This window comes from Limnohabitans lacus (genome assembly GCF_030053395.1).
GTDB lineage: Bacteria > Pseudomonadota > Gammaproteobacteria > Burkholderiales > Burkholderiaceae_C > Limnohabitans_A > Limnohabitans_A lacus.
Map to the genome: position 1 here is coordinate 1 of NZ_JASGBH010000008.1, position 111,550 is coordinate 111,550.

The 111,550-nt window shown below is 59.5% G+C and carries 114 protein-coding genes, 7 tRNA genes and 1 pseudogene (1 of these 122 cut by a window edge); 32 read left to right on the forward strand and 90 right to left on the reverse strand.

Annotated features, from left to right (window positions below; all coding sequences use genetic code 11):
* The 27 genes and pseudogenes from QLQ16_RS11050 to rpe all read right to left on the reverse strand — a co-directional run.
* Positions 1-679, reverse strand: a pseudogene (locus QLQ16_RS11050) (hypothetical protein); the annotation flags it as partial.
* Between the two features lie 112 nt (positions 680-791).
* Positions 792-867: transfer RNA gene (locus QLQ16_RS11055), tRNA-Phe, on the reverse strand.
* A gap of 60 nt (positions 868-927) precedes the next feature.
* Positions 928-1,581: a response regulator gene (locus QLQ16_RS11060; RefSeq protein ID WP_283224754.1), complete on the reverse strand. Its 654-nt coding sequence runs from the start codon at positions 1,579-1,581 to the stop codon at positions 928-930.
* Between the two features lie 20 nt (positions 1,582-1,601).
* Entirely contained in the window at positions 1,602-3,902 is a 2,301-nt protein-coding gene (locus QLQ16_RS11065; RefSeq protein ID WP_283224755.1) for a sensor histidine kinase, read from the reverse strand.
* A gap of 1 nt (position 3,903) precedes the next feature.
* On the reverse strand, positions 3,904-4,542 hold the full coding sequence (locus QLQ16_RS11070; protein ID WP_283224756.1) for a DUF4390 domain-containing protein: 639 nt from the start codon (positions 4,540-4,542) through the stop codon (positions 3,904-3,906).
* On the reverse strand, positions 4,499-5,851 hold the full coding sequence (rsmB, locus tag QLQ16_RS11075; protein ID WP_283224757.1) for a 16S rRNA (cytosine(967)-C(5))-methyltransferase RsmB: 1,353 nt from the start codon (positions 5,849-5,851) through the stop codon (positions 4,499-4,501). Before rsmB ends, QLQ16_RS11070 begins: the two co-directional genes overlap by 44 nt.
* Positions 5,852-5,858: 7 nt before the next feature.
* The gene (locus tag QLQ16_RS11080) at positions 5,859-6,401 is read right to left on the reverse strand and encodes a LemA family protein (protein ID WP_283224758.1); all 543 of its coding nucleotides are present in this window, start codon (positions 6,399-6,401) and stop codon (positions 5,859-5,861) included.
* A 97-nt stretch (positions 6,402-6,498) separates the two neighbouring features.
* Entirely contained in the window at positions 6,499-10,716 is a 4,218-nt protein-coding gene (rpoC, locus tag QLQ16_RS11085) for a DNA-directed RNA polymerase subunit beta' (RefSeq protein ID WP_283224759.1), read from the reverse strand.
* A gap of 23 nt (positions 10,717-10,739) precedes the next feature.
* Positions 10,740-14,864 (reverse strand): DNA-directed RNA polymerase subunit beta, encoded by a 4,125-nt coding sequence (gene rpoB / locus QLQ16_RS11090; protein ID WP_283224760.1) that lies wholly within the window; start codon positions 14,862-14,864, stop codon positions 10,740-10,742.
* 251 nt (positions 14,865-15,115) lie between these two features.
* Positions 15,116-15,493 (reverse strand): 50S ribosomal protein L7/L12, encoded by a 378-nt coding sequence (gene rplL / locus QLQ16_RS11095; protein ID WP_283224761.1) that lies wholly within the window; start codon positions 15,491-15,493, stop codon positions 15,116-15,118.
* Positions 15,494-15,533: 40 nt separating this feature from the next.
* Positions 15,534-16,040 carry a 50S ribosomal protein L10 gene (rplJ, locus tag QLQ16_RS11100; RefSeq protein WP_283224762.1) on the reverse strand — a complete coding sequence of 169 codons (507 nt, stop codon included), beginning with the start codon at positions 16,038-16,040 and terminating at the stop codon, positions 15,534-15,536.
* Between the two features lie 259 nt (positions 16,041-16,299).
* Positions 16,300-16,995, reverse strand: coding sequence for a 50S ribosomal protein L1 (rplA, locus tag QLQ16_RS11105; protein WP_283224763.1), 696 nt, complete (start codon positions 16,993-16,995; stop codon positions 16,300-16,302).
* Positions 16,996-17,427, reverse strand: a complete 432-nt coding sequence (gene rplK / locus QLQ16_RS11110) for a 50S ribosomal protein L11 (protein WP_062407242.1) — start codon at positions 17,425-17,427, stop codon at positions 16,996-16,998.
* A gap of 123 nt (positions 17,428-17,550) precedes the next feature.
* Positions 17,551-18,132, reverse strand: coding sequence for a transcription termination/antitermination protein NusG (nusG, locus tag QLQ16_RS11115; RefSeq protein WP_283224764.1), 582 nt, complete (start codon positions 18,130-18,132; stop codon positions 17,551-17,553).
* Complete coding sequence (secE, locus tag QLQ16_RS11120; RefSeq protein ID WP_283224765.1) at positions 18,132-18,515, reverse strand: preprotein translocase subunit SecE; 384 nt, start codon at positions 18,513-18,515, stop codon at positions 18,132-18,134. The genes nusG and secE overlap by 1 nt, the downstream gene beginning before the upstream one ends.
* 98 nt (positions 18,516-18,613) lie before the next feature.
* Positions 18,614-18,689, reverse strand: a tRNA-Trp gene (locus tag QLQ16_RS11125).
* Between the two features lie 11 nt (positions 18,690-18,700).
* The gene (gene tuf / locus QLQ16_RS11130) at positions 18,701-19,891 is read right to left on the reverse strand and encodes an elongation factor Tu (RefSeq protein WP_283224766.1); all 1,191 of its coding nucleotides are present in this window, start codon (positions 19,889-19,891) and stop codon (positions 18,701-18,703) included.
* 74 nt (positions 19,892-19,965) lie between these two features.
* Positions 19,966-20,040: transfer RNA gene (locus tag QLQ16_RS11135), tRNA-Thr, on the reverse strand.
* 29 nt (positions 20,041-20,069) lie between these two features.
* Positions 20,070-20,143, reverse strand: a tRNA-Gly gene (locus QLQ16_RS11140).
* 89 nt (positions 20,144-20,232) lie between these two features.
* Positions 20,233-20,318: transfer RNA gene (locus tag QLQ16_RS11145), tRNA-Tyr, on the reverse strand.
* 61 nt (positions 20,319-20,379) lie between these two features.
* Positions 20,380-21,105 carry a uracil-DNA glycosylase gene (locus QLQ16_RS11150; protein ID WP_431310412.1) on the reverse strand — a complete coding sequence of 242 codons (726 nt, stop codon included), beginning with the start codon at positions 21,103-21,105 and terminating at the stop codon, positions 20,380-20,382.
* A 23-nt stretch (positions 21,106-21,128) separates the two neighbouring features.
* A complete protein-coding gene (gene trpC, locus QLQ16_RS11155; protein ID WP_283224767.1) occupies positions 21,129-21,917 on the reverse strand; it encodes an indole-3-glycerol phosphate synthase TrpC in 789 nt (262 codons plus the stop codon).
* Positions 21,918-22,052: 135 nt separating this feature from the next.
* On the reverse strand, positions 22,053-23,081 hold the full coding sequence (gene trpD / locus QLQ16_RS11160) for an anthranilate phosphoribosyltransferase (protein WP_283224768.1): 1,029 nt from the start codon (positions 23,079-23,081) through the stop codon (positions 22,053-22,055).
* Positions 23,082-23,117: 36 nt separating this feature from the next.
* Entirely contained in the window at positions 23,118-23,699 is a 582-nt protein-coding gene (locus QLQ16_RS11165; RefSeq protein ID WP_283224769.1) for an anthranilate synthase component II, read from the reverse strand.
* Positions 23,700-23,704: 5 nt separating this feature from the next.
* On the reverse strand, positions 23,705-25,204 hold the full coding sequence (gene trpE / locus QLQ16_RS11170) for an anthranilate synthase component I (RefSeq protein WP_283224770.1): 1,500 nt from the start codon (positions 25,202-25,204) through the stop codon (positions 23,705-23,707).
* Positions 25,205-25,451: 247 nt separating this feature from the next.
* Complete coding sequence (gene gph / locus QLQ16_RS11175; protein WP_283224771.1) at positions 25,452-26,156, reverse strand: phosphoglycolate phosphatase; 705 nt, start codon at positions 26,154-26,156, stop codon at positions 25,452-25,454.
* Positions 26,156-26,836: a ribulose-phosphate 3-epimerase gene (rpe, locus tag QLQ16_RS11180; protein ID WP_283224772.1), complete on the reverse strand. Its 681-nt coding sequence runs from the start codon at positions 26,834-26,836 to the stop codon at positions 26,156-26,158. The genes gph and rpe overlap by 1 nt, the downstream gene beginning before the upstream one ends.
* 29 nt (positions 26,837-26,865) lie before the next feature.
* Between rpe and apaG the strand changes: the two genes are divergently transcribed.
* From apaG to QLQ16_RS11200, 4 genes are read left to right on the forward strand one after another with little or no spacing between them, the layout of a single operon-like run.
* The gene (gene apaG / locus QLQ16_RS11185) at positions 26,866-27,258 is read left to right on the forward strand and encodes a Co2+/Mg2+ efflux protein ApaG (protein WP_283224773.1); all 393 of its coding nucleotides are present in this window, start codon (positions 26,866-26,868) and stop codon (positions 27,256-27,258) included.
* Between the two features lie 41 nt (positions 27,259-27,299).
* Complete coding sequence (thiL, locus tag QLQ16_RS11190; protein ID WP_283224774.1) at positions 27,300-28,259, forward strand: thiamine-phosphate kinase; 960 nt, start codon at positions 27,300-27,302, stop codon at positions 28,257-28,259.
* A complete protein-coding gene (locus QLQ16_RS11195) occupies positions 28,256-28,768 on the forward strand; it encodes a phosphatidylglycerophosphatase A family protein (protein WP_283224775.1) in 513 nt (170 codons plus the stop codon). The genes thiL and QLQ16_RS11195 overlap by 4 nt, the downstream gene beginning before the upstream one ends.
* Positions 28,765-29,238, forward strand: coding sequence for a CinA family protein (locus QLQ16_RS11200; protein ID WP_431310410.1), 474 nt, complete (start codon positions 28,765-28,767; stop codon positions 29,236-29,238). Before QLQ16_RS11195 ends, QLQ16_RS11200 begins: the two co-directional genes overlap by 4 nt.
* A 64-nt stretch (positions 29,239-29,302) precedes the next feature.
* Here the strand turns inward: QLQ16_RS11200 and QLQ16_RS11205 are convergent.
* From QLQ16_RS11205 to QLQ16_RS11325, 25 genes are all read right to left on the reverse strand, one after another.
* Positions 29,303-29,379: transfer RNA gene (locus QLQ16_RS11205), tRNA-Met, on the reverse strand.
* A 19-nt stretch (positions 29,380-29,398) separates the two neighbouring features.
* A complete protein-coding gene (gene rplQ, locus QLQ16_RS11210) occupies positions 29,399-29,785 on the reverse strand; it encodes a 50S ribosomal protein L17 (RefSeq protein WP_283224776.1) in 387 nt (128 codons plus the stop codon).
* 82 nt (positions 29,786-29,867) lie between these two features.
* On the reverse strand, positions 29,868-30,860 hold the full coding sequence (locus QLQ16_RS11215; protein ID WP_283224777.1) for a DNA-directed RNA polymerase subunit alpha: 993 nt from the start codon (positions 30,858-30,860) through the stop codon (positions 29,868-29,870).
* A 100-nt stretch (positions 30,861-30,960) separates the two neighbouring features.
* Positions 30,961-31,584 (reverse strand): 30S ribosomal protein S4, encoded by a 624-nt coding sequence (gene rpsD / locus QLQ16_RS11220; protein ID WP_283224778.1) that lies wholly within the window; start codon positions 31,582-31,584, stop codon positions 30,961-30,963.
* Positions 31,585-31,670: 86 nt separating this feature from the next.
* Positions 31,671-32,075, reverse strand: coding sequence for a 30S ribosomal protein S11 (gene rpsK, locus QLQ16_RS11225; RefSeq protein ID WP_108324097.1), 405 nt, complete (start codon positions 32,073-32,075; stop codon positions 31,671-31,673).
* 19 nt (positions 32,076-32,094) lie between these two features.
* Positions 32,095-32,460 carry a 30S ribosomal protein S13 gene (gene rpsM, locus QLQ16_RS11230; RefSeq protein WP_108324096.1) on the reverse strand — a complete coding sequence of 122 codons (366 nt, stop codon included), beginning with the start codon at positions 32,458-32,460 and terminating at the stop codon, positions 32,095-32,097.
* Positions 32,461-32,484: 24 nt separating this feature from the next.
* Positions 32,485-32,598, reverse strand: a complete 114-nt coding sequence (gene rpmJ / locus QLQ16_RS11235) for a 50S ribosomal protein L36 (protein WP_011481465.1) — start codon at positions 32,596-32,598, stop codon at positions 32,485-32,487.
* Between the two features lie 93 nt (positions 32,599-32,691).
* Entirely contained in the window at positions 32,692-34,011 is a 1,320-nt protein-coding gene (gene secY / locus QLQ16_RS11240) for a preprotein translocase subunit SecY (RefSeq protein ID WP_283224779.1), read from the reverse strand.
* 22 nt (positions 34,012-34,033) lie between these two features.
* Positions 34,034-34,465, reverse strand: coding sequence for a 50S ribosomal protein L15 (gene rplO, locus QLQ16_RS11245; protein ID WP_283224780.1), 432 nt, complete (start codon positions 34,463-34,465; stop codon positions 34,034-34,036).
* A gap of 10 nt (positions 34,466-34,475) precedes the next feature.
* Entirely contained in the window at positions 34,476-34,658 is a 183-nt protein-coding gene (rpmD, locus tag QLQ16_RS11250) for a 50S ribosomal protein L30 (protein WP_283224781.1), read from the reverse strand.
* A 14-nt stretch (positions 34,659-34,672) separates the two neighbouring features.
* A complete protein-coding gene (gene rpsE / locus QLQ16_RS11255; protein WP_283224782.1) occupies positions 34,673-35,191 on the reverse strand; it encodes a 30S ribosomal protein S5 in 519 nt (172 codons plus the stop codon).
* A gap of 17 nt (positions 35,192-35,208) precedes the next feature.
* Positions 35,209-35,574 carry a 50S ribosomal protein L18 gene (rplR, locus tag QLQ16_RS11260; RefSeq protein ID WP_108324092.1) on the reverse strand — a complete coding sequence of 122 codons (366 nt, stop codon included), beginning with the start codon at positions 35,572-35,574 and terminating at the stop codon, positions 35,209-35,211.
* An 11-nt stretch (positions 35,575-35,585) separates the two neighbouring features.
* Positions 35,586-36,119 carry a 50S ribosomal protein L6 gene (gene rplF / locus QLQ16_RS11265; protein ID WP_283224783.1) on the reverse strand — a complete coding sequence of 178 codons (534 nt, stop codon included), beginning with the start codon at positions 36,117-36,119 and terminating at the stop codon, positions 35,586-35,588.
* Positions 36,120-36,135: 16 nt separating this feature from the next.
* Positions 36,136-36,531 carry a 30S ribosomal protein S8 gene (rpsH, locus tag QLQ16_RS11270; RefSeq protein ID WP_283224784.1) on the reverse strand — a complete coding sequence of 132 codons (396 nt, stop codon included), beginning with the start codon at positions 36,529-36,531 and terminating at the stop codon, positions 36,136-36,138.
* 19 nt (positions 36,532-36,550) lie between these two features.
* Positions 36,551-36,856, reverse strand: coding sequence for a 30S ribosomal protein S14 (rpsN, locus tag QLQ16_RS11275; RefSeq protein ID WP_108324089.1), 306 nt, complete (start codon positions 36,854-36,856; stop codon positions 36,551-36,553).
* An 8-nt stretch (positions 36,857-36,864) separates the two neighbouring features.
* A complete protein-coding gene (gene rplE, locus QLQ16_RS11280; RefSeq protein WP_100120212.1) occupies positions 36,865-37,404 on the reverse strand; it encodes a 50S ribosomal protein L5 in 540 nt (179 codons plus the stop codon).
* A 2-nt stretch (positions 37,405-37,406) separates the two neighbouring features.
* On the reverse strand, positions 37,407-37,727 hold the full coding sequence (rplX, locus tag QLQ16_RS11285) for a 50S ribosomal protein L24 (protein ID WP_283224785.1): 321 nt from the start codon (positions 37,725-37,727) through the stop codon (positions 37,407-37,409).
* Positions 37,728-37,736: 9 nt separating this feature from the next.
* Positions 37,737-38,105: a 50S ribosomal protein L14 gene (gene rplN, locus QLQ16_RS11290; RefSeq protein WP_053172537.1), complete on the reverse strand. Its 369-nt coding sequence runs from the start codon at positions 38,103-38,105 to the stop codon at positions 37,737-37,739.
* 379 nt (positions 38,106-38,484) lie between these two features.
* On the reverse strand, positions 38,485-40,053 hold the full coding sequence (locus tag QLQ16_RS11295; RefSeq protein ID WP_283224786.1) for a glycerol-3-phosphate dehydrogenase/oxidase: 1,569 nt from the start codon (positions 40,051-40,053) through the stop codon (positions 38,485-38,487).
* Between the two features lie 74 nt (positions 40,054-40,127).
* Positions 40,128-41,861, reverse strand: coding sequence for an ABC transporter substrate-binding protein (locus QLQ16_RS11300; RefSeq protein WP_283224787.1), 1,734 nt, complete (start codon positions 41,859-41,861; stop codon positions 40,128-40,130).
* Between the two features lie 93 nt (positions 41,862-41,954).
* On the reverse strand, positions 41,955-42,263 hold the full coding sequence (locus tag QLQ16_RS11305; RefSeq protein ID WP_053172542.1) for a DUF2160 domain-containing protein: 309 nt from the start codon (positions 42,261-42,263) through the stop codon (positions 41,955-41,957).
* Position 42,264: 1 nt separating this feature from the next.
* On the reverse strand, positions 42,265-43,077 hold the full coding sequence (locus tag QLQ16_RS11310; protein ID WP_090140298.1) for a carbohydrate ABC transporter permease: 813 nt from the start codon (positions 43,075-43,077) through the stop codon (positions 42,265-42,267).
* Entirely contained in the window at positions 43,070-43,963 is an 894-nt protein-coding gene (locus tag QLQ16_RS11315; protein WP_053172546.1) for a carbohydrate ABC transporter permease, read from the reverse strand. Before QLQ16_RS11315 ends, QLQ16_RS11310 begins: the two co-directional genes overlap by 8 nt.
* Positions 43,960-45,036, reverse strand: a complete 1,077-nt coding sequence (locus QLQ16_RS11320) for an ABC transporter ATP-binding protein (protein WP_283224788.1) — start codon at positions 45,034-45,036, stop codon at positions 43,960-43,962. The genes QLQ16_RS11315 and QLQ16_RS11320 overlap by 4 nt, the downstream gene beginning before the upstream one ends.
* Positions 45,036-46,112, reverse strand: a complete 1,077-nt coding sequence (locus QLQ16_RS11325; RefSeq protein WP_283224789.1) for an ABC transporter ATP-binding protein — start codon at positions 46,110-46,112, stop codon at positions 45,036-45,038. The genes QLQ16_RS11320 and QLQ16_RS11325 overlap by 1 nt, the downstream gene beginning before the upstream one ends.
* 163 nt (positions 46,113-46,275) lie before the next feature.
* Between QLQ16_RS11325 and QLQ16_RS11330 the strand changes: the two genes are divergently transcribed.
* From QLQ16_RS11330 to proC, 3 genes are all read left to right on the forward strand, one after another.
* Positions 46,276-47,046 carry a DeoR/GlpR family DNA-binding transcription regulator gene (locus QLQ16_RS11330; RefSeq protein ID WP_283224790.1) on the forward strand — a complete coding sequence of 257 codons (771 nt, stop codon included), beginning with the start codon at positions 46,276-46,278 and terminating at the stop codon, positions 47,044-47,046.
* Positions 47,047-47,063: 17 nt separating this feature from the next.
* Positions 47,064-48,557: a glycerol kinase GlpK gene (gene glpK / locus QLQ16_RS11335; protein WP_283224791.1), complete on the forward strand. Its 1,494-nt coding sequence runs from the start codon at positions 47,064-47,066 to the stop codon at positions 48,555-48,557.
* Positions 48,558-48,659: 102 nt separating this feature from the next.
* Positions 48,660-49,484 carry a pyrroline-5-carboxylate reductase gene (gene proC / locus QLQ16_RS11340; RefSeq protein WP_283224792.1) on the forward strand — a complete coding sequence of 275 codons (825 nt, stop codon included), beginning with the start codon at positions 48,660-48,662 and terminating at the stop codon, positions 49,482-49,484.
* Between the two features lie 11 nt (positions 49,485-49,495).
* Here the strand turns inward: proC and ubiA are convergent, their stop codons facing one another.
* From ubiA to QLQ16_RS11370, 6 genes are all read right to left on the reverse strand, one after another.
* Positions 49,496-50,347 (reverse strand): 4-hydroxybenzoate octaprenyltransferase, encoded by an 852-nt coding sequence (gene ubiA, locus QLQ16_RS11345; protein WP_283224793.1) that lies wholly within the window; start codon positions 50,345-50,347, stop codon positions 49,496-49,498.
* Positions 50,348-50,474: 127 nt separating this feature from the next.
* Entirely contained in the window at positions 50,475-51,440 is a 966-nt protein-coding gene (locus QLQ16_RS11350; protein ID WP_283224794.1) for a LysR substrate-binding domain-containing protein, read from the reverse strand.
* A gap of 15 nt (positions 51,441-51,455) precedes the next feature.
* The gene (gene recG / locus QLQ16_RS11355) at positions 51,456-53,525 is read right to left on the reverse strand and encodes an ATP-dependent DNA helicase RecG (RefSeq protein ID WP_283224795.1); all 2,070 of its coding nucleotides are present in this window, start codon (positions 53,523-53,525) and stop codon (positions 51,456-51,458) included.
* Between the two features lie 33 nt (positions 53,526-53,558).
* Positions 53,559-54,395, reverse strand: a complete 837-nt coding sequence (locus tag QLQ16_RS11360) for an ABC transporter permease (protein WP_283224911.1) — start codon at positions 54,393-54,395, stop codon at positions 53,559-53,561.
* A 12-nt stretch (positions 54,396-54,407) separates the two neighbouring features.
* Positions 54,408-55,223 (reverse strand): ABC transporter ATP-binding protein, encoded by an 816-nt coding sequence (locus QLQ16_RS11365; protein ID WP_283224796.1) that lies wholly within the window; start codon positions 55,221-55,223, stop codon positions 54,408-54,410.
* Position 55,224: 1 nt separating this feature from the next.
* Complete coding sequence (locus QLQ16_RS11370; RefSeq protein ID WP_431310413.1) at positions 55,225-56,220, reverse strand: ABC transporter substrate-binding protein; 996 nt, start codon at positions 56,218-56,220, stop codon at positions 55,225-55,227.
* 212 nt (positions 56,221-56,432) lie between these two features.
* On the opposite strand from QLQ16_RS11370, the gene queA reads away from it, so the two are divergent.
* Entirely contained in the window at positions 56,433-57,503 is a 1,071-nt protein-coding gene (gene queA / locus QLQ16_RS11375) for a tRNA preQ1(34) S-adenosylmethionine ribosyltransferase-isomerase QueA (protein WP_283224797.1), read from the forward strand.
* Between the two features lie 29 nt (positions 57,504-57,532).
* On the forward strand, positions 57,533-58,705 hold the full coding sequence (gene tgt, locus QLQ16_RS11380) for a tRNA guanosine(34) transglycosylase Tgt (protein ID WP_283224798.1): 1,173 nt from the start codon (positions 57,533-57,535) through the stop codon (positions 58,703-58,705).
* A 36-nt stretch (positions 58,706-58,741) separates the two neighbouring features.
* On the opposite strand, the gene QLQ16_RS11385 is transcribed toward tgt, so the two are convergent.
* From QLQ16_RS11385 to QLQ16_RS11435, 11 genes are all read right to left on the reverse strand, one after another.
* Positions 58,742-59,986, reverse strand: coding sequence for an FIST signal transduction protein (locus QLQ16_RS11385; protein WP_283224799.1), 1,245 nt, complete (start codon positions 59,984-59,986; stop codon positions 58,742-58,744).
* A complete protein-coding gene (locus QLQ16_RS11390) occupies positions 59,983-60,699 on the reverse strand; it encodes a PhaM family polyhydroxyalkanoate granule multifunctional regulatory protein (RefSeq protein WP_283224800.1) in 717 nt (238 codons plus the stop codon). Before QLQ16_RS11390 ends, QLQ16_RS11385 begins: the two co-directional genes overlap by 4 nt.
* A gap of 70 nt (positions 60,700-60,769) precedes the next feature.
* Positions 60,770-61,297 (reverse strand): thioredoxin domain-containing protein, encoded by a 528-nt coding sequence (locus QLQ16_RS11395; protein WP_283224801.1) that lies wholly within the window; start codon positions 61,295-61,297, stop codon positions 60,770-60,772.
* Positions 61,281-62,507 (reverse strand): hypothetical protein, encoded by a 1,227-nt coding sequence (locus tag QLQ16_RS11400; RefSeq protein WP_283224802.1) that lies wholly within the window; start codon positions 62,505-62,507, stop codon positions 61,281-61,283. The genes QLQ16_RS11395 and QLQ16_RS11400 overlap by 17 nt, the downstream gene beginning before the upstream one ends.
* 88 nt (positions 62,508-62,595) lie before the next feature.
* On the reverse strand, positions 62,596-64,788 hold the full coding sequence (locus QLQ16_RS11405) for a TonB-dependent receptor family protein (protein WP_283224803.1): 2,193 nt from the start codon (positions 64,786-64,788) through the stop codon (positions 62,596-62,598).
* Positions 64,789-64,885: 97 nt separating this feature from the next.
* Positions 64,886-65,248 carry a DUF2946 family protein gene (locus QLQ16_RS11410; protein WP_283224804.1) on the reverse strand — a complete coding sequence of 121 codons (363 nt, stop codon included), beginning with the start codon at positions 65,246-65,248 and terminating at the stop codon, positions 64,886-64,888.
* Positions 65,249-65,283: 35 nt separating this feature from the next.
* Positions 65,284-65,751, reverse strand: coding sequence for a copper chaperone PCu(A)C (locus tag QLQ16_RS11415; protein ID WP_283224805.1), 468 nt, complete (start codon positions 65,749-65,751; stop codon positions 65,284-65,286).
* Between the two features lie 119 nt (positions 65,752-65,870).
* On the reverse strand, positions 65,871-66,215 hold the full coding sequence (locus QLQ16_RS11420; protein ID WP_283224806.1) for a DUF2946 family protein: 345 nt from the start codon (positions 66,213-66,215) through the stop codon (positions 65,871-65,873).
* 64 nt (positions 66,216-66,279) lie between these two features.
* Positions 66,280-67,305 carry an XdhC family protein gene (locus QLQ16_RS11425; RefSeq protein WP_283224807.1) on the reverse strand — a complete coding sequence of 342 codons (1,026 nt, stop codon included), beginning with the start codon at positions 67,303-67,305 and terminating at the stop codon, positions 66,280-66,282.
* Between the two features lie 16 nt (positions 67,306-67,321).
* The gene (locus tag QLQ16_RS11430; protein WP_283224808.1) at positions 67,322-69,463 is read right to left on the reverse strand and encodes a xanthine dehydrogenase family protein molybdopterin-binding subunit; all 2,142 of its coding nucleotides are present in this window, start codon (positions 69,461-69,463) and stop codon (positions 67,322-67,324) included.
* A gap of 17 nt (positions 69,464-69,480) precedes the next feature.
* Complete coding sequence (locus QLQ16_RS11435; RefSeq protein ID WP_283224809.1) at positions 69,481-69,945, reverse strand: (2Fe-2S)-binding protein; 465 nt, start codon at positions 69,943-69,945, stop codon at positions 69,481-69,483.
* Positions 69,946-70,173: 228 nt separating this feature from the next.
* Here QLQ16_RS11435 and QLQ16_RS11440 point away from each other — a divergent pair, with 228 nt between their 5' ends.
* The 4 genes from QLQ16_RS11440 (at position 70,174) to QLQ16_RS11455 (ending at position 72,192) form a co-directional block, all read left to right on the forward strand.
* Positions 70,174-70,821, forward strand: a complete 648-nt coding sequence (locus QLQ16_RS11440) for a glutathione S-transferase (RefSeq protein WP_283224810.1) — start codon at positions 70,174-70,176, stop codon at positions 70,819-70,821.
* A 162-nt stretch (positions 70,822-70,983) separates the two neighbouring features.
* A complete protein-coding gene (locus QLQ16_RS11445; RefSeq protein WP_283224811.1) occupies positions 70,984-71,346 on the forward strand; it encodes a TraR/DksA family transcriptional regulator in 363 nt (120 codons plus the stop codon).
* A 16-nt stretch (positions 71,347-71,362) separates the two neighbouring features.
* Entirely contained in the window at positions 71,363-71,737 is a 375-nt protein-coding gene (locus QLQ16_RS11450) for a hypothetical protein (RefSeq protein ID WP_283224812.1), read from the forward strand.
* Between the two features lie 41 nt (positions 71,738-71,778).
* A complete protein-coding gene (locus QLQ16_RS11455; protein ID WP_283224913.1) occupies positions 71,779-72,192 on the forward strand; it encodes a VOC family protein in 414 nt (137 codons plus the stop codon).
* 15 nt (positions 72,193-72,207) lie between these two features.
* Here the strand turns inward: QLQ16_RS11455 and mrdA are convergent, their stop codons facing one another.
* The 4 genes from mrdA to QLQ16_RS11475 all read right to left on the reverse strand — a co-directional run bounded on the left by mrdA (position 72,208) and on the right by QLQ16_RS11475 (position 76,779).
* On the reverse strand, positions 72,208-74,172 hold the full coding sequence (gene mrdA, locus QLQ16_RS11460; protein ID WP_488801403.1) for a penicillin-binding protein 2: 1,965 nt from the start codon (positions 74,170-74,172) through the stop codon (positions 72,208-72,210).
* Between the two features lie 23 nt (positions 74,173-74,195).
* Positions 74,196-74,717 carry a rod shape-determining protein MreD gene (mreD, locus tag QLQ16_RS11465; RefSeq protein ID WP_283224814.1) on the reverse strand — a complete coding sequence of 174 codons (522 nt, stop codon included), beginning with the start codon at positions 74,715-74,717 and terminating at the stop codon, positions 74,196-74,198.
* Complete coding sequence (gene mreC, locus QLQ16_RS11470) at positions 74,714-75,664, reverse strand: rod shape-determining protein MreC (RefSeq protein ID WP_283224815.1); 951 nt, start codon at positions 75,662-75,664, stop codon at positions 74,714-74,716. The genes mreD and mreC overlap by 4 nt, the downstream gene beginning before the upstream one ends.
* Before the next feature lie 71 nt (positions 75,665-75,735).
* Positions 75,736-76,779 (reverse strand): rod shape-determining protein, encoded by a 1,044-nt coding sequence (locus QLQ16_RS11475; protein ID WP_283224816.1) that lies wholly within the window; start codon positions 76,777-76,779, stop codon positions 75,736-75,738.
* A gap of 213 nt (positions 76,780-76,992) precedes the next feature.
* Between QLQ16_RS11475 and gatC the strand changes: the two genes are divergently transcribed.
* From gatC to gatB, 3 genes are read left to right on the forward strand one after another with little or no spacing between them, the layout of a single operon-like run.
* Positions 76,993-77,292 carry an Asp-tRNA(Asn)/Glu-tRNA(Gln) amidotransferase subunit GatC gene (gene gatC, locus QLQ16_RS11480; protein WP_283224817.1) on the forward strand — a complete coding sequence of 100 codons (300 nt, stop codon included), beginning with the start codon at positions 76,993-76,995 and terminating at the stop codon, positions 77,290-77,292.
* A gap of 3 nt (positions 77,293-77,295) precedes the next feature.
* On the forward strand, positions 77,296-78,756 hold the full coding sequence (gene gatA, locus QLQ16_RS11485) for an Asp-tRNA(Asn)/Glu-tRNA(Gln) amidotransferase subunit GatA (protein WP_283224818.1): 1,461 nt from the start codon (positions 77,296-77,298) through the stop codon (positions 78,754-78,756).
* A 1-nt stretch (position 78,757) separates the two neighbouring features.
* Entirely contained in the window at positions 78,758-80,209 is a 1,452-nt protein-coding gene (gene gatB, locus QLQ16_RS11490) for an Asp-tRNA(Asn)/Glu-tRNA(Gln) amidotransferase subunit GatB (RefSeq protein WP_283224819.1), read from the forward strand.
* 56 nt (positions 80,210-80,265) lie between these two features.
* Here gatB and QLQ16_RS11495 read toward each other — a convergent pair whose 3' ends face one another.
* Entirely contained in the window at positions 80,266-81,285 is a 1,020-nt protein-coding gene (locus tag QLQ16_RS11495) for a fumarylacetoacetate hydrolase family protein (protein ID WP_283224820.1), read from the reverse strand.
* A gap of 102 nt (positions 81,286-81,387) precedes the next feature.
* Here QLQ16_RS11495 and QLQ16_RS11500 point away from each other — a divergent pair, with 102 nt between their 5' ends.
* From QLQ16_RS11500 to QLQ16_RS11510, 3 genes are all read left to right on the forward strand, one after another.
* A complete protein-coding gene (locus QLQ16_RS11500; protein WP_283224821.1) occupies positions 81,388-82,209 on the forward strand; it encodes an IclR family transcriptional regulator in 822 nt (273 codons plus the stop codon).
* A gap of 6 nt (positions 82,210-82,215) precedes the next feature.
* A complete protein-coding gene (locus QLQ16_RS11505) occupies positions 82,216-83,322 on the forward strand; it encodes a DUF3108 domain-containing protein (RefSeq protein WP_283224822.1) in 1,107 nt (368 codons plus the stop codon).
* Positions 83,323-83,394: 72 nt separating this feature from the next.
* Positions 83,395-83,676, forward strand: coding sequence for a BTH_I0359 family protein (locus QLQ16_RS11510; RefSeq protein WP_283224823.1), 282 nt, complete (start codon positions 83,395-83,397; stop codon positions 83,674-83,676).
* Positions 83,677-83,706: 30 nt separating this feature from the next.
* Here the strand turns inward: QLQ16_RS11510 and QLQ16_RS11515 are convergent, their stop codons facing one another.
* Together QLQ16_RS11515 and aptA are read right to left on the reverse strand one after the other, a co-directional pair.
* Positions 83,707-84,783, reverse strand: coding sequence for an AbrB family transcriptional regulator (locus QLQ16_RS11515; protein ID WP_283224824.1), 1,077 nt, complete (start codon positions 84,781-84,783; stop codon positions 83,707-83,709).
* Between the two features lie 135 nt (positions 84,784-84,918).
* Positions 84,919-86,253 carry an omega-aminotransferase AptA gene (aptA, locus tag QLQ16_RS11520; RefSeq protein WP_283224825.1) on the reverse strand — a complete coding sequence of 445 codons (1,335 nt, stop codon included), beginning with the start codon at positions 86,251-86,253 and terminating at the stop codon, positions 84,919-84,921.
* Positions 86,254-86,410: 157 nt separating this feature from the next.
* On the opposite strand from aptA, the gene purU reads away from it, so the two are divergent.
* The 7 genes from purU (at position 86,411) to QLQ16_RS11555 (ending at position 93,274) form a co-directional block, all read left to right on the forward strand.
* Entirely contained in the window at positions 86,411-87,259 is an 849-nt protein-coding gene (purU, locus tag QLQ16_RS11525) for a formyltetrahydrofolate deformylase (protein WP_283224826.1), read from the forward strand.
* A gap of 8 nt (positions 87,260-87,267) precedes the next feature.
* A complete protein-coding gene (locus QLQ16_RS11530; protein ID WP_283224827.1) occupies positions 87,268-88,143 on the forward strand; it encodes a LysR substrate-binding domain-containing protein in 876 nt (291 codons plus the stop codon).
* A gap of 86 nt (positions 88,144-88,229) precedes the next feature.
* A complete protein-coding gene (locus QLQ16_RS11535; protein ID WP_283224828.1) occupies positions 88,230-89,738 on the forward strand; it encodes an FAD-linked oxidase C-terminal domain-containing protein in 1,509 nt (502 codons plus the stop codon).
* A 72-nt stretch (positions 89,739-89,810) separates the two neighbouring features.
* Positions 89,811-90,293, forward strand: a complete 483-nt coding sequence (locus QLQ16_RS11540; protein WP_283224829.1) for a MarR family winged helix-turn-helix transcriptional regulator — start codon at positions 89,811-89,813, stop codon at positions 90,291-90,293.
* Between the two features lie 15 nt (positions 90,294-90,308).
* Positions 90,309-92,000: an FAD-dependent monooxygenase gene (locus QLQ16_RS11545; protein ID WP_283224830.1), complete on the forward strand. Its 1,692-nt coding sequence runs from the start codon at positions 90,309-90,311 to the stop codon at positions 91,998-92,000.
* Positions 92,001-92,009: 9 nt separating this feature from the next.
* Positions 92,010-92,198, forward strand: a complete 189-nt coding sequence (locus QLQ16_RS11550; protein WP_283224831.1) for a DUF2783 domain-containing protein — start codon at positions 92,010-92,012, stop codon at positions 92,196-92,198.
* A 104-nt stretch (positions 92,199-92,302) separates the two neighbouring features.
* A complete protein-coding gene (locus tag QLQ16_RS11555; RefSeq protein WP_283224832.1) occupies positions 92,303-93,274 on the forward strand; it encodes a Bug family tripartite tricarboxylate transporter substrate binding protein in 972 nt (323 codons plus the stop codon).
* Positions 93,275-93,423: 149 nt separating this feature from the next.
* Here QLQ16_RS11555 and QLQ16_RS11560 read toward each other — a convergent pair whose 3' ends face one another.
* A complete protein-coding gene (locus tag QLQ16_RS11560) occupies positions 93,424-95,226 on the reverse strand; it encodes a carboxyl transferase domain-containing protein (protein WP_283224914.1) in 1,803 nt (600 codons plus the stop codon).
* Positions 95,227-95,586: 360 nt separating this feature from the next.
* Here QLQ16_RS11560 and QLQ16_RS11565 point away from each other — a divergent pair, with 360 nt between their 5' ends.
* From QLQ16_RS11565 to QLQ16_RS11585, 5 genes are read left to right on the forward strand one after another with little or no spacing between them, the layout of a single operon-like run.
* Positions 95,587-96,873 carry a TolC family protein gene (locus QLQ16_RS11565; protein ID WP_283224833.1) on the forward strand — a complete coding sequence of 429 codons (1,287 nt, stop codon included), beginning with the start codon at positions 95,587-95,589 and terminating at the stop codon, positions 96,871-96,873.
* Between the two features lie 5 nt (positions 96,874-96,878).
* On the forward strand, positions 96,879-99,083 hold the full coding sequence (locus QLQ16_RS11570; protein ID WP_283224834.1) for a type I secretion system permease/ATPase: 2,205 nt from the start codon (positions 96,879-96,881) through the stop codon (positions 99,081-99,083).
* Positions 99,080-100,291 (forward strand): beta-barrel domain-containing protein, encoded by a 1,212-nt coding sequence (locus QLQ16_RS11575; protein ID WP_283224835.1) that lies wholly within the window; start codon positions 99,080-99,082, stop codon positions 100,289-100,291. Before QLQ16_RS11570 ends, QLQ16_RS11575 begins: the two co-directional genes overlap by 4 nt.
* Positions 100,292-100,320: 29 nt before the next feature.
* Positions 100,321-100,977, forward strand: coding sequence for a helix-turn-helix domain-containing protein (locus tag QLQ16_RS11580; protein WP_283224836.1), 657 nt, complete (start codon positions 100,321-100,323; stop codon positions 100,975-100,977).
* Positions 100,965-101,699 (forward strand): helix-turn-helix domain-containing protein, encoded by a 735-nt coding sequence (locus tag QLQ16_RS11585; RefSeq protein ID WP_283224837.1) that lies wholly within the window; start codon positions 100,965-100,967, stop codon positions 101,697-101,699. Before QLQ16_RS11580 ends, QLQ16_RS11585 begins: the two co-directional genes overlap by 13 nt.
* Positions 101,700-101,746: 47 nt before the next feature.
* Here QLQ16_RS11585 and QLQ16_RS11590 read toward each other — a convergent pair.
* Positions 101,747-101,822, reverse strand: a tRNA-Arg gene (locus tag QLQ16_RS11590).
* Between the two features lie 141 nt (positions 101,823-101,963).
* Here QLQ16_RS11590 and QLQ16_RS11595 point away from each other — a divergent pair.
* On the forward strand, positions 101,964-102,485 hold the full coding sequence (locus tag QLQ16_RS11595; protein WP_283224838.1) for a c-type cytochrome: 522 nt from the start codon (positions 101,964-101,966) through the stop codon (positions 102,483-102,485).
* A gap of 42 nt (positions 102,486-102,527) precedes the next feature.
* On the opposite strand, the gene QLQ16_RS11600 is transcribed toward QLQ16_RS11595, so the two are convergent.
* From QLQ16_RS11600 to QLQ16_RS11655, 12 genes are all read right to left on the reverse strand, one after another.
* Complete coding sequence (locus QLQ16_RS11600) at positions 102,528-103,070, reverse strand: DUF2946 family protein (protein ID WP_283224839.1); 543 nt, start codon at positions 103,068-103,070, stop codon at positions 102,528-102,530.
* On the reverse strand, positions 103,063-104,076 hold the full coding sequence (locus tag QLQ16_RS11605; protein WP_283224840.1) for a YheT family hydrolase: 1,014 nt from the start codon (positions 104,074-104,076) through the stop codon (positions 103,063-103,065). The genes QLQ16_RS11600 and QLQ16_RS11605 overlap by 8 nt, the downstream gene beginning before the upstream one ends.
* Positions 104,076-104,522: a YybH family protein gene (locus QLQ16_RS11610; RefSeq protein WP_283224841.1), complete on the reverse strand. Its 447-nt coding sequence runs from the start codon at positions 104,520-104,522 to the stop codon at positions 104,076-104,078. Before QLQ16_RS11610 ends, QLQ16_RS11605 begins: the two co-directional genes overlap by 1 nt.
* Positions 104,523-104,694: 172 nt before the next feature.
* On the reverse strand, positions 104,695-105,108 hold the full coding sequence (locus QLQ16_RS11615; RefSeq protein WP_283224842.1) for a F0F1 ATP synthase subunit epsilon: 414 nt from the start codon (positions 105,106-105,108) through the stop codon (positions 104,695-104,697).
* Between the two features lie 69 nt (positions 105,109-105,177).
* Positions 105,178-106,581 carry a F0F1 ATP synthase subunit beta gene (atpD, locus tag QLQ16_RS11620; protein ID WP_283224843.1) on the reverse strand — a complete coding sequence of 468 codons (1,404 nt, stop codon included), beginning with the start codon at positions 106,579-106,581 and terminating at the stop codon, positions 105,178-105,180.
* A gap of 38 nt (positions 106,582-106,619) precedes the next feature.
* On the reverse strand, positions 106,620-107,507 hold the full coding sequence (gene atpG, locus QLQ16_RS11625) for a F0F1 ATP synthase subunit gamma (RefSeq protein ID WP_283224844.1): 888 nt from the start codon (positions 107,505-107,507) through the stop codon (positions 106,620-106,622).
* Positions 107,508-107,534: 27 nt separating this feature from the next.
* Entirely contained in the window at positions 107,535-109,088 is a 1,554-nt protein-coding gene (gene atpA / locus QLQ16_RS11630) for a F0F1 ATP synthase subunit alpha (RefSeq protein WP_283224845.1), read from the reverse strand.
* Between the two features lie 44 nt (positions 109,089-109,132).
* On the reverse strand, positions 109,133-109,663 hold the full coding sequence (locus tag QLQ16_RS11635; protein ID WP_283224846.1) for a F0F1 ATP synthase subunit delta: 531 nt from the start codon (positions 109,661-109,663) through the stop codon (positions 109,133-109,135).
* A gap of 22 nt (positions 109,664-109,685) precedes the next feature.
* Positions 109,686-110,156 carry a F0F1 ATP synthase subunit B gene (locus tag QLQ16_RS11640; protein ID WP_283224847.1) on the reverse strand — a complete coding sequence of 157 codons (471 nt, stop codon included), beginning with the start codon at positions 110,154-110,156 and terminating at the stop codon, positions 109,686-109,688.
* Between the two features lie 37 nt (positions 110,157-110,193).
* On the reverse strand, positions 110,194-110,442 hold the full coding sequence (gene atpE, locus QLQ16_RS11645) for a F0F1 ATP synthase subunit C (RefSeq protein WP_019429175.1): 249 nt from the start codon (positions 110,440-110,442) through the stop codon (positions 110,194-110,196).
* A 57-nt stretch (positions 110,443-110,499) separates the two neighbouring features.
* Positions 110,500-111,378, reverse strand: coding sequence for a F0F1 ATP synthase subunit A (gene atpB, locus QLQ16_RS11650; RefSeq protein WP_283224848.1), 879 nt, complete (start codon positions 111,376-111,378; stop codon positions 110,500-110,502).
* 23 nt (positions 111,379-111,401) lie between these two features.
* Positions 111,402-111,550, reverse strand: partial view of an ATP synthase subunit I gene (locus QLQ16_RS11655; protein WP_431310411.1) — the end only. It continues 394 nt past the right edge of the window; only the last 149 of its 543 coding nucleotides appear in the window; its start codon lies off the right edge, out of view; the stop codon is at positions 111,402-111,404.

A 111,550-nucleotide genomic window follows, 5' to 3' on the forward strand; every position in this document is an offset into this window, starting at 1 on the left:
TTGGGAGACGAACTGGGCCGCCAAGCGCATCCACGGCACCGAGCGCCAACAGGTGCAGGCCATGTTCGAAGCCGAGCGCCCACACCTCAAACCCTTGCCCCTGCTGGGCATGCAGTACTTCACGGTCCACCGCCGTACCAATCACCCTGTTCCAAGCCGATGCAAAGTTGTTGAGTGTGCTGGTCTTGGGTGCCCGTGCCAATCGCCTGTCCCGCCACATCTCGAATTCACGAATGTCCGTGTAGCTCAGTTCCTCCAGCCGTCGCTCTCCAAAGTACGGGACGAAATACCGTTCGATGATGCTGGCGTAGTCATTGAGGCTCGACTTGGTCTTCTTCAGGTCTATCTGGTGCCTAAGCTCGTCCAAGCAAATGGCCGCAATCTGTGCAAACGAGTGTGCTTGGTGTGCAAGTCCTAACTTCTGACGGAATCTGGACTCGTCATACAGGTCGCACGCTGCCGCAATGGCGTGTTCGAGACTGGCTTTGCCTGTTGTCTGGCGGTGCCAAGTGCCATCCGCGAGTCGGTAGCGGCATTGGTACAGCAGGCTGCGGCTGCGCCTGTAGAGCACCAAATCACCGTCGCGTAAATAGACGGTTTGTGGTTGTGTGGTGGACAGGCTTGTGAGCAGCCCCACAAACCGTCTTTGGCCACTTGGCAGGGGTTTGGACTCATTCATATGAACAAGTCCCCCAGCGTGGCACCAAAGTGGCAGAAGCGTGGCTGTCGTGTAAAACGACGCTTCGGAAAGTGAAAAACCGTTGCCCCTTTCGGAGACAACGGTTTTTGTTTGGTGGCCTGGGACGGAATCGAACCATCGACACGCGGATTTTCAATCCGCTGCTCTACCAACTGAGCTACCGGGCCGGTAAGCGGAAATTATAGCAGAGGAAAAACGGCTTTTTGAGCCGTCAGGCCAGCAAGGCATCAACCGATGCGTTTGCTGCGGGACAAGTCCACGCCCAACTGCTTGAGCTTGCGGTACAGGTGGGTGCGCTCCAAGCCGGTTTTTTCAGCCACCTTGGTCATCGAGCCGCCTTCTTGGGACAGGTGGAATTCGAAGTAGGCTTTCTCAAAAGCATCGCGCGCTTCGCGCAGAGGACGGTCCAGGTCGAAGGTTTGCTCCACCACCGGGGCCTGCACTTCTTCGTGAACCATGGCGGGCATGGACAGCGCGGTTTGCGGCAAGCCCGCACTGGTTGCAGCAGCTTTGGAAGGTTCACGCGCCAAGCCTTGCTCCACTGCTTTGAGCAGCTTTTGCAAGGTGATGGGTTTTTCCAAAAAGGCTTGGGCACCGATCTTGACCGCGTCCACCGCGGTGTCGATGGTCGCGTGACCACTCATCATGATCACGGGCATGTTGAGCTGACCATTGGAGGCCCACTCCTTGAGCAAGCTCACGCCATCGGTATCGGGCATCCAGATGTCGAGCAAGACCAAGTCTGGGCGCATGTTTTGGCGCGCTGCGCGGGCCTGGGCGGCGTTTTCGGCAAGCTCCACCTGGTGCCCCTCATCAAAGAGGATTTCCGAGAGCAGGTCACGTATGCCCAGCTCGTCATCCACCACCAAAATATTTGCCATATTGCCTGTCTTGTCTCAGTTCATGCCGAGGGCAGATGGTGCCCTGCGGTTTTTGTGTCCAGTGCGAATGATAGCGAGACTTGAGCGCCTTGTTTTTCACCGTCATGCAAGACGTTGCTCAATTCGATTTTGGCTTTGTGTTCGTCCACGATTTTCTTGACCACCGCCAGCCCCAGGCCTGTGCCTTTGGACTTGGTGGTGACGTAGGGCTCGAAGGCGCGTTGCAAGATGTTGGGCTCAAAGCCGGGGCCGCTGTCGGTCACGGTCATGCGCACGCGTGAACGCGCAGCATTCCACTCTGTGCGCACACGCACACGGCCTTGACCTTGCGCAGCACTGGGCCGCGCTTCACACGCGTCCTGCGCGTTTTGCAGCAGGTTGTGAATCACTTGGCGAAGTTGCTGCTCATCACCGGCAATGGGTGGGCAAGTCGGATCGAGCTCGGCAACCACTTGCGCGCGATGCACCTGATCGCTCGCGTCATGCGTGTACAGCACCATCATGTCGGTGATCAACGTGTTCAATTGCACCGGCTTCAAGTCGGCACTGGGCAGTCGGGCGTAATCGCGAAACTCGTTGACCAAGCGTTTCATCGCATCGACCTGGTCGACGATGGTTTTGACCGACTTGATCAGCAAGGCATCGTCTTGGGCATCGAGCTTGCCCATGAGTTTGCGCTCCAGCCGCTCGGCCGACAACTGGATCGGCGTCAAGGGGTTCTTGATCTCGTGGGCCAGTCTGCGGGCCACCTCGCCCCAGGCCTGCGCACGCTCGGCCGAGACGATTTCCGAGATGTCGTCAAACACCAGCAAGCGCATACCGTCGGGCAAGACCGCCCCGCGTGCCAGCAAAGTCACAGCGGTTTCACTCAAGCCCTGGCCGGTGGCATGGATCTCGAAGGATTTTTGCCAATGGTCCAGTTCGTGGGTGTCTTTGTCGGAACGCAGCAAGGCGAACTGCTCGGCCACACCTTGTGCGAATTTTTGCAAAGTGGGCAAAGACAACAACGGCAAACCTTCATGGGCAGCCACCGGCACACGCAAAATGCGCGTGGCCCCAGGGTTGGCGGAGAAGATCACGCCTTGCGCATCGAGGACCATCACGCCTGCGGTCAGGTTGTCCAAAATAGTTTGCAAATTACCGCGCGCGGCATCAAGCTGGCGCAAGCTGCGCTCGACCGCCGTGCGTGCATCGGACAGTTGTTGCGTCATGTCTGCAAAGGACCTGGTGAGCCCCCCGAGTTCGTCTTTGCCCTGAAGAGCCAGCTTGGGCGTCAGGTCACCAGCGGCCACCTGCTGCATGCCTCGCGCCAGCAGCAGCAAAGGCCTGGCCAGTTGGTTGCCCAAAAAGAAGGCCAGCAAGATCGCCCCCAGCACGGCCATGAACAGGCTCAAGGTCAAGGTACCGATGTACATGCGGCGCAGACCTTCTCGCGCCAGCGCACGTTCTTGGTATTCGCGGTTGGCGGCCTGAACTTCCAAGGCGTTGTTGACGAGGGTCGGCGGCAGGTCCAAGGTCATCTGCAACAAGCGCTGCTCTTCGTCAAAGGCCGTGCCCGAAGCGGGGACCATGACCAAGACCTTGATGCGGCCTTTGTCGCCCCCGGGGATGGACTCATCGAGGCCCTCCACCCATTCGGTGCTGCCCTTTTGCCGCGCTTCCTTGAACTGCAAGGGCGCCGGACGCTCGGGTCGGATTTGAAAGCGCGATTGCCCTGCACTGGCCAGCATCCGGCCACTGGTGCTCCAGAGCACGGCATCGCTCGCGCCGAGCTGCTCGCGGATCTTGTCAAGGGCGAGGCCCGCACTGACATCGCTGACCTCTGACAGCTGCGATGCGGCCGAGCGCGTTTGCTTGAGCATCTCTTCGCCGAGCGTATCCAGGGTGGCGCGTCCCAAATTCAGACCGGCCATGAGCGCGGCTTCAACCTTGACGTCAAACCAGCTTTCGATGGAACGCGACACGAACTGGTAAGACACGACGTAAATCAACAAGCCAGGCACCACGCCCACCAAGCCAAAAATGGCGGCCAGCTTGAGCAGCAAGCGCGAGCCAAATTGGCCCCGGCGCAAACGCATGACCAAACGCACCGCGCCCCACAAGATGGTGATCAGCAGGCCACTCGCCACAATCCCATTGACCAGCACAAGCCATTCGTAATTTTCGTTGTAGCGCTCACGGTTGCCTGTGGCCTGGGTCAACAAGACCAGCAAGCCCAAGCCTATGACGGCCATGCTCAAGGCGCCAAGCCCCCAAAGCCAGCGGCTGGTGCGCGAGTCCAGCAGTGAAGATTTGAGACTTTGCGCCGTCAAGGGGAGCATGTCAGCGCACCATGTCGGCGGTCAATCGCAGGCTGCGTGCAATGTCCAGCCGCCAATCGACCTGGTTGCCCGCAGCGATCTGGAAGGGCCGGGGCAGCTGCGACACATCCAGCCTGAATCGGTAAGCCACGTATTGGCGGGCATCGGCATCCACATCGGCCATGTCGGCCACCTTCCAGCCGGTTTGGCGTCGCACCACGTTCAGGGCATCTTGCAGGGTGTCAAAACTTTGCGACAAACTGCTGGTGGCGCCGGAATGCGCGATGGGCTCGCTGGCGACGTTCAGACGCCAGCGGCGCGTCAAAGGCTGAAAGGCCAAGCGGTAATACCTTGAGGCGGCGCCCAGCTTCTTGTCGTACCAGTACCAGCGGTCACGCATGACCTCGGCTTCGGCCACAAAGTGAACCGCCAAGCCCTTTACCAAGGCATCTTCCACTGCAGGGCCCAGCTCGAGCTTGAACTGGGCATTGAGCAGCAAGCTGCCGTCTTGGCGTTCGACTTTGAATTCGGTCAGCTCAGCCGACGTCGATTGCGCCCAAACCGGGGCGCACACCAGCAGCCAGGCGCCGAGAAGCCAGCAACCTGCGCGCCACAGGTCAAACCCGGCGCTTTTCCAACAGTGCGTAATAAAACCCGTCATGTTCACCCAGTGCATTGTCCTCGACAGGAAGGCCTTTGGGTGTTTGACCGGGGATCAAATGCCCCGGAGAGGGGTGTAATTCAGCATCAGTGTTGCGCTTTAGAAACGCCTGCACGGTTTCGTCGCCCTCGGCCTTGAACACCGAGCAGGTGCAGTACAAGAGTTTGCCGCCTGGGGCCAACAGGGGCCAGAGCGTTTTGAGCAGCTGCGCCTGGGTCTTGGCCAGCTGCGCGCTGTCGGTGAGTCGGCGCAACCAACGCACATCGGGGTGCCTGCGCACAATGCCCGAGGCGGTGCACGGGGCATCGAGCAAGATGGCGTCAAAGGCTTGACCATCCCACCAGGCTTCTGGTTGGCCAGCATCGGCGGCTTTGACCTCGGCTTGGAGGCCCAGGCGGCTCAGGTTCTGGTGGATGCGTTCGCAGCGCTGGGCATCCACATCCAGCGCCAGCACATGGGCATGGGGGCACAACTCGAGCAAATGACCGGTTTTGCCACCGGGTGCGGCGCAGGCGTCCAGGATGCGCCATGGCCTTTGCGCATCCATGCCATGCATGAGCAAACGTGCCGAAACCTGGGCTGCTGCGTCTTGCACCGAGACATGGCCTTGCGCAAAGCCAGGCAAGCGCTGCACAGGCACGGCCTGCACCAACTGCAAGCCGTCTTGCCCCACCGGTTTGGCCATCAGGCCCACGGCCTCCAACTGCGCTTGGTAGGCGGCCACGGTGTGGTGCTGGCGGTTCACTCGCAAGGTCATGGGCGCGGCTTGTTGCGCCTGTCCCAGCAAGTCTTGCCAATGTTCGGGGTGATCGGCTTTCAAGCGATCGATCCACCACTGCGGGTGGTTCCATTGCGCGACCGGGTTGGCATCGGTTTGGGCCACCAGCACTGCACGCTCACGCATGAAACGTCGCAAGCAGGCATTGATGAAGCCGCTTTGGGCTTTGGTCTGGTGTTGTTGGCGGGCCGCTTCAACGGCTTGGTTGACCAGGGTGTGCACCGGATAAGGCGCACCGACTTCATCCCAGCACAGGGCCAAAGCCGTACACAAGAGGGCATCAGCGGCGGGCGGCGGGGCCTTGGCGGCCAGCAGTTCGCGCAAGGCCGTGGCCCGCCCCAATTGGCGCAAGACCTGAAAGCTCAGGGCCTGCACGCCGGGGCGCAGTTCATGGGGCACGCGCTCCAATTGAGCGGTCAAGGATTGACCTTGGCGTGTGGCCTGCACCGCGCTGGCGGTCGCTTGCATCAAACGCCACAAGGGCGCAGAGGCCCCCTGCGTCGCCGCCGAAGAGTTGTGGGTGGAATTCATCAAAAGGTCAGTTGGAGGCCACGCTCAAATCCATGCGCAAGGCGGGCTTGAATTTCAGGCGACGCGCCAGCCAGGCGGCCGGGCGCATCTCCAGAGCCTCGTTGTAGGCGGCGACCGCCACGTGGTAAGGGATCACAGCCGCGGGCAGGGTCTGGCGCATGCGGCTCAAGGCGATGTCCAAATCGGGTTTGACCGCCTCGGAGACGATCAACAAAACGCGGCGTACTTCGGCCACCAGGAGTTGGTGCTGTTGCACGACCAGCTTTTGAGTTTCCCCCTCCAGGGGCTGCAAACGCACTTGGGTCAGGGCATCTAGCAGATCGTCGCAGACGGTTTGCAGCCCTTGCAGCGATGGGAGGTCTTCTTCGGTGGCCAAGGATTGACGGGCCGCGATGCCGCCTTGCAAACGCACCAGCAAACGCAGCCAGACGGCGTCCACGCTGCTCCATTGGCGAATGACTTCGCTGCGCAAACGCACCAAACGGTTGTGCGCGCCCACGACCCAAAACAGGACCAGCGCCACCAGCAAGCCAAAGATCAAAGCCACCATGGGTTCACCTTTTGGGGATGTCTTGAACAAAACAGCCCCTGACCGCAAGCGGTACAGGGGCTGGTCGGGATCACCGTCGATGCGGTGACCTCACGCTTTAGGCGGCTTCGCCAGCGTCTGCAGGAGCGTCTTCGACAGACTCACCGGCCAGATCAGCGGCTTCAGCATCGGCAATGGCGCGGCGCTCGGCGTCGTCCATCGCATCTTTCACCTTGCGGGCCTGGTGGTAAGCCAAACCGGTACCGGCAGGAATCAAGCGACCCACGATCACGTTTTCCTTCAGGCCACGCAGCTCGTCGCGCTTGCCCATGATGGCCGCCTCGGTCAACACGCGGGTGGTTTCCTGGAAGGAAGCAGCCGAGATGAAGGAGTCGGTCGACAAGGAAGCCTTGGTGATACCCAGCAACAAGTTGCTGTAGGTCGCAGGGATCTTGCCATCGCGTTGCAAGGCGTCGTTGGTGTTGAGCATTTCGGAGCGCTCCACCTGTTCGCCAGCGATGTAGTTGGAGTCACCCGAGTTCTCGACCACGACACGGCGCAGCATCTGACGAACAATCACTTCGATGTGCTTGTCGTTGATCTTCACGCCTTGCAAGCGGTAAACGTCTTGCACTTCGTCGACGATGTAGCGGGCCAGCTCTTCGATGCCCAAGAGGCGCAAGATGTCTTGTGGGTCGGCTGGGCCGTCCACAATGCTTTCGCCCTTGTTGACCACTTGGCCTTCGTGCACCAGGATGTTCTTCTCTTTGGGGATCAGTTCATCCCAGACCTTGCCTTCAGGGTCGGTGATCTGCAAGCGAACCTTGCCTTTGGTCTCTTTACCGAAGGACACGGTACCGGTGATCTCGGCCAGCATGCCCTTGTCTTTGGGCGAGCGGGCTTCGAACAGTTCGGCCACACGTGGCAAACCGCCGGTGATGTCTCGGGTCTTCTGACCTTCGACAGGGATACGGGCCAGCACTTCGCCTGGGCCCACGTCCATGCCGTCGCGCACTTGGATCAGCGCGCCGATCTGGAAGCCGATCGTCACCGAGTGATCGGTGCCGGGGATCTTGACTTCTTTGCCCTGGGCGTCGATCAGTTTGACCTGAGGACGGACCACTTTGGCGGCTCCGCGACGCTTGGGATCGATCACCACCAGAGTGGACAGACCGGTCACTTCGTCGACCTGCTTGGCCACGGTCAGACCTTCTTCGACGTTCTCGAATTTCACCTGACCGGCGAATTCGGTGATGATCGGGCGGGTCAATGGGTCCCAGTTGGCCAAAATAGTGCCGGCCTTGATGGTCTGATCGGCCTTGATCGACAGGATCGCGCCATAAGGCACTTTGTGACGCTCACGCTCACGGCCGTGTTCGTCGTGGATGATGATTTCGCCGGAACGGGCAATCACCACCAACTCGCCTTTGCTGTTGGTCACATAACGCATCGTGGCATTGAAGCCGATGATGCCGTTGGACTTGGCTTCCACACTGGAGGCCACAGCCGCACGCGAAGCCGCACCACCGATGTGGAAGGTACGCATGGTCAGCTGGGTGCCTGGTTCACCGATGGACTGGGCAGCGATCACACCGACGGCTTCGCCGTTGTTGACCAAACCACCACGGCCCAGATCGCGGCCATAACACTTGGCGCACAGGCCAAAGCGTGTGGCGCAAGTCAGTGCGGTGCGGACCTTGACTTCATCAACGCCAGCGGCTTCAAGTTCGTCGATCAGGTCTTCGTCCAGCATGGTGCCGGCAGCGGCCAAGACCGAGCGGTTTTCGGGGTGCAGCACGTCGTCGGCGGCGGTACGACCCAAGATGCGGTCGCGCAACGATTCGATCACTTCACCGCCTTCAACGATGGCGCGCATCAGCGAACCGTCGGAAGTGCCGCAATCGAGTTCTGTCACCACCAAGTCTTGCGTCACGTCCACCAGACGGCGGGTCAAGTAACCCGAGTTGGCGGTCTTCAAAGCCGTGTCGGCCAGGCCTTTACGTGCACCGTGTGTCGAGATGAAGTACTGCAACACGTTCAGACCTTCACGGAAGTTCGCCGTGATGGGGGTCTCAATGATCGAGCCGTCAGGCTTGGCCATCAGGCCACGCATACCGGCCAGCTGGCGAATCTGCGCTGCAGAACCGCGGGCACCGGAGTCGGCCATCATGTAGATCGAGTTGAAGGACTCCTGCTCGACTTCCTTGCCGTGGCGGTCGATGGTCTTTTCCTTGCGCAACTGGTCCATCATCACCTTGGACACGGCGTCTCCAGCCTTGCCCCAGATGTCCACCACCTTGTTGTAGCGCTCGCCAGCGGTCACCAGACCCGAGACATATTGCTGCTCGATGTCTTTGACTTCTTTCTCAGCGGCTTCAATGATGCCGGGCTTTTCAGGCGGCACCAGCATGTCGTCGATGCCGATCGAGATGCCCGCACGTGTGGCCAGACGGAAGCCGTTTTGCAACAGCTTGTCGGCGAACACCACGGTCTCTTTCAAACCGCACTTGCGGAAAGAAGTGTTGATCAGCTTGGAGATCTCTTTCTTCTTCAGCGCCTTGTTCAGGTTGCTGAAGGGCAAGCCCTTGGGCAAGATCTCGGACAGCAAGGCACGGCCCACGGTGGTGTCCACCATCGACACCGAAGACTCGAACTCGCCAGTGGCTTTGTTCTTGGTCCACTCGGTCATGCGCACGGTGACCTTGGCGGTCAGGTCCACAGCACCGGCGTCCAAAGCGCGCTGCACTTCGCCGATGTCGGCAAAGATCAGGCCTTCGCCCTTGGCATTGATGCGGTCGCGGGTCGTGTAATACAGACCCAGCACCACGTCTTGCGAAGGCACGATGGAAGGTTCGCCAGACGCAGGGAACAAGATGTTGTTCGAAGCCAGCATCAATGTGCGAGCTTCCATCTGCGCTTCCACCGACAGCGGAACGTGAACGGCCATTTGGTCACCGTCGAAGTCGGCGTTGAAAGCCGCGCAAACGAGGGGGTGCAACTGGATGGCTTTGCCTTCGATGAGCAGGGGCTCAAAGGCCTGGATGCCCAAACGGTGCAGCGTTGGCGCACGGTTGAGCATGACGGGGTGCTCTTTGATGACCTCTTCCAAGATGTCCCAAACCACCGGTGTACCGGCTTCGACTTCTTTCTTCGCGGCCTTGATGGTGGTCGCGATGCCCATGGCTTCGAGACGCGCAAAGATGAAGGGCTTGAACAACTCGATGGCCATCAACTTGGGCAAGCCGCACTGGTGCAGCTTCAGGGTTGGGCCCACGGTAATCACTGAACGACCGGAGTAGTCGACGCGCTTACCCAGCAAGTTCTGACGGAAACGTCCGCTCTTGCCTTTGATCATGTCGGCCAAAGACTTCAAGGCACGCTTGTTGGCGCCGGTCATGGCCTTGCCGCGACGGCCGTTGTCCAGCAAGCTGTCCACGGCTTCTTGCAACATGCGCTTTTCGTTGCGGGCAATGATTTCGGGCGCTTTCAATTCCAGCAAACGGCGCAGACGGCTGTTGCGGTTGATCACGCGGCGGTACAGGTCGTTCAGGTCGGAGGTCGCGAAGCGGCCACCGTCCAGTGGCACCAAAGGACGCAGGTCCGGTGGCAACACGGGCAGCACTTCCAGCACCATCCACTCGGGCTTGATGCCGGACTTCTTGAACGCTTCCAGCACTTTCAGGCGCTTCGCGTTTTTCTTGACCTTGAGCTCGGAGCCCGTCAGGTCGCCGCGCAGACGTTCGATCTCGCTTTCGATGTCGATGCCTTGCAACAATTCCTTGATGCCTTCGGCGCCCATCTTGGCTTGGAATTCGTCGCCGTATTCCTTGACTTTGGCGTCGTAGTCGTCCTCAGACATGATGCTGAATTTCTTCAGCGGGGTCATGCCTGGATCGGTGACCACATAGGCTTCAAAGTACAACACGCGCTCGATGTCGCGCAGCGTCATGTCGAGCACCAGGCCCAAACGCGATGGCAGCGACTTCAAGAACCAGATGTGGGCGCAAGGCGCGGCCAGGTCGATGTGACCCATGCGTTCGCGACGCACTTTGGTTTGCGTGACTTCAACGCCGCACTTCTCGCAGATCACGCCGCGGTGCTTGAGGCGCTTGTACTTGCCGCACAAGCATTCGTAGTCTTTGATGGGGCCAAAAATCTTGGCGCAAAACAGACCATCGCGCTCGGGCTTGAAGGTGCGGTAGTTGATGGTTTCAGGCTTTTTCACTTCGCCGAAAGACCAAGAACGGATCTTCTCGGGCGAGGCCAGACCGATGCGGATGGCATCGAAATGCTCATCGGGCGTGAACTGCTTGAACAGGTCGAGTAGTGATTTCATGGTTTGAATCCTTTGCCTGTGAATTAAGAACGCTCGAGCTCAATGTCAAGACCCAGCGAACGGATTTCCTTGACCAGCACGTTGAACGATTCGGGCATGCCCGCCTCGATGGAGTGTTCACCTTTGACGATGTTTTCGTAGACCTTGGTACGGCCTTGCACGTCGTCGGACTTGACGGTGAGCATCTCTTGCAGGACGTAGGAGGCGCCATACGCTTCCAGCGCCCACACTTCCATCTCACCGAAACGCTGACCACCGAACTGCGCTTTACCACCCAGCGGCTGCTGTGTGACCAAGCTGTAAGGACCGGTCGAACGGGCGTGCATCTTGTCGTCCACCAAGTGGTGCAGCTTCAAGTAGTGCATGTAGCCGATGGTGGTTGGACGGTCAAAGGCGTCGCCTGTGCGGCCGTCAAACAAGTTGGCTTGTGTGCGTGTGGCGGTCAGACCCTTGGCCTTGGCCAAGTCTTCTGGGTAAGCCAGTTGCAGCATCGCGCGGATTTCTTCTTCGGCAGCACCGTCGAAGACGGGCGAAGCGAAGGGGAAACCTTCTTTGAGGTTCTCGGCCATGGCCAAGACTTCGTCGTCGGTCAGTTGCGACAGGTCTTCCTTGCGGCCCAGACTGTTGTACAGCTGATCGAACAGCTTGCGCAGCTCAGCGATCTTTTCCAGACGCTGGGTTTCGGCCTGCAGCATGTTGCCGATGCGGTGACCGATGCCTTTGCCGGCCCAGCCCAAGTGAACTTCAAGCACCTGACCCACGTTCATGCGCGATGGCACGCCCAGGGGGTTCAACACGATGTCCGCGGGGGTACCGTCGGCCATGTAAGGCATGTCTTCGACGGGGACGATCTTGGAGACCACACCCTTGTTGCCGTGACGACCGGCCATCTTGTCACCGGGCTGCAAGCGGCGCTTGACGGCCAGGTAGACCTTGACCATCTTGAGCACGCCCGCTGGCAATTCGTCGCCTTGGGTGAGTTTCTTGCGCTTTTCTTCAAAGGACAGGTCGAAGCTGTGACGTGTTTGCTCCAACGAGTTCTTGATGGACTCGAGCTGACCGGCCACTTCGTCTTCGGCGGGGCGGATGTCGAACCAGTGGAACTTGTCCACGGACTCGAGGTAGGCCTTGTCGATCTTGGTCCCTTTGGCCAGTTTCTGAGGACCGCCATTGGCCACGCGACCAATCAGCAGTTTTTCGATACGGTCAAACGCGTCGGCTTCCACAATGCGCAGCTGGTCGTTCAGGTCCAGACGGAAGCGCTTGAGCTCGTCGTCAATGATCTGTTGGGCACGCTTGTCGCGCACGATGCCTTCACGGGTGAAGACCTGCACGTCGATCACAGTGCCTTGCGAGCCTTGGTCCACGCGCAGCGAGGTGTCTTTCACGTCCGAAGCCTTCTCGCCGAAGATGGCGCGCAGCAGCTTCTCTTCGGGTGTGAGCGTGGTCTCGCCTTTGGGGGTGACCTTGCCGACCAGCACGTCGCCGGGTTGCACTTCGGCACCCACGTAGATGATGCCGGAGTCGTCCAGTCGACCGAGTTGTTGCTCGGACAGGTTGGGGATATCGCGCGAAATTTCTTCGGCGCCCAACTTGGTGTCACGGGCCATGACCACGAGTTCTTCGATGTGGATCGAGGTGTAGCGGTCTTCGGCCACCACGCGCTCAGAGATCAAGATCGAATCTTCGAAGTTGTAGCCGTTCCAGGGCATGAAGGCGATCAGCATGTTCTGACCGATGGCGATTTCGCCCAGGTCGGTCGAGGCGCCGTCGGCGATCACATCACCCTTGGCCAGCTTGTCGCCACGCTTGACGATGGGGCGCTGGTGGATGTTGGTGTTTTGGTTGGAACGTTGGTATTTGATCAGGTTGTAGATGTCCACACCGACTTCACCGGCCACGGCTTCCGCGTCGTTCACGCGGATGACGATGCGGGTGGCGTCCACATAGTCCACCACACCACCACGGGTGGCGGTGACCACGGTGCCGGAGTCGACCGCGGCGACGCGCTCGATGCCAGTACCGACCATGGGCTTTTCTGGGCGCAACACGGGCACCGCTTGACGCGACATGTTCGCACCCATCAAGGCGCGGTTCGCATCGTCGTGCTCGAGGAAAGGCACCAAAGAGGCCGCGACCGACACGATCTGTGCAGGTGACACGTCCATGTATTGGATGCGCTCGGCGCCGCACAGGATGGATTCGCCTTTTTCACGCGCGGAGACCAGGTCACCGGTCAGCTTGCCTTCTTTGTCCAAAGCAGCGTTGGCCTGAGCGATGACGTATTTGCCTTCTTCGATGGCCGACAGGTAGTCGATGTCCATCGTGACTTTGCCATCGATCACACGGCGGTACGGGGTTTCGATGAAACCGTACTCGTTGAGGCGGGCGTACAAAGCCAAAGAGTTGATCAGACCAATGTTCGGGCCTTCAGGCGTTTCGATGGGGCAGACGCGACCGTAGTGGGTCACGTGCACGTCACGCACTTCAAAGCCGGCACGCTCGCGGGTCAAACCACCTGGGCCAAGAGCCGACACGCGGCGCTTGTGGGTGATCTCGGCCAGAGGGTTGGTCTGGTCCATGAACTGCGACAACTGCGAAGCACCAAAGAACTCTTTCAACGCCGCCGAGATCGGCTTGGAGTTGATCAGGTCGTGCGGCATCAAAGGCTCTTGCTCGGCTTGGCCCAGACGCTCTTTCACAGCTTTTTCGATACGTGCCAGACCGGTACGGTACTGGTTTTCGGCCAATTCGCCCACGCAACGCACGCGGCGGTTGCCCAAGTGGTCGATGTCGTCGACTTCGCCATTGCCGTTGCGCAGATCCACCAAGATCTTGACCACGGCCAAGATGTCTTCGTTGGTCAACACCATGGGGCCTGTGGACTCGCCACAGCCCACACGGGCGTTGAACTTCATACGGCCCACGCGCGACAGGTCGTAAGTGTCGGGGTTGTAGAACAGGCGCTGGAACAAAGCCTGCACAGCGTCTTCTGTCGGTGGCTCGCCAGGGCGCATCATGCGGTAGATGGCCACGCGTGCAGCGAACTCATCCACGGTTTCATCGATGCGCAGGGTTTGCGAGATGTACGCGCCTTGGTCCAGTTCGTTGGTGTAGATGCACTGAACGTCTTGGATGCCCGATGTGCGCAGCTTTTTCAGGAGGGCTTCGGTGACTTCTTCGTTGGCCTTGGCGATGATTTCACCCGTGTCGCCATCAACGATGGCTTTGGCGATCACGCGACCGATGAGGAAGTCTTCAGGGACGCTGATGTGCGTGGTGCCCGATTGCTCGAGCTCACGCGTGTGGCGCACGGTGATGCGCTTGTCTTTGGCCACCACCACTTTGCCGGACTTGTCGGTGATGTCAAAACGGGCGACTTCACCACGCAGACGCTCGGCCACAAATTCCATTTGCGCGCCGCTGTCCATCAGGCGGAAGTTGTCGTTGACGAAGAAGTTCGCCAGGATCGATTCTGGGTTCAGGCCAATGGCCTTGAGCAGGATCGAAACAGGCATCTTGCGACGGCGGTCAACGCGGAAATACAAGATGTCTTTCGGGTCGAATTCAAAGTCGAGCCAAGAGCCGCGGTAAGGGATGATGCGGGCCGAGAACAGCAATTTGCCCGAGCTGTGGGTCTTGCCCTTGTCGTGTTCGAAGAACACGCCAGGCGAACGGTGCAACTGAGACACGATCACGCGCTCGGTACCGTTGATGATGAAGGAGCCTTTGTCGGTCATCAAAGGCACTTCGCCCATGTAGACCTCTTGCTCTTTGACTTCCTTGACCACTTTGGACTGCGAGGTCGAAGACTCGCGGTCGTAAATAATGAGTTGAACGCGGGCACGCACTGCGGACGAGAACGTCAGACCACGGGTCTGGCATTCGCGCACGTCAAAGGCAGGCTTGGCCAGGTTGTACTCAACAAACTTCATCTCCACAAAGCCGTTGTGCGAGACGATGGGGAATGCAGACTCAAACGCGGCTTGCAAACCCTCGTGTGTGCGTTTGGATGAGACAACACCCGCTTGCAGGAAAGACGTGTAAGCGTCTTTTTGCATTTGCAGCAGGTAAGGAACTTCGAGCACGCTCTCGCGGCTGCCGAAACTTTTGCGAATTCGCTTGCGTTCGGTATAGGAATAGGACATGAGATCTCCGGGCTTGATCTTTCAGGACTGGGTGCCAAGAGTGCTTTTGGCACTCTCAACGGGCTTGGCGGCTGGCCTCTACCAGCGTTGGCGGACGATTGCGCATTGCACGCAACCCGAACCAAGGGTCTTCTGCAGTCGGGTCAGAAGACACTGAAAAACAGCCCCAAACAAGCTGCTTTTCGGTGCGCTCTTCAAGCACCAAAGGCTGGAGGCCCTTGCGGACACTCCAGCCTTGGAACGAGACCGAATTACTTGAGTTCGGCCTTGGCGCCAGCTTCTTCCAGCTTTTTCTTAGCGGCTTCAGCGTCAGCTTTTGGCAGGCCTTCTTTGACGGCCTTAGGAGCGCCGTCCACCAGGTCTTTGGCTTCTTTCAAGCCCAGACCGGTGATTTCGCGCACAGCTTTAATCACGGACACTTTGTTGGCGCCAGCTTCGACCAGAACGACGTTGAAGTCGGTCTTCTCTTCAGCAGCAGCACCACCAGCAGCAGCGCCGCCAGCAGCAGGAGCGGCCATAGCAGCAGCGCTCACACCAAATTTCTCTTCGATGGCTTTCACCAGGTCGTTGAGTTCCATGACCGTCATGCTGTCCAGCGCGGTCAAAAATGCGTCTTTATCGAATGCCATTTTTATTTCCTAACAATTGGTTAAAACACGAACGCTGGCCTTAAGCGGCAACAGCTTCGCCTTCGCCTTTTTTGGCCGCCAAAGCGCCCAACACCACTGCGGTGCGAGACATCGGCGACATCAACAAGCCACACAACTGAGCCAACAACACTTCTTTCGAAGGGATGCTTGCCAATTGCTTAACGCCGTTCACGTCCAAAGCTTTGCCTGCAAATGCGCCTGCACGAATGACCAACTTGTCGTTGGTTTTCGCGAAGTCAGCCACCACTTTCGCGGCGGCAACTGCATCTTCAGAGAAGCCGTAGATCAGCGGACCGGTCATCTGGTCGGCGACAACTTCAAACTGGCTTCCAGCCACAGCACGGCGAGCCAAGGTGTTTTTCAACACGCTCAGCGAAACGCCTTGGCTGCGGGCTTTGACGCGCAGGTTGGTCATGTCAGCGACCGTGATACCACGGTATTCCGCAATCACCAGCGTTTGAGCTTTAGCGGCGAGGTCGGTCACTTCGGTGATGACCGCTTCTTTCTCACTGCGATTCAGACTCAAGGTCTACTCCTTTATATGTGTCTTCGGGTTGCCCCTTGTACACGCCTATTTGCAGCGACCAACTGTTTTGGATTGATATCCATCTGCAGCGGGATCGCCATCTGCGTTGGCCCAAACCTTCAGCGCGGGCTGTCGGTTTGTTGATTAAGCACAGCGGTGTGTGCACCAACGGTCTTGGATGGCCTGCTGACCCTTTGCAAGATCAGCAGCCCACCACATTGAGCAGGCCTTTCGGACCGCTCAAATTTTTTTACCGCAATCAAGCTGCGATGGATTGTGTGTCGACGCGAACGCCCACACCCATGGTCGAGGACACAGCGACTTTGCGCAGGTAAACACCCTTGCTGGTGGCCGGCTTGGCTTTCACCAAAGCTTCGATCAATGCAGCCAAGTTGCCTTGCAACTTGTCAGAGTCGAACGAACGACGACCGATGGTGCCGTGCACGATACCGGCTTTGTCCACGCGGAACTGCACTTGACCAGCTTTCGCGTTCTTCACAGCGGTGGCCACATCAGGCGTCACGGTACCGACTTTGGGGTTAGGCATCAGGCCACGTGGGCCCAAGATCTGACCCAAAGTACCCACAACGCGCATGGCGTCAGGGGCAGCGATCACCACGTCGAAAGGCATGTCACCGGCCTTGACCATCGCGGCCAGGTCGTCCATACCCACCACGTCAGCACCAGCGGCTTTGGCTTCTTCAGCCTTGGCGCCTTGTGCGAAAACGGCCACGCGAGCGGTTTTGCCAGTGCCGTTTGGCAAGACAACAGCACCACGAACCACTTGGTCAGATTTCTTGGCATCGATACCGAGTTGCACAGCCACGTCGATGGACTCATCGAACTTGGCGGTGGCAGCTTCTTTGACGATGACCAAAGCGTCAGCCAGGGCGTACAGCTTGTTGCTGTCGACTTTGCCGGCCAGGGCTTTTTGTTTTTTGGTGAGCTTGGACATTTACACGCCCTCCACATTCACGCCCATGGAACGGGCAGTACCAGCGATGGTGCGAACAGCTGCGTCCAAATCGGCCGCTGTCAGATCTTTCATCTTGGTCTTGGCGATTTCTTCCAGCTGAGCGCGGGTGATCTTGCCGACCTTTTCCAGACCTGGCTTGGTCGAAGCCTTGTCGATCTTGATGGACTTCTTGATCAAGGTCGCAGCAGGTGGCGTCTTGATGATGAAGGTGAAGGACTTGTCTGCAAAAGCAGTGATGACCACTGGCAATGGCAGACCGGGCTCAACGCCTTGGGTCTGGGCGTTGAACGCCTTGCAGAATTCCATGATGTTCAAACCACGTTGACCCAATGCTGGGCCAATAGGTGGCGATGGATTGGCTTTACCAGCTGGAACTTGCAGCTTGATGAAGCCGACGATTTTCTTCGCCATGCTTTTCTCCTTGCGGGTGATAACGCCCTGTCCTTTCGGACCTCGAGCTTCCCGGGGTTAACGACTCACTTGCAATGTCTGGCGCCGAGTCGGGAAGCGCCAAACAGAAAATTTGAAGACCGATCAGGTCTTTTCGACTTGGCTGAACTCCAACTCGACGGGTGTTGCGCGACCGAAAATGGTCACCGACACGCGCATCTTGTTGCGCTCGTAGTTGACTTCTTCAACGGTGCCATTGAAGTCGGTGAATGGACCTTCCTTGACGCGGATGTATTCACCCACCTCAAACTCGACCTTGTGACGCGGCTTGTCTGTGCCCTCTTGCATCTGACTCACGATTTTCGCGACGTCAGACTCAGAAATAGGTGCAGGACGGTTTTTGGCGCCACCCACAAAGCCTGTGACTTTGTTGGTGTGCTTGACCAGGTGCCAAGTTTCGTCATCCATCACCATTTCCACCAGCACATAGCCAGGGAAGAACTTGCGTTCTGTGGTGCGCTTTTGACCATTCTTGACTTCCACCACTTCTTCGGTGGGCACCAAGATGCGGCCAAATTTGGACTCCATTCCCGAGCGCGCGATGCGCTCGATGATGTTGCGCTCGACAGCCTTCTCCATGCCGGAGTAGGCATGAACCACATACCACTTCAGGTCAGGATTGGTGGACGAACCCGCCATGGGCGCGTTGACTACAGCATCGTTCATTATTTTTTCCACCCAAGAATCAGATCGTAAAAAACCCATTCCAGAGTTTTGTCGGTGAGCCATAAGAACACGGCCATCACCACCACAAAGCCAAACACATAAGCAGTGATTTGCATCGCTTCTTTGCGCTCAGGCCAAACCACCTTCTTGACTTCACGAACCGCATCGCGGCCAAAAGCCAGGAGCTGACGCCCCGTCTCGGAAGTGAAAAACACTGCCACAGCAGCCGCCAAGCCCACCAGCAGGCCAGCCCACTGAACCAGACTGCCTTGCGCGCTCAGCATGGAAAAAGCCACCAACGCAGCAATCACCAATGCACCCGCCACAGCCAAGCGCATTTTGTCGCCAGAGGCGCTCACAGTTTGTACTTCAGACGTTGCCATACGGCTTGGAAACCTTTTTTGCACCTCGAAAATCAAGGCGCTTATCAGACAAGGAAGCCCGCTAGAGTCTAGCGGGCTTGAAAATCCACCTTTTCAGGTGGCAGGGGCAGTAGGAATCGAACCTACAACCTTCGGTTTTGGAGACCGACGCTCTGCCAATTGAGCTATACCCCTACGAAAACCTCTTAAGCGATGATCTTGGCAACCACGCCAGCGCCGACGGTACGGCCGCCTTCGCGGATAGCGAAACGCAGACCTTCTTCCATGGCGATGGGGTTGATCAACTTCACAGTGATCGACACGTTGTCGCCAGGCATCACCATCTCTTTGCCTTCTGGCAATTCGATCGCGCCGGTCACGTCAGTCGTACGGAAGTAGAACTGAGGGCGGTAGTTGTTGAAGAAAGGCGTGTGACGGCCACCTTCGTCTTTGGACAAGACATAGATCTCGCCCGTGAAGTGGGTGTGGGGCTTGATCGAGCCGGGCTTGCACAGCACTTGGCCGCGCTCGACGTCTTCGCGCTTGGTGCCGCGCAACAAGATACCGACGTTGTCGCCAGCTTGACCTTGGTCCAGCAGCTTGCGGAACATCTCAACGCCTGTGCAAGTGGTCTTGACGGTGTCTTTGATACCCACGATTTCGATTTCTTCGCCGACTTTGACGATACCGCGCTCGATACGGCCAGTCACCACAGTGCCGCGACCAGAGATCGAGAACACGTCTTCCACGGGCATCAAGAATGCGCCGTCCACTGCGCGGTCAGGCGTAGGGATGTATGTGTCCAAAGCTTCGGCCAACTTGAAGATGGCTTGCTCGCCCAGAGGACCTTTGTCGCCTTCCAGAGCCAGCTTGGCGGAACCTTGCACGATGGGGGTGTCGTCGCCTGGGAAGTCGTACTTGGACAACAACTCGCGAACTTCCATCTCGACCAGTTCCAACAACTCAGCGTCGTCAACCATGTCGCACTTGTTCAGGAACACGATGATGTAAGGCACGCCCACTTGACGGGCCAACAAGATGTGCTCGCGGGTCTGAGGCATAGGGCCGTCAGCAGCGGAGCAAACCAAAATAGCGCCATCCATCTGAGCAGCGCCAGTGATCATGTTCTTCACATAGTCAGCGTGGCCAGGGCAGTCCACGTGAGCGTAGTGACGGTTTTCTGTTTCGTACTCAACGTGAGCGGTGTTGATCGTGATACCACGAGCTTTTTCTTCGGGCGCTGCGTCGATCTGGTCGTACGCTTTGGCAGCACCGCCGAACTTGGCAGCCAACACGGTGGTGATGGCAGCAGTCAGTGTGGTCTTGCCGTGGTCAACGTGACCGATGGTGCCAACGTTGACGTGCGGTTTGGTCCGCTCAAATTTCTCTTTTGCCATTTTTTCAACTCCGAAAAGTAATGATCAACAACCAAGACAGAGGGGCGCACAACTTGCGTTGAACGCCCCATAACTGGTGCCCTTGGCGGGAATCGGACCCGCGACCTCTCCCTTACCAAGGGAGTGCTCTACCACTGAGCCACAAGGGCGAAAATCTTGACCAACCCTGCCGAATGACTGGAGCGGGAAACGGGAATCGAACCCGTGTCATTAGCTTGGAAGGCTAAGGTTCTACCATTGAACTACTCCCGCACTGATTGCGTCGCATGAGTGGCTGCAACGCCAATGCTTGGAAACCATTTCCAAATGCTCTACTTGTCAACCGACATAAGCCAGTTTGCTGGTGGAGGAGACTGGATTCGAACCAGTGTAGGCGTAAGCCAACAGATTTACAGTCTGCCCCCTTTAGCCACTCGGGCACCCCTCCAGAAGCGAGTCTTAGATTATGCCATCATTTCTTTGACTCCCGCAAGATCGCTGAAAAGTTTTTACCACGCGATCGTTTTTCTGGCGTGACGTCGCAAAAAATCATTGGCCTCCGCGAAATGACCACACCCCAAAAAAGGTGCGGGGGGGCGCATCGCCGACAAAGGCGAGGGGTGATTGGCCTCCAGGACCAAATGCCGGTCTGAGCCGGCCGAAGCCTGAATCAAACCCTTTTTGGCTTGTGCATGCGCACCCCAGAGCATGAAAACCACCGGTTGCTGGCCTTGCGCCACTGCGGCGACCAAAGCATCGGTCAAGCCCTCCCAGCCCCAACGGGCATGGCTGGCGGGCTGCCCTTGCTCGACCGTCAAACAGGTATTGAGGAGCAAAACACCCTGCTTGGCCCACGAATGCAATGAGCCATGATTGGACGGTGGTCGCCCCAAGCTGGCTTGCAATTCTTTGAAGATGTTGCGCAGGCTGGGGGGGATGCGCACCCCCTCAGGCACCGAAAAGGACAGGCCTTCGGCTTGACCAGGCCCGTGGTACGGGTCTTGCCCCAAGATCACCACCCGGACATCGTGCAGGGGCGTCAAAGCCAAGGCGCGAAAAGGATCAGGCGGATAAACCACCGCATCGGCTTGTATCGCTTGAGCCAACCGAGTGCTCAAAGCCTGCCCCTGCTCGCTGGACAAAAAGGTTTGAACCAAGTCCCGCCACCCAGGGTCCAAACGCGACAAGTTTGGCGGCCAAACGGTCAAACGCCCAGTGGCCCCATCGTCAAACAGCCCGCCTTGCTGCGCCACGAGACTCAGGCAAACAATTGCGCCAAGGCTTCGCCGGGCTCGGCGGCGCGCATGAAGGCTTCACCGACCAAGAAGGCGTGGACGTTGGCATCACGCATGCGCTTGACGTCTTCGGCCTTCAAGATGCCACTTTCGGTCACCAGCAGGCGATCGGAAGGCACATCGGGCAACATGTCCAAAGTGGTTTGCAAAGTGACCTCGAAGGTGCGCAAATTGCGGTTATTGATGCCGACCAAGCGGGTTTTCAGCTTCAAGGCCCGCGTCAACTCTTCGCGGTCATGCACCTCGACCAGGACGGCCATGTCCAAGCTGCGGGCAATGGCTTCTAAATCGGCCATTTGCGCATCGTCCAGGCAGGCAGCGATCAACAAGATCGCATCCGCGCCCATGGCCCGGGCTTCATAGACCTGGTAGGCGTCCACCATGAAGTCTTTGCGCAGAACCGGCAGATCACAACTGGCTCGGGCTTGTTTGAGGTAATCCACGCTGCCCTGAAAAAACTGTTTGTCGGTCAACACCGACAGGCAAGCGGCGCCATGCTCGGCATAGCTTTGCGCGATGTCGGCCGGTATGAAGTCGGCGCGCAAAACGCCTTTGGAGGGGCTGGCTTTTTTGACCTCAGCGATCACCGCCGCTTGGCCGGCCACGATTTTGGCGCGCATGGCCGCTTCAAAGTCCCGGGTCAGCACGCGGCTTTCGGCATCGGCGCGCATGGCGGCCAAGGGCTTCTTGGCCAAAGCGGCGGCGACCTCTTCGCGTTTGACTGCGACGATTTTGTTGAGGATGTCACTCATGATGCTTTTCCCGATCGGGCGCTTGGGCGCCAGTTTTCAAAATTCGAACAAAGACGTAGTGCATGACCACGCCTGCGATGACAAACATAGACGACACACCCAAGGCGATCCAGGCGCCCGCGTCGTGCCACATCCTCAGGCCGCAGTCTGGCTGAAGGCCACAAACTGCGCCAGCTTGGCCTTGGCGGCACCGGACTCGATGGCCGCACGGGCGCGCTCAATGCCCTCGGCAATGCTGCCGGCCACATTGGCCGCGTACAGGGCGGCGCCGGCATTGAGCATCACGATGTCACGGGCAGCGCCAGGTTGGTTGTCGAGCACACCACGCAACACGGCCAAAGATTGCTCAGGCGTGTCCACACGCAGTGCGCGATTGCTGGCCATGGGCAAGCCAAAGTCTTCCGGGTGGATTTCGTATTCTCTGATTTGACCGTTCTTGAGCTCACCGACCACCGTCGATGCCCCCAGACTGATCTCGTCCATGCCATCGCGGCCGTAAACCACCACCGCATGTTCAGCACCCAAGCGTTGCAAAGCCCGCACCTGAATGCCCACCAAATCGGAGTGGAACACGCCCATCAAGATGTTGGGCGCCCCAGCCGGATTCGTCAGCGGCCCGAGGATGTTGAAGATGGTACGGATGCCCAACTCTTTGCGCACTGGCGCCACATTCTTCATGGCAGGGTGGTGGTTGGGGGCGAACATGAAACCGATGCCCACCTCTTCAATGGATCGGGCGATCTGCTCGGGTGTGAGGTTCAGATTGGCGCCCAGCGTCTCGACCACATCGGCGCTGCCGGATTTGCTGCTGACGCTGCGACCGCCGTGCTTGGCCGTTTTGGCACCCGCTGCCGCGGCCACAAACATGGCACAGGTCGAGATGTTGAAGGTGTGCGCACCGTCACCGCCCGTGCCCACAATGTCCACCAAATTCGAGGGATTGGCCACCTTCACCTTGGTGGAAAACTCGCGCATCACCTGAGCGGCCGCCGTGATTTCACCGATGGTTTCTTTCTTCACACGCAAGCCGGTGATCAGGGCCGCCGTCATGACCGGTGACAACTCGCCATTCATGATCATGCGCATGATCTTGAGCATTTCGTCGTGGAAAATTTCACGGTGCTCGATGGTGCGTTGCAGCGCTTCTTGAGGAGTGATGGGCATGGGGGTTTCCTTGCAAAATGGCGATGGCCGCGCGAATCAAGGCCGCACGAGAAAGTTCTTCAACATGGCATGGCCATGCTCGGTGAGGATCGACTCAGGGTGAAACTGAACCCCCTCGATGTCCAGCTCGGTGTGCCGCACGCCCATGATCTCGCCGTCATCGGTCCAGGCTGTGACTTTGAGGCAAGCCGGGCACGAGGCCCGCTCGATCGCCAGCGAGTGGTAGCGATTCACGGTGAATTGTTCAGGCAAACCCGCAAACACCCCCTCTTGCGTGGTGGTGATCACACTGGTCTTGCCGTGCATCAACGCTTGGGCCCGCACAATCTGGCCGCCGAAAGCCGCACCAATGCTTTGATGACCCAGGCACACGCCCAGAATAGGCAATTGGCCCGCGAAATGCTGGATGGCCGCGACCGAAACACCCGCCTCGGCCGGTGAGCACGGTCCCGGCGAGATCACCAGACGGTCGGGTTTTCGCGCCGCGATGCCTTCCAGGGTGATTTCGTCATTGCGAAAGACTTCGACGTCTGCACCGAGTTCGCCGAAATACTGAACGATGTTGAAGGTGAACGAATCGTAGTTGTCCACCATGAGCAATTTGATTTTCTGTGTCATGGCGTTCACTCCAAACCTTCTTCCACCAACTCGCTGGCGCGCAGCAAGGCACGCGCCTTGTGCTCGGTTTCGCGCCACTCCATCTCGGGCACCGAGTCGGCCACCACACCGGCAGCCGCCTGCACATAAAGCGTTTGGTCTTTGATGACGGCCGTGCGGATCGCGATGGCCACGTCCATGTCCCCAGCAAAGCTGATGTAGCCGCATGCACCGCCATAAAGGCCGCGCTTAACGGGCTCGAGTTGGTCAATCAGCTCCATCGCGTGCACCTTGGGGGCGCCGGTCAAGGTGCCCGCGGGGAAGGTCGCCTTGAGCACGTCCATATTGGTCATGCCCTCGTTGAGCAAGCCTTCAACGTTGCTCACGATGTGCATCACATGGCTGTAACGCTCGACCACAAAGGCCTCGGTGACCTTGACGGAACCGATCTTGGCGATGCGCCCGATGTCGTTGCGTGCCAAATCGATCAGCATCACGTGCTCGGCACGCTCTTTCGGATCGTTGATCAATTCCTGTTCGGCCGCTTTGTCCTTTTCGGGCGTCGCGCCGCGTGGGCGGGTCCCCGCCAGGGGGCGGATGATGACTTTCTCACCCGCTTCGGTGTGTTCTTGGCGCACCAAGATTTCTGGGCTTGCGCCCACCACATGGAAGTCGCCCAGGTTGTAGAAATACATGTACGGGCTGGGGTTGAGCGAGCGCAGCGCACGGTAGAGCGACAAAGGGCTCTCGGTGTAACGCTTCTTGATGCGTTGCCCCACCTGCACCTGCATGAAGTCACCCGCAGCGATCAACTCCTTGGCTTTTTCGACGGCGGCGATGTAATCGGCCTTGGCAAAGTCGCGCTCGGCGGGATAGGACTCGCTGGGCTTGACCACTGGCGCACTGACCGAGTATTTGAGTTGCTCTTTCAAATCGCGCAGACGCTTCTTGGCACCCGCATAGGCTTCCGGCTGCGCAGGGTCTGCATAGACGATCAGGTAGAGCTTGCCCGACAGGTTGTCGATCACCGCCAGCTCTTCGCATTGAAGCAGCATGATGTCGGGCGTGCCGAGGGTGTCGGGTGGGCAGGATTTTTCGAGCTTCTTCTCGATGTAGCGCACCGCGTCGTAACCAAAGTAGCCAGCCAAGCCGCCGCAAAATCGTGGCAAACCTGGGCGCAAGGCCACTTTGAAACGCTTTTGGTATTGCTCGATGAAGTCCAGAGGGTTGCCCGAGGCGGTCTCGACCACCACGCCATCACGCACAACCTCGGTCTTGGCCTGGTCGCCAAAACCACTGGCGCGGATGTAGCTGCGGGCGGGCAAGCCGATGAAGCTGTAGCGTCCAAAACGCTCACCGCCCACCACCGATTCGAGCAAAAAGCTGAATTTGCCGTTGTCTTTGGTGTGGGCCAGCTTCAGGTAAAGCGACAAAGGTGTTTCCAGGTCCGCAAAGGCCTCGAGCATGAGGGGGATGCGGTTGTAGCCTTGACTGGCCAGGCTTTTGAATTCAAGTTCGGTGATCACGGGCAAGAGCCTCCAAGAGCTCAGCAACCTTTGCAAAGGTGCGTTTCATTCATCCAAATGCCCAGCCAGTGCTGGGCGCGGGTGGCGGCTTGTGCCGCCCGGTTCAGGCGAGGTCAGGCTGGCTGACGCCAGGGCCAGGCTCCCCGGCCTTCCACAGGGGAATGGCTCGGCAGGCAGGCTGCGCAGGGGTGGCAAGGGATGATGAACATGGTGTGCTTAGTGTAGCAAAGGCTATTGGCGAGGACGCTCAGGTGTTTTTCGCCTGCAGCCACGCAGGCAACAGGGCCAGAGAATCCAGCCATGCGGCAGCCGGGGTTTCCTGAACGGGGCGGCCATGGTTGTAGCCATAGGTCACCAACACCACCGGGCATCCCGCCGCGTGGGCGGCTTGGGCATCGTTGCTCGAATCCCCCACCATCAAGGTCTGGGCCAATGCGGTGCCCAATGCCTCGCAGGTCTTGAGGATGGGCAGAGGGTCGGGCTTTTTGCGCTCGAAGCTGTCACCGCCAAACACCTGCGTGAAATAGCCGTCAATCCCTTTGGCCGCCAGCAGCGGCTTGGCAAAAGACAACGGTTTGTTGGTCAGGCAAGCCAGCGGGATACCGGCCTCGCTCAGTGCCTTCAAAGCGTCTTGGACACCGGGGTAAAGCGCCGAATGCTGGCCATTGCAGCGCAGGTAGTGGTGCTGGTAGCGCTGCCAAGCGGGCTCGTACAGGGCGTCGACGGTCACACAGGCGCTCACGCCTGCCTCGGGCAGGGCCAATTGATGGGCCAGCACGGAACGGATCAGGTGCTCGGAACCTTTGCCCACCGTGCGCTCCACCAAAGACCGGGTCACGGGTGGCAGGTCCAGGTCGGCCAAAGTACGGTTGAGGGCGACTTCAAAATCACCCAGTGTGTCCACCATCGTGCCATCCAGATCGATGATGGCCGCTTGGATCGTCGGCCGCATCAGCCCAGCGCCAGGCGCATTTGATCGATCACGCCTTTGTAATCAGGCTTGCCAAAAATCGCGCTGCCCGCCACAAAGGTGTCGGCACCGGCGTCGGCCACGCGGCGGATGTTGTCGACTTTGATGCCGCCATCGACTTCGAGGCGAATGTCTTTGCCGCTGGCCTCGATCAGTTTGCGGGCTTGTTCAATTTTGCGCAAAGCCGAATCGATGAAGCTTTGGCCGCCGAACCCGGGGTTGACGCTCATGATCAAAATCAGGTCGATCTCATCGATCGTCCACTCCAGCACATCCAAAGGCTCGGCCGGGTTGAACACCAGACCAGCCTTCACGCCCTTGCTCTTGATGGCCTGAATGCTGCGGTGCACGTGCGCGCTGGCATCGGGATGAAAACTGATCAGGTCAGCCCCGGCTTCTGCGAAGGATGCGGCCAAGGCATCGACAGGCGAAATCATCAAATGCACATCGATCGGCACGGCCACGCCTGCGGTCGTTTTGGCGTGTGGCTTCAGGGCCTGGCAGATCATGGGGCCGAAGGTCAGGTTGGGCACGTAATGGTTGTCCATCACATCAAAGTGGATCCAGTCGGCACCGGCATCGATGACGCTTTTGACTTCCTCGCCCAAGCGGGCGAAATCAGCCGAGAGGATGGAAGGGGCAATGCGGAATGTGGTCGTCATGCCTGAATTGTCGCAGTTAACATTGGGCTATGTCTGCCTACGCCATCCAAATTGATACCCAGCCCCAATACGTGGGCGAACAAAGTGATCCTCTGCGCGGTGTGTTTTCTTTTGCGTACACGATCACCGTGACCAACACGGGCACGGTCCCCGCGCAATTGATCGCCCGTCACTGGATCATTCAAAACGATGAAGGCCAGATGGAAGAGGTCAAAGGCTTGGGTGTGGTGGGCCAGCAGCCCTTGCTCGCACCCGGCGAGTCTTTTCAGTACAGCAGCGGTTGCCGTTTGCGCACCGCCAGCGGCACCATGCATGGCAGCTTCTTTTTTGTGGCCGCCGATGGTCACCGTTTTGATGCGCCCATCGAGGCCTTTGTCTTGGATGCCTCTGGCACCGGAACCACGGGTCGCACATTGCATTGATACACAGACAGCCTTGAGTGGCTTGCGGTTAAGCTTGCACCATGGGTGAATTTGATCTGATTGACCGCTATTTCAAGCGTCCTGCACGCCAAGCCGATGTGGGCATTGGCGATGATTGCGCCATCTGGACCCCTCGCGCCAGCCACCAACTGGCCATCTCCACCGACATGCTGGTTGAAGGACGACATTTCTTGTCGACCGTGGACCCGGCACGTTTGGGCCACAAAGCACTGGCCGTCAACCTCAGCGACTTGGCCGCCTGCGGCGCAACACCTCAGGTTTTTTTCTTGTCATTGGCATTGCCTCGGCTAGAGGAATCTTGGTTGGATGGTTTTTCACACGGTCTTTTTGCGCTGGCCGATGCGCATGGCATCGAACTGATCGGTGGTGACACCACGCAAGGACCCTTGAACATTTCCATCACCGTGATGGGTGATGTCCCCACGGGTCAAGCCATCCTGCGCTCTGGCGCGCAAGCTGGCGATGACCTGTATGTCAGCGGCCATGTGGGCGATGCACGTCTGGCCTTGGAGGCCTTTCGGGGCCTTGTTGGTTTGCCACAGGCGATTTTCGAGTCAGCACGCTTGCGCATGGAAACCCCCTTGCCCCGTGTGGCCCTGGGCCAGTCCCTGCGGGGCATGGCCACCGCCATGGCAGACATCAGCGATGGGCTTTTGGGCGATCTGGGTCACATCCTTCGTGCCAGCCACGTGGGGGCGGTCATTGACTGGCCAGCCTGTCAGCCATTGCTTGCCGCATCACAGACCTGGCCTTGTCCAGAGGCCTTGGCATTGACCTGTGTATTGTCAGGCGGTGATGACTATGAATTGGTTTTCACAGCGCCAGCCTCAGCACGTCAGGCTGTGCTCGATGCTTCAAACCGATCGGCGACACCGGTCACCCGCATCGGACACATCACCTCGGACACTCAGTTGCGTGTGCTTGACAGCCAAGGTCAAGCCATCGACCACGGACTCCGTTCATTTGACCATTTCGCATGACTGAAAACGCACCACGCATTGTGGACTTCCGATTCATGATGTCTCACCCTGCGCATTGTATTGCGCTGGGTTTTGGGTCCGGCCTGGCCCCCAAAGCACCAGGCACCGTAGGCACGCTTTGGGCGTGGGCCATCTGGTTGGTGATTCAGAACTTTTTGTCTCCTGCTGCCCAAGGTCTGTTGATCGCCTTGAGCCTGCCTTTGGGCTGGTGGGCTTGTACTTTGACCGCGCGCCACATGCACATTGCGGACCCGGGTGCCATCGTTTGGGACGAATTCATCGCCATGTGGCTGATCCTGTGGCTCATCTTGCCTACGGGCTTTTGGGGCCAGCTCATCGCCTTTGCGCTGTTTCGTTTTTTTGATGCCGTTAAGCCTGGCCCCGTGGCCTGGGCTGATCAGCTGTTCAAAGGATTCGGTTGGCGCGGTGGTTGGGGCATTCTGTTAGACGACCTGGTGGCGGCTTTTTGCACCCTGCTGGTCTTGGCCTTTTGGAGGTGGGTGTGGTGAAACTTCACATTCCAGCACTTTCATCTCGCCTTCAGAGCTTGCAGTGGATGATGGCCACGGCTGAAAGCTGCACTGGCGGCATGATCGCTGCCCATTGCACAGATTTGCCTGGTTCCAGCTCTTGGTTTGAGCGTGGGTTCGTCACCTATTCCAACGAGGCGAAATCTGAATTGCTGGGTGTGCCGGCTGCGATCATTGATCAGCACGGTGCTGTGAGCGAGCCTGTGGCCCTCGCCATGGCTCTGGGTGCGTGCTATCGCTCTCACGCGCAGGTCAGTGTTGCAGTCACTGGCATCGCCGGGCCCACCGGCGGCTCGGCGGATAAACCTGTTGGTACTGTTTGGCTGGCTTGGTGCATCCAAGGCATTGCGCACGCCGAAAGGCATCTGTTCACCGGTGATCGCGGCCAGATCAGACAAGCCACAACACAGGTGGCTTTGCGAGGCCTACTGCAACGCTTGCCAAGATAAGCCAGGCAGAAACAAAAAAGCCCTCCGAAGAGGGCATTTTTTGAAAATCAGCTTGCGCCAAATTTGGTTGCGGGGGCCGGATTTGAACCAACGACCTTTGGGTTATGAGCCCAACGAGCTACCAGACTGCTCCACCCCGCGGTAAGAGATTAATTATACCTTATTCTGCGGCCTGTTCGGCAGATGAATCAGCGCGATCGACCAATTCGACCAATGCCATCGGTGCGTTGTCCCCCACACGGAATCCCATTTTCAGGATACGTGTGTAACCACCAGGACGCGAGGCCGAACGTGGGCCCAGCACATTGAACAATTTGGTGACGCTGTCGCGGTCACGCAAACGGTTGAACGCCAAGCGACGGTTCGACAAGTTGTCCACTTTGGCCAAAGTGATCATGGGCTCGATCACGCGGCGCAATTCTTTGGCCTTTGGTACTGTGGTTTTGATGACTTCATGCTCGATGAGCGAGTTCATCATGTTCTGCAGCATCGCAAGGCGGTGCGAGCTGGTGCGATTGAGTTTACGAAGGCCGTGTCCGTGACGCATGGTGCTTTCCTTTCTTTATTAAACAGACAGCCGTATCAGGTACTGCCCGTGCACACCCCGGATCATTTCCGGGAAATTGAGATTATCGCTTTTCCAAACCAGCAGGTGGCCAAGCTTCGAGCTTCATGCCCAAAGTCAGACCGCGGGAAGCCAAAACTTCCTTGATTTCGTTAAGTGACTTGCGACCCAGGTTAGGGGTCTTGAGCAATTCATTCTCGGTCCGCTGGATCAGGTCGCCGATGTAGTAAATGTTTTCTGCTTTGAGGCAGTTGGCCGAACGAACGGTGAGTTCGAGTTCGTCCACTGGGCGCAGCAAGATGGAGTCGAAACTGCCAGCACCACCGCGAGCGGCAGGCGCATCGAAAGCAGACAATTCGCTGCCTTCCAGCTGTGCGAACACCGCCAGCTGTTCCACCAAAATCTTGGCCGATGCGCGCACGGCATCTTCGGCCGTGATGGCACCGTTGGTCTCGATCTCGATGACCAACTTGTCCAGATCGGTACGCTGCTCAACGCGGGCGCTTTCGACGGTGTAGCTCACGCGCTTGACAGGCGAGAACGAAGCGTCCAGCACAATGCGGCCCAAAGCCTTGGTAGGCTCGTCGGCATAACGGCGCATGGAACCGGGCACGTAGCCACGGCCCTTTTCAACCTTGATCTGCATGTCCAGCTTGCCGCCTTGCGACAGGTTGGCAATGACGTGCTCGGGGTTGATGATCTCGACATCGTGAGGTGTCTGGATATCAGCAGCGGTGACAGCGCCTTCGCCGTCTTTGCGCAGGCTCAAAGTCACTTCATCGCGGTTATGCAATTTGAAGACCACGCCTTTGAGGTTCAACAAGATGTTGACCACATCTTCTTGGACGCCATCGATGGACGAGTATTCATGAACCACGCCAGCAATGGTCACTTCGGTGGCCGAGTAGCCGACCATAGAGGACAGCAAAACGCGGCGCAGCGCGTTGCCCAGCGTGTGACCGTAGCCACGCTCGAAAGGCTCCAGCGTGACTTTGGCACGGTTGGCCGCCAGTTGCTCGACTTGGATGGCTTTGGGTTTCAACAGATTGGTTTGCATTCAGACTTCCTCTCAATACCCCCGGTCCGTTACACCGGTAAGGCTGATGAAGCACCCGGCCCACAATGCCTTGTGCGCCGGGAACGATTGAAACGACGTATTAACGAGAATACAGTTCGACGATCAACGATTCGTTGATGTCAGCGCCAAATTCGTCGCGGTCAGGAACCTTCTTGAAGGTGCCTTCGGCTTTGTCAGCGTTAACTTCGACCCAAGCTGGCATACCAACTTGCTGAGCCAATTGCAAAGCTTCCACCACGCGGTTTTGCTTTTTAGACTTTTCACGAACAGCGATCACGTCACCGGCTTTGACCAGGTACGAAGGGATGTTCACGGATTGACCATTGACGCTGATGGCTTTGTGAGAAACCATCTGACGTGCTTCAGCGCGTGTGGAGCCGAAGCCCATACGGTACACCACGTTGTCCAGACGGCACTCGAGCAAAGCCAACAGGTTAGAACCCGTATTGCCTTTGCGACGATCGGCTTCAGCGAAGTAACGACGGAATTGCTTTTCCAGCACGCCGTACATGCGCTTGACTTTTTGCTTTTCACGCAGTTGCAGACCGTAGTCAGAAGTGCGCTGACCCGAAGTGCGACCGTGTTGGCCTGGCTTGGTGTCGAATTTAGACTTGTCAGCGATCGAGCGACGTGCGCTCTTCAAGAACAAGTCTGTGCCTTCACGGCGGGAAAGTTTGGCCTTGGGGCCGAGGTAGCGTGCCACTTGATTTTCCTTTTATGCAACTACCGCATCAGAAATGCGGGAGCCAGGCGATGCAAGCAAGGCCTGGCGGTGGGCTTGGTTTGAAATTAGATACGACGGCGCTTTTGTGGGCGGCAGCCGTTGTGCGGGACAGGCGTCACATCCGAGATGGAAGTGATGCGGATGCCCAATGCACCCAAGGCACGAACGGAAGACTCGCGACCAGGGCCTGGACCCTTGATTTCGACGTCGAGGTTTTTGATGCCTTGTTCTTGCGCTGCGCGACCAGCCACTTCGGAGGCAACTTGAGCTGCGAAAGGTGTCGATTTGCGCGAACCCTTGAAGCCTTGGCCACCCGAAGAAGCCCAAGACAAAGCATTGCCTTGGCGATCGGTGATGGTGATGATGGTGTTGTTGAACGAAGCGTGAACGTGTGCAATGCCGTCAGCAATGTTCTTGCGGACTTTTTTACGCACGCGTTGTGCTGCGCTGTTCGATTGTGCTTTAGCCATAGTGGTCTCTCAATCCTGCTTATTTCTTCAGGGCCGCTGCGCCTTTGCGCGGACCCTTGCGAGTGCGTGCATTGGTACGTGTACGCTGGCCGCGCATGGGCAAACCGCGACGGTGGCGGAAACCACGGTAGCAACCGATGTCCATCAAACGCTTGATGTTCATGGTGGTCTCACGACGCAGGTCACCTTCGATGGTGAACGCAGCGATGTGATCGCGAATTTTTTCCAAGTCGCCGTCCGTCAGATCTTTGATCTTTTTGGAGTAAGCGATGCCACAGGCTTCGCAAATTTGTCGTGCGCGGGTGCGACCAATACCGAAGATGGCGGTCAAGCCAATCTCAGCATGTTTGTGCGGCGGAATGTTGATGCCAGCGATACGTGCCATTTTCGTCCTCTAAAACTAGTTCAATCAGCCTTGACGCTGCTTGTGACGTGGATCTGTGCAGATCACACGAACAACGCCTTTACGGCGAATGATCTTGCAGTTGCGGCAAATTTTTTTCACCGAAGCAGAAACTCTCATGGTTCTCTCCTAAAACTCTTCGTTCAACCTGGCTCTTCAGCCAGGCTCAAATGGTGGTCCCGCATACGCAGCAGGAATTCATACGCAAGTCGGTCAGGACTTGAAACTCGCTTTCTTCAAAAGCGATTCGTACTGTTGTGACATCAAATAATTTTGTACCTGGGCCATGAAATCCATCGTGACCACCACAATGATCAGCAACGAGGTGCCGCCAAAGTAAAACGGAACATTGTATTTCAGAATCAGGAACTCGGGCAGCAGACACACGAATGTGATGTAAGCCGCACCTGCCAAAGTCAAACGCAACAGGATCTTGTCGATGTAGCGAGCGGTCTGATCACCTGGGCGAATGCCTGGAATGAAAGCGCCACTTTTCTTCAAGTTGTCTGCTGTTTCACGGCTGTTGAAAACCAAAGCGGTGTAGAAAAAGCAGAAGAAGATGATGGCTGCTGCGTACAACATCACATAGATCGGCTGACCAGGGGTCAAAGTGCTGGCCACGTCTTTGAAAAAACGCACCACGGCACTGTCGGTCTCACCCGAGCTGAACCAGTTGATCACAGTTGCAGGCAACAAAATGATCGAAGAGGCAAAGATCGGAGGAATCACACCGGCCATGTTCAACTTGAGCGGCAAGTGTGACGATTGACCGCCATACACTTTATTGCCCACTTGACGACGAGCGTAGTTCACCAAAATCTTGCGCTGACCGCGTTCCACGAACACCACGAAGTAGGTCACCAGAACCACCACCGCAATGATCAGCAAGGACACGAGTGGGTTCATTGCACCAGTACGAACCAGTTCAAACAAACCACCCATGGCACTGGGCAAACCCGCTGCGATGCCTGCAAAGATCAAGATCGAGATGCCATTGCCCAAGCCGCGCTCAGTGATCTGCTCACCCAACCACATCAGGAACATGGTGCCAGCAGTCAAGCTGACCACGGCTGTCATGCGAAAACCAATGCCAGGGCTGATCACCAAGCCAGCAGACGCTTCCAAGGCCACGGCAATGCCCAAGGACTGGAAAATCGCCAAGCCCAATGCACCGAAGCGTGTGTACTGCGTGATCTTGCGACGACCTGCCTCGCCCTCTTTCTTCAACTGCTCGAAAGCGGGAAGAACGTAGGTCAACAACTGCATCACGATGGATGCCGAGATGTAAGGCATGATGCCCAAGGCAAAAACGGTGAACCGCGACAAAGCGCCACCCGAGAACATGTTGAACAAGCTCAGGATGCCGCCTTGCTGACCGTTGAACAACTGTTTGAGTTGCTCAGGATCGATGCCAGGAACTGGGATGTGGGCGCCAGCACGGTAAACGACCAACGCGAGCAGCAAGAAGACCAGTCGGCGACGCAGGTCCCCGAACTTGCCTGACTTGGCGATCTGATTAGCGTTGGTTGCCACGATGCGTCTCGTCCATCAACATTCAGGCCAGGGAGCCACCAGCAGCTTCAATGGCTGCTTTGGCACCTGCTGTCGCACCGATACCCGTCAATTTGACGGCCGTGGTGAGTTCGCCGGATTTGATCACTTTGACCACTTTGGCCAGCTCAGGCACGAGGCCCGCTTGCTTCAAGGTCAACAGGTCCACTTCGGCCAAACCGAGCTTGCTCAGTGTGGTCAAGGTGATTTCTGCGTTGAATTTCAACAAGTGCGATTTGAAACCGCGCTTAGGCAGACGGCGTTGCAAAGGCATTTGACCGCCTTCGAAACCCACTTTGTGGTAGCCGCCCGAACGGGACTTTTGACCTTTGTGACCACGACCGGCGGTTTTACCCAGACCCGAACCGATACCACGGCCAACGCGACGAGCAGCGTGTTTAGCGCCGTCTGCGGGTTTGATGCTGTTGAGTTCCATCAGATATCTCTCAGAGAACTTTGACCAGATAGCTGATCTTGTTGATCATGCCGCGCACTGCAGGGGTGTCCTGCAATTCGCTGACGCTGTTGAGTTTGCGCAGACCCAGGCCACGAACGGTGTCGCGGTGGGATTGCTTGGTACCAATGGGGCTACGCACCAATTGGACTTTCACGGTAGCTTGGTTAGACATGTTCGATCTCCAGTTCAGGCGAACAGCTCTTCAACTGACTTGCCACGCTTGGCAGCCACGTTCGAGGCTGTTGTGCAGTTGGCCAAGGCGTCCAGAGTGGCGCGAACCATGTTGTAGGGGTTCGAAGAACCATGGCTCTTGGCCACGATGTCGGTGATACCCACCACTTCGAACACAGCGCGCATAGGACCACCAGCGATGATGCCGGTACCTTTGGGGGCTGGGGCCATCATGACGCGGGCTGCGCCGTGGTGACCTGTCACTGCGTGATGAATGGTGCCGTTTTTCAACGCCACTTTGTTCAGGTTGCGACGGGCCTCTTCCATTGCCTTTTGCACAGCCACTGGCACTTCTTTCGACTTGCCTTTGCCCATGCCGACTTTGCCGTCGCCATCACCCACGACTGTCAACGCTGCGAAACCCAGGATACGGCCACCCTTGACCACCTTGGTCACGCGGTTGACCGCGATCATCTTCTCGCGCAGACCGTCTTCTGGACCGTCAGCTTGCGGTTTTGCTGTAAATTTAGCCATTTGTAATTCCGATCCGTTTAGAACTGCAGACCTGCTTCACGGGCAGCTTCGGCCAAAGCCTTGACACGACCGTGGTAAGCAAAACCTGCGCGGTCGAAGGCGACCTTCTCAACGCCAGCAGCTTTCGCTTTTTCAGCAATGCGCTTGCCAATGACGGCGGCTGCGGCGGCATTGCCACCTTTGCCTGCTGCACCCAGCGCCGTACGCACTTCGGCTTCGGCGGTGGAGGCACTGGCCAACACTTTGGTACCGCAACCAGAGATCACACTGGCGTAGATATGCAGGTTGGTGCGGTTCACGGTCAAACGGGCCACGCCTTGCTGTGCAATGCGGATGCGTGTTTGACGTGCACGACGGAGACGCTGCTCTTTCTTGGTCATCATGATGCAGCTCCTTATTTCTTCTTGGTCTCTTTGATCGTGATCTTCTCATCCGAATAACGGATGCCCTTGCCTTTGTAAGGCTCAGGAGGACGAACAGCACGGATCTCAGCAGCAATTTGGCCAACACGTTGACGGTCAGCACCTTTGATCACGATTTCAGTCGCGGTCGGTGTGGCCACCGTGATGCCAGCAGGCATGTCGATGTTGACGGGGTGCGAATAACCAACGGCCAGATTCAGCTTGGCACCAGTGGCTTGGGCTTTGTAACCCACGCCAATCAGGTTCAGCTTCTTCTCGAAACCCTTGGTCACGCCAGTCACCATGTTGTTCACCAGCTGACGCAAGGTGCCGCTCATGGCGTTGGCTTCACGCGAATCGTTGGCAGGCACAAAGCTCAGCTTGCCGCCTTCGTTGTTGACCTGGACCAAACGGTTGGCAGCGATGGCCAATTGACCACCTGTGCCTTTAACGCTGATCTGGTCTTCCTTGATGGACACATCCACGCCAGCGGGGATGGTCACAGGCATTTTTCCTACTCGGGACATTCAGTCTCTCCTGCCTTTAAGCGACGTAGCACAGCACTTCGCCGCCGACACCGGCTGCGCGCGCTTTGCGGTCGGTCATCACACCCTTGGGTGTGGTGACGATGGCGACGCCCAGGCCGTTTTGGACCTGAGGAATTGCATCGCTGCCTTTGTAAACGCGCAGGCCAGGACGGCTCACACGTTCAATACTCTCGATCACAGGGCGACCGGCGTAGTACTTCAGGGCGATTTCGAGGGTGGCTTTGCCGCCTTCGGTCTTGATTTGGAAGCCATCAATGTAGCCTTCATCTTTCAACACTTGGGCGATGGCCACCTTCACTTTGGAAGATGGAACCAACACCATGGCTTTGGAAACCATTTGTGCGTTGCGGATGCGGGTCAACAGATCGGCAATAGGATCACTCATGCTCATGTTGTATCTCTCCTGCCGATTACCAGCTGGCCTTGGTCACGCCCGGAATGTTGCCTTGGAAGGCAAGTTCACGGATCTTGGCGCGGCCCAGACCAAATTGACGGAATGTGCCACGTGGACGACCGGTGATTTCGCAGCGGTTGCGTTGGCGGGTGGGGTTGGCGTTGCGTGGGAGCTTTTGCAGACCCAGACGGGCAACTGCACGCTCTTCATCGCTGCGCTTGGCATCATTGGCGATGGCTTTCAGTTCCGCGTATTTTTTCGCGTACTTGGCCGCCAGTTTTTCACGCTTGAGCTCGCGCTCGATCAAAGCTACTTTAGCCACGTGACACCTCAGTTCTTGAAGGGGAAGCGGAAAGCCGTCAAGAGCGCTTTGCACTCTTCGTCGGACTTGGCCGTTGTGGTGATGCTGATGTTGAGACCGCGCAAGGCATCGACCTTGTCGTACTCAATCTCAGGGAAAATGATCTGTTCTTTGACGCCGATGTTGTAGTTACCGCGGCCATCAAATGCGCGACCAGAAATACCACGGAAGTCACGAACGCGAGGCAAAGCCACGGTCACGAAACGGTCGAGGAATTCGTACATCTGAACGCCACGCAAAGTCACCATGCAGCCAATAGGCTGTTGCTCACGGATCTTGAAGCCGGCGATCGCTTTCTTGGCCTTGGTCACCACAGGCTTTTGGCCTGCGATTTTGGTCAAGTCGCTCACAGCGTGGTCCATGACTTTTTTGTCGGCCACAGCTTCAGACACACCCATGTTCAAGGTGATCTTGGTGATGCGAGGAACCTGCATGGGCGACGTGTAGCCAAACTTGGCCGTCAGTTCAGCAGCGATTTTCTCGCGGAAGAGTTGTTGCAAACGTGCCATGCTCATGCCACCTTGATTTCTTCGCCGCTGGACTTGTAAACGCGAACGCGTTTGCCGTCAGCTTGCAGCTTGATACCCACGCGATCAGCCTTCCCAGTAGCGGCGTTGAAAATCGCCACATTGGATTGGTGAATAGGCATGGCCTTTTCGATGATGCCGCCAGTGGTGCCCTTCATAGGGTTTGGCTTGGCGTGCTTTTTGACGATGTTCACACCTTCGATCACCAGGTGCGAATCGCTGGCGCGCGATGACACGGTGCCACGCTTGCCTTTGTCACGACCTGTGATGACGATGATTTCGTCGCCTTTGCGAATCTTGTTCATGGCGCGTCCTTACAGTACTTCAGGAGCCAAGGACACGATCTTCATGAACTTCTCGGTACGCAGTTCACGCGTCACGGGGCCGAAGATGCGGGTGCCGATAGGCTCCAACTTTGCGTTCAGCAACACTGCAGCGTTGCCATCAAACTTAACGAGCGAGCCATCGCCGCGGCGGATGCCCTTGGCTGTACGAACGACCACTGCACTGTAAACCTCGCCTTTTTTGACGCGGCCACGTGGAGCGGCTTCTTTGATGCTCACCTTGATGATGTCGCCAACACTTGCATAGCGACGCTTGGACCCGCCGAGCACCTTGATGCACAGCACGGACTTGGCGCCGGTGTTGTCGGCCACATCCAACCGAGTTTCTGTCTGGATCATTTCTTTATTCCCAACTTGTATTTCTTGCCAGCCAGCCTTACAGCCAACCAACAGAAATCAGTCTTGGACCCGTCATTCACACCGCGAACCACTCGCAGCGCTTCTGTTTGGGCAGATACTTACGCTTTTTGCAAAGCGAAGCCCTCGATTATGTCTGAAAAATACCGATGAGGCAACACTTTATTGAAGTATTTCTGCAAATATTCGATCTTGTAGGGTTTCAAATGGCCGTACGGGCTGTGCGTCGGGGGTCGGGGGTCGGGGGTCGTCAGGCTTTTATTTGACCGACTTACACCCGTAACAGGCACCCTGGGTGGGCATCCGGTCACGCCAGGGTTTGCCGCCAGCACGGGTTGACGTTTTTCGGTTATTGGGGTCTTCAGTGGTATTTCTGAGACAAGGCCATGAAATCGGTCAAATGAGCGCCTTGTCCGGTTTCTTCAGTCAATATGCGCGCCACCTCTGGCGCCATGGCCATAGCCTGACGCGCATCCAGAAACAAGGCCCGCCAGCGCCGCGCCAACACATCCTCGACGGTCCAGGCGTATTCATGCCGCGCCGCATAACGGACCATGGCCTCCGTCAGGCCCAGACCCAGTTCGTGCTCAGCGCCCGGACAGGCACGCACCTCAGCTTCTTGACTACCGTACAAATGCCAGCCCGGCGGATCACACACCGCCAAGCCATTGCGGTTTGCCAAAGCTCCGAACAAGACATGGCTATGACTGGACTGGCCCTCTTGCCGGGGCAAAACCCCTGCCTCAAAACACGCCTGCATGACGTCTTCGGCCATGGAGCGGTAGGTGGTCCATTTGCCACCGGTGACCGTGATCAAGCCATTGTCATCGGTCACGATGGTGTGCTCACGCGACAAACTCTTGGTGCCAGCTTTGGCCTGATTCGATCCCACCAAGGGCCGCAAACCCACCCACATGCTTTGCACATCACTGCGCGTGACCGGGCGACTCAGCACCTTGCTCGCCTCACTCAAAATGAATTCCAACTCAGCCTCAAAGGCCTGGGGCTCTCGCGGCAAATCCTGCCTGGGGGTGTCGGTGGTCCCCAGGATCAATGCACCCATCCAGGGCACGGCAAACAAGACCCGGCCGTCCTGGGTTTTGGGCACCAGCAAGGCATGCCGCCCTGGCATGAAATCACGGCTGACCACCAGATGCACGCCTTGGCTTGCACTCACTATCCGCTCGGGCATGGCCTGCCCGGAATCGAGCAGGGATTGTTGGCGCACAGCGTCCACCCATACCCCCGCCGCATTGACCACAGAGCGGGCAAACACACGGTAAGCACCTGCTTGCCGCTGATCTGTCAAAGACAGCTCAAAGCGCGCACCATCTGCCAGCACCGCAGGCAAGCCGTGCACACGCGCCACATTCATGTAATTGAGCAACTGCCCACCCGCACGTTCAATCGTGCGCGCCAAGGCCAGCGCCAGCCGGGCATCGTCAAACTGGCCATCCCAGTACTTGACGCCGCCCTTCAAACCTCGAGATTGAAGACCTGGCAATGCCGCCAGGGTTTCCTGAGCACTGAGCCACTCGGTCTGACCCAGGCCTGCTTTACCCGCCAATACATCGTAAAGTTTCAACCCCAAGCCATAAAACGGCGTCTGCCACCACTTATAAGAAGGCATCACAAAGGGCAATGGCTGGGCCAGGTGGGGCGCCAGTTTCAAGACGGCGGCACGCTCGGCCAGCGCTTCACGTACCAAAGCAATATTGCCCTGCGCCAGGTAGCGCACCCCGCCATGCAGCAATTTGGTGGACCGCGACGATGTGCCCCCGGCAAAGTCATGCGACTCCAGCAACAGCACCGAGAAACCGCGCAAAACTGCATCCAGAGCCACCCCCAGACCTGTCGCCCCGCCACCGACGACCACCAGGTCATAGGTCGGGTGCGTGCCCAGAGTGCTCAGCAGTTCAGCGCGTTTCATAGTCAAGACATTCAAGGCCCTGTGGTCGGGTGACCACAGGGCAGTTGGGGAACAACTCTCAGGCCCGAAGGCGATCAGCGAGCGCGGCCACTCTTCCAGGCGCTCAGCAACTGGTCATAGGCAATGGTTTGGCCCTTGGGCTTCTCATTGGCCAACTTCTTCCAGGGGGCCTGCTTGTCGCTGAGCCACTTGGCGGGGTCTTCCTTCTTGTTGAGCTTGGGCGCGCAACGCTCCATACCCGCACGTTCCAGACGGCCCATGACCTGGTCCATTTGCTCAGCCAGGTTGTCCATGGCCTGCTGGGGGGTCTTTTCAGCCGTCACAGCCTGCGCCACGTTTTGCCACCACAGCTGGGCCAGCTTGGGGTAATCGGGCACGTTGGTGCCTGTAGGTGACCAGGCCACACGGGCCGGGCTGCGGTAGAACTCGACCAGACCCCCGAGCTTGGGCGCCATGTCAGTCATGGCCTTGCTCTGGATGTCGGATTCACGGATCGGTGTCAAGCCCACCAGAGTCTTCTTCAGGCTGGCTGTTTTGGCCGTCACGAACTGGGCGTACAGCCAGGCTGCAGCCGTGCGGTTGGCATCATGGTTTTTGAAGAAGGTCCAGCTGCCCACATCTTGGTAGCCGTTTTGCATGCCTTGCTTCCAGTAAGGGCCGTTGGGGCCGGGGGCCATGCGCCACTTGGGTGTGCCGTCAGCGTTCACCACGGGCAGACCTGGCTTGGTCATGTCGGCCGTGAAGGCGGTGTACCAGAAGATCTGCTGCGCAATCTGACCTTGTGCTGGCACAGGACCGGCCTCACCGAAGGTCATGCCCGAGGCCTCCTTGGGCGCGTATTTCTTCATCCAGTCCACGTACTTGGTCAGCGCATAGACCGCTGCAGGCGAGTTGGTGGCACCGCCGCGAGACACCGATGCGCCCACCGGCGTGCACTTGTCGTCGGCCACGCGAATGCCCCACTCGTCAATCGGCAAGCCGTTGGGCGCGCCAATGTCGGCGGTACCCGCCATGGACAACCAGGCATCGGTGAAGCGCCAGCCCAAAGAGGGATCTTTCTTGCCGTAGTCCATGTGGCCATAAATCGCCTTGCCGTCGATGTTTTTCACGTCATTGGTGAAAAACTCGGCAATGTCTTCATAAGCGCTCCAGTTCAAGGGCACGCCCAGGTCGTAGCCATATTTGGCCTTGAACTTGTCTTTCAAATCCTTGCGGTCAAACAAGTCGGCGCGGAACCAGTACAGGTTGGCAAACTGCTGGTCGGGCAACTGATACAGCTTGCCATCGGGGCCAGTGGTGAACTTGGTACCGATGAAATCCTTCAGGTCCAGGCCGGGGTTGGTCCACTCTTTGCCCGCACCGGTCATGTAATCCGTCAGGTTGAGGATCTTGCCGTAGCGGTAATGGGTACCGATCAGGTCAGAGTCAGAGATCCAGCCGTCATAAATCGACTTGCCGGACTGCATGGATGTTTGCAGCTTTTCAACCACGTCACCCTCTTGAATCAGGTCATGCTTGACCTTGATGCCCGTGATTTCGCTGAAGGCCTTGGCCAGTGTTTTGGACTCGTATTCGTGGGTGGTGATGGTCTCTGACACCACCGAGATTTCCTTCACGCCCTTGGCCTGAAGTTTCTTGGCCGCGTCGATGAACCACTTCATCTCCGCCAACTGCTGGTCTTTGTTCAAAGTGGACGGCTGGAACTCAGAATCGACCCAACGCTTGGCTGCCGCCTCGTCAGACCAGGCCACATTCGAGCCCAGAGCCAGGGCCGCCGAAACGGCCAAAATGGAATAGCGCAATTTCATGATGTCTCCTCAAAGGTGTGAGTTCCCCGGCTACAAACACAAAGTAGTGCGGCCCCCGGGGAAACTCCGGGCCACAATTTCGGAAAAAACGAATCAGCCCTTGCGCATGACGCCCAGCAACCAGACGATGGACAGCCCCAGGCTGATCCACACGCTGGGCTCACTGTCCAGCGACATCAGCTCGGTCAGCCAACCGGCCACGCCCACAAACGCCAGGTTGATGTAGGCCGCCCCCAGCAAACCGATGAACAAGCGGTCACCGCGGGTGGTGGCCATGGGCAAAAAGCCCTTGCGCATCACGGTGGGGGACTTGATTTCCCACACCGTCATGCCCACCAGCATCAGCCCGATGCACGAGAAGAAAACGGCCACAGGCGTGGTCCAGACCATCCAGTCAAACATGTCAAACCCTTCCCATGGCAAAGCCTTTGGCGATGTAATGCCGGACAAACCAGATCACGATGGCCCCCGGAACGATGGTCAGCACACCAGCTGCCGCCAACGTGGCCCAGTCCATGCCCGAGGCACTCACGGTGCGCGTCATGGTGGCCACAATCGGTTTGGCATTCACGCTGGTCAGGGTGCGTGCCAAAAGCAACTCCACCCACGAGAACATGAAGCAAAAGAAAGCGGCCACGCCCACCCCGGCCTTGATGAGCGGCAAGAAAATCATCACGAAAAAGCGCGGAAAACTGTAGCCGTCGATGTAGGCCGTTTCGTCAATTTCGCGCGGAATGCCGCTCATGAAGCCTTCCAGAATCCACACTGCCAGGGGCACGTTGAACAACAAATGCGCCATGGCCACGGCAATGTGCGTGTCCATCAGGCCCAGCGTGGTGTAGAGCTGAAAAAACGGCAGCAAAAACACGGCAGGCGGCGTCATGCGGTTGGTCAACAGCCAAAAGAAGATGTGCTTGTCGCCCAAAAAGCGGTAGCGTGAAAACGCATAAGCCGCAGGCAAGGCCACCGACACCGAAATTACCGTGTTGATGGCCACATAAATCAGGCTGTTGATGTAGCCCGAGTACCAGGACGGATCGGTGAAGATCGTCAGGTAGTTGCCCCAGGTGAAATGTTGTGGCCACAAGGAAAAACTCGACAGGATTTCCTCATTGGTCTTGAAGCTCATGTTGACCATCCAGTAGATGGGCAGCAAGGCAAAGACGATGTAGGCGGCCAGAAAAATCGACCGCTTGTGAAAACGCTGTTCATGCATGTGCGTGCTCCTTGTGGGCTGCGCCCAGGCTTTGCATCCAGTTGTAGAGGACAAAGCACAGCAGCAAGATGATGAGGAAATAGATCAGCGAAAACGCCGCCGCTGGCCCTAGGTCAAACTGCCCCACAGCCTTTTGCGTCAGGTACTGCGACAAGAAGGTGGTCGCAGTGCCGGGGCCGCCACCGGTCAGCACGAAAGGCTCGGTGTAAATCATGAAACTGTCCATGAAGCGCAGCAACACCGCAATCATCAGCACCTCGCGCATCTTGGGCAGCTGGATGTAACGGAACACCGCAAACTTGCTGGCGCCATCGATGCGGGCAGCCTGGTAATAGGCATCGGGAATGCTGCGCAAACCCGCAAAAGCCAGCAAAGCCACCAGCGGTGTCCAGTGCCACACATCCATGATCAACACCGTCAACCAGGCGTGAACCGGATCACCCGTGTAGCTGTAGTCAAACCCCAAAGCCTGCAAGGTGTGGCCCATCAAACCGATGTCGGCGCGGCCATAAATTTGCCAGATGGTGCCCACCACGTTCCACGGTATCAGCAGCGACAAGGCCACCAGCACCAGCACGGCCGAAGACTTCCAGCCCTGTGCGGGCATGGACAGCGCCAGTGCAATGCCCAGCGGAATTTCCACCGCCAGCACGGCCAGCGAGAACTTCAGCTGCCGCCACAGGGCGCCGTGCAACTCTTCGTCGCGCATCACGGCGGCAAACCACTCGGTGCCCACAAACACCCGGCGTTCGGGCGAAATAATGTCTTGCACCGAGTAGTTGACCACCGTCATCAGGGGCAGGATGGCTGAAAACGCCACACACACCAAGACAGGCAACACCAGCCACCAGGCTTTTTGATTGACGGGTTTTTCAGTCGCGTTCATGCCACCAGCTCCTCATTTTTGTAAAAGCAGGTGTGCGGCCCCAACACACGCAAAAACACCTGAGCCCCCACCTGCGGCGCCTGCGTTTGTGGTGCCAAGCGCACTTTCAGCATGACGCCCGCCACATCGCAAGTGACCATTTGGTAAGTGCCGATGTCTTGCACCTGGCGCACCGAGGCGGCCAAAGTGCCCGCCTCGGCCACCGCGGATACAGCCAGGTATTCCGGCCGAATGCCCAGCTTGAGGTCGCCTTCGGGCACCGCCAAGCCTTGCGGCACCTGCACCGCTTGGCCTTGCACGCTCAAATCGCCCCCAAACGCTTGCGCTGGTAAAAAATTCATGCCGGGCGAACCGATGAAATGCCCCACAAAGGTGTGCGCCGGACGCTCGAACAAGGCCTCTGCCGAGCCGACCTGCACCGCCTTGCCGCGCGTCATGACCACCACCTCTTCGGCAAAAGTCAGCGCCTCAACCTGGTCGTGCGTGACATAGATCAGCGTGAGCTTGAGTTCATGGTGAATCTGCTTGAGCTTGCGCCGCAGCTGCCATTTCAGGTGCGGGTCGATCACCGTCAGCGGCTCATCAAACAGCACGGCCGACACGTCCGAGCGCACCAGCCCTCGACCCAGTGATATTTTTTGCTTCTGGTCGGCCGACAAACCCGCTGCGCGCATGTCCAGTTGGTGGCTCATGTCCAGCATTTCGGCAATTTGGCCCACGCGCTGGCGGATTTGATCGGCGGGCACCTGGCGATTTTTGAGCGGAAACGCCAGGTTTTGCGCCACCGTCATGGTGTCGTAGATCACCGGAAACTGGAACACCTGCGCAATGTTGCGCGCTTGCGGGCTGCTGCGCGTGACATCGACCCCGTCAAACTTCACCGTGCCTTGCGAGGGCACCACCAGCCCCGACATGATGTTGAGCATGGTGGTTTTGCCGCAACCCGAAGGCCCCAGCAAGGCATAGGCCCCGCCATCACGGAACGTCATCTTCAGGGGCAGCAAGGCGTAATCCGTCTCCACCTGTGGATTCGGTTTGTAGGCATGTGCCAAGTCCAATTCAATTTGAGCCATCAGATCGCCCTCCCCTTGCGCACAGGCGCCATCACCAAGGGGCCTGCAGCATCAAACACATACACCTGCGAAGGCTGCAAAAACAAATGGATGTGTGCCCCCAGTTTGAAGTCGTGCACACCCGTGAGTTGCGCCACCAGATTGCCCACCGGGGTCTTGGCATGCACAAAGGTGTCCGAGCCGGAAATCTCTGCCAGCTCGACCACGCCCGGCAATTGCAGATCACCCGGCTCCCCCTGCACACGCAAGGCGCTGGCGCGTGCGCCCAAAACCACGTCTTTCGGTGCCGAAGCTGGCAAGGCCAAGGGCAGCTCAAAACCACCCGGCAAGACCACCCCCGTGGCGCTGGTCTGCGCAGGCAACAGGTTCATGGGCGGGTCACTGAATGCGCTGGCCACCTGGATGGAGGCCGGCTGATGAAACACCTCGGCAGTCGGGCCGTATTGCAACAAGTGTCCTTGGTGCAAGACAGCGGTGTAGCCCCCCAACAGCAAGGCCTCGGCCGGTTCGGTGGTGGCATAGACCACCGTCGAATCGCCTGTGGCAAACAACTGCGTCAACTCTTCGCGCAACTCCTCGCGCAGCTTGTAGTCCAGATTCACCAGCGGCTCGTCCAGCAGCATCAGCGGCGCATTTTTGGCTAAGGCCCGCGCCAAAGCCACCCGCTGCTGCTGCCCGCCCGACAACTCTGCGGGCAGGCGCTGCAAAAACATCTCGATGTGCAGCTTGGCCGCCAGCTCATGCACCCGTTGGGCCACATCTTTTTGCCCACGCAATTTCAGGGGTGAAGCAATGTTGTCAAACACCGTCATCGACGGGTAATTGATGAACTGCTGGTACACCATGGCCACATCGCGGCGGCGCACCGGCACGCCCGTCACATCTTGCCCATCCACCCGCACGCGGCCATGCGTGGGCGTGTCCAGCCCGGCCATGATGCGCATCAAACTGGTCTTGCCCGCCTGCGTTGCACCCAGCAAGACCGTGACCTGCCCTGGATGCAGCGCCAGGTTTTGCGGATACAGATGAACATGGCCCGAGACGGACTTACCCACCCCTTCCAGGCTCAGTTGCATGGCGCATCTCCGTGTTGAGAATTCAGGATCATTTGAGTTCCATTTTTTTTCGCTTCACGGATTTTATTGTTCGCTTGAGTTTTTTTATAGCCCGTATTTACCCTGTATACCCCTTTATATATGTTCGTTTATGTTCGAATACGCCCTATTGACTGAAAACACCATGGATTTGAACCCCCGACAATCAACCCTGATCGATGCCGTTCGATCACAAGGCCCCGTGACCATCGAAGCCCTGGCCGAACGTTTTGGGGTGACCTTGCAAACCGTGCGCCGCGATGTGCAGCGCTTGGCCGAAGCCGGTTTGCTCACCCGCTTTCATGGCGGCGTACGCCTGCCCGGCTCCACCACCGAAAACATTGCTTACCGCCAACGCCAGGCCATGCAATCGGCAGGCAAGCTGCGCATCGCCAAAGCCATGGCCCAGCGCATACCCAACGGCTGTTCGCTGATCATGAACATCGGCACCACCATCGAAGCCGTAGCCCATGAACTGCACAACCACAGGGGCTTGCGCATCATCACCAACAACTTGCACATCGCCGCGCTGATGAGCACACACCGCGACTGCGAAGTCATCGTGGCCGGGGGGCTCGTGCGCGGCAGCGACCAAGGCATCGTGGGCGAAGCCACGGTGGACTTCATTCGCCAGTTCAAGGTCGACATTGGCCTGATTGGCATCAGCGGCATCGAAGCCGACGGCACCCTGCGCGACTACGACTACCGCGAAGTCAAGGTGGCCCGCACCATCATTGAACATGCCCGCGAAGTCTGGCTGGCCGCAGACCACAGCAAATTCAACCGCCCGGCCATGGTCGAGCTGGGCCACTTGCGCGACATTGACGTGCTATTCACCGACGAAGCCCCCCCCGCCAGTTTTACCGACCTCATGACACAAGCCCATGTGGAATGCGTCACGGCCGCCCTCCAATGACCCTCTGAGGATTTTTCATGCGCTACCTCCTCGCCCTGGACCAGGGCACCTCCAGCTCACGCAGCATCGTGTTTGACCAGGACGGCCAAGTGGTGGCCATGGCCCAGCGCGAGTTCCGGCAGATTTACCCCCAACCCGGCTGGGTCGAGCACGACCCGCAGGAAATCTGGTCCTCGCAGCTGGCCACCGTGCATGAAGTGCTGGCCAAAGCCGAGCTCAAGGCCAGCGACATGGCGGCCATCGGCATCACCAACCAGCGCGAGACCACCGTGGTGTGGAACCGCCGCACGGGAGAGCCGATTTACAACGCCATCGTCTGGCAAGACCGCCGCGCCGAACCCACCTGCGCCGCCTTGCGCGTACAAGGCCACGAAGACACGGTGCTGAGCAAAACCGGGCTGCGCATCGACGCCTATTTTTCTGGCACCAAACTGCAATGGATCCTGGACCAAGTACCAGGCGCCAGAGCCCTGGCCGAACAAGGCGAGCTGGCCTTTGGCACAGTCGACAGCTGGCTGATCTGGAAGCTCACCGATGGCCGCTCGCATGTCACCGATGTGAGCAACGCCGCCCGCACAATGCTGCTGAACATCCACACCAACACCTGGGACAGCGAGTTGCTCAATTTGCTGAACATCCCTGACGCGCTCATGCCTCGGGTCTTGCCCTCCAGTGCCCACTTTGGCGACACCACAGCCGCGCTGCTGGGCGCCAGCTTGCCCATTGGCGGTGTGGCCGGTGACCAGCAAAGCGCCTTGTTCGGCCAGGCCTGCTTCACCCCCGGCATGGCCAAAAACACTTATGGCACCGGCTGCTTCATGCTCATGCACACCGGCAACACCTTTCAGCGCAGCCAAAACGGCCTGATCACCACCTCGGCCGCTCAGGCCTCCAGCACCCCGCAATACGCACTCGAAGGCAGCGTCTTCATTGGTGGCGCCGTGGTGCAGTGGCTGCGCGACGGCCTGCGGGCCATCTCCAGCAGCGGCGAGGTCGAAGGTCTGGCCCACAGCGTGCCCGACGCCGGGGGCGTCATGTTCGTGCCCGCCTTCACCGGCCTAGGCGCGCCTTATTGGGACGCCGAAGCCCGCGGCGCCATTGTCGGGCTCACGCGAGGCTCCACCGTGGCCCACATTGCACGCGCCGCACTCGAAAGCATCGCCTTCCAAAGCGCTGCCCTGCTGCACAGCATGAACCGCGACGCCGTGGCCGGTGGCGGCGTGGCCGTGACCGAATTGCGCGTGGACGGCGGCGCTTGCGTCAACGACCTCTTGATGCAAATCCAGGCCGACTTGCTGGGCATTCCGGTGGTGCGCCCTGCCGTGACCGAAACCACCGCCCTGGGCGCCGCCTATCTGGCTGGTCTGCACGCTGGCGTGTACAACAGCTTGGAGGAATTGAGCCAGCAGTGGCGCGCCGACCGCACCTTCTACCCCACCTTGCCCAGAGAACAGGCCCAAGAGCGCATGGACCGCTGGGAGCGGGCTGTACGTCAGGCCACTGCCCGGTGACCCCCTCGTTCAGCACCCCTGCATAAGCAGCGACAATTCCGAGTCCCCTCGCCGGGTGCCAAGCGCCTAGCCCGTCCCACAAAGCACACGACTGAACATCCCATGTCTCACTCCTCACAACACATCGCCTTCATCGGCGGCGGCAACATGGCCAGCGCCATCATCGGCGGCCTGATCCGCCAAGGCATGAAACCCACACAGATCACCGTGGTCGAGCCCTTTGCTGACACGGCCGCCAAGCTGCTCAAGGACTTTGGCATCACGGCACTGCCCTCGGCAGGCCCGGCGCTGGCACGGGCAGACCTTGTGGTCTGGGCGGTCAAACCCCAAATCTTCAGCGAAGCGGCCGCCCCCGTCATGGCGCACACCAGCAAGGCGCTGCACCTGTCGGTGGCCGCAGGCATCCGCACCGACAGCATCTGCCGCTGGGTGGGCACCGATCGGGTGGTGCGCTGCATGCCCAACACACCCGCACTGGTGGGCCAAGGCATGACCGCGCTGTTTCCTTGCGCCAGCGTCACGGCGGCCGACCAACAGCTGGTGGAGCAAGTCATCGGCACCACGGGGCAATACCTGTGGGTTGCAGAAGAATCCCAACTGGACGCGGTGACCGCCTTGTCGGGCTCAGGTCCGGCCTATGTGTTTTATTTCCTCGAGGCCATGACCGAAGCCGGTGTGGGCATGGGCTTGAGCGCGGCACAAGCCTACCAACTCGCGGTGGCCACATTTTCGGGTGCATCGTCTTTGGCGGCAGCATCGACCGAATCCCCCGAAGTGCTGCGCCAGCGGGTCACTTCCAAGGGTGGCACCACCTACGCAGCACTCACCGCCATGGAGGCTGCAGGCATCAAACCCGCCTTCATCAAAGCCATGCAAGCCGCTCAGGTGCGGGCTGGCGAGTTGGGTGACGAGTTCGGCAAAGCCTGAGCGAATAGGGCTCAGGTCAAGGACAACACCACGCCCACAAAAACGCTGAAGCCCAGCCAGTGGTTCAGTCGAAAGGCTTTGAAGCAGCCCTCGCGGCTGCGCTGGCGGATCAAGCTGTGGTGCCAGACCACTTGGCCTGCCGAGACCGCCAAGGCCAGCCAGAACCCCAGCCCTTGCTCAGGCGCGTTCAAAAGCCACGCCCAGATGGCCAGGTACGCGCCATAAAAACTCATGATGGCGGGCACATCGTGCTCGCCCAAGGTGATGGCCGAGGTCTTCATGCCGATCTTCAAGTCATCGTCGCGGTCCACCATGGCGTATTCGGTGTCGTAAGCCAAGACCCAAAACAGATTGCCCACCAGCAGTGCCCAAGCCAATGCAGGCACCTGCCCCTGCACAGCAGCAAACGCCATCGGGATGCCGAAACTGAAGGCCACGCCCAGCACCGCTTGCGGCATGGAGACATAACGCTTGGCATACGGGTACGCCAAGGTCACGGCCAAGGCCGCGAAAGACCAAGCGATGGTGACGCTGTTGGTCGTCAGCACCAAACCAAACGCGCACAGCGCCAGCACCGCCCCCACAGCCAAAGCTTCTTGGGTGCCGATGCGGCCACTGGTGACGGGGCGGTTGGCCGTGCGCTTGACGTGCTTGTCAAAGTCACGGTCGGCCACATCGTTGATGCAACAGCCCGCGCTGCGCATGAGGATGGTGCCCAAGGTAAACACCGCGATCAAATGCCAGCCCGGAAAGCCGCCTGCCGCCACCCACAAAGCCGCCAGCGAAGGCCAGAGCAACAACAACCAGCCCGCAGGCCGGTTCCAGCGGATCAAATCCAGGTACAGCTTGATTTTCTCGGTCATGGCGCAATTATCCGCGTCCCAATGCAGCGGCCGTACAGCGAGCCTTGTAGGTCGGCGCTTCAGCCTCGACAAAGACCCGTGCGGCTCACTCACCTTTCGGGGCTGAAGCCGCCGACCTGCGGGGAAGTCACGACAGGCGCGTCACGCCGGGCAAGGCGCAGGCATACACCGCATTGCGCAAAGCAGCGATCGCCTCATAGCGGGTGAAGCTGCGCCGCCAGGCCAACACCACACGGCGCGTGGGCGGCAGGCCGCCATGCGGATCGACGATGGGCAGATAGCGCACATGGGCATCGCCATTGACCGACTTCTTATCGGGCTGGGCCCAAGCCTCTTCGGGCACCGACAAACGCGGCACCAAGGTCACGCCCATGCCGGCGGCCACCATGTGCTTGATGGTCTCCAGCGACGAGCCTTCAAAGCTTTTTCGGATGCCCTCGGTGCGGCTGGAAAACCGCGCGAACTCCGGACACACCTCGAGCACATGGTCGCGAAAGCAATGCCCATTGCCCAAGAGCAGCATGGTTTCGTCCTTGAGCTGGTCGGTGGTCAGCGAAGCCTCTCCCGCCAAAGGGTGCGCGCGCGGCAAGGCCGCCACAAAGGGCTCGTCGTACAGCGGCGCTTGGGCCAGTCCCGTGTCCGGAAAAGGCTCGGCCAAGATCGCGCAATCGATCTCGCCGGTGCGCAGCATCTCCAGCAAACGCACTGTGAAGTTCTCTTGCAGCATGAGCGGCATCTGCGGTGTGCGTGTGATCACCTGGCGCACGAGATCAGGCAACAAATAAGGGCCGATGGTGTAGATCACGCCCAGCCGCAAAGGGCCAGACAGCGGGTCTTTGCCACGCTTGGCGATTTCTTTGATCTCGGCGGCCTGCTCCAGCACGCTTTGCGCTTGGCGCACCACCTCGTCACCCAGTGCCGTGACCGACACTTCGCTTGCGCTGCGCTCGAAGATCTTCATGTCCAGCTCTTCTTCGAGCTTCTTGATCGCCAGCGACAGGGTGGGCTGCGACACGTGACAGGCCTCAGCGGCCTTGCCAAAGTGTTTTTCGCGGGCCACGGCCACGATGTATTTGAGTTCGGTCAGGGTCATGGCCGTATTGGAACATCAAGCTTTGAGGTACTCGGATTTCCCGCCCAACCAGCGGCCTATGTGGCGCTCGGCCAAGTGCGGGTGCTGGTCCAGCATCTGCGGCGCCAAGGCGCGGGCCCACTCCAGCAAGGGCGTGTCCGTCTCCAAATCGGCAAAGCGCAGCAAGGGCGCACCCGACTGGCGTGCCCCCAAAAACTCGCCGGGCCCCCGGATCTCTAGATCGCGCCGGGCGATCTCGAAACCGTCGTTGGTCTCGACCATGGCGCGCAAGCGCTCACGCGCAGTCTCGCTCAAGCGCCCGCCTTCGGGCGTGCCGTACAGCAGCACACAGGCCGACGCCGCCGCACCGCGCCCCACCCGGCCGCGCAACTGGTGCAACTGGGAGAGGCCAAAGCGCTCGGCATGCTCGATCACCATCAGCGAGGCATTGGGCACATCCACCCCCACCTCGATCACCGTGGTGCTGACCAGCACACCCATGACACCTGCGGTGAACAGGTCCATCACCGCCTTTTTTTCGGCCACGGGCATGCGCGAGTGCAGCAGGCCCACCATCACGCCCGGCAGCGCCTCGCTCAGGTCGGCATGGGTTTGCGTCGCGTTGGTCAGGTCCAGCGCTTCGCTTTCTTCGATCAGCGGGCAGACCCAATACACCTGCCGGCCTTGCTGCAGCTGCGCCCCGATGCGCTCGACCACCTCGTGGCGGCGGTGGTCCGACACCACCCGCGTGACGATGGGCGTGCGCCCGGGCGGCAGCTCGTCAATCACCGACACATCCAAGTCGGCGTAATAGCTCATGGCCAGGGTGCGCGGAATGGGCGTGGCCGTCATCATCAGCATGTGCGGCTCCATGCCGCCTTCTTGCATCTTGCCGCGCAGCGCCAGGCGCTGCGCCACACCAAAGCGGTGCTGCTCGTCGATCACGGCCAGCGCCAAATTTTTGAACTTGACGTGCTCCTGAATCACCGCGTGGGTGCCCACCACCAGCGCGGCTTCGCCCGACTCGATCATCGCCAACATGGCCGCGCGTTCTTTCTTCTTCTGGCTGCCAATCAGCCAAGCGACCTTGACGCCCAAAGGCTCCAGCCAGCCCACCAGCTTGGCAAAGTGCTGGGTGGCCAAAATTTCAGTGGGGGCCATCAGGGCGCATTGCCAACCGGCATCGACCGCCACCATGGCCGCAAGCGCCGCGACCACCGTTTTGCCCGCACCCACATCGCCTTGCAGCAAGCGGTGCATGGGCACCTGGCGGGCCAGGTCTTGAGCGATCTCACGGCCCACGCGCTGCTGGGCATTCGTGAGGCCAAAAGGCAATGCCTTGAGCAGCTGGCCATACAAACCCTGGGCTTGGTGCTTCAGGGCGGGGGCGCGCAACAAATCGCGCTCGCGCTTGGCCGTCAGCTGCGACAACTGCTGGGCCAGCAACTCCTCGCATTTGAGGCGAATCCAAGCCGGATGGCTGCGGTCCTCGAGGGCGGCGAGCGACACATCGGGCGTGGGGTGGTGCAAGAACTGCAAGGCCTCGCGCAGCGACAAGGCGCCACGGCGGTCCGGCCAAGCGATGCCGGGGGGCAAGGTCTCGCTCAGGTCCGCATGGTTCAGACCATTGATCACGGCGCGACGCAAATACGGTTGCGCCAGTCCGGCCACTGTGGAGTACACCGGCGTCAGGGCCTCGGCCAAAGTGCCGCCTGCCGCCTTGAAGCTGGGGTGCATCATGGTCAGGCCCATGAATCCGCCACGCACCTCGCCACGCGCCCGGATGCGGTTGCCCACCGCCAGCGCCTTTTGCTGCGAGGGGTAGAAACTGAAAAACCGCATCACACAGGTGTCTGAGCCGTCGTCCACCGTCACCAGCAGCTGGCGGCGCGGCCGCATGGAGATCTCGCAAGCCGTGACGGTGGCCTCGATCTGCGCGGTATCGCCCTCGCGCACATCGCGCAGCTTGACGATGCGGGTCTCGTCCTCGTAACGCAAAGGCAGGTGCAAAGCCAGATCGATGTCACGCACCAAGCCCAGCTTGATCAGCGCTTTTTGAGGCGCAGACAGCGTTTTGGCGGGGGTGGCAGCAGGCTTGGCGGGCATGGGGTGATTGTGCCGCGAAGCCAGGCCCACCGTTCACAGCTTTTCGGTCTCGCCCACCTTGGGCTGCCACTTCATCAAACGCTTTTCGATGAGGCCCACCAAAGCGTCGATGGCCAGGGCAAAGACCGTCAGCACCAGGATGCCGGCCATGACGGTGTTGATGTCGAAACTGCCTTCGGCTTGCAGGATCAAGTAGCCCACGCCTTGGCTGGAGCCCAGGTACTCGCCCACCACGGCGCCCACAAAGGCCAGGCCCACCGAGGTGTGCAGCGAGCTGAACACCCAACTGGTGGCGCTGGGCAGGTACACGTGGCGCAGCAACTGGCGCTGGCTGGCGCCCAACATGCGGGCATTGGCCAGCACCACGGGGCTGACTTCCTTGACGCCTTGGTACACATTGAAGAACACGATGAAAAACACCAGCGTCACGCCCAGCGCCACTTTGGAGCCGATGCCCAAACCAAACCACACCGAAAAAATCGGCGCCAAGATGATGCGGGGCATGGCGTTGAGCGCCTTGATGTAGGGCTCCAAAATGGCCGAGGCCATGGGCGAGAGCGCCAGCCACAAGCCGCCCAAGAGCCCCGTGCTCGCGCCAATGGCAAACGCCAGCAGGGTCTCGATGAGCGTGATGCCCAGGTGCTGGTAGATGTTGGCATCGCCCACAAACCAAGTCCAGATGCGTTCAAATATCTGCACCGGCTCGCCAAAGAAAAACGCCGCTTGCCGGTCGTTGTCGAACATGAAGGGCGGGATCAGCCCCGGCTGCGTCAGCACATGCCAGACCACAAACAAGAGCACCAGCAAGCCCAACTGCCACAGGCGCAATGTGGCTTTGCGGGGTTTGATCAGGTTCCAAACAGTGGACATCATGGGGGACACTCAGTTCGCTTTTTGCAGTTGTTGTTGGTAGCCCTTGAGCACTTCTTCGCGCAGCACCGCCCAGATGGCCTGGTGCAGTTCCATGAAGCGGGGTGTCATTTTGATTTCAGCCACATCGCGCGGGCGCGGCAAATCGATGGTGAATTCGCCAATCGGGTGCGACGCGGGCCCCGCACTCAAGATCACCACACGGTCGCTCATGGCAATGGCTTCGTCCAGGTCGTGCGTGATGAACAGCACCGACTTCTTTTTGGACTGCCAAAGCGCCAGCAACTCGTTTTCCATCAGCTGACGGGTTTGGATGTCGAGCGCAGAAAAGGGCTCGTCCATCAAGATGATGTCCGGGTCCATCACCAGGGTCTGCGCCAGGCTGGCACGCTTGCGCATGCCGCCGCTCATTTGGTGCGGATAACGGTCGCCAAAGCCGCCCAGGCCCACACGGCGCAGCCAATCTTCGGACTGCGCTTGTGCGGTGCTTTTGTCCACACCGCGAAAGGTCAGCCCCGCCATCACGTTTTGCAAAGCGGTGCGCCAAGGCATCAGGCTTTCGGCTTGGAACATGTAGCCCGCGCGGGCATTCACCCCCGTCAAGGGTTCGCCATAAATGTGGACCGAGCCTTGGCTTGGCTGCAACAAACCGGCCGCCATGTTGAGCAAGGTGCTCTTGCCGCAACCGGTGGGGCCCACCACGCTGACGAACTCGCCATCGGCCACCGTGAGCGACACGTTTTCCACAGCGGTGTAGCGCTGCCCCGGCGCATCGGGGCTGACAAAGGTGCAGGCCACACCCTGCAGCGCGATCGATGGCAGGTTCACATCAGCCCTTGGGGTATTTGGCGTTGGCTTTTTTCACGAAGTCGTTGGTGTAGACCGCGTTCAGGTTCAACTTGGCGGCAGCCAGTTTGTCGTCCACACTGGCCAGCGCCCTGAAGGCGGTCTCTGCGCCCTTGGCCGGGAAGCTGCCGTCCACCGACATGGCTTGCTTGGCAGCCAAAAAACCTTCGATGTAAACCGCCCGGTCGCCCAGCAAATAGCTCTCGGGCACGGCCTTGATGATGTCTCCGCCCCCGGCTTGCTGAATCCATTTGTTGGCTCGAACCATGGCATTGGCCAGCGCTTGCGCGGTGTGGGGGTGTTTGTCCAGGAAAGGCTGGGGCGCATACAGGCACCCGGCTGGCATGGGCCCGCCAAACACCTTTTCGGCCTCGGCCATGTTGCGCGTGTCGGTCACGATTTTCATGTCGCCCGAACGGGTCAAGAGGGTGATGACCGGGTCCAGATTGCTCATGGCATCGATCTGCCCGGCGCGCATAGCGGCCACGGCGCCGCTGCCTGCCCCCACGCCCACAAAGCTCACATCGCTGGGCTTGAGACCCGCTTTGGCCAACACGAAGTTGGCCAGCACATTGGTGGAGCTGCCTGGCGCTGTGACGCCGATTTTTTTGCCCTTCAAGTCCGCCACCGTTTTGAAGTTGGGCAGGGTCTTGGGATTCACACCCAGCACGATCTGGGGCGCCGCGCCCTGCAACACGAAGGCCCGCATGGGCTGGCCCTTGAACTGCATGTTGATGGTGTGCTCAAACGCGCCCGAGACCACGTCGGCACTGCCGCCCACCACCGCCTGCAAGGCACGCGAGCCGCCCGCAAAGTCCACGATGGTCACGTCCAGGCCTTCGGCCTTGAAGTAGCCCAGCTGCTCGGCAATGGTCAGGGGCAGGTAATAAAACAGGTTCTTGCCGCCCACGGCGATGGTGAGCTTGGGCTTTTCAAGCGCTTGCGCTTGGGCCAGTTGGGGCAAAGCGGTGGCGGCCATGCTGCCGACCATGAAGTCACGGCGGGTGAAGGGCATTTTCTTGTCTCCGAATGAGGCCCAGCCAAGGCACTGGATGGTTGCGCATGCAGTCTAATCCAAGTGCCCGTGCATTCCCTCGTCCATTGACGCACTTGAACGGACCAACCCCCCATTTGAACGTGAGAAAATCACGTCCTTCTTCAACTTCGAACGGGCCTGTCCGGCCCTGAAGCATGACTGCCTCAGTTTCCTCCCCCCGCGAATTCACCCTCAGTGACTTCGACTTCGAACTCCCCACCGAACTGATTGCTCAGCACCCTGCCGCAGAGCGCAGCGGCTCTCGCTTGCTCGACGGCTCATCGCCTGCGCTTGTCGACCGCATCTTCAAGGCGCTACCAGGCCTTTTGAACCCCGGCGACTTGCTGGTCTTCAACGACACCAAGGTGGTCAAGGCACGCATCTTTGGCGAGAAATCCACGGGCGGCAAACTCGAATTGCTGATCGAGCGCGTGCTGCCCGGCCACCAGGTGGTAGCGCACATGAAGGTCAGCAAAAAGCCCCTGGTCGGCGGCAAGATGTTCATGATGGGCGGCGCGCACAACGGCGGTTTTGACGCCACTCTGTTGGGCCGTTGGCCCGATGAAAACGGTCAGTTGTTTCACTTGCAACTGAGCGACGAGCCGCATGCACTGATGGAAAAGCACGGCCATGTGCCCTTGCCGCCCTACATCGAACACACCGACACCGCAGAAGACGCACAGCGCTACCAGACCGTGTTCGCGCGAGCACCAGGCGCGGTGGCAGCGCCCACCGCCGCGCTGCACTTTGACGAGGCCTTGCTGGCCGCGCTGGAAGCACGTGGCGTGAAGCGCGCCAGCGTGACGCTGCATGTGGGTGCGGGCACCTTCCAGCCCGTCAAGACCGAGAACATCGCCGAGCACACCATGCACAGCGAGTGGTACGAGGTGCCCGAAGCCACACAAAAGGCCATTGCCGACTGCAAAGCACGTGGCGGCCAAGTGGTGGCGGTGGGCACAACCACCGTGCGCACGCTGGAGTCGTGGGCCAAGTTCGGCCAAGCCAGCGGTGACACACAGATCTTCATCACACCAGGGTTTGAATTCAAAGTGGTGGACCGACTGATTACCAACTTTCACCTGCCCAAAAGCACGCTGATGATGCTGGTGAGCGCCTTTGCGGGGTATGAGCACATCATGGGGCTGTATCGGCATGCGATTGCCAAGCAATACCGCTTCTTCAGCTATGGGGATGCGATGCTGCTGACACGCACACCGCAGCTCTGAAGCCCCAACCGATCCCTACAATCCTTGCCATGCTCCAATTCGACCTGCTCAAAACCGACCCCTCCAGCCACGCCCGCCGCGGCACGCTGACCCTGAACCATGGCGTGGTGCAAACGCCGATCTTCATGCCGGTCGGGACGTACGGCACCGTCAAAGGCGTGATGCCGCGCAGCCTGCACGAGATGGGCGCGCAGATCATTTTGGGCAACACCTTCCATTTGTGGATGCGCCCGGGTCTGGACATCATGAAAGGCTTTGGCGGCCTGCACCAGTTTGAAAAGTGGGACAAACCCATCCTGACCGACTCGGGCGGGTTTCAAGTCTGGTCGCTGGGCGAGATGCGCAAGATCACCGAAGAAGGCGTGACCTTTGCCAGCCCCGTGAACGGCGACAAGCTCTTCATGTCGCCCGAAGTGAGCATGCAGATCCAGACGATCTTGAACTCGGACATCGTGATGCAGCTCGACGAGTGCACGCCTTACGAGACCAAGGGACACCTGACGACCGAAGCCGAAGCCCGCAAGTCGATGGAAATGAGCCGCCGCTGGGCCGTGCGTTCCAAAGACGAATTTGCACGCTTGGAAAACCCCAACGCGCTGTTTGGCATTGTGCAAGGCGGCATGTTTGAAAACCTGCGCCAGGAATCGCTCGATGCTTTGGTGGAAATGGACTTTCCGGGTTACGCGATCGGCGGCGTGAGCGTGGGCGAGCCCAAGGACCTGATGCTGCAGATCATGGCGCACACGCCCCACCGCCTGCCTGCGAACAAACCGCGCTACCTGATGGGCGTGGGCACGCCCGAAGACCTGGTGCAAGGCGTGGCCGATGGCGTGGACATGTTCGACTGCGTGATGCCCACCCGCAACGCCCGCAACGGCACGGTCTTCACCCGCTATGGCGACCTGAAGCTGCGCAACGCCCGCCACAAAACCGACCCACAACCATTGGACAGCACTTGCACCTGCCATGCCTGCGCAGGTGCATCCGGCGTGTCTTGGGACCAAGGCGGACGTGATGGTTTCAGCCGCGCTTACTTGCACCACCTGGACCGCTGCGGCGAAATGCTCGGCCCCATGCTGACCACCATCCACAACCTGCACTACTACCTGAACCTGATGCGCGAAGTGCGCGAGTCGCTGGACGCGGGCCAGTTCTCGCAATTCCGGGCACAGTTCAAGAGCGACCGCGCACGCGGCGTCTGACCACGCAGGTCGGACATTCAGGTCCGACTACCCCATTCAATCGGTGGTGAACACCGTGAGCACACCGGTGTAGCCATACAGGTGGTGCCGCGCGATCTCGCCAGCGGCAAAAAAGCCCACCAGGGGCACGTCACCCAGGGCGTGGCGGATGATTTGCAGCTCGGCACTCGGCCCGCCAAAGTGGGGGCCGCCCCGGCCAGTACAGCTGACATAGACCGCGCCTGCGATGCGCTTGCCTGCTTGTGGCAGGGTGGGCACGGGGTCGTCGCTGAAGGCGTTGATGGCTTCGATCGACAGCATCTCGGGTTCGAGCTCTTCGCGAATTTCGGCGCACACCCGCACCAGATCGGCACGGGCAGCGTGCACATTGCGCTGGCAAAACGTCAGCCGCATGCCGGGCGCCAGGTGTTCGGCCACGGCCACGCCTTGGCGCATCGGGTCCAGGCCCACGATGTGGCGAACCAACACATCATTGCCTAAATTGCCTGCGCGGCCCACGCCAGACTGCCCGGCAGGACTCAAGCCCACCAAGGTTGAGCGCACCACAGGGATGGCTTTTTGCGGCTCGCTCAGGCTGATCTTCAACGCGTCCAGCATCACATCGAGTGCGGGCTGGCCATCGAGCTTGAGCACCACATGGCGGTCGGCCTCGGTGACTTCGTGCTCGGCTGCAATGGGCTGGCAGCCTTGCGTGACGCGCGACAGCAAACCCACCCGCGAAGAAAAGGCCACGCCACTCAAACCGCCTTCAAACACGCCCCCGGCTGCCAGCGTTTGCGGCTGGTCAGCGCTGATGGCGAACTGCACACTGCGGGTGCGGCTGGAGGTCAAGCCGCCAAACACATAGCCCTGCTGGGTGCGCCCAGCCATCTCGGTGATCAGCTCGGCCAGATCGGGCGTGGCAGGATCGGCATGCACCAGCGCGGCATCGGCCCAATCGGCCGGCAAGGGCGAGACGCCCGAAAACACGCGGTAGTGCGCGGGTGCCACATTGCACAGCATCACGGCCAGCGCTGGCTCGTCAAAGTATTCGGCGTTGTTGACCGCGATGCCCACGCCCACCGTGCCGGCCCAGTCGGTGACTTCGGGCAGCGCCTGGCGCAAATGGTCGAGCACGGCTTGCGCATCTTGGGCGTAATGGTCGGTGATGTAGACCAGCGCCAGCCGAGGCTCAGGGGCGTAGTCGGGCAAGGTCATTTGCGCCCGCAGCTGGGCCAACACCAAGCCTGCGGCCATGCGCCACTGCGGGTGGGTGGCGTGGCCGTAGGGGAACAGCTTCATGGGGTCTTGCGCTTGGGGGCGGCTTGGCGAGACGCCGCTTTGGCCGCGGGCTTCTTGGCGCTGGTGGCTTTTTGGGCAGGCGCTTTTTTGGCCGCTGGCGCCTTCTTCGCTGGGGCGGTTTTGCTGCCTGATTTGTTGGCCGATTTGGCCGTCATGCCAGCCTTCATGGCTTCTGCGGCCACGTCTTTCACGGCGGCAGCGGCAATGTCTTGGAACTGCTGGGTCAAAGCACCCCACCACTGCATCGGGTCCACCGCAGGCTTGGCCGCGGGTTTTTCGGTTGCGGATTCTTGTGGCGCCTCTTCGGGTTCGGGTTCTGGCTCGGGTGCAGCTTGTGGTGCAGCTTGAGGCGCTGGTGCAGGCTCTGCCGCAGGCTGAGCGGGCGGCTTGGCCGTGAAGGCCTTGGCCAAATCGGCCATGCTCACGTTCATGCTTTGCAAGGTGGACAGCGTCATTTTCTGCACCTCCATCGCCTGGATGGTCGCCTTGAGCGCCGTGGTGTTTTGCTCCAGCCAGAACAGCACCGACTTGAGTTCTTGGATGCGCTTGTCGATCTCTTCGACGCTGAGCGTGGGCGCGACCCAGCTGGCCATGCCGGGCACGGCGCCCGTGCCCGCTGCAGGGGCCGCTTGCGCGGCGGTCTTGGACAGGTTTTGCAAGAAGTCAAAACCTGGCACAAATTTGCCAAAGCCGAAGGCGGATGCGTCGCTCATGGGGGTCTCCTCGAAGGGGTGTTGAGCGAAGCTTAAACGATGAAGCTTTCAGATGGCGCGCTGGCCCAGCTTACCGAGAGGCCAGCCATCGCTGGAGCATTGCTGGCGGCGGCGGGCCGATCACCCTTTGGGTCTGGCCTTTGGCGTCCACCAGCACCACATAGGGCGTGACGTTGGGCCAGGCCGGATCCACCGCCTGACGGATGGCAGGCTCAAAGCCGTCAAACGCATACATCTTCGTCATGCCCTTGAAGTGCGTGGCGTGGCGCAGTGCCTGCGGGCCTGCCACGTCCATCATGACGGCATTCAGTTCGGGTTTGTCTTTGCGCTGTTGCACCGCCTTGTGCAGCACCGCAAACGCGGCCGGGCACGTGCTGCAATACGAGGTGGTGAACAAATAAGCCGCAGGGCGTGGGCCGTGTTGCAAGGCATGCGCCCAGGTGGTCTCATCGAAAGGCAGCACCGTGCGCTGCGCAGCGGTGGTGGGATGTCCTAGCGCGTGCGCGTGCTGGTGTGCTTGCGCCAAAACCGCCGAGGAACTCAGGCCAAGCGCAGAGGCGCAGAGGGCCAGCACCGTGGATTTAAAAACGGAGGTCATGGACTTGCGTCTCCTGTGTGTTGCGCCACACCACCACCATGCGTGCGCCGCTTTGGGCCAAGCGGGGGTGGTCGTTGTAGCCCGTGGCTTGACCCAGGGTTTTGAGGGTGAAGTTCTGCCCGCCATCGGTGGACAGCCAGGCTTTGAGAGAGGTCACAGCGCCTTCGCTGCTGCGCCAGACCACGGCCACGTTTTGGCCATCGGCCAGCACATCGGCGTGCTCAGCCCGGGCGTCAGGCAAGACCCGCACCGTGTCGGGCAAGGGCTCACCTTGCGGGTTCAAGCGGGCATAGCGCACAGCGGCTTGGTCTTGACCGTTCACTTTGCGGATACCAAACCAAACGGTGTGGTAACCCGCTTGCGCCCCCCCCACATTGGCCGCCAAGCCGGGGCCGTGGTGCGGGCAAGCGTTGATCTGCCAGTCGTCGTGCGTGCTGCGGGTGATGCGGTTGGCGGGCGCCCCTACGCTGGCAAAAGCATGGTCACGCGTGCTGCTGTCGAACACATGGCGCCATGTGGCTTGCAACTGGCCTTGCGGGTTGCGGGCCAAGCCAATGCGGCAGCACTCGCAAGAGTGGTCGGCCACTTTGGTATCTGGGCCAAAGGTCTGACCACCGTCTTGGGACTCGTTGCGGTAAATCGCAGCGCCTGCATATTTTTGGGCCGAGCCTTTGGGCGGCTGGTCGCGCTTGTCCACCCACAGTGTGTGCAAGACGCCTTGCGCGTCAAAGGCCACCGACTCAAAACGGTGGGTAATCTCCTGCCGGTCCTGGTGCACCGTGAAGGGCGCACTGAAGGTTTGCCCACCATCGCTGCTGCGCAGCATGCGGATGAAGCCTGTGTAGGGCTTGGCCAGCGGCATGGTGTAGCTGATCACGGCCCAGCCCTTCGGGCCAAATTCAATCTTGGGGCGGCTTTCGCCATCGGCGGCAATCGCGTCAGAGCCGGTGTTCAAGATGCGTGCTTCGCTCCACTGCAATGTGCCACCCAAGGGCGTGCTTTGCACAAAGAGTTGCGCCTGCGCATTCAAGCCCACCACCCACAAGCGGCCATCGGGCGCAATCGCTGCGCCCGTGGCCAGTTGCGGGCGTTGGTGGCGGGCGTGCTGTGCGGGTTTGCTGGCGGTGTCTTGCGCCACAGCTTGCGGCCATGTGCACAGTCCTGTCATCGCAATGCCCAACACTGCGCAGCAACGGTTCAAGAAGTTCATGGTTGGATTGACCCAGAAGTTTGGATGAAAAAAAAGCTTGCGATGTCGTCGTCATGATGCCGCCAATCATCGCAAGCCTTGGCGTGGATCAGCGTTGACCCAAGTGTTTGGTCACGCCCAGCATCACACTGCGCGGCGCACCTGCGGCGTAGGTGTTTTGCGTGTTGGGTGTGTAAGCGCCGCTTTTGTAGCTGCTGGACGCGTTGTCCGAGTACAGCTTGTCCGTCAAGTTACGCACCTGGCCCCAGACTTCCCAGCCATCAGACAGCTTGTGGCTGGCCGTCAGGTTGAGCAGGGTGTGGCCCGCATAACGCACGGTGTTGGCGTTGTTCATCCAGTAGCTGCCTTGCTTGACCAAGCCCAGCGCCACGCGCGAAGCGGGTGTGAACTTCCAGCCGACTTGGGCGGTGATGGTGTGGTTGGGCGCCTGCGGCATGTCTTTGCCCGAATAGTCTTCGATGGCACCCACTTTGTCGCTCACGCGGTAAGACACAAAAGTGTGCTCGGCCCAGGTCGCGCCCACACGCCAATCCCATGCGCGCAACTCTTGATTCAAGCTCAGCTCCAAGCCTCGGCTGCGGGTGTTGCCCGCGTTCTTGTTGTAACTGTCCCCAATTGCAGAGGTGTAAGACACGATGGTGTCTTTGCCACTGAGCTGGTAGAGCGCCGAATCGAGGCGAATGCCCGAAGGCAGCAAGGCACGCCAGCCCACTTCGACGTTGTCGTACGTGGCTGAATTCAACTCAGGGATGGCGGTCTTGCCGTACAGCTGGCTGACCTCAGGCGGTGTGAAGCCCATGCTCAGGTTGCTGTACAGGCTGCTGGTGGGGCTGAGGGCATAAGTCGCACCCAGCTTGGGGCTGAACTTGGCAAAGCCGCGCACCTCGTTGGCGGCACCGTAGTTGGCCCCGGGTGTCAGGTTGTTTTTGAAGTCGTAGCGGATGCTGTCATAACGGCCACCGGCCACCAAACGCAAGCGCTCACTGGGACTGAATTCGAGCTGTGCAAACGCGGCATCGTTGGCAATGCCCGCGCCGTAGTTGCGCACACCGCTGGGGTTGGCCACGCTGTTCAAGGTGTAGCTGACATAACGACCTGTGGGCACATCGCGCACCACGGCCAAGTTGTCCGACACATAGTCATTTTGGCTGCGGTCGATGTAGACGCCTGTGACCAAGCGGGCACGCAGCCAGTCGAGCTTTTGTTCGTGCTTCACGTCCACGCCCAGCGACTCCACGTGGTTGTTGTTGATCGTTCCAGCAACGAACCCATTCGGCAAATAAGTAGCCGGTTGTGCGGATGATGCCGCGCAACGCTTACTGGGGTCGGTTGGTGCACCACAATTTTTAATCGTGTAGTTGGGCAATTGGCCGTGGTCGTTGTTACGGGCAAACAGCGTCACCGTGGTCAAGCCGCCTTGGGTGGTTTCGCCTTCCCAGGCCAAGTTGGCACGGGTGGTTTTGTCTTTGCGCCAGGTGAAGGTGTTGATGCTTTTGCCGGGGTTGCTGCGGAAGTCGTTTTCAAACAAGCTGCCGGGTGTGTCCGAGTCCAGATGGGTGTGCACCAGCGAGGCACGCAACCAGGACTTGTCGCCCAAGTTGTAGTCGCCACGCAGGGTGAAAGAGTCTTTTTTGCCGCCGCTGTACTGCTGCCAGTTGTTGGCGTCGCGTTGTGAGCTGTAGTGCGAAAACCGCAGACCCAAATCGCCCCAGGTGCTGCTTGCGCCCGAGTCCACACGCGTGAAGCCATCGGTGTTGTCGTGGCGAATGCCCACATAGCCGGTGGGCGTGCGGGAAGGTTTTTGCGTCAAAAAGTTGACCGCGCCACCCACCGCGTTGCTGCCGTACAGCGACGAGGCCGCACCTTTGACCACCTCCACACCGCCCGAGCCGTTCATGTTGTTTTCGTTCAGGGCGTTGTGGTTGAACACGCCCAAGGGACGGATCGGGATGCCGTCTTCCAGGTACTGGTACACCGCGTTGGTGCTGATGGGCTGGCGAATGGCCATGCTGTGCTGCTCATTGCCCAAATCGTTCCAGTGCACGCCTGGAATGCGGTTGATGATCTCGCCCACCGACTTGGGCTTATCGGCATCCCACTGGGCACGGCTCACGGCCCCAATGGACACGGGGGTTTCGGACAATTTGGTTTCAGAGCGTGAGCCCGACACCACGATGGTGTCCAGCGCAGGCGCGGTTTGGGCCACCGCAGCGGCGCTGATGCTGGCGAACAGGCCGAACACGGCCAATGACAAAGGAGAAAGAGAGAGGGAATTTTTCATGACAAGTTTTCAATCGATCGGTCGCCATCGGCCGCGCAGGCCAGTGGCATCAACATGGGCCCAGCACCCGAGGGTGCGAAGCGCATGGCTGCTTGGATCAATAGAAAACAGGCGGCCCGCGAGAGGGCAATGGCGGCGCAGTGCGGGCCAACAGCAAGGCCTCGGGCAAGGCCTGGACGATATGTGCACGAGCATCCGGCACATGGGCCAAAGCGGCCACCGTGGGCGGCGGCAGTGCGGGTGTGGCGTGGGCGCACAGCGGGCAGTCCATGCTGCTGCTCAAGGGGGCGGCGTCACCCTCGCCTTGCACCACCACCTTCATGATGCCCATGGTGGAGCACACCACCTCCATGGCTTTGGGCTGCAGCGTGGCAGCCAAAACCGAAACGCCGACGAACAGTACGTACCAAGCCAGCACCCAGCGGGCGCACAGGCGACGTGTTGATGCCAGCTTGAACATGGCCGCTGTTGCGTTCTAGTCGTGGAGCAAGCGTTTCAATGCTTGTGCATGTGGCCTTCGCCATGCTTCATCGCTGGTGCCGCCGCCATGCGGGCAGGGGCTTTGACTTCGATGGTTTGGCGCTTGCCGTCCTTGCCTTCGACCACCAGGGTCACGGGCACGGTGTCACCGTCTTTGACCTGGCCTTTCAGGTCCATCAGCATGACGTGGTAGCCGCCGGGCTTGAGGTCCACCGCTTTGCCAGCGGGCAAGGCCAGGCTGGGCACCGCACGCATTTTCATGACGCCGCCGTCCATGGCCATCTCGTGCACCTCGACCACACCGGCCACAGGCGACTGGGCCGAGATCAACTTGGCGTCTTGCGCCGACTGCAGCTGCATGAAAGCACCGGTGGCTTTTTGTTGGGTCACGGTGGCACGCACCCAGGCGTCTTTGACGGTGACTTGCGCTTGGACAGCGAGGGCCGACATCAGGACGGCAAAAGAGACAGCAAGGCGTTTCATGGCGAACTCCAGTCTTAAATTACAAAGGGAAAAAGCACTGACGGTGCGCTGCACAAGCGCCACCGGCACATCAGCCTTGGGCAAGCCATGCTGCGGCTGACCCTCAAGCTGAAAATGGTTCAGGCGAAAGCGGGGGGGGCTCGGGCCTGCCAAGGCTGCCCGATGAGCGCGGCCAGACGGGCTTGCGGGATGGCTTGGAGCGCATGCGACAAGCCTGCAGGGGCTTGGGCTTGTGGCGCGACACCCGAAGGTGCCCCCAAAGGCATGCACAAAGGGCAGTCCATGCTGCTGCCGGGCGGGGTCTGGTCGCCAGCGCCATCGACCATTTTCATGCCCATGACCGAGCAAACCATTTGGGTCTCGACGGGCTTGACCAGCGGCGACGCCACCGAAGCCCCGATGAACAACGCGAACCACACCAGCACGAGGCGGGTGAGCAGTTGGGCGTTGCGCAGGGTTTGCATGGCGGCGATTATCGCATTGCCGATTCAGTCAGGGCCAAGACCACCGAAGGTGTGTGGCCAGCGCTCAAGCGACGGCGCAGGCGGTGATGCGCGAATCCCCAATGTCCAAGCTGCTCAAGGCTAAGGCTTCGCCATGGCTTTGGGTCACGTTGTTTTTGACCTGGACAATCTCGGCCACGATGGACACCGCGATCTCGGAGGGTGTCTTGGCCCCCACTTGCAAACCCACCGGGCCATGCAAGCGGGCCAAGGCGGTTTCGGTCAAATCAAAGTGCTCTGCCAAGCGCGCCTTGCGGGTGGCCTGGTTGCGACGGGAACCCAGTGCGCCGATGTAGAAGGCGTCTGAGTTCAAGGCCTCCATCAAGGCCATGTCATCCAGTTTGGGGTCATGGGTCAAGGCGATGATGGCGGTGTGCGCATCGGGCACGATGGCCTGCACCACATCGTCGGGCATGCCCATCACGCGGGTCACGCCGTGCATCTGCAAGGTGGCGGCGTACTCTTCACGCGGGTCACACACCAACACTTCAAAGTCCAGCATCCCGGCCATCTGTGCCACGGCCTGGCTGAGCTGGCCTGCGCCGATCAACAGCAAGCGCCAGCGGGGGCCAAACAAGGTGGTGAGGGTGATGCCGTCAAATTCCAGCTTCTCGCCTCGTTGGGCATCGCGCAAAGTCACTTGGCCGTCTTTGAGGCTGAGCGTTCTGGCGACCAATTGGTGGGTGCGGGTGCGCTGCAGAACCTGCTCGATCCAGGCGGTGCCCAGCACCGGCTCCTGCACCAAACGCAAAGTGCCACCACAGGGCAAGCCGAAACGGGCCGCTTCTTCTTTGGTGGCACCGTAGGCCACCATCGAGGGGTAGGCCAGGTGTTCGTATTCGCCAGCTTTGATGCGGGCAATCAAATCGTCTTCAACACAACCGCCCGAGACAGAGCCGCTGACCAGCCCATCGTCTCTGACAGCCAATAAAGCACCGGGTGGCCTGGGGGCGCTGCCCCAGGTTTCCACCACGGTGACCAAGGTCACGCTGTGGCCCGACTGTTTCCAGGCCAGCACATCGGCCAGCACTCTCAGATCCAGACTTTCCACAGCGGCCTCCGGACGATCAAGCCTGACGGATCGCGTCGGCGGTCAATGGCAGGCGGCGCACGCGCTTGCCTGTCAAAGCGGCCACGGCGTTGGCAATGGCCGGAGCTGCCACAGCGGTACCGGGCTCACCAATGCCGCCTGGCTTTTCGGTGCTCTTGACCAACACGATGTCGATCTGTGGCGTTTCGTACATGCGCACAGGTTCGTAGGCGGCAAAGTTGGTTTCTTTGACGCGGCCGTTGGCCATGGTGATCTGGTGCTTGAGCACCGCGCCCATGCCGAAGATGATGCTGGACTGCAACTGGGCTTCCACCGTGTCGGGGTTGACCATGTGGCCCACGTCAGCCGCCACCGTGATCTTGTGAACTTTGACGCTGCCGTCCTTGTTCAAGCTCACCTCGGCCACTTGCGCCATGTAGCTGTCGTAGCCTTCCATCAAGGCGATGCCACGGGCACGGCCTGCGGCCACGGGCTTGCCCCAGCCGGCTTTTTCGGCGGCCAGTTTGAGCACGTTGGCATAGCGTGGCTTGCCTTCGAGCATCTTCATGCGGTAGGCGTAAGGGTCTTGACCTGCGGCCTTGGCCATTTCGTCCACAAAGCTTTCGTTGGCGAAAGCGTTCATGCTGTGGCTGACAGCGCGCCAGTAACCGACACGGAAGCCGGTGTCGTGGATCACCAGGTCGTGTTGGGTGTTGGGCACGTTGTAGCCAGTCACGGCGGCTTCGGCCATGAAGGGGTCCAAGGTCTCTTTGGGCAAGCCAAAGGCACGTTGCGTGATCGACTGCGACGTGACCTTGAAGTGCAGACCCACGGGCATGCCCGAAGCGTCCAGACCGGCCTTGACGTTGTTCACGCCCATCGGACGGTAGTAATCATGGGTCATGTCTTCTTCGCGTGTCCACACCAGCTTGACGGGCTTGCCCACAGCTTTGGAGATTTCAGCGGCTTGCACGATGAAGTCCAGCTCCAGACGGCGACCGAAACCGCCCCCCAGGTAAGTGGTCTTCAAAGTGATGTCTTCGGGCTTGAGGCCCAAAGCACCGGCCACTGCGCCTTGGGCGCCTTGCTGGAACTGGGTGGGGCCAATCAACAAGGCTTTGTTGCCTTGCACGTGGGCCGTGAAGTTCATGGGCTCCAGTGGCGAGTGCGATTGCATCGGGGTGATGTATTCGGCTTCCAGCACCTTGGCGGCGCCTTGGAAGGCTTTGGCCACATCGCCTTTGGACGCGATGATCGGGATCACCTTGCCAGACTTGGCGGCCGCGCGGTTGCCTTCCAGCATGGAGGCATCGCTGATCGAGGCCACTGCGCCTTCGTCCCACTGGATGCTGAGTTTTTCAGCGGCCTTTTTGGCACGCCACCAGGAGTCGGCCACCACGGCCACGCCGTCGCTGACCTGCACCACGGCTTGCACGCCGGGCATGGACTTCGCTTGTGCGCCATCAAAGCTCTTGACCTTGCCGCCGATGACGGGGCACTGCACGATGGTGGCGTACACCATGCCGGGCAGCTTCACGTCGATACCGAACTCGGCCGTGCCGTTGGTTTTGGCCGGTGTGTCCACGCGCTTGGTGCGCTTGCCCACGAGGCGGAAATCCTTGGGGTCCTTGAGCGGTGGCTTTTCAGGAATGCTCAGGCGAGAAGCGGATTCAGCAAAGTAGCCATAAGTGGCTTTCTTGCCGTTGGGGCCCAACAACATGCCCTTGTCGGCCTTGACCTGGTCACGGTCCACACCCCAATGGGCAGCGGCTGCGGTGATCAGCATCTCACGCACTTGGGCGCCGGCAACGCGCAGCTTTTCCCAGCTGCCGCGCACCGAGGTGGAGCCACCGGTGATCTGAGCGCCCAACAAGGCGTTGACATAAGCGGCACCAGGAGGCGCATCGACCACCTTGATCTGGCTCAGGTCCACATTGAGTTCTTCGGCCACTAGCATGGGCATGGAGGTGTGAACGCCTTGGCCCATTTCGGAGTGAGCGCTCAAGATGGTGATGGTGTTGTTGTCAGCGATGTGCACCCAAGCATTGGGTGTGCTGACGGTGCCAGCAGCCATGGCTTGGCCCAGCGTGCCAGGCAGGTTGACGGCCATCAGCAGGCCACCGGTGGCGGCTGCGCTGGTTTTGAGGAACGAACGGCGAGAAGTTTGGAAATCGGTCATGTGTGTTCTCCAGCGGATCAGGCTTTGCGCATCGTGGCGGCGGCATCTTTGATGGCGGCGCGGATACGGGGGTAAGTGCCGCAACGGCAGATGTTGCCGCTCATCGCGTTGTCGATGTCCGCATCGCTGGGGTTGTTGTTCTTGGCCAACAAAGCGGCAGCGCTCATGAGCTGACCCGATTGGCAATAGCCGCACTGGGGCACATCGTGCTTGATCCAGGCCACTTGCAGAGGGTGGTTGTTCTTGGCGGACAGGCCTTCCACCGTGGCCACCTTTTTGCCAGCAACGGCACTCACGGGCGTCGAGCATGAGCGAACGGCTTCACCGTTCACATGAACTGTGCAAGCACCACACAAAGCAGCGCCGCAACCGAACTTGGTCCCGGTCATGCCCAGTTCGTCACGCAAAACCCACAACAGGGGGGTATCGGTTTCGGCGTTCGCCTTGGCAGGCTTGCCGTTGACTTGGAAATTCACGCTCATCAAAGTCTCCTCGTTTTAAGATGAATCAGGCTACCCTGTTTTGCAAGATCTTTTCACAGCAAGAACCCTTGAGTCTGTCCTGCCAGAGACATTCCCAAGACCTGCTTCACTGGCTTGAGTTTTTCTTACAAAAACCTTTGCACAAACCTCGCTCGTCATATATGCGACGCATCAAACGCCACTCGGGGTTTAAGCTTGCTTTCCAAGCACATTCACCGGAGACTTCGCATGCTCACACTCTGCGGCTTTGCGGCCAGCAACTACTACAACAAAGTCAAATTCGCCCTGCTCGAAAAAGGCGTGCCTTTCGAAGAAGAGCTGGCCTGGGTGGGCAAGACCGACCCCGCCGCCAGCCCCATTGGCAAAGTGCCTTACATCCGCACACCCCAAGGCCCGGTCTGCGAGTCGGCGGTGATCATGGAGTACATCGAGCAGCAGTACCCGCAAAACCCCTTGATGCCCGCCGACGCCTTTGCCGCCGCCAAGGTGCGCGAGTTGGTGACCTTCCTGGAACTGCACCTGGAACTGGTGGCTCGCAACCTGTACCCCGAAGCTTTCTTTGGCGGCAAGATCAGCGACAGCACCAAGGAAAAGACCGGCGCGCAACTCGAAAAGAACATCGCCGCCTTTGCCGGTCTGGCGAAGTTCTCGCCTTATGTGGCTGGCGACACACTGACACTGGCCGACTGCGCTGCGGTGGTGCATTTGCCTTTGGTCTCCGGGGCCACCAAGCTGATTTATGGCCGTGACTTTCTGGCCGACTTGCCGGTACGTGACTACCTGAAGCGCATGGGCGAGCGCGCCACCTTGCAGCAGGTCAACGCCGACCGGAAAGCCAATATGGAGCTGATGCTCTCGCGCATGAAGGCCAAGTAAAACCGTCCTTTCTCTTGCCAAGGGCTGCTCAATGAGCAGCCCTTTTTCATGGCGGCTACCGGTTTGGTGTTACCGGTTTACCGTGTCCCCGGACACGGCCGCTTGTCACGGGCCATTGATGCACATCAACCCGCTGTTGGTGACCCTGCCTAGGATGAAGCCATGAACTCATCCAACCCCCTTCACAAAGAGCGGCTGCTGCGCGAACGCACGCAACTGCTGGCGCGCATCGCCCAAGAACGCGGAGGCTTGGTCTCTCGCGTGGACATGGCCGCCGAGCACGATGTGCGCGATTTTGAAAACCGGGCCCAGGCCATCTCTGAGCGCAACGACGAGTTCGCCATGAACGAACATGAAACGGCCGAACTCGGCGCGCTGGATGCGGCGCTGGAACGCTTGGAGGCGGGGCTGTATGGCTCCTGCAAGGACTGCGGCGTGCACATCCCCGAAGCGCGTTTGGCCGCTTACCCTGCCGCGATGCGCTGCATCGACTGCCAAAGCAGTTTCGAAAACCCCCATGGATGACACACCAGGATTTCACATGAGCACTTTCCACGCCGTGGTCTGGATGGACCACCAAGAAGCCCACGTGGTCATGTTTGACCGTGAACACATTCAGGCACAACGCATCCACTCGCGCAGCCACCACAAACACCAAGGCAAGGTGGGGGATGCGGTGGCTTTCTACCAAGACATTGCGACAGCGCTGATCGGCACCCACGAAGTGCTGCTGACCGGCCCTGGACTGGCGCGCCAAGAATTTCGGGTCTGGTGCCAACAGCACCAAGCGGCGACCGCAAACCGCATCGTGGACAGCATCGCCAGCGACCACCCCAGCGATGCGCAATTGGCGGCCCTGGCCAAACAGTATTTCAAGAAGTTTGACGCGATGGCCGCTGACCCTTCTCAGGGCTGACCCTGCTGCGCGCAGGCAGGGTGACTGCTATGCTTGAACGCATGCGCAGCTTGTTTCACCTTGCCTTTCATGTATCCGACTTGGACGAGGCCCGCCGCTTTTACGGCGGTGTGCTCGGCTGCCAAGAAGGTCGTTCTACCGACACCTGGGTGGATTTTGATTTCTTCTCGCACCAGATTTCTCTGCACCTGGGCGAGCCCTTCAAGACCAGCAACACAGGCCGCGTGGGCGAGCATCTGGTGCCCATGCCACACTTTGGTTTGATCTTGCAGGCCGGCGATTGGCAAACGCTTGCCGACCGCTTAAAAGCCAGTGGCCTGCGTTTTGTGATCGAGCCGCACCTGCGGTTTGCGGGTCAGCCAGGCGAACAATGGACCATGTTTTTCATGGACCCGTTTGGCAACCCGATCGAGGTCAAAGGCTTCGCGGATCTGGAGACGGTCTACCAAAGCTGACCGGCCAAGCGTGCCTCAGCGCAAGCCGTCGCTGGCCTTTTTGGGGTCCAGCACGATGTCCTGCTTGGCGCGGGGCGTGCCAATGGGCCGTGAGCTTTGGCCCTGCTGCGTGGCCAAGATGTCCTCGGGGCTGGGGTATTGGCCTTGCAGCCAATAGTCGAACACGCGCCGCGCAATCGGCGCCGCATGGGCCGCACCAAAGCCTGCGTTTTCCACCACCAGCGCCAGCGCAATTTGCGGCGCATCGGCCGGCGCATAGGCCATGTACAAGGCATGGTCGCGCTGGTATTCACCCAACTTGCTGGCGTTGTACTTTTCTTTCTGACCAATCGTCACCGCTTGCGCGGTACCGGTCTTGCCCGCACTTTGGTAGGCCGAGCCGGCAAACACCTGCGCCGAGGTGCCCGATGTGGCCACGCCGATCAAGCCATTGCGCACCACGGCAATGTGATCGGGGTTGAAACCCAGGTTTACCGGTGCGGTATCGGTGACAGCTGACTGTGCATGGGTCAAGGCGTCTTGCGTGGCCTTGACCACGCGGGGCGTGTATTTCATGCCACCACTGGCCACAGTGGCCGTGGCCGAGGCCAGCTGCAGCATGGTGAAGTTGTTGTAGCCCTGACCAATGCCCAGGGAAATCGTCTCACCGGCATACCATTTTTGCTGCTCTGGCCGCTTGTAGTAGTTGCGCTTCCAGTCGGTGCTGGGCAAGATGCCGCGCACCTCGCCCGGCAAATCGATGCCCGTGATCTGTCCAAAGCCCAGCGGTTTCATGAAGTCATGGATGGTGTCCACGCCCATGTCGTTGGCCAAGGAGTAGTAGTACACATTGCTCGACAACACGATGGAGCGCACCATGTCCACTGGCCCCAGCCCAGAGTCGCCATGGCTGCGAAAAGTATGACCGCCAAAAGTCCACGAACCGTTGTCCTGTGTGATGGCGCTGGCACTGCGTTTACCGGTGGTCAAGGCCGCCAAGGCCATGAAAGGTTTGTAGGTGGAGCCTGGCGGGTAAGTGCCCCGCAAAGCACGGTTGAGCAAGGGCTTGTCCATCGACTCGTTGAGCATCTGCCAGTTCTCGACATCGATCCCGTCCACGAACAAATTGGGATCAAAGGTCGGTTTGCTCACAAAGGCCAACACCTCACCGGTGTTGGGGTCCAGCGCGACCAAGGCGCCACGGCGGTTGCCAAACAAGTCCTCGACCATTTTTTGCAAGCGGATGTCGATGGACAGGACCACGTTTTGGCCCGGTATGGCCGGTCGACTCGACAGGCTGCGTGTGGCTCGCCCTCCAGCCGAAGTTTCCACTTGGTTCACACCGGTGATGCCATGCAACTCACGCTCGTAGCGCTGCTCGACACCCAACTTGCCGATGTATTCGGTGCCCCGGTAATTGCCCAACTCGTCGTCGTCTTCAATGCGCTCTTTTTCCTTGGCATTGATGCGCCCGATGTAGCCGATCACATGGCTGGCCAACTCACCAAAGGGGTACTGCCGGAACAAACGGGCCTTGATGTCCACCCCAGGAAATCGGTAACGCTGCGCACTGAAGCGGGCCACCTCTTCGTCGGTCAATCGCGTACGAATGGGCAGTGAGTCAAAACTCTTGGACTCTTCTCGCAAGCGCTTGAAGCGGCGGCGGTCCTTGGCCTGAATGTCCACCAACTCGGCCAACTCGTTGATCGTCGTCTCTAAGTCCTTGACCTTGGAGGGTGTGATCTCAAGGGTGAAAGCAGAATAGTTGCTGGCCAGCACCACGCCGTTGCGATCCATGATCGTGCCGCGCGGCGGGACGGTTGGCAAAACAGCGGTTCGGTTGTTTTCGGCCTGCTCTAAAAGGTCATCGTGGCGCACTATTTGCAAATAGGCCAGTCGGGTCAACAACAGCACAAAACACACCAGCACCACCGCCTGCACCACCAAGATGCGCTCACGAAAACGCGAGATGTCGGCCTGCGTGTCTCGCAGCTCGGCCAGCGAAGGCAGACTGATTCGCATGTTCAAAGCGGCCGGATGTCGTCCGGCGCAAAGGCGCGCCTTTGCGGGGCCAACAACAAAGCCCCCAACAAGGGCCACAAGGCTGCTTGCAAAAACGGTGAAAACAGCTGGCTCCAGTGCGGCCAGGCGTCTTGCACAATCAAGCGCGTGCCCCACTCCAAAACCGCCGCGACGATGAACAGAGGCACGATTTGCAGCGCTTGCTCGCGCAAAGGAAACCACAGCAAGCGGCGCTGAATGGCCAGCGCCATGCTGCTGAGCACCACATACGACAAAGCGTTTTGACCCAGCAAGGCCGACTCGTGCACATCGAGCGCCAGGCCCAAGACAAAGGCCAGCAAGACGCCCACGCGCCGGGGTTGGTGCACATTCCAGAACACCACCACGATGGCCAGAACATCGGGCAACCACCGCAGCCCTGTCAGGCCCAACAGCATATTGACCAGCAAGGCCAACAGCAACGTGAATGCAATGAAGCGCGGATTGGCTGGCAGCAGCAAAGGACGACCTGCAGGCATGATCATGGTTTGACTCCTGAGGCGGCCGCTGCGGGTGTGGCCGAAGTTTTGTGTTTGCTGTGGTTTTTGACGGGCACCACTGGCGCGGGCAATGCAGGCCAATCTTTCACGGGCGCCAGCACCAACAAATGACGACCGCGCACCACGGCCATCGGCTTGGCATGCACACGCGCAAACGACGAGTCAATGCGACGGTCAATCTGGGTGATGGTGCCCACATGCAAACCGGCCGGGTAAACCCCATCGATGCCGCTGGTGGTGAGCAAATCGCCTTCTTTCATGTCTGCACCAGCGGGCACAAACTTCAATTCCAACGAGCCCCCCAAGGTGTTGGGATCGCCGTTGGCAACATGGCGCGTGCCCGTTCTCGCATTCATCACCGGGATGCTTTGGTCCCGGTCGGTCAACAAGGTCACCTCGCTGATAAGGGGGTAAACACGGGTGATCTGACCGAACACGCCCGCCGCATCGATCACAGCCGAGCCGGGCTCAATACCGCCGTTGTGACCACGATCGACGATCACGCGTTCACTGTACGCGTCGGTGGTGGCGTACAAAACCTGAACCGGCTTGGATGGCCCCGCAAATTCTTTGCGCAGATCGAGCAATTCACGCAGCTGGGCGTTTTCCTGCAGCAATTGCTCGACTTGTTGCAGGCGTTGTGTTTGACCGATCGAGCGAGCCTGAAAACTCTGTGCCGCATCTCGCGCTTTGTCCAGATCAACGAAATACTCGCTCAAGCCCTGAGCGGCCCGCCCAGGCTGCAAAGACAACCATTGCAAGGGGGCCAGGACCATGGCGATGCCCGCGCGAACAGGGTAAGAAATTTTGAGACGGTGATCGGCCGCCATCAACAAGATGGACAACAAGCCAAGCAAAACCAATTTGGAGATCGCAGACAGGCCCTGCCGAAAAATTGGCGGCGCACTGCGCTCAAAGGTATCCAGAGCCATGGTCGAATTGCACCGGATTCAGGGTGGATGACAAACCGCAAGCGGCCTGCACTGGACAGGCCGGCACAGGCTTACTCGCTGGTGAAAATGCTGCCCAGCTGGTCCATGCGCTCCAGCGCCATGCCGCAACCACGGGCCACGCAGGTCAGTGGGTCTTCGGCCACCAACACGGGCAAGCCGGTTTCTTCGGCCAGCAAACGGTCCAAGTCACGCAACAGGGCGCCACCACCGGTGAGCATCATGCCGCGCTCGGCAATGTCGGCGCCCAACTCGGGAGGCGTTTGCTCCAAAGCGGTTTTAACGGCCGACACGATGTTGTTCAGCGGATCGGTCAATGCTTCCAAGATTTCATTGGAACTAATGGTGAAGCTGCGGGGCACACCTTCGGACAGGTTGCGGCCTTTGACTTCCATTTCCTTGACCTCGCTGCCCGGGAAGGCTGAGCCAATGCTTTTCTTGATGGCCTCTGCCGTGGGCTCGCCGATCAACATGCCGTAGTTGCGGCGGATGTAGCTGATGATGGCTTCGTCGAATTTGTCGCCACCCACGCGCACACTGCCTTTGTAGACCATGCCGCCCAGTGAGATCACGCCCACCTCGGTGGTGCCGCCACCGATGTCCACGACCATGGAGCCCGAAGCCTCCGACACGGGCAGGCCCGCACCGATGGCTGCGGCCATGGGTTCTTCGATCAGATACACCTCGGAAGCACCAGCGCCCAAAGCCGATTCACGAATGGCGCGGCGCTCGACCTGGGTGGAGCCGCAAGGCACGCAAATGATGATGCGGGGGCTGGGACGGAAAGTGCTGCGGGGGTGCACCATGCGGATGAACTGCTTGAGCATCTGCTCGGTCACCGTGAAGTCGGCGATCACGCCGTCCTTCATGGGGCGGATGGCTTCGATGTTGCCGGGCACTTTGCCCAGCATGGCCTTGGCTTCATGGCCCACGGCTTGCAAAGTCTTCTTGCCTTGGGGGCCGCCTTCATGACGGATGGCCACCACAGATGGCTCGTCGAGCACGATGCCTTTGTCGCGCACAAAGATCAGGGTGTTCGCAGTGCCCAGGTCAATGGCCAGGTCACTGGAGAAATAGCGGCGAAATGATGAGAACATTCGGGAATCCTTTGGCGCCAGATCACGAAGGCCAAAGTGCCTTTGAACGTGCTGATCGCTACTGTCAAATTGGGGGGGGCGATGCGGTCTTGCCATGACGGCGGTTCAGGCCCCGCAACAAACACAGGATAATACCCGATCCCCCGGGCATGCTTGCACCAAAGTGCTTCGCCAAACCGGTAAAAACCGACCTTTAAAACTCTTTTTCAAACCATGTCCCTGACCTCGCAGGATATTGCCCGGATCGCGAACCTCGCCCGTCTGGAGCTCAAGACCGAAGAAAGTGAGCGCATGCTCACCCAGATCAACGGCTTCTTTGGCATTGTGAAAGCCATGCAGGCGGTGGACACCACGGGGATCGAGCCCATGGCCCACCCTGTGGCGGCCATCCGGGACATCACACTGCGCCTGCGACCTGACGTGGCCAGCGAGCCCAACCAACGCGATCTGAACCAGCAAAGCGCCCCGGCCGTCGAACGCGGCCTGTTCCTGGTTCCCAAAGTCATCGAGTAAGCCATGAGTGATCTGCACAACCTCAGCGTGAAAGCGCTGGCCACCCTATTACAGAACAAAGAAGTCAGCGCCGTCGAAGTGGCGACCCGCTTTTTGGCCCGCATGGGCGGCAACCCGCACAACACCTTTTTGGACATCGACAGCGAAGTGACGTTGGCCCAAGCCCAAGCTTCGGACGCCAAACTGGCGGACGGGACCGCAGGCCCCCTCGAAGGCGTGCCTGTGGCGCACAAGGACGTGTTCGTGACCCGCGACTTCGCCACCACCGCTGGCTCCAAAATCCTGAGCGGCTACCGCTCGCCCTTTGATGCCACCGTGGTGCAGCGCCTGCGCACGGCGGGCATGGTGTCTTTGGGCAAGCTCAACTGCGACGAATTCGCCATGGGCTCGGCCAACGAGAACTCGGCCTACGGCCCGGTGCAAAACCCCTGGGACACGACCCGCGTGCCCGGCGGGTCTTCTGGCGGCAGCGCAGCGGCAGTGGCCGCTGGCCTGGCCCCTGCGGCCACCGGCACCGACACGGGCGGCTCGATCCGCCAACCCGCCAGCTTTTGCGGCATCACCGGCATCAAACCGACCTATGGCCGCGCATCGCGCTACGGCATGATCGCCTACGCCTCCAGCTTGGACCAAGCCGGCCCCATGGCCCGCAGCGCTGAAGACTGCGCCCTCTTGCTGAGTGCCATGTGCGGCGGCGACATCGACCGCGACTCGACTTCGCTGGACATGCCCAGCGAAGACTTCACGGCATCGCTGAACAGCTCGATCGAAGGCCTGCGCATCGGCATTCCTCAAGAATTCTTTGGTGAAGGCTTGTCAGCCGATGTGCGCGCCGCCGTGGACAGCGCTTTGCGCGAGTATGAAAAGCTCGGCGCCAAGCTGGTGCCCATCAGCCTGCCGCGCACCGAGTTGTCGATTCCGGTGTACTACATCATTGCCCCGGCCGAAGCCAGCTCCAACTTGAGCCGCTTTGACGGCGTGAAATTTGGCCACCGCGCCAAGGACTACACCGACCTGGTGGACATGTACAAAAAGACCCGCGCTGAAGGCTTTGGCAACGAAGTCAAGCGCCGCATCATGACCGGCGCTTATGTGCTGAGCCACGGCTACTACGACGCCTACTACCTGCAAGCGCAAAAAATCCGCCGCATGATCGCCGACGACTTCCAAAACGCATTCAAAGAATGCGACGTGATCGCAGGACCGGTGGCACCGACAGTGGCTTGGAAATTTGGCGACAACGCCAACGACCCTGTGGCCGACTATCTGGCCGACATCTTCACCCTGCCCGCCTCGCTGGCCGGTTTGCCCGGCATGAGCGTGCCCGCAGGCTTTGGCGCACAGGGCATGCCCGTGGGCCTGCAGTTGATTGGCAACTATTTCAAGGAAGCCCAGTTGCTGAACGCCGCGCACCGCCTGCAACAGGCGACCGATTTCCACCTTCGCAAGCCGGAGGGCATTTGATATGAGCAAACTCGTCCAAGGCTACGAAGTCGTCATCGGCTTTGAAACACACGCCCAACTTTCGACCACCAGCAAGATCTTCAGCCGCGCCGCCACCGCCTTTGGCGCCGAAGCCAACACGCAAGCCTGCGCGGTGGACATGGCCCTGCCCGGCACGCTGCCGGTGATGAACATCGGCGCAGTGGAACGCGCCATTGAATTCGGCTTGGCCATCAACGCCCACATCGCTGAGCGCAGCATCTTTGCGCGCAAAAACTACTTTTACCCCGATCTGCCCAAGGGCTACCAGATCAGCCAGTTCGAGATCCCGGTGGTGCAAGGCGGCGAGGTGTCGTTCTTCCTCGAAGAAGGCAAAGAGACCGTGCGCAAAACCGTGCGCCTGGAGCGTGCCCACCTCGAAGAAGACGCGGGCAAATCACTGCACGAAGACTTCATTGGGCAAAGCGGCATCGACCTGAACCGCGCGGGCACGCCGCTTTTGGAGATCGTGACACGGCCCGACATGAGCAGCAGCGAAGAAGCCGTGGCCTACGCCAAAGAACTGCACAAAATCGTGACATGGATTGGCATTTGCGACGGCAACATGCAAGAGGGCTCGTTCCGATGCGACGCCAACGTCTCGGTGCGCAAGCCTGGCGCCGAGCTGGGCACCCGCCGCGAGATCAAGAACCTGAACAGTTTCAAGTTCATGCAGCAGGCCATCGACTACGAAGTGCGTTGGCAAATCGAGCAAATCGAAGACGGTCACGCCATCCAGCAAGCCACGGTGCTGTTCGACCCCGACACGGGCGAGACCCGCGCCATGCGCACCAAGGAAGACGCCGCCGACTACCGCTATTTCCCCGATCCGGACCTGCCACCGCTGGTGATTGGCCGCGACTGGGTCGAGCGCGTCAAAGGCGAAATGGCCGAGCTGCCCCGCGTGATGGCCGAGCGTTTTGTCAAAGACTACGCACTGCCTGAATACGACGCCACGCAACTGACGCAAAGCAAAGCGGTCGCCGCCTACTTTGAAGCCACGGCCAAGGCGTGCGGCCAGCCCAAGCTGGCCAGCAACTGGATCATGGGCGAGGTGTCACGCCGCTTGAACGCCAGCGAGATGAGCATTGAGCAAGCGCCCGTCAGCGCTGCCCAACTGGCGGCTCTTATCGGCCGCATCAGCGACAACACCATCAGCAACAACGCGGCGCGTCAGGTGTTTGAAGGTCTGTGGAACAAGGAAGGCGAAGTCGACGCCATCATCGAAGCCAAAGGCCTCAAGCAGATGAACGACACCGGCGAGCTGGAAAAGATCATCGACGAAGTTCTGGCCGCCAACCCCAAGAACGTGGAAGAGTTCAAGGCCGGCAACGCCAAAGCCCTGAACGGCCTGGTCGGCCCGATCATGAAAGCCAGCAAGGGCAAGGCCAATCCGGGGCAGGTCAATGCGTTGTTGATGAAGAAGCTGGGCTGATCGACCTCGTCACCCCTGGCCGTTTGCGCTTCAGCCGTGAAGCGCAAACGGCTTTTTTACGCTTCAGCCTGGACCAAAGGCACGATGTCCTGCTCAATCGCCCCAAACAGGCTTTCCCCGTTTGGACCCTTCATTTCGATGCGGATGGTGTCGCCGAACTTCATGAACTCGGTGCTGGGTTTGCCGTCCAAGATGGTTTCGATGGCGCGTTTTTCGGCGATGCAGCTGTAGCCCTTGGGCCAAGTTTTCTGGCCGTTAACTTCTTCACTCTTGTTGCTCACCGTGCCGCTGCCCACGATGGAGCCGGCGCGCACGTTGCGGGTTTTGCAGATGTGGGCAATCAGCTGACCGAAGTGGAAGGTCATCTCGGGGCCGGCTTCGCACATGCCCACTTTGCGGCCATTCCAGGTGGACTGGAGCGTCAGGTGGACACGGCCACCTTGCCAAGCGTCGCCCAGTTCGTCGGGCGTGATGGCCACGGGGCTGAAGGCGGTGGCGGGCTTGCTCTGGAAGAAGCCAAAGCCTTTGGCCAGCTCGTTCGGAATCAGGTTGCGCAGGCTCACGTCGTTGGCCAGCATGAGCAGGCGCACCGCGTCGATCGCGTCATCGGCATTGGTTTGCATGGGCACATCGCTGGTGATGACGGCGATCTCGGCCTCGAAGTCGATGCCAAAGGCTTCGCTGGCGCAGACCACGGGGTCGCAAGGGCCGATGAAGTCATCGCTGCCGCCCTGGTACATCAGCGGGTCGGTGTAGAAACTGCTGGGCACTTCGGAGTTGCGCGCGGCGCGCACCAGCTCCACGTGGTTGATGTAGGCCGAGCCGTCGGCCCATTGGTAAGCACGCGGCAAAGGCGCCATGCACTGCTCGGGGTTGAAGGAAAAGGCGTGCCGCGCTTTGCCTTGGTTGAGCGTGGTGTACAGATCTTCCAATTGGGGCGCCAGAAAGTTCCAGTCGTCCAGCACCTGCTGCAATGTGTTGGCGATGCCGGTCGCATAATGGGCGGTACTCAGATCGCGGGAAACCAGCACCAGTTGACCATCGCGTGAGCCGTCTTTGTATGTCGCCAATTTCATGTTGTGTGTGTCCGTGGGTGTCGCAATGCGCTACAGTGGGTCAGCGCGCAAATTACGCATTGTTAAACTCGTTTAACTAAACGAAACTTGATTCTAGACCAAATGGCCCCTGACACCAACCCCGCCGAAGAAGGCAAAGAACGCGCTGGCATCCAGTCCGTCGAAGTGGGTTTTGCCCTGCTGGACGTGCTGGCCCAAGCCCCCGGCGCCTTGATGCTGCGCGACCTGGCCTTTGCCGCCGGCATGAGCGCGGCCAAGGCGCACCGCTATCTGGTGAGTTTCCAGCGACTGGGCTTGGTGGTGCAAGACAGCACCAGCACCCGCTACGAACTGGGGCCCGCCACACTGCGCTTGGGGCTGGCCACCCTGTCGCGGCTCGATGCCGTCAAGATGGCCCGCGAGCGACTGCCCGCCCTGATGGAGCAAACCGGCCACACCCTGGCCCTCGCCGTCTGGGGCAACCACGGCCCCACCCTCGTGCATTGGCAAGAGTCGCCCATGGCGGTGCCGGTCAATTTGCGTTTGGGCGATGTGATGCCTTTGCTGTCCTCGGCCACGGGACGCTGCTTTGCGGCCTTTGTGGGGCACGGCGGCGGAGTGGACAAAGCCCACGCCAAGATCGAGGCCGAACTGGCCCTGACCCGCAAACTGGGCCGCAGCGATTTGCCCAGCACGGCCGCCGAGGTGAAGGCCATTCTGAAAGAAACCCGCGAGCAAGGGCTGGGCCGCGTGGTCAACGTTTTGCTGCCCGGCATTTCAGGCTTTTGCGCGCCCGTGTTCGATGCGGACGGTCACCTGGCTCTGGGCGTGGTCTCGCTGGGCTCGTCGGCCACCTTCAATGCCGATTGGACCGGCCCGGCCGCTCAAGCCCTGCGCCAATTTGCCCGCCAATTGTCGGCAGACCTGGGCTGGCGCACGGACTGATTTCAGGTGAGCACCGCCCTGCCCAGCCACCCATCGCGCCGCACTTTGTCGTGGCTGATGGCGGCCGTGTTGCTGGCGCATGGGGCGCTTTTGCTCGGTCTGTCGGGCGCCTTGGATTTTCAGTTGCAAGACCGCACATCGACTCAGGTCAGCCCTTTGCAAACCCGCATGATCGCGCCGCCCGCCCCAGTGGCCGAAGCGCCAGCCCCAAAACCCAAAGTGCATCGTCCCCGCTTGGCCCAAGAAGCCGCACCCACGCCAAGCCCCATGCCTGAAGCCACACGGGTGGCTGAACCGATCGCGCCAACGGAGGTGGCCACAGCCACCTCGCCCGAAAAGGCCGCGCCTGAAGCCACGCCTGCCATGGAGGCACCCAGCGCCAGCACAGCACCGGTGGCCACCGCAGAGCCCGCTCTGTCCTTGTCACCGGCCGAGGTGTTGCCGCACATCCCCTTGGGGGCCTTGCCGCCGTCCAGCCTGCTGCGCTATGACCTGACGGGGCAAGAAAAAGGCCTGAACTACTTCGCCAGCGGCGAGTTGAACTGGCAGCACAACGACCAAGCGTATGCGATGGCCCTTTCGGTCAAGGCTTTTTTGGTGGGCTCGCGCCACTGGCGCAGCGTGGGCGAGATCACGGCCGCCGGGCTGTCACCGCGCCGTTTCTCAGACAGTTGGCGGGGCGAGCGGGCCGCGCACTTTGACCGCGAAAAAAACCGCGTGGTGTTCAGCAACAACGCGCCCGAAGCGCCTTTGCTGGCGAGCGCGCAAGACCAAATCAGCCTGTATGTGCAACTGGCCGCCGCCATGGCCGGCACGCCCGAGCGCTTTGTGCCGGGTGCGCGTGTGCAAATTCAAACCATCACCTTGCGCGATGCCCTGCCTTGGCTGTTGACCTTGGAGCAAAAAGAAACGCTCACCGTCGAGGGCAAAGCGCTTGAAACCTTCAAATGGGTCTGTCAGCCGCGCCAGCGTTTCGATGCCAAAGTCGAGTTTTGGGTCTCGGCCCAACACCATTGGTTGCCGGCGCGCATCCGCATCACGCAAGTCAGCGGCAGCTACATCGATCTGAATCTGCGCAGCCTTGAAAAATTGTCGGCTTTGCCGGCATCGTGAAAAGCCCCATGCCCTTGAAGTTCATGCACAATGACCCCACATGATTCGCAGAAGCTAAGGGAAAATCAAACCATGAACCTGTTGTACGAATCTGAAACCTTTGCCGTGATGCACCTGCTGGCCAACGCGCCTGCACAGACCACACCGGCCACCAGCCAACCCCTGCTGGAGCGCCATGGTTTTGAAATCGTGGACAAGCGCTCGGGCAAAGAGGTTTACCTGGACGGTTCTTGGGCCGAAATGTTCCAACAACAAATCCAGGCCTGGCAACAGCACACCCCCACCCAAGAAGAGGTCGAAGACACGCTGGAGGGCTACACCGGCCTCGCGCAGCAGCCGGTCGTGGTGCACTGAAACCCAGCTACCGCCCCACCCCAACCGCCGTCAGGCGGTTTTATCTTGGGCAATCACCCACTTGAACAGCGGCCCCACCATCAGCAGCACCGCCACCAAGCGGCACACCTGAAACGCGGTCACCACGGGCACGCCCAGTTGCAAGACCTTGGCCGTGATGGCCATCTCAGCGATGCCGCCGGGCGCGGTGCCCAAGATCAAGGTGGCCGGGTGCAGGCCTGTGAGCCAAGCCATCAGCCAACCAAAGCCCAGCGAGACGGCCGTCATCACAAAGGTGCCGCCGGCAGCCGACAGCAACCATTGCGGCGCGGTGTGCACAAACTCCCTGCGAAAGCGCACCCCCAAACTCACCCCGATCACCAACTGGGCAGCGTTCGACAAGTCATTGGGCACCGCCGACCATTCCACGCCCGAAAGCGTCAGCGCCATCGAGGCCAACAAAGGCCCCATGAACCAGGGATTGGTGCGCTTGATGGCCACCATCACGCCAGCCCCCAGGGCGGTGACCAGCGCCAGCCACAGCAAACCGGGCCATTGCGCCACACGCGGGCCGGGCAACAAGCTGGCATCCACATGCAGACCCCAGCGGTGCTGCGCCCATTGCATGCCAAAGGGCACCGCGATCACCACGCACAGCAGCCGCACGCTGTGCGCCGCCGCCACCAAGTCGGTGCGGGCGCCATGCCGCTCGGACAACAAAGTCATCTCGGATGCGCCACCAATGGCGCTGGAGAAATAGGTGGTGGCCCGCAAGGCCCGAGGCGACAAATGCCCAAAATCAGCCGCATGTTGGCGGTGCAGCCACTGGCCAAACAAGGCCCCCAACAGCAAAGCCCAGCCAATGGCCAACACGATCGCCCACCACAGGCTGATCACCAAGGCGCTGACCTCGGGCGTGAAATACAGCCCCAAAGCCACGCCAATCACCCACTGCCCCGCATTGCGCAACCAGCCCGAGCTGCGCGTGGGCATGCCCGCCATGGACCCCAGCGCCGTGATGATCAGGGGCCCCAGCATCCACGGGATCGGGGTGTGCAGCCACACGCACAGCTCGGCCGCAGCCAGCGCCACCAACAAAGTCAACGCGACGCGAAGTCCGGAAATCATCTTCTTGAGGTCGGCGGCTTCAGCCCCGACATGCGGCCTGCGCAGTCACCGACACCGTCGCCGCTGCAGCGCCGACCTGCAAAAAAACAAGGCACAACCTCCACAAAGCGGCGCCCGTGAAGGGCGGGGTCCCGCTCAGGCATGCCGGCGGATGCTGTCGGCCACGGTCTGCACGATCTGGTCGATGTGCGCGTCTTCCACGATGTAGGGCGGGCAAATCACCAAGTTTTCACCCGCAGGGCGCACCCAAACGCCTTTGTGGAAGCAGTCCATGAAGATGTCGTAAGCCCGTTTGCCGGGCGAGCCTGCGATGCTGGACAGCTCCACCGCACCGGCCAGGCCCAGCGTGCGGATGCCGATCACATGGGGCAGCCCCTTGAAGGCGCTGTGCATGGCATCGCCCAGCACGCGGCCCTTTTCACCGGCGCGGGCAAACAGGTTTTCTTCCTTCATCAGGTCCAACGTGGCAATGGCCGCTGCACAAGCCACAGGGTGGCCCGAGTAGGTGTAGCCGTGGAAGAACTCGATGGCATGCTGCGGCGAATTGGCGTTCATCATCGCGTCGTAGATGAAATCACGGCAGATCACGCCGCCCAGCGGGATCACACCGTTGGTCACCGCCTTGGCAAAGTTCAGCATGTCAGGAACCACGCCGTAGTAGTCCGCCCCAAAGTTCACGCCCAAGCGGCCAAAACCGGTGATGACCTCGTCAAAGATCAACAAAATGCCGTGCTTGTCGCAAATTTCGCGCAGGCGCTTCACATAGCCCTTCGGCGGGATGTACCAGCCTGCGCTGCCTGCGATCGGCTCAACGATCACAGCGGCAATGTTGCTGGGGTCGTGCAGCACCAAGATACGGTTTTCCAGCTCCAGCAGGGGGTCTTCGGCCCACACCGGTTCTTCGTGGTGGATGTAGGCGTGGTTCACCGGGTCGTGGATGAAGCGCATGTGGTCCACACGGGGCAAGAGCTGCGCGCCATACACCTTGCGGTTGGCGGGCAGGCCGCCCACGCTCATGCCTCCGAAGTTGACACCGTGGTAACCCTTTTCGCGGCCAATGAAGACATTGCGGTGGCCTTCGCCCCGGGCGCGGTGGTAGGCCAGCGCCACTTTCAAAGCGGTGTCCGCGGCCTCGGAGCCTGAATTGCAAAACAGCACCTTGTTCAAGTCGCCCGGTGCCATGGCGGCGATCATCTGCGCCGCTTTGAAGGCCTTGTCGTTGCTGGCCTGGAAGGCCGTGGCGTAGTCCAGCGTGTCCAGCTGCTTTTTGATGGCCTCGTTGATCGGGCGGCGGTTATGGCCCGCGCCCACGCACCACAGGCTGGAGATGCCGTCGATCACCTTACGGCCGTCGTGCGTGGTGAAGTGCATGCCCTCGGCCCCCACAAACACGCGCGGGTCTTGGCGGAAAGTGCGGTTGGGCGTGAAGGGCAACCACTGGTTGTCCATGTTCAAGTCGGTCTGGGCCACTTTGTTGCTCCTCTGGATGCGATCGGGCGCCCAGTTTAAAGCCGAAGCCCCGACTCAAGGTGCCAGCAGGTGACAGCCCAGCTCTCTCTACAATAGAGACCGACACGAACCTGCTGTGCCCCCTGAGGCACACGGCAGACATCTGAACATAGCCCCCATGACCACGACTTACATCCTGACGCTTTCTTGCCCTGACCGCACTGGCATCGTGCATGCGGTGTCGGGTTTCTTGCTGGAGCGCGGCGGCAACATCGAAGAAGCGGCGCAGTACAACGACCACGACACCGGCCTGTTTTTCATGCGGGTGCAGTTTGCGTGCGAACAGATCGACGCAGGCACCCTGAACACCCAATGGTCGGCATTTGCCCAGACTTTCGAGATGAAGTGGGACCTGCACGCCACCAGCCAGCCCATGCGCACAGTGCTCATGGTCAGCAAAGAGGGCCACTGCCTGAACGACTTGCTGTTCCGCTGGAAGAGCGGCCTGCTGCCCCTGGACATCCGCGCCATCGTAAGCAACCACCGCGAGTTCTACCAACTGGCCGCCAGCTACAACGTGCCGTTTCACCACATCCCGGTGACCAAGGACAACAAGGCGCAAGCCGAAGCGCGTCAATACGAGATCATCCAGGCCGAAGGCGCCGAGTTGGTGGTGCTGGCCCGTTACATGCAAATTTTGAGCGACGACCTGTGCCGCAAGCTCGCAGGCCGCGCCATCAACATCCACCACAGCTTTTTGCCCAGCTTCAAAGGCGCCAAGCCTTACTACCAGGCGCATGACCGGGGCGTGAAACTGATCGGTGCCACGGCCCACTACGTAACGGCCGACCTGGACGAAGGTCCGATCATCGAGCAAGACGTGGCCCGTGTGGACCACAGCAAGACCGTCGAAGACCTGACCACCATTGGCCGCGACACCGAAAGCCAGGTGCTGGCCCGCGCCGTCAAGTGGCACAGCGAGCACCGCGTGCTGATCAACGGCCACAAGACCGTCATCTTCAAATAAAGCCCCCCATGTCCGTCACTTCGCGCATCCCGCCCATTCAATGTCTGCTGACGTTTGAAGCCTTGGCGCGTTTGCGCAGCGTGACCCAGGCGGCCGAAGAGCTGTGCGTCACCCCCAGCGCGGTGAGCCACCGCGTCAAGCAGCTCGAACAGATCATCGGCACCAAGCTCTTTGGCCGTGTGGACTTTTCGCTCACCACCGAGGGCATCGAATACCTGGCCCATGTGCGTGAGGGCCTGGTGTCTTTGCAGCGCTTTCCCTCGGCCAACGCCCCTTCGGGTCGCCGCAAACTGCGCTTGGCGGTGACGCCGACCTTTGCCCGCTCGGTGCTGATGCCCCGCCTGAAGCACTTTCTGGACGCCTACCCCGAGATCGACATCACATTGCAAGTCAGCATCCCCTTGCTGGACGTGGTGGCCGAAGACGCCGACCTGACGGTGCGTTTTGGCACCGGTCGCTACTCGGACGTGGAGCATGTCTGCTTGGCCAAGGACGAAGTGACGCCCCTGGCCTCGCCTGCCTGGTTGCGCGAGAACGGTCCCTTCACCAGCGTGGAAGACCTGCAAAACCAGCCGCTGCTGCGCAGCCCGCTGGAGCCCTGGCGCACCTGGTTTGCCGCCCACGAGCTGGATTGGCCAGAGCCGACCGAAGGCTCCTCGTTCAACGACATCGGCCTGATGTGCGACGCCGCCGCCCAAGGCCTGGGCATCGGCCTGATCCGCACCAAGCTGGGTGCCCCCTGGCTGGAAAGCGGCCAACTGGTGCGCCTGTTTGAGCGCAGTGTGCCCAGCCCGCATGCCCATTACCTGTGCTGGCGCACCGGCACCATGGAGCGCTGGGAATGCGCCACTTTTGCCGACTGGCTCAAAAGCGCGCTGGCCTAAATTCACACGGTCATCAAAGTTTCTTCAGCCCTTGGCCCTGGGCTTGGGCTTACAGTTGACGCATCCTTTTTCAGGTCTTGCATGCCATGAGCGCCAACACCCCCGCTGAAACCCACGAACTGACCGCCACCGAACGAGCCACGCGCCAACGCGCTGTGGTGCAGGCCTTGGGCCGTGTGTTGCCGGCCGACGCCATCCTCTACACCCCCGAAGACACCACGCCCTACGAGTGCGATGGCCTGACCGCCTACCGCGAGCGCCCTTTGGTGGTGGCCCTGCCCGAGACCGAAGCACAGGTGCAAGCCGTGCTCAAGGCCTGCCATGCGCTGCAAGTGCCCGTGGTAGCCCGCGGTGCGGGCACCGGCTTGTCGGGCGGCGCCATGCCCCACAAGCTGGGCGTGACACTGTCGATGGCCCGCTTCAACCAAATCAAAAACATCGACCCGGTCAGCCGCACCGCCATCGTTGAATGCGGTGTGCGCAACCTGGCCATCAGCGAGGCAGCCGCACCCTATGGCCTGTATTACGCGCCCGATCCGTCGAGCCAGATCGCCTGCACGATTGGCGGCAATGTGGCCGAAAACTCGGGCGGCGTGCACTGCCTCAAATACGGCCTCACGGTGCACAACGTGCTCAAGGTGCGCGGCTTCACCATCGAGGGTGATCCGATCGAATTTGGCAGCGACGCGCTCGACACCTCGGGCTACGACCTGCTGGCGGTGCTGGTGGGCAGTGAGGGCATGCTGGCTGTGACGACCGAAGTCACCGTCAAACTGGTGCCCAAGCCGCAGCTGGCCCGCTGCATCATGGCCAGCTTTGACGATGTGCGCAAAGCCGGTGACGCGGTGGCCGCCGTCATCGCGGCCGGCATCATCCCAGCGGGTCTGGAGATGATGGACGGCCCCATGACCATTGCCGTGGAAGACTTTGTGCACGCCGATTACGACCTGAGCGCAGCGGCCATTTTGCTGTGCGAGAGCGACGGCACGCCCGAAGAAGTCGAAGAAGAAATTGGCCGCATGAGCGAAGTGCTGCGCGGCTGCGGGGCCACCGCCATCACCGTCAGCCGCGACGAAGCGCAGCGCATGAAGTTCTGGAGCGGCCGCAAAAACGCATTCCCCGCATCGGGCCGCATCAGCCCCGACTACATGTGCATGGACTCGACCATCCCGCGCAAGCGCTTGGCCGACATTTTGGAAGCCATCTCTGAGATGGAAAAGAAATACGCCCTGCGCTGCCTGAACGTGTTCCACGCGGGCGACGGCAATTTGCACCCGCTGATTTTGTTCGATGCGAACGACGCCGACCAGCTGCGCCGATGCGAACTGTTTGGCGCTGACATTTTGGAAACCAGCGTGGCCATGGGCGGCACCGTCACCGGCGAGCACGGCGTGGGCATCGAAAAGGTCAACAGCATGTGCGTGCAGTTCAGCGCCGAAGAAAACGAGCAGATGTTCGCCGTCAAACGCGCTTTCGACCCGCAAGGCCTGCTCAACCCCGGCAAGGTCATCCCGACCCTCAACCGCTGTGCCGAGTACGGCAAGATGCTGGTCCGGGCAGGGGCGATCAAGCATCCGGAGCTGGAACGGTTTTGAACAGGGCTTGATTCAACTGGTTGCGCGCGCAACCAGTTTTCCCTACAATCCGGCCAAACGATGTTTTGGCCCATGAACAAGCGCGCAACACCCACCCCCTCCGCAACGGCCAGCGATGCGCTGGACCGCACGCTCACCTACCGCCTGCACCTGCTGCACAAGCTGACCGATGCGGACAGCCAAGGCGCTTATCCCGAACACACCGGTTTGTCGCTCAGCGATGGGCGCTGTCTGGCCACGATTGGCCACTTCGAGCCCTTGTCGGTCAAGGACTTGGCGGCGCAAGCCAACTTGAACAAAGGCCAAGCCAGCCGAGCGGCGCAAGCCCTGGTGGACCAAGGCCTGGTGCGCAAGGAAGACCGACCCGATGACGGCCGAGGCGTGGTGCTGAGCCTGACGCCTGCAGGGCTCAAGCTGTTCAAACGCACCATGCAGCTGATTGCCCAGCGCAACGACGAGATTTTTGGCTGCCTGAACGCCCGCGAACAAGCCACGCTCAGCGCTCTGTTTGACCGACTGATCGCCCACGCCCGCCCGCAGGGCCAAGCCGACTGAATTTCTGGAGTCCCCATGCACCAACCCGCCACCGAAGCGAGGCCTTCGATTTACTACACCTACGAGGTGTTCAAGCCCTGGCTGCCTTCGCAACACCCCGAGCAGCCGCGCCACCGGGTGGCGATCGCAGGCTCTGGCCCCGCCGGCATGGTGACTGCACTGGAGTTGGCGCGACACGGCGTGCCCAGTGTGGTGTTGACGTCGGAGTTGCAGTTCTCGCAAGGCAGCCGGGCGATTTGCTTCACGCGCCGCTCGATGGAGATCCTGCAGCAAGTGGGCGTGGCAGATCGCATGACCGAAGGTGGTCTGCCCTGGCGCTTTGGCAATTCGTTTTACCGGGGCCAGCGCGTGTTCCGCATGGAAGCGCCTCACGACCCGGATGACCGTTTTTTTCCGATCATCAATGTGCAGCAGCAGTTCATGGAGGAGTACCTGCACGACGCTTGCAAGGCCAACCCATTGATCGATTTTCGCTGGGGCAACAAGGTCAACGCCGTGGTGCAAAAGGACGGCTTTGCCGAAGTGGAAGTGGACACGCCCGAAGGCCCTTGCACCCTCGAGACCGACTGGCTGATCGCCGCCGACGGCGGGCGCTCGGGCATCCGAAGCGCCATGAATTTGCAGATGGAAGGCGCGTCTTACGAAGGCTTTTTCGTGATCGCCGACATCGAAATCGATTTGCCCTTTCCGACCGAGCGACTGGCGTACTTTGACCCCGAGTGGAACCCCGGCAACACCATCTTGATGCACCGCGAACCCAACGGCATTTGGCGTGTGGACTACCAGCTGCCCTCGGGCGAAACGCCCGAAGAAGCGCTGCGCCCCGAATCGCTCAAGGCCCGCATCGACGCGCAATTGGCCATGATCGGCCACGCGGGCACACCTTGGAAAATGGACTGGTCGTCGGTGTATTCGGCCCGCACACTCACCCTTCCCGACTTTGTGCATGGCAGCGTGATCTTCACTGGCGATGCGGCGCACCTCTTGCCCATCTTTGGTGTGCGCGGGGCCAACACGGCCTTTCAAGATGCGCAGTCGCTGGGCTGGCACTTGGCCTGCGTGGTCAAAGGCCTGGCCGGGCCCAGTCTGCTGAAAAACCACAGCACCGAACGCGTGGGCGCGGCCCGCGAAATCATCACCGAAGCGGGCAAGAGCACGCGCTTCATGGCCCCACCCAGTGCGGGCTTTCGGCTGCTGCGCGATGCGGTGCTGTCGCTGTCCCTCACGCAAGACTTTGTGCGACCGCTGTACCACTGGCGCACCTCGCGTCCGCACGAGTACACCCACTCCAAGCTCAACAGCCAGGACGATGACAACGCCTTGTTCAAGGCCGGCCCGGCACACGGCGCACCGCCTCAAAACGTGCGCCTGGGCGACGACGATTTCTTGCTCGACCACCTGGGTGGCGGCTTTGATTTGCTGTATTTCACCGATGCACAGGCGCTGCCCGCAGCGCTGATGCATGTGATCGAGGCGGCCCGTACCCAAGGCATGCCGATCCAAGTGATCGCCGTCGGCGCGACACAAACCGTGCAAGGCGCAGACCAAACCCTGCCCGATGCCGACGGCCACTTGCGCCAGCGCTATGGCGTGCCAGGCCAGGGCGCGGCTTATTTGCTGCGACCCGACCAACACATTTGCGCCCGCTGGCTCACGCTGGACGCCACACGCTTGCAATCAGCCCTGTGCACCGCCTTGCCGCAATAAGGAATCACCATGTCAGACAAAGTCCTCACCATCGACGGCCTCGAAACCGTCTACGACGCCCTGGCCACCGCGATTGACCAGGCCGGCCCCGAGAAAGCGCAACTGTTTTTGGTCAAGCTCGCCTTGCTCAATGCCAAGGCATTGGGCGACGCATCGCTGGTGCAGCAGCAAATCGCCACGGCCTTGCTGGATTTGTAGCTCAGCGCTTCCAGTCCGGCAGTGTCGCCACGCAGATCGACGCTTCAGCGCCGACAGCTTCAAGTGATAAATTCGGCAAATACTTTTTGCCAACGGAGCACACCATGACTTTCTTCACCCCCACCCGCCGTCGCCTGGTTCAGGCCCTGGCCGCTTCCAGCCTGCTGCTGGGCAGCCTGGCGCAAGCCGACACCACCATCAAGCTGATGGTGGGCTTTCCCCCTGGCGGCGGCACCGATGCCATCGCCCGTTTGCTGGCCGACAAGCTCAAAGAGCCGCTGGGTGCCAACGTGATCGTCGAAAACAAGGCCGGTGCCGGTGGCCAAATCGCCGCGCAAGCCCTGAAGGCCGCACCTGCCGACGGCACGGTGCTGTTCCTGTCGCACGACCACACCATCTCGATCCTGCCGCAAGTGGTGAAGAACCCCGGCTTCAACCCCGCACAAGACTTCGCGCCTGTGGCCGGTTTTGCGACCTTTGTGAACGGCCTGGCCGTGTCGGGCGGAACACCGGCCAAATCGTTCAACGAGTACGTGGCCTGGGTCAAAACCAAGGGCAAAGACACGGTGGGCGTGCCCGCGCCCGCCTCGGTGCCTGAATTTTTGGTCAAAGTGATCGGCGAGAAATACAAGCTCGACCTGGCCGCTGCGCCCTATCGCGGCAGCGCCCCCATGATGGCCGACATGCTGGGCAACCAGATCGCCGCTGGCGTGGCCTCGGTGCCCGACTTCATTGAAAACCACAAGGCGGGCAAAGTCCGCATGGTCGCCTTGCTGGGCAAAGACCGCCAGGCCCTCTTGCCCGATGTGCCCACCTTTGCCGAGCTGGGTTTGAGCGGTTTTGAAGACCTGCCCTACTACGGTATCTTCGCGCCTGCAGGCACTCCCAAAGCCGTGATCGACCGCACCTCGGACGCTGTGGCCAAGGTGTTGGCGCAAGCCGATGTGAAAGAGCGCCTGACCGCCATGGGCCTCACAGTGGGTCACATGACGCCTCAGCAATTGGGCAACCGCGAAAAGGCCTACACCGCCACCTGGGCACGCATCATCAAGGCCAGCGGTTTTCAGGCGCAGTAAAGCGATTCGTCAGGGGACGCCTTGTCGGGGCTAAAGCCGCCGACCTACGGGGACAACTGGTGGTTTCTGCGAGGACTTGTCGGGGGTAAAGCCGCCGACCTGCGGGAACAACTTGTCTCTTGTAGGTCGGAGCTTCAGCTCCGACATGGTCACCAGGTATCGATCGCCAAGTACCCCGCAGCGGGCGCCATGCGGCCCGATTGCAAACCCGCCACCAACCAGGTGCGGGTCTCAGCCGGGTCGATGACGGCATCGATCTCGAGCGTGGTCGCCATGTTGATCGCGCTGCCGTTGTCGTATTGCTGGGCCAGCAAACGCTCAAACAAGGCCTCGCGCTCGGGGCCTTCGGGCACGGCCTCCAGCTCTTTGCGGTAACCCAAGCGCACCGCGCCTTCCAGGCCCATGGCGCCAAACTCGCCGGTGGGCCAAGCCACATTGCACAGCGGCTCGTGAAAGCCGCCCGCCGTCATGGCCATCGCGCCCAGGCCATAGCCCTTGCGCAAGACCACGCTCAGATAAGGCACCCGCAAATGGGCTGCCGCGATGAACATGCGAGAGACATGCCGCACCTGGGCTTTTTCTTCCATGTCCGGCCCCACCATGAAGCCGGGGGTGTCCACCAAACTCACGATGGGCAGGCCATGCGCGTTGCACAGCTGCATGAACCGCGCCGCTTTGTCGGCGGCATCGGCGTCGATCGCGCCACCCAGGTGCGCGGGGTTGTTGGCCATCATGCCCACGGGCCGGCCTTCGATGCGGCACAAAGCGGTGTGGATGCCCGCGCCAAAACCGGTGCGCAGCATGAGCAGGCTGCCCACGTCGGCGATGCCCTGCATGGCCGTGCGGGTGTCGTACACACGCAAACGGTTCTCGGGCACCACTAGGCGCAAGGCCTCAGCCGGTGAGGCTTGCCAGTCGGACTGGGCCCCCTGAAAGAACGACAGGTACTGCCGCGCAGCCGCCACGGCCTGCGCTTCGTCGTCCACCAGCACATCGATCACCCCATTGGCATGCTGCACACCACTCGGGCCAATTTGCTCGGGCTTGAAGACGCCCAAGCCTCCGCCTTCGACCATGGCCGGCCCCCCCATGCCGATGTTGCTGTCCTTCGTGGCAATGACCACATCACAGCAACCGAGGAAAGCCGCGTTGCCCGCAAAGCAGCGCCCCGCCACCACGCCCACCACCGGCACGCGGCCATTGAGACGGGCAAACGCAGCGAAGGTCGTGAGGTTGAGTCCGGCCACGATGGCCACGTCCACATCGCCGGGTCGGCCACCGCCGCCTTCGGCAAACAGCACCACCGGCAAATTGTTTTGCAGCGCGATGCCCAGCATGCGGTCGGTCTTTTGGTGGTTGCGCATGCCTTGCGTGCCGGCCAGCACCGTCGCGTCGTAGGCCATGATCACCACTCGCTGGCCCTGGACCTGGCCGATGCCGGTGACCATGCCATCGGCCGGGGTGTTGCGCATGAGGTCCTCGGCCGAGCGGCGACGGCTTTGCGCGGCCACGGCCAGAGCGCCGTATTCCACGAAGCTGCCCGCATCGCACAGGTCGGTGATGTTTTCACGCGCGGTGCGCAGGCCCAGCGCATGGCGCTTGGCCACGGCCTCGGGGCGCTGGGCGTCTTGCGTGAAGGCCAAGCGCGTTTGCAATTTTTGCAGGTCGGCCCGCACGGCGTGGGCGTCGGCCACCAGTGCAGCACCCGCTGGCGTGGCCACAGGGGCTGCGGGTGCCACAGCGCCCAAGGGGCTCAGGGTGCCCAGCACATCGGCTTCGTTGACCGTCTCGCCCGCCTGAAAAAAAGCCTCGCCCATCTGGCCCGCTTCAGGGGCGCGGATTTCGTGCTCCATCTTCATGGCTTCGACAATGACCAACACATCGCCTGCAGCCACAGCGTCGCCCGACACAACGAGCCATTGCACCACTTGTGCCTGGAGGGGGGATCGGATGTTTTGCATCCGTCCATTGTGAGGTCCTCGCACGGCGGACGTTCGTCAAGCATGAGACACAACCTGTGTTGCCTGGTCGGGGTTTTGGGCGTTCGGACCATCCAATCGCGCAAAACGCTTTGAATGTGCCAGCGGCTCTTTTATCTGTTCGTATTTTGCAAGTCACTGGCAAAACGACTCGATATACGCCAATTGGCTGATTTACAAGCGTCTTTTTGTCTCGAAAATTTCAGTTTTCACGCAGTTGGCAAATAGCAATCAATGCATCAAATTGCTCCGCAAAAACCATTTTTGGCGTTTTTGCCCTTTATGAACCACGCAACGCGCAAGCCTTCCCAAAGGTCTTTGCTGTTGTGGGCCATGGCATTTGTGACAGCACCAGGCGCAGCACAAACTTTGCCTCAAGTGGTGGAGCGTGCTTTACAAGCTTATCCATCCATTCAGTCCGCCATTGCCAAAGTCAATGCATCACGCGCGGACATTGACAAAGCACGAAGTGCCCACCAACCTCAGATTGGACTGACAGCGTCTAGCAATCAATATGCGTCTGGCTCTGTCCCTTCTGCCATTGGCCGGACCAGTGTTTCTCCAACTGCCAAATTGAATTTGTGGTCTGGCGGGCGCATTGAAGCCGAGGCCACCCGCGCTGAGGCACTCACACGCGCAGCCGAGTTTCAACGTGACGGCACGCTTGACGATGTCGCTCAGCAAGCTTGTGAGGCTTACCTGAATTGGGACAAAACGGCCGATTTATACAGTCTGGCAGTGCGTAACGTGAACTCGCACCGCGAGACACTGGAAGACATTCAAAAAATTGCTCAAGTCGACACCGGCCGTCGAATCGACTATGAGCAGGCGCTGGTCCGCATGGAGAACGCAACTTTGGCATTGCAACAACGCAAAGCGGATTTGACGCAAGCCATGCAGAAACTTCGCCGCTTCTGGCCCGATGAGATGGATGCCAGGCCTGTGGGTTTGGATGCCGTGGTGTCTGAAAACGGCGTGCTGGGACAAATTCCCATGAGCATGGCTTCTGCCATGGATCGTGTCACGGATGATCTGCCGATGGTTGCCCAAGCTCGGGCTCAGGTACAGGCCGCCGAAGCAGCTGTCAAAGTGGCCAAAGGGCAATACTGGCCATCGGTGGATGCCGCCATGTCGCGTCAATTCAACACCAATACATTGCGCTTTGAGACGTTCTCACAGCTGCAATTGAATGCACCGCTGTACACCGGCGGCGCGACATCGGCTTTGATTGAGAGCGCCTTGGGGCAGCTCAAAGCCACACAATTTTCGCTGGATGAAGCCCGCTTGATCGCCCGCGAAAAAGCCGGCTTGGCCTGGCAGGAATGGGCGTCTGCGCGCGCTCGTTCATCGGTTGGCAGCGCACAGTCTGATGTGGGCGACAAGTTAGTCGAAGGCTATCGCCAGCAGTTTCGCGTTGCAAGGCGATCCTTGCTCGATCTGTTGAACATCCAGGCTGATTCTTTCAATTACCGCAGTGCGGCACGCGCTGCATTCCATGATGAGCGTCTGTCGCGCGTTCGCTTGTTGGCCGCCACAGGCGACTTGGCCCGCCGTTTTTCTTCTGAGCCAGGGCGCATCGCGTCGCCCAGCAACAACGGATCTCTTGATGCCAAGAATTGATACCCATGGCTGATCTGATTTCTTTCTTCCCAGGCACTCACGCCACAGCACCCGCCCCCAAGGGTAACGATGCCATGGCCGATCCCCTGTTGATGTGCCTGACCATGGCGGCCAAATTGCTTGATCGCCCTGTGCACATGCAAGTGCTGCGGGCTGGCTTCGCACTGGACAGTCGAGGTCGCGTACCTCTGGCGGCTTTCCCAGACATGGCCCACAAACATGGACTGATGGCCGCTTGGTCTCGCATCAAAGTTGCAGATATTCCTGCCTATGTGCTGCCCGTGCTGATGCCTCTGATGGACGGCCGCGCATGTGTTTTGCGCGCCGTTGAGGGAGACGAAGCCGTCGTGTTGTGGGCGCACACCGGCATGGAAATTCACCGTATTCCTGTGGCTGAACTGCAAGCACTTGCACGGCCGGAAGTTCTGGCCGTCAAGGTGGCGCCCCAACGTCATGATCAAACCTTGGCCCCGATGCACGGCAAGGCTTTCAGTTGGTTCTGGGACACCTTGTGGCGTTTTCGCCATTTTTATGTGGAGTCCATGATCGCCACTGTGGTGGCCAACATTCTGACCTTGGCCTCCGTTTTCTTCACCATGAACGTCTACGACCGGGTTGTTCCAACACAAGCGTATGCGTCGCTGTGGACACTGGCCATTGGCACCACCATTGCAATCGTGATGGAGTTTGTGATGCGTTGGCTCAAAGCTCGCCTGGTTGACCTTGGGGGCAAAAAAGCCGACTTGGCCATCAACGCCACCTTGCTTCGGGAGATCATGGCCATTCGCCTGGAGCACCGCCCACAGTCGGTGGGTATTTTTGCCAGCTCTATGCGCGACTTCGAGTCCTTGAGAGACTTTTTCTCATCATCGTCTTTGGTGCTGCTGGCCGACATGCCCTTTGTGCTGATGTACCTCGCCTTGATCGCCATTGTGGCCGGGCCCTTGGCAATCATCCCGGCAGCTGTGATTCCCGTTTTGCTGATCGTTGGTTTGTATGCACAAAAACCCTTGATGAAAGCCATGCGCGAAAACATGAAGGAATCCGGCGACAAACAAAGCGTGCTGGTGGAATCTGTTCTCAACCTGGAACTACTCAAAGCACATAACGCCGAGAGCTATTTGCAACGCCGCTGGGAAATGTCCAATCTGGCAGGGGCAGATTCTTACAAACAAATCCGCAGCCTGACCAACTGGATCATGGGCTTGACCGGCGCCATTCAACAATTCGTCACCGTGGCCATGGTCGTGGGCGGCGTGTACATGATTCACGCCAACCAATTGACGCTGGGGGGACTGATCGCATCGGTGATCTTGTCCGGTCGTGCCATTTCCCCATTGGCCAGCGTCATGTCTTTGGCGTCACGTTACCAACAAGCCGTGACTGCCTTGGAAACTCTAGACGGCCTGATCAAACGCCCACGCGATCGCGTCAATGGCCGCAACTATGTGGTGCCTGAATCCATTGAGGGTCACCTGCAAGCAGAAGCACTGGAGTTTGCCTATCCTGGTCAGCACAAAATTCCCGTCATCAAAAAAGTTTCCATGACCATTCCCGCAGGCCAAAAAGTGGCCATGCTGGGACGTGTCGGCAGCGGCAAAAGTACCTTGCTGCGTTTGATGGCTGGCCTGTATGCCCCATTGGGTGGCGGCATCAGACTCGATGGCGTTGACATCCAGCAAATCGAACCCGCTGAAATGCGAAACCGCATGGGTTACGTGGGGCAAGACCCCCAACTCTTCATGGGCACGCTGCGCGAGAACCTGATTTTGTCGGACAGCTGGATCAATGACACCCGAATTGCTGAATCCCTCAAGTCATTGGGCATTTATGACATGGTGGCCAATCATCCTCTGGGACTGGATATGCCCATCACAGAAGCCGGCGGTGGGCTTTCCGGGGGGCAGCGCCAGTTGCTGTCGATTGCCCGGATGATGCTTCGCAACCCTCAATTGGTCTTCATGGATGAGCCCACGGCCAACATGGACCAAAACACGGAAGCTCGAGTCATCGCGGTCCTCAAACAGTGGCTACACGGCCGCACCTTGCTGATGTCAACACACCGCCCACAACTTCTGGAGTTGGTTGATCACATTGCCGTGATCGATGCGGGTCAATGCGTGGCCATGGGCCCCAAACAAGAAATGATTGAGAAGTTGTCCAGAGGCATCGATGTCCATGCGCAACGCCCGCAGGGAGCAGCAGCATGAGCGGCAAAAGCTTGAGCAGCTCCGGCTTTGGCATCGCCACTGTTGAAGACGATGAACGCCGTGCCAGCAAGTACCTGGTTTGGTTCACTGGTGCCACTTTGCTATTGGCATTGGTCTGGGCAGCACTCTTTCAGTTGGATGAAATCACCCGTGGCCAGGGCAAAGTCATTCCATCCAGTCGAGAGCAGATCATCCAAAGCATGGACTCGGGTGTGCTGAGTGCAATGTATGTGCGTGAGGGCAGCACGGTACAAAAAGATCAAGTGCTGCTGCGAATCGATGATTCTCGAACTGGGGCTGTGTTCAGAGAAGCCCAGGAAAAATTCATGGCCCTGTCAGCCCAAGCTGCACGCTTGAAGGCGGAGGCTTATGGCTCTGCCTTGGTCTTTCCACCAGACGTGCTTAAAGAAACCGGACTGGTCCAGCAAGAAACCCAAGCCTATAACGCACGAAAACGTGCCTTGACTGAATCCTTGCGGTCCCTGGACATCTCCTTGGCCGCTGTCGGGCGCGAATTGGCCATCACCGAACCCCTTGTCAGCCAAGGCGTGATGTCTGAAGTCGAGCTGTTGCGTTTGCGCCGTCAGCAATCGGAGTTGATGGGCCAACGTGCTGAAAGGCAAAACCGCTACTTGACCGATGCCAACAATGAATTGGTGCGTGTTGCATCCGAGTTGTCGCAAACCAAAGAAAACGCCTCCGCACGCGAAGATGCCTTCAAACGCGCCACGATTCGGTCTCCCATGAAAGGCGTCGTCAAGAATGTCCAAGTCACGACTGTGGGCGGCGTCATTCAAGCGGGTCAACCCATCTTGGAAATCGTGCCGACTGAAGATGAGATGTTGGTCGAAGCCTATGTCAAACCTTCAGAGGTGGCCTTTCTGAAGGTAGGTCAAATCGCGGTCGTCAAACTGACCGCATACGACTTCAACAAATACGGTGGCTTGGATGGCGTTTTGGAGCACCTGAGTCCAGACACTTTACGGGATGAGCGCCAGAAAAAACCGGGGAACCCTGTGGAGTTGGAAGAAGGCTTGTACCGAATTCTGGTTCGCGTCAAAGAGGCCTCCGAACTGCGCAATGGGTTGAAGCTCACGCCATCCCCAGGCATGACGGCCACGGTTGAAATTCGCACCGGCCAAAAATCCGTTCTTGAGTACCTGTTCAGGCCCTTGCAAAACGTTTCGCAAGCCCTTCGCGAACGTTGAAATACCCATCTATGTCCAGGAGAAAACCCATGGGTGACGATCACTTTTCAATAGACACCATCGAAGCGCCTGTTGGCACGAAACGCGTTTCTGATTCCACCGGCACTCAATTTCTGAGCACTGCCGAGGCCGCCAGAATGCTGGGGTTATCCACCACATTGGTTCAAACCTTGGTCGATCAAGGTGACCTCAAAGGCTGGAAAACCCGTGGTGGTCACCGTCGGATATCCCTGACATCCATCGATGAATACCAAAGTGCGTCTCGCAGCACCATGGGCGTTGCCGTCAAATCGGTCATCAAGCCACGTATCACAGTGGTCGTCGAAGACCCCGATTTGTTGCAGCAATTGATGTCTGCAAACGAAGCATGGAATTTCCCAGTCGAGGTGACTTTTTTCGATTCTGTGACAGAGGCATTGCTGGAGCTGTCAACTCGACGCCCGGACATGATGGTGGTGGAGATGTCCATGCCCCGTCTCCAGCAAGAAAAAACACTGCAAGCGCTTGAAAATTTCAACAGCCGTGGTCGCAGCCCACTGTCGGTGGTTTTGGTCACAGCAGAAACAGATCTCTTGTCATCCAGCGCTTCGCATTCACCAACCGCCATTCAAGTGGTGTCGGGTCCCGTCACCCGCGTCTGGATGCATGCCTACCTGACCGGCGTCGTTGCGTCATGCAAGATTTGAAATTGAGCACGCCCTCCAGATCTCTTGGTCTGATGGGTCGCACTGCGTTGCCCGGACAAGCGCGCACGCTTCAAAAAGCCAACCAGAGTGCCCTTGCACAACTGGGGGCAGGGTCCGACACGCCCGGCGATCCCAAAGGCCGCGTTCTTCGTCATCTCCGGCTTCAGCAAGGTATTGACCCTTCGTCGCTTGCGACGCGAGCGTGCATGTCTTTGTCCCAGCTTTACGAGCTTGAAAACGGTGGCCATTCGCGTTTTTATTCTGAGTCCTTGCGCAGACAAGCGGGGCGGCGCGTGGCCAAACTGTTGGGCGCTGATTGGGATGACATGGAGATGGCGCCGGATCGTCCTGCGCAAGTGACATCGAATGTTGTGCACTTACCGCATCCAGCCCATCAGCATTTGGCCAAAAAATCCGATACACCGGCCAACCACCCATCCACTCAAAGTACTGCCGACACCTCTACCAACCACCTCAGCGATGATTTGTGCGACAAGGCAACGGCCCACGATGATTCCCCAGTTGGCTTGGGCTTGTCCGCTCCGGCCAGCGAAACACTTTTGGTTCAAGCTCCACCTGCACAGACATCCACAGCACAAGCCAAGAAAAAATTTTTGTCAGGATGGCGGACTGTGTTGACCGCATGGTCAATGTTTGCAGCGGCGGCTGGAATTTATCTATTCGCTCAATACAGTCCCTATCGACTCTATTGGCCTTGGTGATGTCGATTCCAAAAAAAAGCCACCTTAAAGCGGTGGCTTTTGACATTTGGTGCGGCTGGCGGGGATCGAACCCACGACCCTTGGCTTCGGAGGCCAATACTCTATCCACTGAGCTACAGCCGCATCACTGTTGGTGTTGCAGATTATCTCACGGGCCAGCGCTTTGACTGTGGGTTGCAAGTTCGGTGAAGGCTGGGCCGCTATAATGCTCGGTTGATTCCGGTCAATCCACAGGCCCATGGGCCAGCCCAACAAGAGGATGTCATGAGCGACAACAGCCACGATCAACACGAAGCCCACACCGGTCCGGTGAAAACTCCCAAGCAAATGCTTTTGCTCAGCTTGGCTTCTTTCATCATCCCAGTGTTCATCATCATCGGCTTGGTGTTTTATGTCACATCGGCCAACAAAGAAGCCCCCGGCTCCAGCGATGCAGAGCGTTCTGTGGCTGAGCGTATTCAGAAAATTGGCGCTGTGGAAGTGCGCGATGCGAACCGTCCTTTGAAGTCTGGTGAAGAAGTCTACAAAGCACAATGCGCTGCGTGCCACGCCACCGGCGCAGCAGGTGCACCTAAATTTGCTGATGCCGGCGCTTGGGGTGCTCGCATCAAGCAAGGCTTGGCCACTTTGACCACCTCCGCCCTCAAAGGCAAAGGTGCCATGGGTGCCCAAGGCGGCGGTGACTTCAACGACACCGAAATTTCGCGTGCTGTCGCTTACATGGCCAACAACGCCGGCGCCAAGTTCGATGAGCCCAAAGCGCCTGCGGCTGAAGAAAAGAAGTGATTTTTTTTCTTCCCCCAAAAACCGGCTCTTGAGCCGGTTTTTTCATGCCTGTCCGTTTTGCTTTTGTGGACTGATCACGTAGCCAAATTGCTCGGGCAAATCCTTGGACATGCAGTCTTGCACCGTCCATAAGCCTTGCTCAATGGCCAAGGCCACCAAGCCCACATCCAGGGTGTGAACCAAGCCCAAGCCCAGCGGCGTGTGCAAGTACACCCGGCCCAGCTCGTCCATCAAGCAGGCTTTCATCGTGGTGCATTGCCCTGTGTGCGATGTGGGCGTAAACGCCTCGTCCAGACGCCAAATGTATGGCGTGGATTCCAATTCAACATAGACGCGCTGAGGACCGTTCTGAAAATACCAACGCCCTTGTCCGTCGGACTCGTAGTTGCGGTCAATGAACGAGATCAATTTCTCGTGACGCAGGGCTGATCCTTTGGCCCCTGGCCTGCCGCATTGGAAAGGCCCTAGCGCTTGCACTCGGTCATCGCGCATGTGCCATTGACCACGGTTGTCCAAGCCCAACCATCCAAAACAGTCTGGCACGTTGGGCCACTTGGCCATGGCCTGTCTAACCAAATCATCCATGTCTTGTCTCTTGCTTGTTCTGTGGGTGACTTGCGGCCTGAAGCAGCCAGCCACCCACGGCATCGGGCAATCCTCGCACATGCCCGGGCACGCCGCCTTGTGCAAAACCGACATGCCCACCCTGGGCGGGGTGCCACAAGGTCACGGAGGACGAAACATCTTTGCGCTGCGGCAGGCTTGAGGCCGGCACAAAGGGGTCGTTCAAGGCGTTCAAGGCCAATGCGGGGATGGCAATCTGGTGCATCACAGGCTTGGCCGATGCGCGCTTCCAATAATCGTCGGTGTTTTTGAAGCCGTGCAGTGGCGCAGTGAACACATTGTCGAAGGCATACAAGTCTCGCGCGTCCAGCATGCGTTGTTTGTCAAACAAGCCCGGATGTTGCGCCAGTTTAGCCAACGCTTTGGGCTTCATGCTGCGCAAAAACATGCGCGTGTAAACCTGTCGGTTGAATCCCTTGCCAATGGCGTTCCCACTGGCCACCAAATCCAAGGGGGAACAGATCGACGCCACGGCATCGGCTTTGGCCTTCGCGTGTGTGCCTTGCTCGCCCGCCCAACGCATCAAGGCATTGCCGCCCAAAGAAACGCCAGCTACCACCACGGTCTGCCCACCTGCTTGTTGGTGCGCAAGACGGATATTGCGCAAGATCCAGTCCACTTCTTGGTGATCACCCGAGTGGTAGGCGCGTGGGGCGTGGTTCAACTCACCGCTGCACCCACGGAAATGGGGGAGTGCAAAGTTCAAGTCGTGCTCGGCTGCCCAGTCGGCGAAGGCCTGCGCATAGTGGCTTTGCGAAGAGCCCTCAAGACCGTGAAAAAGCACCACCAAGGGCCTGCTGGGGTGACTGGCCGTTTGCCGGTCCACATCCACAAAATCGCCATCAGGTGTGACCCAGCGTTCACGCTGCAAGGGGCGCAAAGGGCCCCAATGCCTGCGCGCATAAAGGGCTGACCAAATCGTTTGCACATGACCGCCCATGAGCCATGCCGGCGCTTTGTAGTGCATCAGTGCAGGACCAAGGGCTTGTTGCCCGCATCGGCATCTGTGGCCGTGCCGGGGCTGGTGTGGTGCGCCACCATGCGCCAGCCTTGCGGCGTCTTGTGAAAAACATTGGTGGCAATCACCCAAGCATGTTGCGCACCTTGTGGTGTGATGACCTCGACCCGCTCCACCAAGTGGTGAACCGCACTGGCCAGCGATTGGATTTTATGAACCCGCTCAGGAAAGGCTTGCACGCTGCCGTTGGCAAACATGGCTTCAAACGCAGCGCGGATAGCGCCCGGCCCGATCAATCGAGGGCCCCCGGGGTGAACACAGACAATCTCGTCCTCCTCGGCCCAGCACGACATGAGTTGCTGGATATCTGCATTGTGCAAAGCCTCGTAGAAGGCTTGTTCAATGTCATCGGGCGTGCCGCCGACGATGGCTGCTTGCAGTTTGGCGCGTTTCATAGAGTGTGGATCAATTAGGCTGTATCCATCATTGTGATGCCTTGCTGGGTTTCAGCGGTCATTTCCCTGGGTATTGCTGTCCATTTTGTGCAGCAGCCCACACTGCAGACGTAAAAAAACCCGGTCACATGGGTGCCGGGTTTTTGACAAAAGAAAGGCTTGAACCTGTCTTTTATTTCTTGCGATAACGACGCAGAGCGGACAACTGAGCAGCCAACACAAGCAGCTCGTTTTGAGCACGGCTCATGTCGATTTCGCTCTTGGCGTTGCGCAGGGCTTCTTCAGCCTCTTGCTTGGCCGCGTTGGCTTTTTCTTCGTCGAGGTCTTTACCGCGGATCGCAGTGTCGGACAGCACGGTCACGCAGTCAGGCTGCACTTCCAGGATGCCACCGGCCACGAAAACGAACTCTTCGCCGCCGTCAGCCGTTTCAATGCGAACCGACCCGGCTTTGATGCGGGTGATCAGCGGTGTGTGGCGTGGGTAAATGCCCAATTCGCCAGACTCGCCGGGCAAGGCCACAAACCGGGCTTCGCCCGAGTAGATGGACTCTTCGGCACTGACCACATCAACGTGGATGGTGTTCATGTTTACTCCTTAAAAAGGTGCATTCAAGCGGGCATCGGGGGACTGATTCAGCCGCCCCGAGGCACTGCTTTAAGCCGCCTTTTTGGCCTTTTCGAAAGCTTCGTCGATGGTACCAACCATGTAGAAAGCTTGCTCTGGCAGGTGATCGCACTCGCCAGCCACAATCATCTTGAAACCACGGATGGTTTCGGCCAAGGTGACGTACTTGCCTGGGGAGCCGGTGAACACCTCAGCCACGTGGAATGGCTGCGACAGGAAACGCTGGATCTTGCGGGCACGGGCCACGGCCAACTTGTCTTCAGGCGCCAAGTCGTCCATACCCATGATCGCGATGATGTCGCGCAGTTCACGGTAACGCTGCAAAGTGCCTTGCACAGCGCGAGCGGTTTCGTAGTGGTCTTGACCAACCACCAATGGATCCAGCTGACGGCTGGTGGAGTCCAGAGGATCCACAGCAGGGTAGATACCGAGCGAGGCGATGTCACGGGACAACACGACGGTGGAGTCCAAGTGCGCGAAGGTGGTCGCTGGCGATGGGTCGGTCAAGTCATCGGCTGGCACGTAAACGGCCTGGATGGAGGTGATCGAGCCGACTTTGGTCGAGGTGATACGTTCTTGCAGACGGCCCATTTCTTCGGCCAGCGTAGGCTGGTAACCCACAGCAGAAGGCATACGACCCAACAAGGCGGACACTTCGGTACCGGCCAAGGTGTAGCGGTAGATGTTGTCCACGAAGAACAACACGTCTTTGCCTTCGTCACGGAAGGATTCGGCGATGGTCAGACCGGTCAAAGCCACGCGCAAACGGTTGCCTGGTGGCTCGTTCATTTGACCGTACACCATGGCCACTTTGGACTCAGGCAGGTTCTCGAGGTTCACAACGCCGGAGTCGGCCATCTCGTGGTAGAAGTCGTTACCTTCACGGGTACGCTCACCCACACCAGCGAACACGGACAAACCGCTGTGCGCCTTGGCGATGTTGTTGATGAGTTCCATCATGTTCACGGTCTTGCCCACACCGGCACCACCGAACAAGCCGACCTTGCCGCCTTTGGCGAAGGGGCAAACCAAGTCAATCACCTTGATGCCGGTTTCCAGCAGTTCTTGCGATGGGCTCAGTTCGTCGTAAGCAGGGGCCTTACGGTGAATCGAAGCGGTGAGTTCCTGGCTGACAGGACCACGTTCGTCGATGGGCGAACCCAGCACGTCCATGATGCGACCCAGTGTGGCTTTGCCAACGGGCACAGTGATGGGGTTGCCGGTGTTGGACACGATCAGGCCGCGACGCAGACCGTCGGAAGAACCGAGCGCAATGGTACGCACGATGCCGTCGCCGAGTTGCTGCTGCACTTCCAGGGTCAGCGCGGAGCCTTCCATTTTGAGCGCGTCATAAACCTTGGGCATCTGGTTGCGTGGAAACTCCACGTCGACCACAGCGCCAATACACTGAACAATTTTTCCTTGGGCTTGCATTTTTCGCTCCAAATAATTTGAATTTGCTGAACTGGGTATCAACCGCTGATCGCGGCTGCGCCAGAGACGATTTCCGACAGTTCTTTGGTGATGGCTGCTTGGCGGGTTTTGTTGTAAACGAGCTTGAGCTCGCCAATCACATTGCCAGCGTTGTCTGTAGCGGCCTTCATGGCCACCATGCGTGCAGCATGTTCTGAAGCCATGTTTTCTGCCACGGCCTGGTAGGCCAAGGCTTCGGCATAACGGATCAACAAATCATCAATGACCGACTGTGCATCGGGTTCATAGATGTAATCCCATCCATGGGCTGAAGCACCCGAGGCCTTGGTTTCTGCTTCCATCTTGGAAGAAGACAAAGGCAGCAGCTGGTCAATGGTGGGCACTTGTGCCATGGTGCTGACAAACTTGTTGTAGCACAGGTACACAGCGCTCACATCACCGGCGGCATAAGCGTCGAGCAGCACCTTGACGGGGCCAATCAGCTTGTCCAGGTGAGGCTTGTCGCCCAGATGCGTCACGTGTGCCACCACTTTGGCGTTGACGCGGTTCAGGAATCCCAAACCTTTGCCGCCAATCGCCACAGCCTGGGGCGTTTTGCCTTCAGCTTGCACTTCACGCAATTTACCGGTCACGGCGCGCAGCAGGTTGGTGTTCAAGCCACCGCACAAACCTTTGTCCGTGGTCACCACAATGAAGCCGACGGACTTGCCGTCGTTTTGCTTCATGAAGGCGTGCACGTACTCAGGGTTGGCCTGCCCGAGATGAGTCGCAATGGTGCGAATCTTCTCGCTGTAAGGCCGGGCCGTGCGCATACGCTCCTGCGCCTTGCGCATTTTGGAGACGGAAATCATCTCCATGGCCTTGGTGATCTTCTTGGTGTTTTCCACCGATTTGATCTTGGTGCGTAGTTCCTTGCCCGATGCCATCAGCGGCTCCTTTTGATCAGGTAGAAATTAAGCAAAGCTTTTCTTGAAAGCGGCCACAGCAGCGGTCAATTCAGCCTCAGCTTCTTTGTCCAAAGCTTGCGAGCTTTCCATCTTGGCCAACAAAGCAGCGCTCTTGTCTTTGAGGTAGGCGTGCAAGCCGTGTTCAAAAGACAGCACTTTCTTGACATCGATGTCGTCCATGAAGCCTTTGTTCACAGCAAACAGGCTAGCGCCCATCAAGCTGATCGACAGAGGGCTGTATTGGGCTTGCTTGAGCAATTCGGTCACGCGGGCACCGCGGTCGAGCTGCTTGCGAGTGGACTCGTCCAGGTCGGAAGCGAACTGAGCGAAAGCTGCCAATTCACGGTACTGCGCCAAGTCGGTACGGATACCACCGGACTGGCCCTTGATGATCTTGGTCTGAGCGGAGCTACCGACACGAGACACCGAGATACCGGCGTTGATCGCAGGACGGATACCGGCGTTGAACAGGCTGGTTTCCAAGAAGATCTGACCGTCGGTGATCGAAATCACGTTGGTTGGCACGAATGCAGACACGTCACCGGCTTGGGTTTCAATGATGGGCAATGCCGTCAAGGAACCTGTTTTGCCTTTGACGGCGCCTTTGGTGAAGGCTTCGACGTAGTCGGCGTTCACACGGGCTGCGCGCTCGAGCAGACGGCTGTGGAGATAGAACACGTCGCCAGGGTAAGCTTCGCGGCCTGGTGGGCGGCGCAGCAGCAGCGACACTTGACGGTAAGCCACGGCTTGCTTGGACAGATCGTCATAAACGATCAAAGCGTCTTCGCCACGGTCACGGAAGTATTCGCCCATCGTGCAACCAGAGTAGGCCGACACGTACTGCATCGCAGCGGATTCGGAGGCGGAAGCGGCCACCACGATGGTGTATTCCATCGCACCAGCTTGTTCAAGAGCACGCACCACGTTTTTGATCGACGAGGCTTTTTGGCCAATCGCGACGTAAACGCAGGTCATGTTCTGACCTTTTTGGTTGATGATGGCGTCGATCGCGACGGCAGTCTTGCCGGTCTGACGGTCACCAATGATCAGTTCGCGCTGGCCACGGCCCACGGGCACCATGGAGTCGATCGACTTCAGGCCAGTTTGCATAGGCTGATCAACCGATTTACGTGCGATCACGCCAGGGGCGACTTTTTCGATCACGTCGGTCATCTTGGCGTTGATGGGGCCTTTGCCGTCAATCGGCTGACCCAGTGCGTTCACCACGCGGCCAATCAGTTCGGGGCCAACGGGCACTTCCAAAATGCGGCCTGTGCACTTGACAGTGTCGCCTTCAGAAATGTGCTCGTACTCACCCAAGATCACAGCACCGACCGAGTCACGCTCGAGGTTCAGGGCCAGACCGTAAGTGGCAGCGCCTTCAGCAGTCGCTGGGAATTCGAGCATTTCACCCTGCATCACATCAGACAAACCGTGGACGCGAACGATACCGTCGGTCACAGACACCACGGTGCCTTGGTTGCGGATATCGGCGCTGGCGGACAGCCCTTCGATGCGGCTCTTGATCAGTTCAGAAATTTCTGCGGGATTGAGTTGCATGACTCTTTCCTTCTTTCTTTAAATATGTCCGGTCTCAATCCGCATCAAGCGGTGAGGGCCGATTTCATTTGTTCCAGTCGGGCCTTGACAGAGGTATCGAGCACCTCGTCGCCCACCACCACACGAATGCCGCCAATCAGGGAGGCATCTTGCTCGACGCGCACATTGAGCTTGCGCGCAAAGCGTTTTTCGAGCGTGGACGACAAATCGGCCAAAGCCGAAGCGTCGATGGGGAATGCGCTCTGAACCACCGCGTCTGCGGTGCCACCTTGCGTATTCATGAGGACCCGGTACTGCTGTGCAACGACAGGCAGCGCACTGAGACGACGGTTTTCGATCACCAGGCGCAGGAAGTTCTTGCCAGCCTCGGGCAGTGCTGTGCGCACCACGCCAGAGATCAGCTCGAATGCCTGCTCATCGGACACTTTGGGACTGTCGATGAACTGTTGCAGTTGCGCGTTGCCGGCAACAGCAGCCAGTTCATCCAGCCAAGTGGCCGTGCCAGCGAGATCGGATGCCTGCGCCTTGAACAGCGCTTCGGCATAAGGGCGGGCGATGGTAGCAAGTTCTGCCATGGTCTTCTCTGGCTGGAGCTGATTACAGCTCGGTCTTGAGGCGGCTCAGCAGATCAGCATGGACACCAGCGTTGACTTCCTTGCGGAGAATCTGCTCGGCGCCTTTGACGGCCAAGGCTGCAACCTGCTCACGCAGGGCTTCGCGGGCCTTGACAGCCTGCTGCTCAGCTTCAGCTTTAGCAGCGGCGATGATCTTGTTGCCTTCTTCGGTGGCACGTGCTTTGGCTTCGTCAACGATGCCATTTGCACGGCGCTCGGCATCTGCCAAGCGCGAAGCCGTCTCGTTGCGCGACTGGGCCAGCTCGGCTTCCACGCGCGCATTGGCGTTGGAGAGTTCGGCTTTGGCTTTGTCGGCGGCAGCGAGGCCGTCAGCGATTTTCTGTGCCCGTTCGTCGAGCGCTTTTGTGATCGGGGGCCACACGAATTTCATCGTGAACCACACCAGAATCGCAAAAACGATCATCTGAATGAACAGAGTAGCGTTAATGTTCACGGTTCAGTCCTTCTTCTTGCGTGAAGAGGTACGTGGATTACTTCAGAACGAAGGGGTTAGCGAAGGCGAACAGCAAAGCGATAGCCACGCCGATCAGGAACGCAGCGTCGATCAGACCAGCCAAGATGAACATCTTGGTTTGCAGTTCGTTCATCAACTCAGGTTGACGAGCAGAAGACTCGAGGAATTTGCCGCCCATCAAAGCGATACCGATGGAAGCGCCGATAGCACCCAGACCAACGATCAAACCACAAGCCAATGCCACCAGGCCGAGAATGTTTTCCATGAGAAGCTCCTAAAAGTTAGTGGAAAAAAGAAACAAAAAACGAGAGAAAAAGTGTCATCAATGTGCGTCGTGCGCTTGACCTGTGTAGATCAGCGTCAACATCATAAAGATGAAGGCTTGCAAGGTGATGACCAGGATGTGGAACAGTGTCCACACGGTACCGGCGACGATGTGGCCAACAGCCAAACCCACGCCAGTTGCCGACAATGCCCAGCCGCCACCCATGAGGGCAATCAACATGAACACCAACTCACCCGCAAACATGTTGCCAAACAGTCGCATGCCATGCGAGACCGTCTTGGCCAAATATTCAATCATCTGCATCAAGAAGTTAATCGGATACAGAGCCCAGTGGTCACCAAAGGGCGCAGCAATCAACTCGTGCGCCCAGCCGCCCAAACCTTTGATCTTGATGTTGTAGACCAAACAGATGAACAGCACAGAGCAAGACAGCCCCAATGTCGAAGACAAGTCAGCCGTAGGCACGACGCGCATGTAGTCCTTGAAGCCCAAAGCAGGACCGGCACTGTGCCAGGCCGCTGGAATCAGGTCCACGGGCAGCATGTCCATGGCGTTCATCAGGAAAATCCAGACGAAAACAGTCAGGGCCAATGGGGAAATCAACTTGCGGCTCTTGGCGTTGTGGATCACGCCCTTGGCCTGGTTTTCCACCATTTCGGACAAGATTTCGACAGCCGCTTGGAAACGTCCGGGAACGCCAGAGGTTGCTTTGCGGGCTGCGGCCCACAGAACCAAGCAACCCACCACACCCAACACCAAGGAAAACACCACGGAGTCGAGGTTGAACAGACTGAAGTCAACAATGCTTGTTTGCTTCACGCCTTCAAACGAGAAGTTCATTTGCAGGTGTTGCAAGTGATGCTGGATGTACTCTCCAGCCGTCGGGGCATGTGCGCCAGCGTGTTCAGCAGACATAAATCACCAATCAGTTCATCAAATCAATTCGGCCTCGATTTCCGTTGCATCCAGCCCAGCGCCATGGCCAGCCAATACACCTTCATCGTCACCACGAAGCCGGCCACCAGGGCAAGCCAGCTCAAATCAGAAACCACTTTGGGCGCCGCCAGAAGCAACGCCACCGTCAAGA

What these genes read in the sequence shown, in the direction of transcription:
- QLQ16_RS11060 (WP_283224754.1), bottom strand. Translation starts at nt 1,581, where the DNA reads ATGGCAAATATTTTGGTGGTGGATGACGAGCTGGGCATACGTGACCTG.
- QLQ16_RS11065 (WP_283224755.1), bottom strand. Translation starts at nt 3,902, where the DNA reads ATGCTCCCCTTGACGGCGCAAAGTCTCAAATCTTCACTGCTGGACTCG.
- QLQ16_RS11070 (WP_283224756.1), bottom strand. Translation starts at nt 4,542, where the DNA reads ATGACGGGTTTTATTACGCACTGTTGGAAAAGCGCCGGGTTTGACCTG.
- rsmB (WP_283224757.1), bottom strand. Translation starts at nt 5,851, where the DNA reads ATGAATTCCACCCACAACTCTTCGGCGGCGACGCAGGGGGCCTCTGCG.
- QLQ16_RS11080 (WP_283224758.1), bottom strand. Translation starts at nt 6,401, where the DNA reads ATGGTGGCTTTGATCTTTGGCTTGCTGGTGGCGCTGGTCCTGTTTTGG.
- rpoC (WP_283224759.1), bottom strand. Translation starts at nt 10,716, where the DNA reads ATGAAATCACTACTCGACCTGTTCAAGCAGTTCACGCCCGATGAGCAT.
- rpoB (WP_283224760.1), bottom strand. Translation starts at nt 14,864, where the DNA reads ATGTCCTATTCCTATACCGAACGCAAGCGAATTCGCAAAAGTTTCGGC.
- rplL (WP_283224761.1), bottom strand. Translation starts at nt 15,493, where the DNA reads ATGGCATTCGATAAAGACGCATTTTTGACCGCGCTGGACAGCATGACG.
- rplA (WP_283224763.1), bottom strand. Translation starts at nt 16,995, where the DNA reads ATGTCCAAGCTCACCAAAAAACAAAAAGCCCTGGCCGGCAAAGTCGAC.
- rplK (WP_062407242.1), bottom strand. Translation starts at nt 17,427, where the DNA reads ATGGCGAAGAAAATCGTCGGCTTCATCAAGCTGCAAGTTCCAGCTGGT.
- nusG (WP_283224764.1), bottom strand. Translation starts at nt 18,132, where the DNA reads ATGAACGATGCTGTAGTCAACGCGCCCATGGCGGGTTCGTCCACCAAT.
- secE (WP_283224765.1), bottom strand. Translation starts at nt 18,515, where the DNA reads ATGGCAACGTCTGAAGTACAAACTGTGAGCGCCTCTGGCGACAAAATG.
- tuf (WP_283224766.1), bottom strand. Translation starts at nt 19,891, where the DNA reads ATGGCAAAAGAGAAATTTGAGCGGACCAAACCGCACGTCAACGTTGGC.
- trpC (WP_283224767.1), bottom strand. Translation starts at nt 21,917, where the DNA reads ATGAGTGACATCCTCAACAAAATCGTCGCAGTCAAACGCGAAGAGGTC.
- trpD (WP_283224768.1), bottom strand. Translation starts at nt 23,081, where the DNA reads ATGCCCATCACTCCTCAAGAAGCGCTGCAACGCACCATCGAGCACCGT.
- QLQ16_RS11165 (WP_283224769.1), bottom strand. Translation starts at nt 23,699, where the DNA reads ATGACACAGAAAATCAAATTGCTCATGGTGGACAACTACGATTCGTTC.
- gph (WP_283224771.1), bottom strand. Translation starts at nt 26,156, where the DNA reads ATGCGGCCGACGATCCAAGCGGCCATCATCGATCTGGATGGCACGATG.
- rpe (WP_283224772.1), bottom strand. Translation starts at nt 26,836, where the DNA reads ATGACGACCACATTCCGCATTGCCCCTTCCATCCTCTCGGCTGATTTC.
- apaG (WP_283224773.1), top strand. Translation starts at nt 26,866, where the DNA reads ATGTCTGCCTACGCCATCCAAATTGATACCCAGCCCCAATACGTGGGC.
- thiL (WP_283224774.1), top strand. Translation starts at nt 27,300, where the DNA reads ATGGGTGAATTTGATCTGATTGACCGCTATTTCAAGCGTCCTGCACGC.
- QLQ16_RS11195 (WP_283224775.1), top strand. Translation starts at nt 28,256, where the DNA reads ATGACTGAAAACGCACCACGCATTGTGGACTTCCGATTCATGATGTCT.
- rplQ (WP_283224776.1), bottom strand. Translation starts at nt 29,785, where the DNA reads ATGCGTCACGGACACGGCCTTCGTAAACTCAATCGCACCAGCTCGCAC.
- QLQ16_RS11215 (WP_283224777.1), bottom strand. Translation starts at nt 30,860, where the DNA reads ATGCAAACCAATCTGTTGAAACCCAAAGCCATCCAAGTCGAGCAACTG.
- rpsK (WP_108324097.1), bottom strand. Translation starts at nt 32,075, where the DNA reads ATGGCTAAAGCACAATCGAACAGCGCAGCACAACGCGTGCGTAAAAAA.
- rpsM (WP_108324096.1), bottom strand. Translation starts at nt 32,460, where the DNA reads ATGGCACGTATCGCTGGCATCAACATTCCGCCGCACAAACATGCTGAG.
- rpmJ (WP_011481465.1), bottom strand. Translation starts at nt 32,598, where the DNA reads ATGAGAGTTTCTGCTTCGGTGAAAAAAATTTGCCGCAACTGCAAGATC.
- rplO (WP_283224780.1), bottom strand. Translation starts at nt 34,465, where the DNA reads ATGGAACTCAACAGCATCAAACCCGCAGACGGCGCTAAACACGCTGCT.
- rpmD (WP_283224781.1), bottom strand. Translation starts at nt 34,658, where the DNA reads ATGTCTAACCAAGCTACCGTGAAAGTCCAATTGGTGCGTAGCCCCATT.
- rpsE (WP_283224782.1), bottom strand. Translation starts at nt 35,191, where the DNA reads ATGGCTAAATTTACAGCAAAACCGCAAGCTGACGGTCCAGAAGACGGT.
- rplR (WP_108324092.1), bottom strand. Translation starts at nt 35,574, where the DNA reads ATGATGACCAAGAAAGAGCAGCGTCTCCGTCGTGCACGTCAAACACGC.
- rplF (WP_283224783.1), bottom strand. Translation starts at nt 36,119, where the DNA reads ATGTCCCGAGTAGGAAAAATGCCTGTGACCATCCCCGCTGGCGTGGAT.
- rpsH (WP_283224784.1), bottom strand. Translation starts at nt 36,531, where the DNA reads ATGAGCATGAGTGATCCTATTGCCGATCTGTTGACCCGCATCCGCAAC.
- rplE (WP_100120212.1), bottom strand. Translation starts at nt 37,404, where the DNA reads ATGGCACGTTTGCAACAACTCTTCCGCGAGAAAATCGCTGCTGAACTG.
- rplX (WP_283224785.1), bottom strand. Translation starts at nt 37,727, where the DNA reads ATGAACAAGATTCGCAAAGGCGACGAAATCATCGTCATCACAGGTCGT.
- rplN (WP_053172537.1), bottom strand. Translation starts at nt 38,105, where the DNA reads ATGATCCAGACAGAAACTCGGTTGGATGTGGCCGACAACACCGGCGCC.
- QLQ16_RS11295 (WP_283224786.1), bottom strand. Translation starts at nt 40,053, where the DNA reads ATGAAACGCGCTGAACTGCTGAGCACTCTGGGCACGCACCCGACCTAT.
- QLQ16_RS11300 (WP_283224787.1), bottom strand. Translation starts at nt 41,861, where the DNA reads ATGAAATTGCGCTATTCCATTTTGGCCGTTTCGGCGGCCCTGGCTCTG.
- QLQ16_RS11305 (WP_053172542.1), bottom strand. Translation starts at nt 42,263, where the DNA reads ATGTTTGACTGGATGGTCTGGACCACGCCTGTGGCCGTTTTCTTCTCG.
- QLQ16_RS11310 (WP_090140298.1), bottom strand. Translation starts at nt 43,077, where the DNA reads ATGCATGAACAGCGTTTTCACAAGCGGTCGATTTTTCTGGCCGCCTAC.
- QLQ16_RS11315 (WP_053172546.1), bottom strand. Translation starts at nt 43,963, where the DNA reads ATGAACGCGACTGAAAAACCCGTCAATCAAAAAGCCTGGTGGCTGGTG.
- QLQ16_RS11320 (WP_283224788.1), bottom strand. Translation starts at nt 45,036, where the DNA reads ATGGCTCAAATTGAATTGGACTTGGCACATGCCTACAAACCGAATCCA.
- QLQ16_RS11325 (WP_283224789.1), bottom strand. Translation starts at nt 46,112, where the DNA reads ATGCAACTGAGCCTGGAAGGGGTGGGTAAGTCCGTCTCGGGCCATGTT.
- QLQ16_RS11330 (WP_283224790.1), top strand. Translation starts at nt 46,276, where the DNA reads ATGGATTTGAACCCCCGACAATCAACCCTGATCGATGCCGTTCGATCA.
- glpK (WP_283224791.1), top strand. Translation starts at nt 47,064, where the DNA reads ATGCGCTACCTCCTCGCCCTGGACCAGGGCACCTCCAGCTCACGCAGC.
- proC (WP_283224792.1), top strand. Translation starts at nt 48,660, where the DNA reads ATGTCTCACTCCTCACAACACATCGCCTTCATCGGCGGCGGCAACATG.
- ubiA (WP_283224793.1), bottom strand. Translation starts at nt 50,347, where the DNA reads ATGACCGAGAAAATCAAGCTGTACCTGGATTTGATCCGCTGGAACCGG.
- QLQ16_RS11350 (WP_283224794.1), bottom strand. Translation starts at nt 51,440, where the DNA reads ATGACCCTGACCGAACTCAAATACATCGTGGCCGTGGCCCGCGAAAAA.
- recG (WP_283224795.1), bottom strand. Translation starts at nt 53,525, where the DNA reads ATGCCCGCCAAGCCTGCTGCCACCCCCGCCAAAACGCTGTCTGCGCCT.
- QLQ16_RS11360 (WP_283224911.1), bottom strand. Translation starts at nt 54,395, where the DNA reads ATGTCCACTGTTTGGAACCTGATCAAACCCCGCAAAGCCACATTGCGC.
- QLQ16_RS11370 (WP_431310413.1), bottom strand. Translation starts at nt 56,220, where the DNA reads ATGGCCGCCACCGCTTTGCCCCAACTGGCCCAAGCGCAAGCGCTTGAA.
- queA (WP_283224797.1), top strand. Translation starts at nt 56,433, where the DNA reads ATGACTGCCTCAGTTTCCTCCCCCCGCGAATTCACCCTCAGTGACTTC.
- tgt (WP_283224798.1), top strand. Translation starts at nt 57,533, where the DNA reads ATGCTCCAATTCGACCTGCTCAAAACCGACCCCTCCAGCCACGCCCGC.
- QLQ16_RS11385 (WP_283224799.1), bottom strand. Translation starts at nt 59,986, where the DNA reads ATGAAGCTGTTCCCCTACGGCCACGCCACCCACCCGCAGTGGCGCATG.
- QLQ16_RS11390 (WP_283224800.1), bottom strand. Translation starts at nt 60,699, where the DNA reads ATGAGCGACGCATCCGCCTTCGGCTTTGGCAAATTTGTGCCAGGTTTT.
- QLQ16_RS11395 (WP_283224801.1), bottom strand. Translation starts at nt 61,297, where the DNA reads ATGACCTCCGTTTTTAAATCCACGGTGCTGGCCCTCTGCGCCTCTGCG.
- QLQ16_RS11400 (WP_283224802.1), bottom strand. Translation starts at nt 62,507, where the DNA reads ATGAACTTCTTGAACCGTTGCTGCGCAGTGTTGGGCATTGCGATGACA.
- QLQ16_RS11405 (WP_283224803.1), bottom strand. Translation starts at nt 64,788, where the DNA reads ATGAAAAATTCCCTCTCTCTTTCTCCTTTGTCATTGGCCGTGTTCGGC.
- QLQ16_RS11410 (WP_283224804.1), bottom strand. Translation starts at nt 65,248, where the DNA reads ATGTTCAAGCTGGCATCAACACGTCGCCTGTGCGCCCGCTGGGTGCTG.
- QLQ16_RS11415 (WP_283224805.1), bottom strand. Translation starts at nt 65,751, where the DNA reads ATGAAACGCCTTGCTGTCTCTTTTGCCGTCCTGATGTCGGCCCTCGCT.
- QLQ16_RS11420 (WP_283224806.1), bottom strand. Translation starts at nt 66,215, where the DNA reads ATGCAAACCCTGCGCAACGCCCAACTGCTCACCCGCCTCGTGCTGGTG.
- QLQ16_RS11430 (WP_283224808.1), bottom strand. Translation starts at nt 69,463, where the DNA reads ATGACCGATTTCCAAACTTCTCGCCGTTCGTTCCTCAAAACCAGCGCA.
- QLQ16_RS11435 (WP_283224809.1), bottom strand. Translation starts at nt 69,945, where the DNA reads ATGAGCGTGAATTTCCAAGTCAACGGCAAGCCTGCCAAGGCGAACGCC.
- QLQ16_RS11440 (WP_283224810.1), top strand. Translation starts at nt 70,174, where the DNA reads ATGCTCACACTCTGCGGCTTTGCGGCCAGCAACTACTACAACAAAGTC.
- QLQ16_RS11445 (WP_283224811.1), top strand. Translation starts at nt 70,984, where the DNA reads ATGAACTCATCCAACCCCCTTCACAAAGAGCGGCTGCTGCGCGAACGC.
- QLQ16_RS11450 (WP_283224812.1), top strand. Translation starts at nt 71,363, where the DNA reads ATGAGCACTTTCCACGCCGTGGTCTGGATGGACCACCAAGAAGCCCAC.
- QLQ16_RS11455 (WP_283224913.1), top strand. Translation starts at nt 71,779, where the DNA reads ATGCGCAGCTTGTTTCACCTTGCCTTTCATGTATCCGACTTGGACGAG.
- mreD (WP_283224814.1), bottom strand. Translation starts at nt 74,717, where the DNA reads ATGATCATGCCTGCAGGTCGTCCTTTGCTGCTGCCAGCCAATCCGCGC.
- mreC (WP_283224815.1), bottom strand. Translation starts at nt 75,664, where the DNA reads ATGGCTCTGGATACCTTTGAGCGCAGTGCGCCGCCAATTTTTCGGCAG.
- QLQ16_RS11475 (WP_283224816.1), bottom strand. Translation starts at nt 76,779, where the DNA reads ATGTTCTCATCATTTCGCCGCTATTTCTCCAGTGACCTGGCCATTGAC.
- gatC (WP_283224817.1), top strand. Translation starts at nt 76,993, where the DNA reads ATGTCCCTGACCTCGCAGGATATTGCCCGGATCGCGAACCTCGCCCGT.
- gatA (WP_283224818.1), top strand. Translation starts at nt 77,296, where the DNA reads ATGAGTGATCTGCACAACCTCAGCGTGAAAGCGCTGGCCACCCTATTA.
- gatB (WP_283224819.1), top strand. Translation starts at nt 78,758, where the DNA reads ATGAGCAAACTCGTCCAAGGCTACGAAGTCGTCATCGGCTTTGAAACA.
- QLQ16_RS11495 (WP_283224820.1), bottom strand. Translation starts at nt 81,285, where the DNA reads ATGAAATTGGCGACATACAAAGACGGCTCACGCGATGGTCAACTGGTG.
- QLQ16_RS11500 (WP_283224821.1), top strand. Translation starts at nt 81,388, where the DNA reads ATGGCCCCTGACACCAACCCCGCCGAAGAAGGCAAAGAACGCGCTGGC.
- QLQ16_RS11510 (WP_283224823.1), top strand. Translation starts at nt 83,395, where the DNA reads ATGAACCTGTTGTACGAATCTGAAACCTTTGCCGTGATGCACCTGCTG.
- QLQ16_RS11515 (WP_283224824.1), bottom strand. Translation starts at nt 84,783, where the DNA reads ATGATTTCCGGACTTCGCGTCGCGTTGACTTTGTTGGTGGCGCTGGCT.
- purU (WP_283224826.1), top strand. Translation starts at nt 86,411, where the DNA reads ATGACCACGACTTACATCCTGACGCTTTCTTGCCCTGACCGCACTGGC.
- QLQ16_RS11530 (WP_283224827.1), top strand. Translation starts at nt 87,268, where the DNA reads ATGTCCGTCACTTCGCGCATCCCGCCCATTCAATGTCTGCTGACGTTT.
- QLQ16_RS11535 (WP_283224828.1), top strand. Translation starts at nt 88,230, where the DNA reads ATGAGCGCCAACACCCCCGCTGAAACCCACGAACTGACCGCCACCGAA.
- QLQ16_RS11540 (WP_283224829.1), top strand. Translation starts at nt 89,811, where the DNA reads ATGAACAAGCGCGCAACACCCACCCCCTCCGCAACGGCCAGCGATGCG.
- QLQ16_RS11545 (WP_283224830.1), top strand. Translation starts at nt 90,309, where the DNA reads ATGCACCAACCCGCCACCGAAGCGAGGCCTTCGATTTACTACACCTAC.
- QLQ16_RS11550 (WP_283224831.1), top strand. Translation starts at nt 92,010, where the DNA reads ATGTCAGACAAAGTCCTCACCATCGACGGCCTCGAAACCGTCTACGAC.
- QLQ16_RS11555 (WP_283224832.1), top strand. Translation starts at nt 92,303, where the DNA reads ATGACTTTCTTCACCCCCACCCGCCGTCGCCTGGTTCAGGCCCTGGCC.
- QLQ16_RS11565 (WP_283224833.1), top strand. Translation starts at nt 95,587, where the DNA reads ATGGCATTTGTGACAGCACCAGGCGCAGCACAAACTTTGCCTCAAGTG.
- QLQ16_RS11570 (WP_283224834.1), top strand. Translation starts at nt 96,879, where the DNA reads ATGGCTGATCTGATTTCTTTCTTCCCAGGCACTCACGCCACAGCACCC.
- QLQ16_RS11575 (WP_283224835.1), top strand. Translation starts at nt 99,080, where the DNA reads ATGAGCGGCAAAAGCTTGAGCAGCTCCGGCTTTGGCATCGCCACTGTT.
- QLQ16_RS11580 (WP_283224836.1), top strand. Translation starts at nt 100,321, where the DNA reads ATGGGTGACGATCACTTTTCAATAGACACCATCGAAGCGCCTGTTGGC.
- QLQ16_RS11585 (WP_283224837.1), top strand. Translation starts at nt 100,965, where the DNA reads ATGCAAGATTTGAAATTGAGCACGCCCTCCAGATCTCTTGGTCTGATG.
- QLQ16_RS11595 (WP_283224838.1), top strand. Translation starts at nt 101,964, where the DNA reads ATGAGCGACAACAGCCACGATCAACACGAAGCCCACACCGGTCCGGTG.
- QLQ16_RS11600 (WP_283224839.1), bottom strand. Translation starts at nt 103,070, where the DNA reads ATGGATGATTTGGTTAGACAGGCCATGGCCAAGTGGCCCAACGTGCCA.
- QLQ16_RS11605 (WP_283224840.1), bottom strand. Translation starts at nt 104,076, where the DNA reads ATGCACTACAAAGCGCCGGCATGGCTCATGGGCGGTCATGTGCAAACG.
- QLQ16_RS11610 (WP_283224841.1), bottom strand. Translation starts at nt 104,522, where the DNA reads ATGAAACGCGCCAAACTGCAAGCAGCCATCGTCGGCGGCACGCCCGAT.
- QLQ16_RS11615 (WP_283224842.1), bottom strand. Translation starts at nt 105,108, where the DNA reads ATGAACACCATCCACGTTGATGTGGTCAGTGCCGAAGAGTCCATCTAC.
- atpD (WP_283224843.1), bottom strand. Translation starts at nt 106,581, where the DNA reads ATGCAAGCCCAAGGAAAAATTGTTCAGTGTATTGGCGCTGTGGTCGAC.
- atpG (WP_283224844.1), bottom strand. Translation starts at nt 107,507, where the DNA reads ATGGCATCGGGCAAGGAACTACGCACCAAGATCAAATCGGTGGAAAAC.
- atpA (WP_283224845.1), bottom strand. Translation starts at nt 109,088, where the DNA reads ATGCAACTCAATCCCGCAGAAATTTCTGAACTGATCAAGAGCCGCATC.
- QLQ16_RS11635 (WP_283224846.1), bottom strand. Translation starts at nt 109,663, where the DNA reads ATGGCAGAACTTGCTACCATCGCCCGCCCTTATGCCGAAGCGCTGTTC.
- atpE (WP_019429175.1), bottom strand. Translation starts at nt 110,442, where the DNA reads ATGGAAAACATTCTCGGCCTGGTGGCATTGGCTTGTGGTTTGATCGTT.
- atpB (WP_283224848.1), bottom strand. Translation starts at nt 111,378, where the DNA reads ATGTCTGCTGAACACGCTGGCGCACATGCCCCGACGGCTGGAGAGTAC.